Consider the following 114,713-nt stretch of genomic DNA (forward strand, 5'->3'; position numbering starts at 1 on the left):
AGGGTAGGGCAGAAGAACAAGATCACCCGGCGCTGGACCCGACGCGGCACCAGGCCCACGGCGCCGCAGGATCAGCGCACGGCGTCGACCTATATCTTCGGCGCCATCTGCCCCAAGGTGGGCAAGGTGGCGGGCCTTGTCCTGCCCCACTGCAACACCGCCGCGATGAGCCTGCACCTCGCCGAAATCTCGGCGGTCGTGGCACCGGGCGCGCATGCCGTGCTGCTGCTCGACCAGGCCGGCTGGCACCTGTCGGACAAGCTCGAGCGGCCGTCGAACATACCCTCGTCCCGCTGCCGCCGAAGTGCCCTGACCTCAACCCGGTCGAAAACACTTGGCAGTTCATGCGGGACAACTGGCTCTCGAACCGCGTCTTCCGCTGCTACGACGACATCGTCGACCACTGCTGTCACGCCTGGAACCGCCTCGTCGAGCAGCCCTGGACCACCATGTCCATCGGACTGCGTGACTGGGCTCACAGGTTCTGATCAGCGGGACTTGGTATTACTCAACCATTTTCCCTCGCGGTGGGTAACGCCGTAAGCCGCCTGTTTTCTGTGGTTCTTCGCGCAGACCTTGATCGTGCATACGCGGAACGAGGATGGACATCTCTCTCCGACGGGCACGTTTTCTCCGGACCTTGAGAGTAGCTGTTTTTCCTAACAAGGCATAACCGCCTGAAATTATTCAGTATTGCGTGGCGTCAGGCGATTGTGCTGCCGATCGCCTGTCTGTCAATTCTGGAAGCGCAAATTTCGCTCGCTTTACCCAAGCTTTCGCTCATTCGCCGCGCCTTGATCGACGGCAAAGGGATCAACCTGACAGTACTTTTGCGTCTCACCGGTACCACGGGCACCGCTCAGTCGGGCTGCTGCCGCGGCTCCAGCGTTGAAGGCGCCGCGGGACTACCAGAGCGATCGCACCCATTACGCCGGCCAGGGCGGTTACGTTGAAGGGGGGCAATCGCGGCCTGAGCGAGCACCGCGTTGCTGCCGACCCCGTTGCAGGGCATCACCAGCACCAAGAGGCTGGCGGCGTTCCCAGCCGCAGTTGCCAGGCCGTGATCAGCAGCGCGGGGCTGCGGAAGCGCAGCTTCTTGTCGAGCACCGTGCCGGCGCCGAAGGTGGCGCCCGCCAGCAGGCCCAGCGCGACGCCAAGGCCCTTCGGGCCCTCGGGCCCTATCGTGCCGGCGAGCACCAGCAGCACGGCAGCGAGCCCAAGGCCGAGTGCCATCGGGGTGCGGCGGTCGAGCCGCTCGCCGAGCACCGGCACCGCCAGCAGTGAGGCCCAGAGCGGCATCGTATAGTTCAGGATGGCAGCCTGCCCCGGCCCGACCAGCATCACGCCGGCAATCAGTGCGAAGGGAAAGACCACCATGATTGGCAGGCTGAGCGCGAGCGCGCTGCGCCACTCCTCTCGGTGCGGACGAGGTGGAAAAGCCCGTCCAGCAGGTTCCTCGTATCCGTGCTGCTCGGGCGCCCACTGGACTTGGCCGGAGCCGAAGCGCCTAACCATCACGCTATCAGCGGATGTCCACATGGCGGTTTGTCGAGCGGAAATGGCCTGAATGCCGCCCGATGGGCGAGGATCAGCCGGTCAAACCAGCCTCGTCAACCCTTAGCAAAGGGGCACTAAAAAACGACATCTACCTTCTTGCGATTCTTGCAATCACCTGAAGGACGTGAATGCTGCCCCAACAACAATCATTGCGCCACCGATTATCAATCCAAGACTGATCGCCTCGTTAAGCATCAGGGTTGAAATTAAGATGCCGACGACCGGAATGATCATGAAACAGATCGCGGCGGCCGTTGGCGTCAACCGCCTAGAAAGCTCGATGATGCAACATGTCCCAAACGGGGCGACCACGAATCCATTGAACACTGCCAGTGGCAAGGCCGCCAACGGGATTCCGCCGCTCGGCTCCAGAACGAGAGCCAAGATGACCAGCAGAGCTGCGGACAGTCCAAAGGCCCACGGGAGCAATTCGATGACCTGTAGCTTTGGTGGATACGCTTTGGTCACGATGATCGTGCAGGCCCAGGCAAACGCCGCGGCCAAGAGAGATGCGTAGCCCCACACTGTGCTGACATCGGCGGGACTGATCGACCAGGGTTCAATCACGATAGCCACGCCGACCAGAGTCAGTGCTGCAGCAAACCATCGGCCGATAGGCTCCCGGTGCCGCGAGATCGCCGCGAGCGGCACCACCCAAATGATGGCCGCGTTCGACAAAATGGCCGTATGCCCCGCGGGCACGAACTGGACGGCGAAGTGGCAGAACAGGAAAAAGATGGTCAACTGAAGGATGCCGATTGCCATCAGGGCCGGCAGATCTAAGCGAGACGGCCTGCGCAGATGACCGAAGGAGATGACCATGAGCATCAAGGCGAAAGCCGCCAAGCCGGAGCGGCTCGCAGTCATCCAAATGGAAGTGGCGCCGGTAGAAACGATTGCCATCTTCACCGCAGGCCAGGACGCACCAAACAAAAAAACAGCAGAAAATAAAAGTATAAAATTAGACTTTATTAGTTTTTTTGAGAAGCCGACAAATAGAAAACTAAAATTTGCAAGTTTCATTTATTTGTACTGAAATTTTGACGTGTGGGTTCTATGTTATTGAGCCGCGTCGACATTCTCACACTCAGCAATTTGCTGCATGCCAATCGTGTCCAGACGATAGTACACTCTTGGCAGTTGCCGAGCACCTTCGCCGCTGTAAAGCTTCCGGGCGTTCAGATTGTCAACTTCCGCTGTCCAATCCAGGGCGGAGAACCCCTGGCAGAGCGTCAGTGCTGCCGCAGCCCGCAGCAAGGCGCGAGCGACACCGCAGCGGCGCATATCTGCGGCAACGTAAAGGTCACGAATATAGAGCGAGCGTGAGAGCTCATTCGCCGGGAAGCTGACATTGAGTACAATCGCCCCGGCGAGCCCGCTGCCTAAGACGTTTGCCACCAGGATACGCGGCTCGAAACCATCGCGTTGCTGCGCGTCACAGGCCTGTATTGCCGCCTGCATTGCATCGATTTCCGTAACAGGCTTGCCATAGTGGCGCTGCATCTCGGCCCAAAGAATGGCCAAAGCCTCCACATCCTGTGGGATCAGGCGCCGAATCGAATAGGAACGTTCTGCGACCATGCTGGATCCAGCACCTTGATGCAATTCCATCTGTTACTCCCCCCCATCCAATGAGCAGAAACATCCTCGCAGGAATCTACCTGTGGTAGATCGCCGTCAAAGCGCTCGCCTTGTGGTATATATTATACCCAAAAATAAAATCCAGAGTTGCATGATATGGCATGTGCTGATTATCCTGACCCGCCCTCGCCAGGATCGGGATCCCACGGATGTATTCTGATTTTCTAAATAGTTTAAAAATCGTTTTGGTTCATTGTGTGAGGGGCGTTGCACTCTCAGCTTGTGCCGGCCTGATGCTCGTTGCCGGGGGCTGCCATCCGGGCCATGCGGACCCTCTCGTGCAACTTGATGTTGTCGGGGGCCTAGGCGGTGTCCAGCAATATGACAGGCACGAGGCGCCCTTTTGGATCAAGCGCCTTCCGGAGCTCACGGGTGGCCGCGTGCAGGCGCAAATCGTTCCCTTCGACCGTAGCGGCATCCGCGGCCAGGAGATTCTGCAACTGCTTCGTCTCGGTGTGGTCTCCTTCGGTAATGTTCTGCTTGGCCTTGCCGCCGCGGACGAGCCCGAACTGAACGCGATCGACCTGCCGCTACTAAATCCGGACATGCCTGCATTGCGTCGGACCGTTGCCTTGTGGCGCCCTCGACTCGAAGCCATGCTGCAGGAGCGCTACGGCCTTGTCCTCCTCGCGGCCTACACCTATCCGCCACAGGTCGTGTTCTGTCGGAAGCCATTTAGCGGGCTGTTCGACTTGGCTACCCGTCGGATTCGCACGTCATCGGTCGGCCAGTCGGAACTGGTGACGGCGCTGGGCGGCATCCCCGTGGTCATTCCTTTCGCCGAGATCGTCCCTGCGATGCGGATTGGCGTCGTCGATTGCGCGATTACCGGTGCACGATCCGGAAACTCCATCGGACTGCATGAGGTATCGACCCATATTTCACGCCTCGGCGTGAGTTGGGGCGTCAGCGTCTTCGTCGCTAACCAAGCGGCTTGGGACGCGCTGCCGACCGAGCGCCAGACGGAGCTTCGTCGCGGGCTTGCGACGCTGCAGGACGAGATCTGGGACGCTGCTGACAGCGAACGGCAGGAAGGCTTCGACTGCAACGCTGGCCGCCCAACCTGCACCAGCGGGCGCCTCGGCCAGATGACGATCGTCGAGGAAAGCTGGCAGGACGATGCGCGGCGCATCAAGTTGCTAAAGGACGTCGTCGTGCCCAATTGGGTAAGGCGATGCGGCAACGAATGCGCCGACGAATGGAATCGTCGCATGGCGCCAGAACTCGGCATCGCCGCGAAGGCGCGCTAGCCGATGCCTGGCCGTAATCCCCGCCACGCGATCCTTCTCGTCGCGGCATCCCTGCTATTCGTCATCGGCGTCGGTACCGCGCTGCTGCTAGACCGAATGCACCAAACCGCACTCGACGGGGCGGACAGATTGGTGCAGCGCGCCGCCTCCGTAGTGGAAAGCACCGTCAACCGGTTGTTCCTGCAGATTGACGGTACTCTCGCCAGCCTGCCCGGCCTGATCGGCCAGTTATCCCGTGACCAGGGGTTCGATGCTGAAGAGGTGTCGCGCATCCTGCGGAGCATCAACTTCCAGAACCTGAACTTCCGCGATCTGCTGCTAGTGCAGCCGGACGGCATCGCCTGGGCCAGCGCGCGGTCTTCCTCGAAGAACCGCGCGCTGCCGATCGATCAGGCAGATCTTGGCACGGTTCCTCGATCTGGCGCCGTGAGCATAGTCGGGCCGGTGCAGAACCCGACGACCGGGGAATGGGCACTGTTCTTCGCTCGGCCCGTGAAGCTGCCCGGCACTGGCGCGCTCTATGCTGCTGCCGAGGTGCCCGTCCCGCTCATTGCCACGCTGCTGAAGCCTGCGGCCGAGATTCCCGGACTACACGTCGCGGTGACCCGCACCAATGGTCGCCTACTGGTCGGCCTGCCGCATGATGAGGATCGCATCAGCGCACAGGCGGCCGAAAGCGTGGTGTCCGGCCAAGCAGACGAAGCAGCCCGCGGCTTAACGGCGACGACGGCGCTGATCACCGCAACGCGCCCGACACTTTATCCGACCATCGCGATCGCCGTAACTCTGGACGCGGGCGCCGGGGTCACGGAGTGGCAACGCGACCGCGATCAACTGTTCGCCGTGGCGCTTGGTGCTTCCGTCGTAGTGGTTGCCCTGGCCATGGCAGCGCTGTTGGTGGTGCAGCAGCGCGAACGCACGGAGCGCGAACGCCAACGCGCCCGCGCAACGCTCGAACGCGCCATCGACTCGATGTCGGACGGATTCGTCATGTTCGACGCTGAGGATCGCCTGGTGGTCTGCAACGAACGGTACAAGAATCTTTACAGTGTCAGCGCGCCCTTCATCGTGCCGGGGGCCAGCTTCGAGCATATCATCCGTGAAGGCGCCAGGCACGGCCAGTATCCGCAAGCCGGAGACGATCTGGAGCGCTTCATCCAAGATACCGTCGCTTGGCATCGCGGCAACCATCCGCCGATGGAACGGCTGCTGCCGGATGGGCGCTGGCTACTCATCACCGAAACATCGACGCCGGATGGCGGAACGGTAGGCATACGCACTGACATAACTGCGCTAAAGCAGGCAATGTGGGAGCTGTCGATCAGTGAGCGGCGTTACAGCGCCCTCGCCAAGGCGGGCGCGATCGTAACTTGGCACGCCAGCGCTGATGGAAACATCCTCGAGGCGCCTGGCTGGGCCACCTTGACCGGACTTCCCGATGAGTCGCTACGCGATGGCCGTTGGCTTTCGGTTATCCATCCTGAAGATCAGGCGGGGCTCACACCGAACTGGGTAGCGCTCGCCGCGGCGGACGCGTCCATCGATGCGGAGTTCCGGATCCTGACGGGCGATGCCTGGCGCTGGGTACGGGTCCGTGGTGTGCCAGTGTACGAGCCGCAGCAACGCACGCCTCTGGAATGGGTCGGTACGATTCATGACGTGCATGACCGCCGCGTCGCGCAGGCCGCCCTGGCGGAAAGCGAGGCGCGCTTCATCCGCGCCATCTCCGCCGTGGGCATGGGTACTTGGGACTGGGACTTGGCGACCGACGTACTGCACCTCTCGCCTGGCTATGAGACGTTGTACCAGAAGGTGGAAGGCTCTCTGCCGACGGCGCGCGCCGCGACCGAAGCGATGCATCCGGACGACATGGCGATGGTCACCTCGGCAATCGACAAGGCTCTGCACGGCATTGACGGCGACATCTACGACATCGAATTCCGCATCATCCAGCCCTGCGGCGGTGTACGTTGGTTGCGCATGCAGGGGCGGGCGGAGCGCGGTGCCGACGGCAAAGCTATCCGCATGAGTGGCGTGACGCAGGATGTTACCGCAAAGCACGATGCACAGTTGCAACTGGCGCACATGGCTCGGCATGACGCCCTGACTGACCTGCCGAATCGGACCCTGTTGCGAGAACGCATGGATGTGGCGATGGCTGGTGCCAAGCGGGGCAATGCCAGCGCGATATTTTGCCTGGATCTCGACCGCTTCAAACAAGTGAACGACACCCTCGGCCATCCGGTGGGGGATGCATTGTTGAAGGCGGTCACAGACCGTCTCATGTGCTGCATCCGCAAGGGTGATATGATTGCGCGCATCGGCGGTGACGAATTCGCCATCGTGCAGTCTTCGGTCAACCAGCCGAGCGATGCGACAGCGCTCGCACGCCGGGTCATCTCCGAAGTCAGCCGGCCCTACGAACTTGAGGGTAACCGCATCGTCATCGGCACCAGCGTTGGCATTGCCATCGCTCCGCAGGACGGGACAGATTCTGATCGGCTACTGCGCAGCGCCGACCTTGCACTGTACCGGGCAAAGACCGAAGGCCGCGGCACCTACCGGTTCTTCGAGCCGGAGATGAATACCCGCATGCAGGCCCGGCACGAACTGGAGATCGATCTCCGCCGTGCACTTGTGCAGCAGGAATTCGAAGTTTTCTACCAGCCTCTGATCGATATCCGGACGCGACAAGTCTGCAGCTTCGAGGCCCTGCTGCGCTGGCGGCACCCGGTGCGCGGCTTGGTCCCGCCCGACAGCTTCATCACGGCGGCAGAGGAGCTGGGGCTCATCGGCCAGATTGGCGAGGTGGTGCTCGCCCGAGCCTGCGCCGAGGCAACCCACTGGCCAACTGAGATCAAGGTCGCGGTCAACCTGTCCCCGGCGCAGTTCGCCGATCATGGCATCATGAGCTTGGTGATGGGCGCCCTGCGGCGTTCAGGGCTAGCGCCAGACCGGCTTGAGCTCGAGATTACTGAGACACTCCTGCTACAGGAGAGCGAAGACGTGCTGTCAACGCTTCATGACCTGCAGCAGCTTGGCGTGACGATTGCGATGGACGATTTCGGCACGGGCTACTCTTCGCTAAGCTATCTTCGCAAGTTTCCCTTCAAGAAGGTCAAGATCGACAAGTCGTTTATCAGCGAACTGGTCAACGACCCAGGTAGCGCTGCCATCGTGCATGCCGTCCTCGACCTGTGTCGGAAGCTCGGCATCAAGACGACCGCCGAGGGAGTGGAAACCGAGCAGCATCTGGCGTGGCTGGATGCGGCGGGATGCGTCGAGGCGCAGGGCTTCCTGTTCAGCGCGGCCCGGCCGGCTGCGGAGCTTCCGCTGCTCCTGCAACTAGTTCATGGCTCAACAACCGAAGCCATTGCCTGATCTGCCGTAAAATTCGCGGGTAATAGCCAAGGGTCGCCGTAGCACTCTTCCGGGGTAGCGGCGTCGGACGTAGACCCTACGAAAAATGCTGCGAAGTATCCAAGTACGACATCAGCAAGGAAAAAAAGATTATGCCATTGTTTGCCATCGTTGCCTACGACAAGACCGATGACGAGGCGCCAGCCCGACGTCGCGCAGCGCGGACCGCCCATTTCAAGCGCATGACGAATGCCGTTAAACGTAAGCTAATTCATTTTGCAGGTAGTATGATAGCGGACGATGGGACTATGAAGTGTTCGATCGTGATCTGCGATTTCCCGGAGAGGGCCCAGTTGGACCAATGGATTAGCGAAGAACCTTACGTAATGAACGGCGCTTGGGATCGTATTGAGGTTGCCCCATTGTTTTCGGCTGTCGAAAATGGAGAAATTACGCAGTCTTGGTTAAAATTGATGGAAGCTCATATTTCAAATAGTTGAATATTTGGCAGGATCGGCGGCCGATTAATTTTTGTTTGAGGCTTCCCTAGATAGCTCAGGTCTATCTAACGCTTGTGTAGTGAGGTAATCCAACGGCTCAGGGTCTGAGGTCTCCCTCGATTTCCAGACAGAGGGTTTCCATGATCTAAATAGATTTCAAAGATCATGATGGTCACCGTCACCGGTGACCGCTTGCAGAAAGCCAGCGGTCACGTGCGGGCAGAAATTCGTCGAGTGCCGGTCGAGGTCACGTACCATGGCCGATCCGAACTGGTCGTGATGTCGGTTGAGGACCATGCGCTGCTCCGCACGAACCGGCGGCTGGCCTTTCTGCGAGTGGACAGGCCTGGCGCCAAGATCGAGCCGATTGCCAGCAACCGCATGTCGCCAGAGCATGCCGATCTAGACGTGCTGATGGACGACTGAGACGTTGCCGCTCCCGAAACCGAAGCTTGGCCTTGTCGTGCAGTACGGCTTCGTTTGAGCGGACGCCGGCCGCCGCTCCCCGCCCGATGACGGCAAGAGGCACCCGGCCTAGGGTCTGCCAGGCGGTGATTGAAGCATATCCGGCGTTTCGGAGGTAGGCGGCGCACTCCTGTGAGGAGAAGGCGCCGAGCAGGTCGCCAATCCTTCGCCAGATTGCCTCGACGGATCGCGCGTCGGCCTTACGCAGCAAGGTCCTGAGTTTGGCGAAGACCATCTCGATTGGGTTGAGGTCTGGGCTGTAGGCCGGCAGGAAGAACAGTTTGGTGCCGACGGCGCGGAGTGCTGCGCGGACAGGCTTGCCTTTCTGGCTGCCAAGGTTGTCGGCGATGACGATGTCGCCGCGCCTCAGCGTTGGTGCCAGGAACTGGCTGACCCAGGCAGTGAAGGAGAGGCCGTTGATCGGCCCGTCGATGACGCAGGGCGCGACGATGCGGTCGTGCCGCAGGCCGGCGAGGAAGGTGAGCGTCTTCCGGTGCCCGTGCGGAACCTTGGCCAGCAGCGGCGTGCCGCGCGGGCTCCAGCCGCGGGTGCGCGTCATGTTGGTCCTGGCCCCGTTCAAGGCAGTGCCTTGAACCATCGACAAACACCAGGCGGGCGGGACAAGCCGGTGCTGATGCGTCCGCCAGCGGGTCCGCCGGCGCGCCAGGTCCGGCCGTTCCGTCTCGCTGGTCAGCAGGGTGTTTTTTGAAGCTGAGGCCTTTGCGGTGCATGAAGCGCCAGACAGTGTCGTGCGACACCGCAATGCCCGCGGCACGCAGGTCGGCGGCCAGGGCGCGCACGGTAGCGTCCGTCAACGTGGTGGAATTTGCTGCTGGGCTTGGTGCGGCCACGGCTCAGGCGGGCCTGGGTGGCAGTTGCAGGGTCTCGTTGGTGGGCACTGGGTTGAGCATCTCGCCCATGGCCTCGACGCCCATGTAGCGGTGCTGCATTTGCCATTCGTCATTGGCCTCGAGCAGGACGGCGCCAATGAGGCGGATGATGGAGGGCTCGGAGGGAAAGATGCCGACTACGTCGGCGCGGCGCTTCACCTCCTTGTTCAAGCGCTCCAGCGGGTTCGTCGAGTGCAGCTTGGTCCTGTGCTGCGCTGGGAACGCCATGTAAGCGAGCACGTCGTCCTCGCTGTCGTCCATGAGGGTGCCGAGCTTGGGCCAGCGTTCGCGGAGCTGGTCGGCGACGTGGCGCAAGGTCTGTCGTGCGCTGGCCTGGTCGGGCTGCAGGAACGCCTGACGCAGCGCGGCGGATGCCATGGACTGCTGGGCCTTGCCGACATGGGCCAAGGCATTCCTCATCCAATGGACCCGGCACCGTTGCCACGTCGCGCCGAGCACGCGGGCGATCGCCGCCTTGAGCCCTTCGTGGGCATCGGAGACGACCAGCTTCACGCCTCTCAGGCCGCGCTTCACCAGGCTCCTGAGAAAGCTGGACCAGAAGGTCTCGGCTTCGGAGGGGCCGATGTGCAGGCCGACGATCTCGCGCCGTCCCTCGGCATCGCAGGCCACGGCGATTATCGCCGCGACGGAGACGATCCGGCCGCCCTCGCGCTGCCGGAGATAGGTGGCGTCCAGCCAGAGATACGGCCACTCGCCGGAGAGCGGCCGGTCGAGAAAGGCCGAGACCCGCTCGTCGATGTCCTTGCAGAGCTTCGAGACGGTGGACTTCGAGATGCCGGACAGGCCCATCGCCTGCACCAGGTCATCCACCCGCCGGATCGAGACCCCGCCGATCCACGCCTCTTGGATCACCGCCACCAGGGCCTTCTCCGAAGTCTTCCGGGGCTCCAGGAAGGGCGGGTAGTAGCTGCCCTGCCGCAACTTCGGGATCCGGAGCTGCAGCGAGCCCAGCCGGGTGTCGAGCGTGCGGTCGCGGAAGCCGTTGCGGTAGTTCAGCCGCTCGCCGGTGCGCTCGTGCCGCCCGGCCCCGATCAGGCCTTCCACGTCGGCCTCCATCAGCATCTGCAGCACCGCCTCCGCGACGCTACGCAGGAAGTCACCATCCCCAGCTTTCGCCAGCAGGTCAGCCAGTGGCAGTCTCTCCTCGGTCATCGGGTCCTCGGCCGGTCAGGGGTGGGAGCCTCGCAATTCCACCCTAGCCGCCAGGTCCGATGGCCACCCCAGCCCTACACCCCGGCCGAAACCGGATTTTCCACCACCTCCACGGACGCTACCGCGCGCACCGTCCAGTCTACTTTCGATGCAAGCCGAGTGGTGACCGCATCGACCGCGCTCAGCAGCCTGAGCGGACGTTGGCTATCGCGCTTTTTAGCCGCAAGGCCCTGCCCAGCGCGGGCGAGTTGGCCAATCCGCACCGCACTGGCCACCGAAACCTCGAAGCGTGCCGCCGCCTCTCGGACGCTCGCGCCTTCCGTCAGCGCAGCGGCGATGCGCCAGCGCAAGTACAGGGAAAGTGGTCGAGCCATTGCCGCTGGCCTCCCACCCAGCAGCAATGTTGAATCACATCAGCCCCGCGTTGCGGAATCCCTTTTCCGATTCAGCTTCGCGCGACAAACTCTAACGGTCTCTCCTTCACTGCCTGGGTCAGCCAGTTCCTGGCACCAACGCTGAGGCGCGGCGACATCGTCATCGCCGACAACCTTGGCAGCCAGAAAGGCAAGCCTGTCCGCGCAGCACTCCGCGCCGTCGGCACCCAGCCCAGACCTCAACCCAATCGAGATGGTCTTCGCCAAACTCAGGACCTTGCTGCGTAAGGCCGACGCGCAATCCGTCGAGGCAATCTGGCGAAGGATTGGCGACCTGCTCGGCGCCTTCTCCTCACAGGAGTGCGCCGCCTACCTCCGAAACGCCGGATATGCTTCAATCACCGCCTGACAGACTCTAGCCGCCAGATCCGATGGCCACCCCAGTTCTACACCCTGACCGAAGCCGGATTTTCCACCACCTCCACGGACACTACCTTTGATACCGTGTGCCAACGGCTGCGATCTACGGAGGGAGTGAGCCCGACTGGTCAGCACTTGTCCATTGCTGGCAACTGCTTCCGCCCCTCCCCGGACTGCCCGGGATCGCTTCAGCGGCCCTTAGGCTTGCCAAGCCGAGCGGCGGATCCAGCGCCGGCTTACCGCGAGCCTTCGGCGCGTGCCCGCCGATGCGACCGCCACCCGGCGGGGGGAAAGCGCGGATCTGGTCGCATCCGCTGCCAGGGCTGACGCGAACTCCCGAAGCCACACCCGGACGGCGCCACCCGAACATCAATCTCGGCTGGCTTCGGAAGGACCGAGCTTGTTGAGGCGGTAGCGCAGTGTGTCGCGACTGACGCCGAGAGAGCGCGCCGCGCGTGAGACATTGCCGCCCGCTTGGGCCATCGCCCGGGCAATGACCAGCCGCTCTGCCTTGGTCAGGGTCAGCTCTCCGTCCTCCAGCAGGCCCTCGGCCGAGGCCATGGGCTGCCGCACGGCGGCCGGCGCCAAGGCGAAGTTCGCGGTATCCACCAGCGCATCCTCCGCGGACAAGACGGCCTGCTCGATCGCGTTGCTTAACTCTCGGACATTGCCGGGCCAGGCATGGCGGCGAATCAGCGCCTGTGCTCCGGCCGCAAGCCGAAGCCCCGGCCTGCCATAACGCCGGCCGTGCAAGGTGAGAAAATGCCGCGCCAGCAGCAGCACGTCATCGCCGCGGTCCCGCAGCGGCGGCACGTCGAGCGTGACGACACGCAAGCGGTAGTAGAGATCGGCACGGAACTGCTGGGCCGCCACCATCGCCTCCAGCGGCCGGTGGGTCGCGGTCACGAAACGCACGTCCACCCGCCGATCGCGCGTGCTGCCCAGGCGCCGCACCGTACGGTCCTCGATCAGCCTCAGCAGCTTGACCTGCAGCGCCAGGTCGAGGTCGCCGATCTCGTCGAGGAACATGGTGCCGCCATGCGCCGCCTCGACCAGGCCGAAGCGCCGCTCCCGCGCCTCGGCCGCGATGCCGCGCTCATGACCGAACAGCTCGCCTTCCAGCAGGTGCGCCGGGATCGCGGCGCAGTTCACTTCGATGAATGGGCCGGCGCAGCGGCGGCTGTCGAAATGCAGCGCCCGCGCCACCAGCTCCTTGCCGCTGCCCGTCTCGCCGCGGATCAGCACCGGCGGCGGAAGGTCGCCCGGCGCCAGGTGCCGTTCTGCCTCCAGCAGCCGGGTGATGCTGCGCCGGAGCGTGAGCGTCGCCGGAGCCTCACCCAGCATCTGGTCAAGTCCGCTGCCGCGCGCATCGCGGCCGCGGTAGTAGGACAGGGCGCCTTCCAGCCTTTCCTGACCGACCGCCCGCTCCACCGCCAGCTTCAGCTCGCCGAGGGCGATCGGCTTCGAAAGATAGTCGCAGGCCCCGGCCTTCATGGCATCGACCGCCACCTGGGTGCTGCCGTGCGCGGTCAGGATGATCGCCTTCGCTAAACCGTCATGGGCCCGGATGCGTGCCAGCACCTCCAGTCCACCGATATCCGGCAGGCCGAGGTCAAGCAGCACGACATCCGGGCCGAATTCCTGGAATTGCCGCAGCCCCTCCTGGCCGTTGGTGGCGATCCGGACCTCGAAGCCTTCGCGCTGCAGGTAGCGCTGGATATTGCGGGCCAGCACCGCCTCGTCCTCGACCACCAGGATCGCGCCCTGGGGCATCGCGCCATCCTGCGTCGCCTTGGACATAGCGCCTGAGCTCATTCCGTTGCCGTCCGCAGCCGGATGGTGACCGTGGTGCCCCGCCCCTCGGTACTGTCCAGCACCAGCGTGCCGGCATAGCTGGCGACGATGCGCCGCGCCAGCGCCAAGCCGAGCCCAGTGCCCTGCGGCTTGGTCGAGTAGAAGGGCCGCGCCACCCGCCGGACCACGTCGGGCGAAAGCCCGGGCCCGGTATCGGCCACGCGGATCTCCACCATCGATCCGTCGCGGTCGGCGGCGGTCTCGATCACCACCTCGCCGCCGCACGGCACCGCCTCGATCGCATTGGCGATGATATTGTCCATGGCGCGGCCGAGCAGTCCGGCCTCGGCGCATACCGCCGGTACCGGCGGCGTCCGCAGGGTCAGACGGACATCCCGGTCCCGCGCGAGGCTGGCGAAGCTGCGCGCAGCTTCGTCCAGCAGCGGGTTGACCGCGACAGAACTGGGCGCCATCGCCTCTCCCCGTGCACCAAGGAGCAGGTCGCGCACCCAGCCTTCGAGCCGGTCGGCTTCCCGCAGGATATCGCCCAGCATCTCGCGCCGGGCGGCGGGATCCTCCTCATCGACTGCCAACTCGGCCGAACTGCGCATGCTGGCCAGCGGATTGCGCACGCCATGCGCGACGGCGGAGGCGAAGGTACCGACGGTGGCGAGCGTTTCCGCCTCGATCAGTTGTTCGCGCTGGCTGCGCAGCAGCCGGTCGGCGCGGCGGATCATCCAGAACAGCATGGCGTACAGGAAGCCGGCGCTGGCAAGGGCAGCGGCCCAGACCATCCGCACGCCCTGGTCGATGGTGCGGAACAGCGAGCGCGGCAACCGGTAGATTTCCACCACGCCGATGACGCGGCCATCGCCTGCCGCCCGGATGGGCAGGTAAGCCTCCATGTACCGGTTGCCCTGTGCCTCGGCGCCGAAGCTGGCATATTCCGGTTTGATCTCCTGGGCGATCACGCCGTGTGCCACCGCGATTCCGCCAGCCAGCGCGTGCTGCAATTCGCGGTTTGCCAGGAACTTCCGACCGATCAGCGCCGGATTGCTCGACCACAGGACCGTGCCGTCAGCAGAATAGACATTGGCGCGTACGACATCGGGCAGCCGGGCGACGCTGCCGAAGAAGGCCTCGAGCTCCTGCGTCCCCGCCGAGGACGCATTGCCGGCGAAATACTCGGCCGCCGGCTTCACGATGACCTCGCTGCGAATGAAGTCTGCGCTCACCTCTGCATCACGCTGCAGCATCTGGGCGGAAAGGAAGCTGGTCAGCAGGCTGGCCAGGCCGATCGCGCTGACCGAGACCCAGAGCAGGCCGAGCAGGGCGAACCAGCGGACTAGGTTGAAGGGCTGATCAGCCGCCGGCGCCGGGGGGCCCGCACCCTCTGGAATCCTGCGGTCCGCCATGGGCTCCATCTGTGCGAGAAGATCGGGAGCGATGTGCATATCAGCTGGCCGTCATGTCACGCGAACCACACTGAACACATTGCCATGAGCGGGAGTGACGCGCCCCAACAGCGCCGCATGCCATCCAACATTGCAAGAGGCCGCAACATTCACTCTTTTGGTTCTGAAGCCCGACCTGCCGGTCGTTGGGACATGGCCGATTCCAGCGCCATGACGGCCCTGCCGTCGGGCATCGTGCCGGACGTTCCGTCTGCCGGGGCGGTCCGGCAGACACGCGATGGGAATGCTTGTCTGTCCGATGTGAATGGCGACGCTTCCCTGCCGATCCCGCAGGATAGCGCATCCGCATCGCCCGACGCTTCTGGTGGACTTGTCCGCGCACCAGGGCTTGCTCAAAGCCTGCCTATCCGGAGGATGACCGGCAGTCGTTCGCGGCCAATCTCGCTCGACCCTGCCGCATCCGGCCCATTGGCCCGGGGAGATGCCCGCAGGGCCGGAGAATGGTGGCACTTCGTCGCGGTTCGGAAGATGAAGCCCAGGCATCGCATCCACGTCACCTTTGCGGCGGAAGGCGAACCGGCGGCAGGGGGACTGGGCGGCCGAGCGGCTATTCCGGCTCCGCCCGCACAGCCCGAGATTTGGGTCGGCGGAGCGCCGGGAGACACAGGCCGGTCAGCCTGAAATTGCGACCGGCCCATTGTCCTGACGTTCCCGGGCCTTCAGCCGAAGACGCTGAAATCCTCGATCGTGAGTACCGGCTTGCCGCGCAGCGTCGCCAGCAAGACGGTACCGCCCGCGCCGCTGCCATCCGCATCGAACCACAGCGTGCCGTCCGTCGTGCGATAGACGAATTGCCCCGCCCCTGCCACCGCGTCCGCGGCACCATCCGCATTGGCCACGAAGCGATGGGCGCCGAGGCCATGGTCGCCGTCGTAGTCCACGGCGAAGCCCCAGGCGGAGATCTCGATCACGTCCTCCCCGCTGGTGAAGTCTAGGATGAGATCGCCGCCATCGGCAGCCAGCAGGAAGCGGAAGGCATCCGCCCCGTCGCCGCCGGCCAGGGTATCCGCGCCAGCGCCGCCATACAGCGTGTCCGCGCCCGCACCGCTGCCGGCCTCGGCGATGCGGATGCTCCGCTCGATCCCCCCGGCGGTCCCCTCACCGGTCAGCGACACCGACAGAGAGGCATCGCCATGCAGGAAATCGTCCCCCCCGCGGCCTTCCAGGAAATCGCTGCCGCCGCCGCCGAGGATGATGTTGCCCCCGGTGAAGCTGGTGTCACCCAGCAGCGCGGACAGGCCGACGATCAGGCTGGCATCCGCCAGCCCATCGGCCGCGAAGGAGTCGCCGGCCAAGGTATCGTCGCCGCCGGCGCCGGAAATGCCCTCGACCGCATCGATGTCAAGCGCCCAGAAATCAACTGCGATGCCGCTCGCCCCGCCGGCATGCGCCAGCCAGTCGAAGCCGCGACCGCCATCCATGCTGTCGTTGCCTGGGCCAAAGAGGATGACGTCGTCGCCATACTCGCCCCGGATGGTGTCGTCGCCGCCGCCGCCGGCCAGCACGTCGTCCCCGGCGATCGGAGTGACGCCGAAGGGATCGTTGTTGTCGCCGACGACCTCGTCGTCGCCCTCGCCACCCTGCAGCCAGTCGTTGTCCTCGTTGCCGAAGATCGCCCAGCCATCGTCGCCGGCGAGGATGGTATCGTTGCCCTGGCCGCCAAAGGCCTCCTTGGCGTCGGCGCCCGGCAGCAGCAGGTCGCGCCCCTTGCCGCCGAGCAGCAGGTCGTCGCCCTCGCCCGGGTCGATGGTGTCGTCGCCGTCGCCGCCCTTCAGGACATCGTCGCCCGCCATGCCCGACAGGCTGTCGTCGCCCGCATCGCCGACCAGGGCGTCGTCGCCCGCGCCGCCCGACAGCGTATCGCTGCCACCATCGCCCCAGAGCGCGTCGTCGCCGCCGCCGCCGGCCATGCGGTCGCCGGCATCGGTGCCGCCGAGCACCACGTTCTGGTCACCGAGGAAGGTGACGGTGCCGTCGGCCGCCGTCTCGACCAGCCCGGCCGGGAAGGTGGCGGGGTCTGAGAGCTCGATCGTATAGTCCATGACGGAGAAGATGTTGAAGGGCAGGTGCTCGAGGCCCGTGCTGCGCATCGCCAGCTCGGCGAAGGAGCTCTCCTCGAGCTGGACGAAGAAATTCAGCCCGGCGGTCCGCGCCAAGTAGTAGAAGCGGTCGCCGGATTGCAGCGATTCCAGCTGGGTCTCGAAGACGAAGTTGAATGTCGAGCCCAGCAGGCCGCCGGTCGCCAGCGTCTTTTCCGCCAGGCCACCGATCCAGAAGTCGATGTCGTCGATGCCGGTCGCCGCCGGGCCGCCGGCCCAGGCGCCGGTGCCGCGCAGGAAGTCCAAGCGGTCCGCCGGCCCGCCTTCGCCGCCCAGCACGATATCGGTCGCGGCGGCGCGCTTCGCCGCCAGCGTGGCGGCGCCGAGGATATCCGGATGCGTGCCGTAGGCCGCGATGAAGTTCACTAGGGAAGCCGGGTGCTTCAGGTTGTCGCCGAACTGCAGCCAGTTGTCGTAGGGCTTCAGCGCGGCATCGCCGTCGGTGGCGTCGTGGAATTGCCGGCGTGCCTCGTTCAGCCCCGGCACGCCGGTTTCCCGCGCCCGTGCCATGTTGATTGCGGCGAGGTCGAGCGGCAGGCCGAGCAGGTTGTTGCGCAGCGCGCCGGTGACGAATTCGTCGATCTCGTTGCCGGCCTGGCCGGTGGTGCCGCGGATGATGGCGGCCGCCGCCTCGTCCGGGGTGAGCGTGCCGCCATCGTTGTATGCGACAGGGTTGAGGAAGGCCTCGATCAGGCCGAGCTCGTCGGTGGTGCCGTCCGCCGCGGTGCGCGGCAGCGTCTCGGTCAGCATCGAATGGCCGAAGCGGTAGACGACATGAGCGAATTCGGCGACGATCGTCGGGTCGATCGTCACGTCATAAGCCTCGAAGGCGTCGATGTTCGGCTGGATGCGGCGGGCGAACTCTTCGAAGACGAGGTGCTGGTACTGCATCTCGGTGCCGAACTTCGCCGCCTGGAACAGCCGCTCGCCGTTCCACTCGCCTGGTGCGACCTGCCATTCTGCGATGAAGGCGGCGTCGCCGGTGGCGAGCACGGTCTGCTTGACCTGCTCGATCAGGCGGTTGTGCTCGGAATGAAAGACGTGGTGGACGGCGGTCAGGCCGATATTCTCGTTGGCGCGGCCATCGCCGGCGACGTAATGGGCGTCCAGCAGCTCATTGTCGTAGACGCCGTTGCCGGCGTCCGTGGCGCCGGAGACGACACCGCCGCCGGTCACCGCGTCGCTACCTTCCCCGGCCGCGCTGGCCAGGCCGATGACGTCGTCCGGATCGGCGGTGCGGCCGATCGGGTCGGCGTTGCGGGCGATGTCCTCGAGGAAGGCATGGCCGGTGCGGAGCGCCGCGGCGGTGCTGATCGGCGCGGCGGCGCTGCCCTCGAGCAGCCCGGTTCGCGTGACGATCTGCGGGAAGCCATGCGCGCCACGGAGGAAATTGCCATAGGCATCGGTCGCCAGCAGCGGCAGGTCGAGCACGTCAGCATCGGTCAGCTCGATGCCGAGGATCTCGCGCGCCTGCGCCTTGACCCCGCCCCAGGTAGCCAAGCCGCCATCGGCGCCGCCGAGCAGCCGGCCGGTCGTCACCGGACGGCCGGCGGTGTCGAGCACGTATTCGCGCAGGAAAACCTGATGCGAGGGGTGGGAGGTATAGGTCTGGTTCTGGTCGACGAAGGGCGTGGTCTTGTTCAGGTGCTCGCGCACGTCGTCCGCGGTCCCGAGGATGCCGTCGGCGCCGGGCTGGTTGGTTGCGCGGGTGAGGACCATGAAATTGGTCTCGTCGCCATTGTGCGCGATGCCGTCGGCGCCGTAGGGGTCGTAGAGCGGGTCGTCGGGCTGCAGCGTGATGAAGATGGTGCCGCTGCCGCCCTTCTCGACCAGGTCGAGGCCGTGGTCGAAGAACTGGCCGAACAGAGTAAACCAGGTGTTGAAGGGCGCGGCGTCCGGGTCGCCGGGCTCGGCGTTCGGGATCGACAGGCTGCCGCCGCCGGTGAGGCCGGAGACGGTGACGGCGGCCGGGTTGGTCGCGCTCTGGTCGACGATGAGGTTGCTGATGATCCGCGGCTCCGGATCCGCCACCAGGCCGCTGGTCTGGGCATAGGAGGTGGCAGTCGCCGGCATCCCGCCCGGCCCGTCCAGGTCGAGCGTGCCGGCATCCCCGAAGCTCGGCGTCAGCAGTCGCCGGAACAGCAGGTCGGAGGAGCCGTAGCCTTCCTGGCCGAGCAGGAGGTTGTTGTCGATGCCGGTCACCGTACGCAGGCCGAAGGGCAGCGTCGGGTCTTCGATCAGGTCGCTGAGCGGGGTTCCGCCCGCATTGGCCTCGGCAAGCCGTATCTGCTTCAACACGAAATCCAAGTCTTGCCGAGTGAAATCAACCATTGATTGGGTTCTTCCAAAAAAGCGACGAATATTTGAATCGGGTTAAAAGACCCGAAATGATACTGACATATGCGCGATTTGACCCAATTTTTGGTCGGACCGGCCCCTCTGCCGACCCGGGATCGTATCGTGCGGTTGCGAGGCGTTGTCGCCGGGGCATGGCCGCCTTTTGGCTCACGGGCCATGCGAGCGATCCAATCGGAGGTAGCCGACGGTCGGCACCGCAAGAAATCCGCCCAGGATCAACGACACGAGCCTCGCCGCGGTCCAGTAGAACCTCTCATCGATACGCGCGTTGTAAATCATAGGAAGATCGGGCCCATGATTCAGGGTGGGCCTGTCACCATCCCTCCACCCTATTCTCTTTGTCCGGAGCCACATGTCAGAAGCCGACCGCGTTTTCTCCCGCATGACCACGCCGGGGGACTTACCCGCTTCCGAAGAAAGGAAGTTCGTGCACGTCAATTCCCGGCGGCGTGGTGCGGTCGCAGGCCAGAGCCGCGTGGTCGAGGTCGTCCATCGCCGATCGAGCTGCGCGGCACCCCCGCTGGAGGCCGTTCAGGCCGCACCCTGGCCCGAGGAGCCTCAACGCTCCTCCGCCGCGACCCGGCCGCTAGGTGAAGTTCCAGCCGCCGTTGCCCCGGTTGGCCATCTCATGCCCGGCTGGGAGCGACTGCTGCCACCCCTTCAACCAGCCGAACCGGTCACTGGGGCTCTGGCCGCCGGCCGCCTGCGGCAGCGCACCGCCGGACCGGAGCGGATGGAAAAGCTGGCAGCATCAACCAAACGTAGCTTTGCCGATCCCTTCGCGGCGGACGACAGCGGCGCGAATTGCGTCCGTTGCGGTTACCTCGTTTCTCCAGCGCGGGAGCGACGCGGCCTGATGACCTGTGCGCAGTGCGGGTAGCGGGTCCATCATGGTCCGGTTGCCATGGACGCCGTCGACGGCAGCGGGCAGAGCCTGATCTCGCTGTGCCATGCGCCTGGCGCCATCATGGTGGTTTCGGGCCCGTTGTCCGGCAGATTGGCCGTCCCTTGTCCACGAATTGGCCTGACTTCCCACGTGCGCCGATCCCGCCGAGCGATGCCGGGGACCCGGAGCGCAGCTTTCCGTCTCCGGAGACCGGCACATGGAAACGGACGCGCATTGCGAACAGCGTACTGGGCGATGAGCCCCCGGCGCTCGTCGTTCGTCCTTGGCGCGTCCGGGAGCGACGCACGGGAGTCCAACCTCGGCAATGACGTGCGGAGGCGGCCCAGCAGCTCATCCAGGCAGATGAGGCGATTCCGGCGGGGGCTCTGCCCGTGCGCAGGCGCGCGGCAAGCCCCCTGCTTCCCATCGCCCTGCCGGCATGGCGCCTGAGGAAAGATTCTGGCGGTCCATGCCGCCAGCTTGGCCTGACCGCGCAGGCCAATCATCTCGCCGCCATGGGCGCCTCGGCCGGTGCAACCGGGGCGACCCTGGTCATCATCGGCCTGCCTGGCATTGCTGGGGCTGGCCGGTGACGGCATCCCGGCCATGCCCTGGCTGGGCGCGATCCGGCTGGCGCGCGGCGCCTGCGCGGCGCCGCTCGACACCGCGATGATCATCGGACGCAGGCCGGCGGACCGGCTCGGCCAAAGCGACCGCATTGCCTCGCGCCGGCTTCGTCGGCGGCAAGGCGCCGGGCGCCGCGATCTTCGCCTGTGCGCTTTCCGCCTTCGGCCTGCTGCTGTTGCTCGTCGCGCCGTTGGTCCTGGCGCCTGAAGCGCCGGGCGACAGCCGGCTTTCACCTCGGCCGCTGCCAGTCGTCGACGACCATGGGCCGGCGCCGACCCGGATGGTGCCGGCTCGGCTGCCGTGGCGGCTCCTGGCGGAGTTGCGCTGGCCTGGGACATCAGCACTGGCCGCGGTCTGCATCACCGTGGAAGTTGCGACCTCCGGCTTCGACCTGCGCACGGCGGTGGAGATGAGCCGGGCCGGCGTGGCTGGGATGCCGAGGCGTCGCGCCTGCCCGCCGCCACTGGACATGGTGCCGACCGGCATCGTCCCGGCGCTGGTCTTCGTTGCGTTGATCCCCGCCGTGATCACTGTTCCGATTCAAGGCCGCTCGGGCTTCTCCGGCTCGGACGCTCTCAGCTGCGGCAGCACGTCGGTACGGGCGCGGACGACATCGGCCTCGAAGTCGATCTCGATCCACGGCAGATCGGTCACGTCGCAGGCGCTGAAGCGGTCCGGGTGGGCCAGGATCAAGTCGCGGATCGCCTCTTCGTATTCGAGCCCGGCGCCATCTGCCGCCAGATGCGCAGCGCACCGATCAGCAAGGGCGGCCGCCATGCCCGCCGAGAATCGGAAGAACCCAACGGACTCGCCATGCCAGTCATGCGCATGTTCGGGCCGCTTGCGGAAATCGACGATACGTCCCTGGTAGAAGCAGATCTTCACCGGCTCATCGCCAGGCTCGATCTCGCGGTCTACCAGCAGGATGTTTTCACCCGGCGCATGCACCAGACGATCGATCATGCCTGGCTCGTACAGTACGTCGCCATCCATGAGCAGTACCGGCTCATCCGCCCGCAGCAGGTCCGACTGTGCCCAGAGAGAGACCAGGCTACCTTCGTGGTATCGCGGGTTGTACACGAAGCGGACGCAGTCGCTCCAACCGAGCCGCGCCACCTCCGCCTCGATCAGTTCATGGGCGAAGCCCACGGTGATACTGATATCCTGGACCCCGCATGCTTTCAACGCATCCAGGTGCCGCTGAAGGAGCGTGCGCCCGCCAAACTCAAGCAGGATTTTCGGCCGATCCTCCTGCGACCCGAGCCGCCGCCCGACGCCGGCGGCAAGGATGACTGCACGCGCTGTCTTCCGATGCTGCGACAATGACCGCTCCTGGTTGTGACAGTCTCGTGTAAATGACATTATCGCAGCCTCAGGCTATTGCCCAGACCATGAACGCGCGCGCCCTCGGAGACCTGGTTCCATGAACGACGCTGCATCAAGGGATTCGATCCGTATTGCAGCAGCACGGCACTCGCGTGTGACGCGGTTCGCTGCGCTGCGGCACCAGATCCAATCACCGTCGATGTCTTTCCTGATGGAAGCGCATGACGGGCTTTCGGCGAAGATCGTCGAGGAGGCCGGGTTCCGCGGCATCTGGGCCTCTGGCCTTACCATGTCGGCCTCGCTCGGCCTGCGCGACAGCAACGAGGCGTCGTGGACCCAGGTACTGGACGCGCTGGAATACATGGCGGATGCGACCAGCCTGCCTATCCTGGTGGATGGCGACACCGGCCATGGCAATTTCAACAATGTCCGCCGCTTCGTCCGCAAGCTGGGCGAGCGCGGCCTCGCCGGCGTCTGCATCGAGGACAAGCTCTTCCCGAAGACCAATTCCTTCATCGGCGAGGGCCAGGCGCTGGCCGATGTCGAAGAATTCTGCGGCCGCATCAAGGCCGGCAAGGACAGCCAGATCGATGACGACTTCGTCCTGGTCGCCCGGGTCGAGGCGTTGATCTCCGGCCTGGGCATGGAGGAGGCCCTGCGCCGGGCGGAGGCCTATCACCGCGCCGGCGCCGACGCGATCCTGATCCACTCGAAGCGCGCGGGTGCCGAGGAGATCCTCGATTTCACCCGGCGCTGGGGCAACCGGGCGCCGGTGGTGATCGTGCCCACCATGTACTACGCGGTGCCGACGCAGGTCTTCCGCGAGGCCGGCATCTCGACGGTGATCTGGGCCAATCACCTGCTGCGATCGGCGCTCGTCGCCATGCGCGAGACGGCCGCCCGCATCGCCGAGGATGAATCCCTGGTGCGGGTCGAGGGCCAGGTCGCGTCGGTGCAGGAGGTGTTCCGGCTGGTCGGCAATGCCGAGCTCGAACAGGCCGAGCGGCGCTACCTACCGGCCCGGCCGGCCGCGGCCGCGGTGGTGCTGGCCGCCTCGGCGGGCGACCTCGGCACTCTGACCGCGGACCGGCCGAAATGCATGGTCGACATCCGTGGCAGGCCGCTGCTCGGCAGCCTGGTGCATACGCTGCGCGAGAGCGGGTTGCGCGACATCACGGTGGTGCGCGGCTACCGCAAGGAAGCGGTCCAGCTTGGCGGGGTCCGCATGGTGGACAATGACCGCCATGCCGAGACTGGCGAGCTGTGGTCGCTCGCCTGCGCCCGGGACGCGATCCGGGGCGAGACGGTGATCGCTTATGGCGACGTGCTGTTCCGCCGCCACATCCTCGATGCCTTGCTGACCAGCGAAGCCGATATCGTGCTGGCGGTGGACAGCCTCGGCACTGCGGCGCGGGCGACCACCACGCCGCGTGACCTGGTGGCGGCCGACCGCGGCTTCTCCGGCGACTACCTGGACGACCTACCCGCCCAGCTCCGCCGCATCGCCCCCGACCTGCCGCCGGCGGAGGTCTGCGGCGAGTGGATGGGCCTGGTTCGGGTCAGCGCCGCCGGTGCCGGCTGGCTCCGGGAGGAGCTTGCGGCGATGGAAGCCGAGGGCCTGCTGGAGACCGCGGACCTGCCGCGCCTGCTGACCCGGCTGGCGGCCCGCCACCCGGTCCGGGTGCTCTACTTCACCGGCCACTGGCTCGATATCGACACGCTCGGCGACCTCGCCGAGGCCCGCAACCTCGGCTAGTCTGCCGCCCCGATGATCACCGCAAGCGACTTCCTGGCCGAGGCCGGGCACGCCGGCTTCGACTTCTACACCGGCGTGCCGTGCAGCTTCCTCGACCCGCTGATCAACGGCGTGCTGTCGGCGCCGGGCCTCGGCTATGTCGGCGCCGCGAGCGAGGGCGAGGCCGTCGCCATCGCCGCCGGGGCCTGGCTGGCCGGACGCCGCACGGTGGTGCTGTGCCAGAATTCCGGCCTCGGCAACGCGGTGAACCCGCTGACCTCGCTCAACGCGCCGTTCCGCATCCCGACCCTGCTGCTCACCACTTGGCGCGGCGAGCCCGGCATCCCGGACGAGCCGCAGCACGCGGTGATGGGGCGGATCACCCAGGACCTGCTTGCGGTGATCGGCGTCCCCCATGCGCCCTTCCCGGCGTCGCGCGAGGCCCTGGCGCCGGCCTTCGCGGCGGCCCTCGGCCGGATGGCGGATACCGGCCTGCCCTTCGCCTTCGTCATGCGCAAGGGCGACGTGGCCGAGCAGCCGCTGCACGCCCCGGCGCGGCCGCTGCCCGCGCCGGGGCGGCGGGCGGATTTCCCCGCCGCCGGGGAACGGCCGAGCCGCGCCGCGGCGCTGGAGCGCTTCCTGCAATTGGTGCCGGACCAGGCCGCGGTCATCGCCACCACCGGCAAGACCGGGCGGGAGCTCTTCACCCTCGCCGACCGGCCGCAGCACCTCTATCAGGTCGGCTCGATGGGCGGGGCGAGCGGCATGGCCCTCGGCGTGGCGCTGAATGCCGCGGGGCCGGTCTTCGTCCTGGATGGCGATGGGGCGGCGCTGATGAAGCTCGGCAGCCTCGCCACCATCGGCGCCTATGCGCCGGGCAACTTGGTGCATGTCCTGCTCGACAACGGGGTGCATGATTCGACCGGCGGCCAGCCGACCGTCTCGCCCTCGGTCGATTTCGCCGGCGTCGCGCTGGCCTGCGGCTATGCCTATGCCGCCGGCTGCGCGACGCTCGACGGGTTCGCGGCGGCGCTGCGCGACGCGATGGCCGTCCCGGGCCCGGCGCTGATCCACGTGCGCATCGCCCCGGGCTCCATGGCCAAGCTCGGGCGTCCCACCGTGACCCCGCCGGAGGTGGCGCTGCGCTTCAAGGCCTTCCTCGCTGGTCGCGCGGCGGCAGGCGGGGGCAAGCCGTCCGCCGCGTGACCTGGTCGAACCTCGTCACGCTGGTCGTCGGCCTCGCGGTCGCGGGCATGCTGTTCGCCGCGAGTGATCCGGCCGAGATCCTTCGCCTCCTGGCCGGCGCTTCCTGGGGGATGTTGGGCGTCATTCTGCTGCGGCTGCCGCAGATCCTCGCCTCGGCGATCGGCTGGGCACCCCTCATTGAACCGTTGCAGCGCCCAGGATGGGCGGCGCTGTTCCGCCTGCGCTGGATCCGCGATGCGGTGAACGCGCTGCTGCCGGTGGCGCAGGTCGGCGGGGACGTGGTGCGGGCACAGCTGCTGATCCGCCGCGGTGCCGCCACCGTGCCGGCGACGGCGGGCGTGGCAGTGGACGTTGCGACCGAACTCGCCGCGCAATTCGCCTTCGCGGCGATCGGCCTGGCGGTGCTGTGGCAGCTGCCGCACCAGGGGGCCGCCGCCGAATGGGCGGTGGCCGCGGTGGCGGTCCTCGGCCTCATGGCGGCGGGCTTCATGGCGGCACAGCGCTGGGGCCTGTTCCGCCTGGTGGAGCGGCTGCTGCCGAGGCTGGCGCGGGGGCGCCACACGATGGCCGGGCTGCACGAGGCGGTGGTCGGGCTCTATCGCCGGCCCCGGCGGCTGTGGGCCAGCGTGGCGGCGCATCTGGCCTCCTGGCTGCTCGGCACCCTGGAGACCTGGCTGGCCCTGCGGATCCTGGGCATCGAGGCCGGGCTGGCCGAGGCCCTGGTGATCGAGAGCCTGGGGCAGCTCGCCCGCAGCCTCGGCTTCATGGTCCCCGGGGCGGTGGGCGTGCAGGAGGGCGGCTTCGTGCTGGCCTGCGGGCTGTTCGGCATCCCGCCGGAGCAAGCCCTGGCCTTCGCGCTGCTGCGCCGGATCCGCGACGTCGCGCTCGGCCTGCCCGGCATCGTCGCCTGGCGCTGGGAGGCCGCGCGCGCGCCGGCACCGCGCTTCGCCATGACCAGCATCGCAGCAAGGACGTCGCCGCCATGACCCAGCAGATCCTGCTGACCCCTGGCCCGCTCACCACCCGCATCGAGACCCGCCAGGCCATGCTGCGGGACTGGGGGTCGCGCGACCCCGCCTTCATCGCCCTGACGGCCGAGCTGCGCACCCGCCTGCTGGCCGTGGCGGAGGGCGGGCCGACCCATGCCTGCGTGCCGCTGCAGGGCTCCGGCACCTTCATCGTGGAGGCCGTCCTCGCCACCCTGCTGCGGCCCGCCGACAAGCTGCTGGTGCTGGTCAACGGGGCCTATGGCGAGCGCATCGCCGCCATCGCCCGCCGCATGGGCCGCGCCGTGGAGATCCTGCGCTGGCCGGAGGACCGGCCGGTTGAGGCCGCGCGGGTCGCCGCCGCGCTGCGCGCCGATCCTGGCGTGACCCATGTCGCGCTGGTGCATTGCGAGACCACGACCGGCCTGCTCAATCCTTTGGCCGGGATCGCCGCCGCAGTAGCGGATGCGGGTCGGCACCTGCTGCTCGATGCGATGAGCAGCTTCGGCGCGATCGACATCGACCTGCGGACGCTGCCCCTCACTGCCGTCATGGCCTCCTCCAACAAATGCCTGGAAGGCGTGCCGGGCATCGGCTTCGCGCTGATCGAGCCAGCGGCGCTGGCGGCGGCCGAGGGCGTCAGCCCCTCGCTCAGCCTCGATCTGCACGCGCAGTGGCGCGGCCTGGAAAAGGACGGGCAGTGGCGCTTCACCCCGCCCGTGCAGGTCGTCGCGGCGCTGGTCGAAGCGTTGCGGCTGCTGGACGCGGAAGGCGGCCCGCCCGCGCGCCTGGCGCGCTATGACGGGAATTGCCGCACCCTGGTCGCCGGCATGCGTCGCCTTGGCTTCGAGCTCTACCTGGAGGAGGCGTTGCAGGCGCCCATCATCGCCACCTTCCGGATGCCGCGGGACTTCCCGCTGGGCTTCGCGGCCTTCTATGATGCGCTCGCGGCCCGCGGCTTCCTGATCTATCCCGGCAAGCTGACCCAGGCCGAAACCTTCCGGATCGGCTGCATCGGCGCGATCGACCGGCAGGATATCCAGCGACTGCTGGCGGCGGTCGAGGCGACCCTGGCCGCCCCGGAGGGTGCCTGACGCCGCCCCTAGGAAGGCTGCGCCCCGCGCAGCCCCAGCCAGAGGGCCGCGAGCGGCGTGATCACCGCGGCCGCCACGATCATCGGCAGCGCGGCCCCGGCCCAGACGAAGACGGGGACCAGGATCAGCGCGTCATCCGGATCCACCACGAGGCCGGGCCAGGGCTCGTAGCCACGCGGCTGCGCCAGCCGCAGCCCGAAGAGCTGCCAGAACAGGGCACCGATCCCGGCGCCCGCCACGGCGCCCAGCACCGGGCCGGCCAGGCCGAGCGTGTCGTGCAGCCCGATCCCGATGCCGACCATCGCCACCACGTTGGCGGCGCAATCGCTGGCGATGTCGTACCGGTAGCCGAAGGGGCTGGACTGCCCGGTCTGCCGCGCAAGCTCGCCATCCGCCCGGTCCAGCAGCATGGAAAACACGAAGATGGCACCCCCGATGGCAGGCCAGACGCCACCGCCGACGGCGAAGGCGCCGGCCGCCACGACGCCGGTGACGAGACGGAGCGTAGTGATCTGGTTCGGGGTCACGCCAAGCGGCGCGATGGCTCGGACTGCCGGGCGGACGATGCGATGAATCAGCGTGTTGACACTCAACTCGGGCTCCTTCGGCCACTGCCGCACGGCGACGCCCGGACGCGGCCGGGCAGGCGCAGGATGGACTGCCCGCTGCCCTTGCAGGGTAATTCAGCCGGGATCAATGGCCGGCCCCCGCGCCCTGCGGGTCCTCCCCCCGGCCATGGGGGGCATCGGTGATGGCGGACCTGCCGCTCGGCGGCCGCATCGTCGCGGCGAGTTGCCGCCGGCCCTGGCTCGTCCTGCTGCTCGCCCTTGCCTTGGGCCTGGCCGCGCTGCTGGTCACGGTGCGCAACTTTGCCATGACGACCGATACGACCGAGCTGATCTCCCCCGACCTGGACTGGCGGCGGCAGCGGGCCGCCTTCACCGCGGCCTTCCCCCAGCATGTCGATTCGATCCTCGCGGTCATCGATGCCGCGACGCCGGAGCAGGCCGACACGGCGGCCGCCGCGCTGGTCGCCCGGCTGCAGGCCGATCCGCGGCATGTCAGGCGCGCCTGGCAGCCGGAGGGCGGCGCCTTCTTCGAGCGCCACGGCCTGCTCCTGCTGCCGCTGGCCGATGTCCAGGCGATGACGGAGCGGCTGATCGCGGCGCAGCCCCTGCTCGGCACCCTGGCGGAGGATCCGAGCCTGCGCGGGGTCATGGCCAGCCTCTCGATGGTGCTGGAGGGCATCCGCCGCGACGCGGCCGGCCCGCAGGACATAGACCCCATGATGACGGCCCTGGCCGATACGATCGAGGCCGCGCTGGCCGGCCGGCCGGCGCATTTCTCCTGGCAGCGGCTCCTCGCCGCGGCGCCTGCCCGGGCGCATGACGCCAGGCGGTTCGTCCTGGTGCAGCCGGTGCTGGATTTCGCCGCGCTGGAGCCCGGGGCGGCGGCCAGTGCCGCGATCCGCCAGGCAGCGCGCGAACTCGGCCTCGACCCCACGCAGGGCGTGAGGGTACGGCTGACCGGCGCGGTGCCCCTGGCGGACGAGGAATTCGCCACCCTGGCGGGGGACGCGACGCTGATGACCACCGTCATGCTGGCGTCGCTGCTGGTCATCCTGTGGCTGGCCGTGCGCTCGGCGCGCTTCGTCACGGCCATCCTGGCGACGACGCTGCTCGGGCTGTTACTCACCGCGGCCCTGGGCCTGCTGGTGGTCGGGCGCTTCAACCTGATTTCGGTCGCCTTCATCCCGCTTTTCGTCGGGCTCGGCATCGACTTCGCCATCCAAGTCTCTGTGCGGTGCCGCGCCGAGCAGCTGGCGCATCCCCGGCTGGCGGATGCGCTGGCGGCAGCGGGCGCGGGCCTTGGACGATCGCTCACCCTGGCCGCAGGGGCGATCGCCGCCGGCTTCTTCGCTTTCCTGCCGACCAGCTATGTCGGCGTGTCCGAACTCGGCGCCATCGCCGGCCTCGGCATGGTGATCGCCCTGGTGATGAGCCTGACCGTCCTGCCGGCCTTGCTCATACTGCTGCGCGCCCCGCCGGGCGGTGCCGCGGAAACCAGCTTCGGCCTCTTCGTGCCGCTCGAAGGCCAGGTCCGCCGGCACCGGCGCTGGGTGCTGCGCGTCGCTGCCCTGGCCACGCTGTGCTCGGCCATGCTGCTGCCGATGCTGCGCTTCGACTTCGACCCGCTCCATCTGCGGGACCCGCGGGCGGAATCCATGGCGACCCTGGCCGATCTGATGGCGGACCCCGACCGGACGCCGAACACCATCGACATTTTGGCGCCGTCCCTGGCCGAGGCCGAGGTGCTCGCCGAGCGCGTGGCGGCGCTGCCGGAAGTATCCCATGCCATCACCCTCGGCAGCTTCATCCCCACGCGGCAGGAGGAAAAGCTCGCTTTCATCGAGGATGCCGCGATGCTGCTGGGGCCGACGCTCGATCCCGTCGCGCCGCGGCCGCCGCCGACGGATGCCGAGCTGGCGCAGAGCCTCAAGGAGACCGCGGCGGCGCTGCAGCGGATGCCGGAGCCGGCGGATGCGGCACGCCGACTGGCCGGTCTGCTGGAACGCCTGGCACAAGCACCGATGGCGCCCCGCATGGCCGCGGCGGCCGCGGTGGCTGAACCGCTGGATGCGCTGCTGCGGCAGACGCGCGGCCTGCTGAAGGCCGGCGCGGTGACGCAGGAGACCCTGCCGCCCGATCTGGCCGCGGACTGGACGACGCCGGATGGCCGCGCCCGGATCCTGGTGCTGCCGCGCGAAGGCGCCGGCGACAATGCCGGCCTGCGGCAATTCTCGGACGCGGTCCAGGCCGTTGCGCCTGATGCAACCGGAACCCCGATCATCATCCGGGAGGCCGGGGACAGCATCGTGCTGGCCTTCCTGCAGGCGGCTGCACTTGCCACGCTGGCGACGGCCCTGCTGCTGGGCATGGCGCTCCGGCGGGCCGGCGATGTCGCGCTGACCATGCTGCCGGTGCTGCTGAGCGGCATGCTCACGCTGGCATCCTGCGCGCTGCTTGGCCTGCCGCTGAACTTCGCCAACATCATTGCCTTGCCCCTGTTCCTCGGCATCGGCGTGGCCTTCAACATTTACTTCGTCGCGGCCTGGCGTGCCGATGAGGCGGCGCTGCTGCATGCAAGCCTGATGCGCGCGGTGGTCTTCAGCGCGTTGACGACTGCGACCGCCTTCGGCGCCCTTTGGCTGTCGAGCCATCCGGGGACGGCCAGCATGGGCAGGCTGCTGATGATTGCGCTGGGATGGGAAATGGCGATCACACTGCTATTCCGGCCGGCATTGTTGGCGCAACCGCCAACCGGGTAGTGGGTCCTCTCGGACGCTGCATTCAGGTGCTCGTCCGCCACACGGTGCTGTCGCCTGTCGGGCGGTACCCCGTCGCACCAAGCGATTGGGGGCCATCCGGGATCATGTGGTTTGCCGGCATGAGCTTCGAAGCACGCGGCGGACGGACGCCCGGCGGAGGAGGCGGAGCGCGCGGCGGTTCGGGCACTCCCGATCCCTGGCCCATCGTCGGCAGCGATCGAGCCAGGCGATGGTGCGCTTGGACGATCCAGCGCGCTTGACAATCTCGAACCTCACGTGGCGACGGGTGCCGTGCAAACCGGCCTGGAAGTCCAGCAGCCTGGACCATGGCCTGCATCAGCCAGGCTGAAGGCTCGACCAGGACGTGCCGATTCTTGCCCTTGATTTCTTGCGCGCGGTGTAGCCCGGGGGGCTTGTGCGAGCCCCCGTTTTTCCACCCGCTTCACGCTCTGGCTGTCGATGATCGCCGCCGTTGCGCCGGCCGTGCGCCCGGTCCGCGCCCGACACCGCATTTGATAAACGTGGTAAATGCGATCGAGCATCGGTCCTCGTCCCAGCGTCGCAGGCAATCGTTCGCCATACTTCGCGGCGGCGGGTCCTTCGGCAGCCCCCCCCAGTGGCAACCGGTGCTCAGGATGTGCATTCCCCGATCCACCGCTGCCTGACCTACCCACCGCGCGTGGGTTGCCGCCGCGCGTCGCGGGCAGGATCAGAGATCGCCGACTTCTTGTCGGCCAGATCTTTCGGGCAGCGTTTGAAGTCATATCCCGGCCTGTTCCCGGGCGGCCACATGCCCGTGGTCCTTTCGACTCCCGCCCGCCACTGCCGGTCGCCACCAATTCAAATGAGTCGTCTCGCTTCCGGACGGGCAGCACGACGTGCGGGGCCGTGGACAATCTGGCATGTCGCTTCCGCCAGGGCCCCGGCGGTCGCCCGAGGGAAACACATTTCGAAACATGATTTGGCTTAACCAATCTTTGCCGCTGACGTTATGCATTAACAAATTTTCATTCGAGGTTTAGGCGTGCTGGCCCAGTTCAACACCGACGACAAGGTCCAAGGTCGTGCTGCCTTGGCGGCGCGGTTCACCGGCCAACTCACCAGCGTCGAGGTGCGTCTCGGCGATGAAAGCCCGACCCGATCCGGCAGCAGCACGGACCAGCGTTGCCTGCTGCTGACCATCACCGCCGACCGCGTCCGGCTCGACGAAGCCGTCCGCCACGGCCTGCGGGAGGACACGGCGGCTGGGCTGCCCGGTTCGTTCGCCGAGGCCACCAACGCGGATTCGGATCAGGAGAACCCGCAGCAGACCAGCCCGGCCAACCGGCCCCAAATCGTGGCCAATGCCGTCACCCCGGCGCAGGTCCAGGGCGACAGCCCGGAGGACCGCCGGCAGGAGCAGCTGATCGGGTTCACCGGGCGCGTCGCCGCCGCGCTGGATGCCCGCGCCTTCGCCGACCTGCTTTCCGCCATTCCGGTAAGCTCGGGCCATTGCTTGCCGGGGCGGTCGCGGTCGATCCCGAGGCGCTCGACCGCGATGCCCTCCATGCTGTCGCTCACGGCGTGCCGCAGCCGCGCTTCGCCGCCCGCCGGCAACGCGCGGCCGAGCACCTGGAGGCACGGCCTTGCCACGACGACCGAGGGGTGGCGCTCGAATTGCCGGCGATCCTTGATGCCGCCCGGATCGGTCGTATCAGCACGCTGCTGCTCGTCCGGGAGGCGGCGCGGCCGGCCGGTCGCTGCGAGGGGACGGAGCCACTCGATGCCTCGGCAGCCGGCGCGCCGCGGCATGACGGCGATGTGCAGGTGCTGACGGACGATGCTATCCCCGCTGGCGCTGCCGCCGCGGCGATCCTGCGGTACTGACCACTCGGCCCGGACATGACCGGGCCTTTGGCCTGAAGGGACAAGATGGACCATCCTGGCTTGGCCCTGGCGATCCTGGCGCTGTTCCTCGGCGCCGGGTCGGTTCCCGTGCTGGCACGCTTCGGCCGGGCAGTGGCCGCCTGGACGGCGGCGGCGGCGCTGGCCGCCGCAGCGCTGCCGCTCGTCCCGCTGGCCGCCGGCGTGCTCGACGGGGAGGTGGTGGTCCAGCGCCTCGCCTGGCTGCCGGACTGGGGGCTCGACCTGGCTTTCCGCTTCGATGGGTTGGGGTTGCTCTTCGCCATCCTGATCCTCGGAATCGGCGCGCTCGTCATCCTTTATGCCGCGTACTACATGCCGCGGCAGGATGGGCTCGGGCGACTGTTCGGGCTGCTGCTGGCCTTCGCCGGCGGCATGCTCGGCGTCGTGCTGTCCGAGAACCTGCTGCTGCTGGTGATCTTCTGGGAGATCACCAGCCTCTCTTCCTTCCTGCTGATCGCCTACAAGCATGACGCCACCGATGCGCGGATCGCCGCGCGCATGGCGCTGGCGGTGACCGGCGGCGGCGGCCTGGCGCTGCTGGCCGGCGTGCTGCTGCTGGGCCGCATCGTCGGCAGCTTCGAACTGACCGAGGTGCTGGCGTCCGGCGACCTGATCCGCGCCGACCCGGCCTACCCGGTGGCGCTGGTCCTCGTGCTGCTCGGCGCCTTCACCAAGTCGGCGCAATTCCCCTTCCATTTCTGGCTGCCGAACGCGATGGCCGCGCCGACCCCGGTCAGCGCCTACCTGCATTCGGCGACCATGGTGAAGGCGGGGGTCTTCCTGCTGGCGCGGCTGTACCCTGCGCTGTCGGGCACCGACCTGTGGTTCGCGCTGGTCAGCGGCACCGGGGCGGTGACGCTCGCTTATGGCGCCTATGTCGCGCTGCTGAAGCACGACCTGAAGGGTCTGCTCGCCTATTCGACCATCAGCCATCTCGGGCTGATCACCCTGCTGTTCGGTCTCGAGACGGAGCTGAGTTCGGTCGCGGCGGTCTTCCACATCATCAATCATGCGATCTTCAAGGCGTCGCTTTTCATGGCGGCCGGCATCATCGAGCATGAATCCGGCACGCGCGACATGCGCCGACTCAATGGTCTGTTCCGCCTGATGCCGGTCACCGCCGTGCTCGGCATCATCGCCGCCGGATCGATGGCCGGGGTGCCGCTGCTGAACGGCTTCCTCAGCAAGGAGATGTTCTTCACCGAGGCGGTCGCGCAGCCGGCGCTGGCCGGCTACGCCTATGCGCTGCCCGCCTTCGCCACCGTCGCGGGCATCCTGTCTGTCGCCTATTCCGTGCGCTTCGTGCACGACGTCTTCTTCACCACCGGCCCGGCCGAGATGCCGCGCACGCCGCATGAGGCGCCGCGCTGGATGCGCGCCCCGGTCGAGATCCTGGTGGCGCTGTGCCTGGTGGTCGGGTTGCTGCCGCAGTTCTCCGCCGGCTGGCTGCTGCACGTCGCTTCGGCGGCGATGCTGGGCGGCCCGCCGCCGCCCTATACCCTGGCGATCTGGCACGGCTTCAACCTGCCTTTCGCCATGAGCCTGCTGGCCCTGGCCGGCGGGCTCCTGTGGTACCGCCAGCGCCGGTTCTTCTACGACCTGCACGAACGCTACGCGCCGCGGATGACCAGCCCCGCGGCCTTCGAGCGCGTCTTCAACGCCACGGCCATTGGCGCACGCTGGCTGCTGGCGCGGCTCGACAACGTCAGCCTGCATCGCTACCTGGCGCTGCTGCTGGTCTTCAGCCTGGGCCTCGCGGGCTTCGCCTGGCAGGGCGCGGCGCCGGCGGCGCTGGCCGGACCGCTGCCCGCGACGCCGGCCGATCCGCTGGCCTTCGGTGCGCTCGGGGCCCTGATCTTCGGCGTGCTCGGAGTTGTCGTCTGGCATCGCCGGCGGCCGCTGGCCATCGTCGCCGCCAGCGTGGTCGGGCTGGTCGTCTCGCTGGTCTTCGTCCGCTTCGCGGCGCCAGACCTAGCGCTGACCCAGCTTTCGGTCGAGGTGGTGACGATCGTCCTGCTGCTGCTCTCGCTGCGCTTCCTGCCGGAGGAAGCGGCATCCCGGCGGCGTCCCGGCCGCGCCACCGCCGACGCGGTCCTCGCCATCGCCGGCGGTGCGGGGGCGGCGGCGCTGGCCTATGCGATGATGACGCGACCCTTCGAGACGATCTCCGGCTGGTTCGCCGCCAATGCCGTGGCGGGCGGCGGCGGCACCAACGTGGTCAACGTGATCCTGGTCGATTTTCGCGGCTTCGACACGCTTGGCGAGGTTTCGGTGCTGGCGCTCGCGGCGCTCGGCGCGCATGCGCTGCTGGAGGGGCTGCGGCTGCGCCCGCAGGTGCCGGGACCCGACCGGCCCGGTGACATGCACCCGATCATGCTGGCCATGCTGATGCGGCCGCTGCTGCCCCTGGCGCTGGTCGTCGCCTTCCACATCCTGCTGCGCGGCCACAACCTGCCGGGCGGCGGCTTCATCGCCGGGCTGATCACCGGCGTGGTGCTCATCCTGCAGTACCTGGCGGTCGGCATCGACATGACCGCGCGGCGGCTGCGGCTCGACCATGTGCGGCTCTTCGCGGTCGGGCTCGGCCTCGCCGCGGCGACCGGGCTGGCCAGCATGGCCTTCGGCCTGCCCTTCCTCACCAGCACGCATGGCTATCTCGGCATCCCGCTGGTCGGGCCGGTGCACCTCGCCTCGGCGCTGGTCTTCGACCTCGGCATCTACCTCGTCGTGGTGGCGACGGTCCTGCTGGTGCTGACGGAGCTCGGGCGGTTGAGCCAACGGGAACTCGCCCCGGGGAGCACTGGCTGATGGAAGCGCTGCTGGCGACCGGCATCGGCGCCCTGGTGGCGGCCGGGACCTGGCTGGTGCTGCGGGAACGCAGCTTCAGCGTGGTGCTGGGCCTGACCCTGCTCTCCTACGCCGCCAACCTCTTCATCTTCGCCGCCGGGCGGCTGGCACCGGTCGCCGCGCCGCTGGTGCTGGACGACGCCGGGCCCCTCGCGGATGCGCTGCCGCAGGCCCTCGTGCTCACCGCCATCGTCATCAGCTTCGGCATGACCGCCTACCTGGTCGCCCTGGCGCTGCGGGCCGTGGCGGAAACCGGCACCGACCATGTCGACGGCCGCGAGGACCGGCCATGATGCACCTGCCGCTGCTACCGGTGCTGGTCCCGCTCGCCGCGGCGATCCTGATGCTGGCCCTGCACCGCGCCGACATCCGTCTCGCCCGCGGCATCGCGCTTGTCTCGGTCGGCGGCCTTGCCGTCGTCGCCGTGCTGCTGCTGCGCCAGGCGGCGGGCGGCACGGTGGCGGTGGTGGCGCTGGGCAACTGGCCGGCCCCCTTCGGCATCGTCTTCGTCGCCGACCGCCTGGCGGCGCTGATGGTGGCAACCACGGTGGCCATTGCCGTGCCGGCGCTGCTGGCCGCCTGCGGCGGGATCGACCGCGGCGGGCGGCATTTCCACCCCTTCTTCCAGATGCAGCTGGCCGGGCTGAACGGCGCCTTCCTGACCGGCGACCTGTTCAACCTGTTCGTCTTCTTCGAGCTGCTGCTGATTGCCTCCTACGGCCTGCTGGTGCATGGCGGCGGCGCGGCGCGGGTCCGCGCCGGGCTGCATTACGTCGTGCTGAACCTGGCTGGCTCGGTCCTCTTCCTGATCGGGCTCGGGTTGCTATACGGCACGCTCAACCTCGCCGACGTGGCGGAACGCCTGGCCACGGTGCCGCCCGGGGATGCTGCGCCGCTGCGGGTGGCCCTGGCACTGCTGGTCGCGGTCTTCGCCTTGAAGGCGGCATTGCTGCCGCTGGGCTTCTGGCTGCCGCATGCCTATGGCGCCGCCTCGGCTCCCGCGGCCGCCCTTTTCGCGGTGCTGACCAAGGTCGGCATCTATGCGCTGGTGCGGCTGTCCTCCGTGGCGTTCGATGCGGCGCCCGGCGCCGGCCTATTCTCCCCCTGGCTGCTGCCGATGGCGCTGGCGACCGTCGCGGTGGCGACCGCGGGCGTGCTGGCGGCGAGGCGGCTCGCCGCGATGGTGGCGCATCTGCTGCTGCTCTCGACCGGCATGCTGGCAGCGGCGCTGGCGGAGGGCGGCATGCCGATGCTGGCCGCGCTGCTGTACTACCTGCCGCATACCACCCTGGTCAGCGCCGCGCTGTTCCTGCTGGTCGGGCGTATCGCCGCCGCGCGTGGGGAGGCCGGCGACCGGCTGATACGCAGCGCGCGGATGCCGGGCGATGCCTGGCTCGGCACCGCCTTCCTGGTGCTGGCGGTGGCGGTCAGCGGCCTGCCGCCGCTGTCGGGCTTCCTCGGCAAGCTGATGATGCTGAGCGCGGCGCCGGCGACCGCCGCCGGCTACGTGCTCTGGGCGGTTTTCATCCTCTCGGGCTTCGTCGCCGCGCTCGGCTTGGCGCGGGCGGCGAGCACACTGTTCTGGGAACGCGGCCGCGTCGAGGTGCCGCTGGTGCCTGCGGCGGGCCGCGCCGCAACCTGGGCGCTGCTGCTGGCGCTGGGCTGCGTGCCGGCGCTGGTCCTGGGGGCGGCGCCGCTCTCGGCCTATGCGCGCGCCACCGCGGAGCAGCTCGCGGCGCGGCAGCCTTACCTGCAGGCGGTGCTGCCGGGCGGCGTCGCGGCGGTGGCGCGGGAGGTCCGGCCATGAGGCGCATCCTGCCGCAGCCCGTGCTGAGCGGGCTGATCCTGGGCCTCTGGTTGGTGCTGGCGCCGGCGCTGAGCCTCGGGCAGGTGCTGATCGGCCTGTGGCTGGCGCTGGTGCTGCCCTGGGCGACGCGCGGCTTCTGGCCGGACCGCCCGCGGCTGGCGGATTGGCCGGCGGGGCTGCGCCTGACAGGCGTCGTCCTCACCGACATCGTCGTCGCCAACGTCGAGGTCGCGCGGCGGGTGCTCGGTCCGCCGTCCCGGCTGGCGCCGGCCTTCCTCGAGGTGCCACTCGCCATCGAGGACCCCTTCATCGCCTCGCTGCTCGGCAGCATCATTTCGCTCACCCCGGGGACGGTCTCCATCGAGATCGACCGCGGCGTGCTGCTGGTGCATGCGCTGCACGTGGACGACGCGGCGGCCGCCGTGGCCCGCATCAAGTCCCGCTATGAAACGCCGCTCAGGAAGGTGTTCGCATGTTGAGGCTCGTCCTCCCTTTCGTGATGGGCATGGTGGCGCTCGCCATGCTGCTCAACCTTTGGCGGCTGGCCCGCGGGCCGGGAATGCCGGATCGGATCCTGGCGCTCGACACGCTGGGCATCAACACCATAGCGCTGGTCATCCTGCTCGGCATCGCGCGTGGCCATGCGGTGTTCTTCGAGGCGGCGCTGATCATCGCGGTGATGGGCTTCGTCGGCACCGTGGCGCTGTGCAAGTTCCTGCTCTCCGGCGACATCATCGAGTAGCCGCCATGCTGTCCGAGATCATCGTCAGCCTGCTGCTGCTGGTCGGCGGCGGCTTCACCCTGCTGGGCTCCTTCGGCTTGGCGCGGCTACCAGACTTCTTCATGCGGCTGCACGGCCCGACCAAGGCGACCACGCTGGGCGTTGGCGGCATCGTCATCGCCTCACTGCTGCATGTGGGCGCCGAGGAGATCAGTTCCGGCCTGCGTGAACTGGCCGTCACGCTTTTCCTCTTCATCACCGCGCCGGTCACCGCGCATCTGCTCTCCAAAGCGGCCCTGGCGGAACGGCGGCGGGCAGCGAAGGACCAGTGACCGAGGCAGCGATGCTGCCCCGGCGCGCCCTGCCTTGCTGCCATGGACGGCCCTGACAAGCGTTGCGGCCTGCGGGACGCGCTCGGGCAAGAGCCGGAGGACGCTCGGTTTCGGCGTCCGCTGCCGGGCTCGGCCTACCGGACCGGCTGGGGCAGGCCGCGCTGGACGCAGGGCAGGCGTCCAGCGCGGCCGGTGGACCGGCCATATGTCCGTCAAGCGCGCCGGCCCCGAGGACGAGACGAACCACGGCGACAGGGACGAATACACCGAACATCACCTACGCAACCGTGCCGGCAGCCGCAGCGGTTCCGGTGAAGCCGGGCGCGCCGGCGATGAGCGCGATGACGGCGCCGGCAAGCATGCCACTTTCTTTGTCGCATCGATAAGCGTTGTACGATGCCGGCCACGGCGCTCGGGCATGCCGCTCCGATCTGCGCCGTCAATCGGAAAGCGGTGAACCCGCCGCCTTGGCTGGTCCGTCGCGGGGCTTGGCGGATTGACTGCCGGGCATCTGCCCGACACCCGCCCACGGTGCTCACCGGCTGGCTCCGCCGTCGCGGCGGCTCGACCCAACGCGGCTGCGGTCTGTCCGCACCCTGCTGCACATGGACCTGCGGCTGCACACGACATCCCAGACAGTCCCGCCACGACGCGCCGTCCGCGGCCAGGGGTGGGACGCTACAGCCGATCAGCCGGATCGCCCGGCGCGCTCGCCCGCCTGCGTCAGCATCTTTGGCCTGAGCATGTCGTCACCTCGGCCGAAGGCATCGACATGACGAAACCCCTGTCACCAGCACTGCCGCGCAGCCTGTAGACCGCCTCCTACCCACCATGACGGCGGGTGCCACCCAGCGCCTTGCCGCCAGATGGCCAGGGTCGAGGCCCATGCCATGACGCGGCCCAATCTGGAGTTGATTTCGAATACATTTTTATATAGTTTCCGTTCGGAGTGCGCGGGAATTTTGAGATCAAAATGATTCTCGCAACTGGCGTGTACAGAAAAATTCCGTCCAGCGTTAGCCCTGAGCGTAACCAATAACGTCCCAGCAAACAGCACTATCTGCGAAGACGGGTTGGTTTAGCGCCAAGAAAACGGTGCTGGCGCCATTGGACGTTCACCTGTCCGAATATCGTTGGGAGCAGACCCTATGGACATCACCGGCGACAATCTCGACAACGTTCTGAATGGGACAGCCGGCGACGACACGATCCAGGGCCTGGGTGGCGGCGACATCCTGAACGGGCAGGCGGGCAACGACAGCGTCGAGGCTGGCGACGGCAACGACGTGGTGGATGCCGGGGCTGGCCTGGACACGGTGCTGGGCGGCAGCGGCAACGACAGCGTGCTGGGCGGCAGCGAGGACGACAGCCTGCTGGGCGAGGCGGGCGACGACACGCTGGCCGGCGAGGCCGGCAACGACAGCCTGTCGGGCGCGGCGGGAGGCGACCTGCTGGCCGGCGGGGTCGGCAACGACAGCCTGTCGGGCGGCAGCGAGAGCGACAACCTGGCGGGCGGCGACGGCGCCGACATGCTGGACGGCGGCAGCGAGAACGACACGCTGGGCGGCGGCGCCGGCGCCGACACGCTGCTGGGCGGCGCCGGCAGCGACACGCTCTACGGCAATGCCGAGGGCGACAGCATCGACGGCGGCGACGGCGGCGACTACGTCGAGGACAGCGAGGGCGTCAACAGCATCGCCGGCGGCCTGGGCAACGACACCATCTGGGGCACCGGCCTGATCGACGGCGGCGAGGGCGGCGACACGCTGCGCTACTACACGCCCTGGAACGGCAGCTACGCGGCGGCGACGGTCTATGGCGGGGCAGGCGCCGACAGCATCGCCGAGTGGGGCAACTATACCAGCGGCACGCTGCTGGACGGCGGCGCCGGCAACGACACCATCAGCGGCTCGGGCTATGCCGAGAGCATCCTGGGCGGGCTCGACAACGACGTCATCGCGGCCGGCGGCGGCGCCGACAGCGTCGATGCCGGCGACGGCGACGATACCATCACCGGCGGCAGCGGCAGCGACACCGTCGACGGCGGCGACGGCCTGGATGTCGCGATCTTCAGCGGAAACCTGAGTGATTACGAGATCACCGCAGGCGGCGTAACCGGTACCTTCACCGTCCAGGACAAGCGTGGCGGATCGCCTGACGGCACCGACAGGCTGAACCGAATCGAGATCGCCACGTTCGCGGATGACGACCTCATCCTCGGCACGATCACCGGTACCGTCATCACAGGAACAGCGGGCCCGGATGCGCTGGCCGGTAACGCGGGCGCCGACACCATCCTAGGCCTGGACGGCAACGATACGCTGTCCGGCCTTGGTGCTCCCGACGTCATCGAGGGTGGACCCGGCAACGACAACCTTGCCGGCGGCCGCGGCAACGACAGCCTGCTGGGCGAGGCGGGCGCCGACACGCTGGCCGGCGGGGTCGGCAACGACAGCCTGTCGGGCGGCAGCGAGAGCGACAACCTGGCGGGCGGCGACGGCGCCGACATGCTGGACGGCGGCAGCGAGAACGACACGCTGGGCGGCGGCGCCGGTGCCGACACGCTGCTGGGCGGCGCCGGCAGCGACACGCTCTACGGCAATGCCGAGGGCGACAGCATCGACGGCGGCGACGGCGGCGACTACGTCGAGGACAGCGAGGGCGTCAACAGCATCGCCGGCGGCCTGGGCAACGACACCATCTGGGGCACCGGCCTGATCGATGGCGGCGAGGGCGGCGACACGCTGCGCTACTACACGCCGTGGAACGGCAGCTACGCGGCGGCGACGGTCTATGGCGGGGCGGGCGCCGACAGCATCGCCGAGTGGGGCAACTACACCAACGGCACGCTGCTGGACGGCGGCGCCGGCAACGACACCATCAGCGGCTCGGGCTATGCCGAGAGCATCCAGGGCGGGCTCGACAACGACGTCATCGCGGCCGGCGGCGGCGCCGACAGCATCGATGCCGGCGACGGCGACGATACCATCACCGGCGGCAGCGGCAGCGACACCGTCGACGGCGGCGACGGGGCGAATGTCGCCATCTTCAGCGGCAGCCGAAGCGCCTATTCCATCGTCGGTGATGCCGCCGGCCTGATGGTCTATGACAACCGCAGCGGCGCGCCGGACGGCATCGATACCGTACGGAACGTGCAGCTCCTGCGCTTCGCGGACCAGGACATCTCGGTGGCGTCCGGCCTCGCTGGCGTCCTGCTGATCGGAACCGCGAACGATGACACGGGTGCAGGCGCGCTGGTCGGCACAATCCTGAACGACACGATCAATGGCCTCGGCGGCGCCGACTCCCTGGTCGGCCTCGGCGGCAACGACCAGTTCGATGGCGGCGACGGCAACGACACCATCTCCGGCGGTAGCGGCGACGACACCATCGCGGGCGGCACCGGGCTCAACCAGGCCGTCTTCTCGGGCATCCGGGCCGACTACAGCATCTCGACGCTGGACGGCGTCGCCATCGTGGTGGACCTGCAGCCTACGGCGAACGGCAACGACGGCACCGATACGCTGACCGGCGTGCGGCTGCTGCAATTCCTCGATCAGGTCTACGCGCTGAACGCCGCGCCGGCCGCCGGCGCCGACTTCGGCAGCACCAACGAGGACACGCCGCTCTCCATTTCCCTCGCATCCCTGCTGATGAATGACGCGGACGCGGACGGCGACGCGCTCAGCATCACCGGTGTTGTCGGCACCACACATGGCAGTGCCTCGATCGTCTCGGGGAACCTGATCTTTGTCCCGACCGCCAATTTCCACGGCGATGCCGTGGTCACCTACATCCTGGCGGATGGGTTCACCACCAGCACCGGCGGCGTGACCATCACCGTTGCCCCGGTGAACGATGGGCCGGTGGCGCAGGCGGATGCCGGATTCACCACCGCCGCCGGCACGCCGCTGACGCTCGACCGGTCGATCTTGACAGCCAACGACGCCGATCTCGACGGCGACACGCTGTTCATCCAGTCCGTGCAGGCGGCCGTGCACGGCACGGTCTCGCTGAACGGGGCCGAGGTGGTGTTCACCCCGGATGCCGGATATTTCGGCGCCGCCAGCTTCACCTACACCCTGGCCGATGGCCAGGGTGGTACCAGCGACGCCACCGTCTCGCTGACCGTCCAGGGGGGCACCTTCGTCGACGATGATCTGGCCCATGTGCTGACCGGTTCCGGCATCGGCGACACCATCGACGGTCAGGGTGGCAACGACACGATCTATGGCGGAAACGGCGGCGACAGCCTGCTGGGCGGCGGGGAGGCCGACTACCTGGCTGGCCAGGCCGGCGATGACAGCCTGTCCGGCGGCGCTGGCAATGACACGCTGGACGACAACCAGGGTGCGAACCAGCTGCGTGGCGAGGCGGGCGACGACAGCTTCCTGCATGTCGGCAATGGCGCGGGCGCGGATACGCTGACCGGCGGCAGCGGCACGGATGCCTATGCCCTTGGTTGGAGCCCAGGCTCGGAGGCCGACCGGATCGAGGATTTCCTTGGCGGACCCGGCGGCGATGTGGTGACGCTCCACGGGCTGCTCGGTTGGATGCAGGGCTACGCCAGCGGGCAGAACCCCTTCGTTACCGGCCATCTGCTGCTGGAGCAGGATGGGGCGGATGTGGCCTTGCGGCTCGACCGCGACGCCGGCGGCGCCCTGGTGCCGACCGACATCGTCCGGTTCGTCAATCAGATCGTCGGCAACTTCACGGTCGACAACTTCAATCCGGGCTACTCACCCGCCGGAACCGGCATGGCGATCGTCGATGGCGACGCGGGCACGCTGCTGACCGGCACCTCCAGCAACGACACCATCGACGGCCAGGGCGGCAACGACACGGTGCAGGCCGGCTTCGGCGCCGATACGGTGCACGGTGGCGACGGCAACGACGCTCTCTACGGGAATGGCGGCGACGACAGCCTCGCTGGCGAGGCAGGCAACGACTACGTCTATGACGTGGAGGGCAGCAACACCCTCTCCGGCGGGGCTGGGAACGACAGCCTGAACGGAACCGGCACGCTGCTGGGCGGCGCCGACGACGACGTCCTGGGTGGCAGCGGACTGCTGCAAGGCGATGCAGGTGACGATACGCTTGCCGGCTCCGGCCTGCTGGAAGGCGGCACGGGCGACGACAGCATCGCGCTTGCCGCCGGTACCGCCGATGGCGGCGACGGCAACGATACGCTGACCGGCACGGGGGCCGGCAACCAGACGCTCGCCGGCGGCAGCGGCGATGACAAGATCCAGGGCTTCGCCGGCGCGGACCTTCTCCTCGGCGGCGACGGCAATGACACGCTGGCCGGCGATTCGGCGGCGGATGGTGACGACACGATCGATGGCGGCGCCGGCTACGACGTGGCCTACTACTCCGGCCGCATCGCCGACTTCACCATAACGCCCGACGGCCTCGGTGGGTATGTCGTCGCCGACAGCCGTCCCGTCGCGCCGGAAGGCACCGACTCCCTCACGGGTGTCGAACTGCTGGTGTTCGATGACGGCGAGGTCGCGCTCGGCGCCAATCCTGGCCAGGTGATCCTCGGCACCACCGGCGACGACTCTATCCCTGGTGCCGGGGCCTATGTCGCGACCGACAACACCGGCGATGACACGATCGATGGCCTTGCCGGCTTCGACCACCTGCTCGGCGGCCATGGCAGCGATCTGCTGCTCGCCCGCGGCGGCAACGACGTGATGGTGGGCGACTTCGGCGCGGATACGATGGTTGGCGGCAGCGGCGACGACACGCTCCTTGGCGGCAGCGGCCGTGACCTCATCTACGGGAGCGCTGCGCCAGCGCTGGACGATGCCGATGGCAACGCCGACGGCCTCGAGGACTTCGACAGCGACAGCCTGGATGGCGGTGCGCATGACGACACCATCCTCGCCGGCAACGGCGACGACCTGCTGACCGATTGGCAGGGCCAGAACGAGCTCTACGGGGAATCCGGCAACGATACCATTCGCGGCGTCGGCACCTTGCACGGCGGCGCCGGCGACGATGCGCTGAACGGCACGGGTGAACTGCTCGGTGGCGCCGGTGACGATACCCTCTTCGGCGCCGGTACGCTCGATGGCGGTGCCGACGACGACCTGCTCTATGTCCGCAGTGGCCATGCCGGCCAGGGCGGCGAGGGGAACGATACCCTCCACGGTTGGGAGCCCGCCGGCGCCGACGGCAATCAGACCCTGGAAGGCGGGGGCGGCCACGATCTGGTCCACGGCAATCTCGGCGATGACTCGCTGGTCGGTGGCAGCGGCAGCGACACGCTGTATGGCAGCCATGGTGCCGACACGGTGGATGGCGGCACCGGGGACGACACGGTCTATGCCGGCGAGGGCGACGACACCCTGTCGGGCGGCATCGGCTATGACGTCGCGACCTATGGCGCGGTCCGCCACCTGCACTCCGTCATCCAGGATGGCAGTGGCGGCTACCACGTGGTGAACAATCGCGGTACCGATGGCGCCGACCGGGTAGCCGGCTTCGAGGTGCTGCGCTTCCACGACATCGAGTTCGAGGTTTCGCCCGCCAATACCGGGCAGGTCTTCACCGGCGGTGCCGCCGCCGATGTCATCACCGGCACCAGCTTCGACGACAGCATCCTCGGCGGCGGGGGTGACGACGAACTCGGCGTGGTCTCGCCCGCGACGCACGTCGCCATCGGCGATGGCGGCAATGACATTGTCGATGGCGGTGACGGGAACGACACCGTCAGCGGTGGCATCGGGTTCGACGTGCTGGATGGTGGCGCCGGCCACGACTTGGTGCTCGGCGGGATCGACGAGGACACGCTGCGCGGCGGGACGGGCAACGACACGCTCTCGGGCGGCCTGCAGAGCGACACGATCGACGGCGGCAGCGGCGATGACAGCATCCTCGGCGACGACGGGAATGACCTGATCACCGACAGCCTTGGCGCCAACACGGTCGACGGCGGCGCCGGCCGCGACACCATCAGCGGGGTCGGCGCGCTGGCCGGCGGCGGGGACGATGACAGCATCAGCGGCGCCGGCGCGCTGGCCGGCGATGGGGGCAACGACACGCTTATCGGCACCGGCACGCTGCAGGGCGGTGACGGGGCCGACCTGATCTACCTCGCCAACGGCACGGCCTTCGGCGATGAGGGCAACGACACGGTCCACGGCTACATCTCCGGCTCGGGCAACGAGCTGATCGATGCCGGTGGCGGCGATGATCAGGTTTTCGGCTACGCCGGCATGGATACGATGTTCGGCGGTGCCGGCGACGATTCGCTGACCGGCGCCGCAGGGGATGATTCCGTCTATGGTGGCTCGGGCTTCGACAAGGCCTACTACTCGGGCCGCGTGATCCCGCGCGTCACCAGTCAGGTTGGCAACCAGGTCACCATCGAGAGCGCGGACTACCGCATCGAGTACGTCGTCGACGCGGCCGGCCATGTCGACGGGACGGTCACGGTACAGGATCTGCGGAGCGGATCGCCGGAGGGCACCGATACGCTGCAGGGCGTCGAACTGCTGGTCTTCGGCGACGACGAGATCGACCTGCCGATCGGCGACAATACCGGCTACCTGCTGGCCGGCACCGAGTTCGACGACATCCTGGGTGGCGATTCCGGCAACGACACCATTGAGGGCCTGGACGGAAACGACAGGCTCACCGGCGACGACGGCAACGACGCGTTGACGGGTGGCCTCGGCAACGACGTGCTGAATGGCGACAGCGGCGCGGATACGTTGCAGGGCGGCGGCGGGCTCGACCACATCTATGCCGGCCCCGGCAGCGATTCGGTGACCGGCGACGACGGCAACGACACGGTCGAAGGCGGTCAGGGCGCCGACAGCGTTGATGGTGGCGGCGGTGCCGACTACCTCGTTGACTGGAATGGCACGAACCTGTTGCGCGGCGGCGGCGGCAACGACATCCTCCACGGTGTCGGCACCCTGCAGGGTGGCAGCGAGAACGACTACCTCTATGGCAACGGCTTGCTGCAGGGCGAGGCCGGGATCGACACGCTGCACGGCAGCGGGACGCTGGAAGGCGGCGCCGGGACGGACGCGCTCTCGGGATGGGGCAGCCTGTCCGGCGGCACCGAGGACGACACCCTCGCGGTCGGCAGCGAAAGCACCGGCGACGGCGGGGCAGGCAACGACAGCCTCTTCGGCTGGGAACCCTGGAGCCTGGATGGCAGCCAGACGCTGCTCGGCGGGCTGGGCAACGACACCCTCCGCGGCAATTGGGCGTCCGACTCGCTTGAGGGCGGGGACGACGATGACCTGCTCAGCGGCGGCCAGGCCGACGACACCCTCGACGGCGGCGATGGCATTGATGCCGCGACCTACGCCAATCCACGCGGCCACTACTCCGTGGTCGAGGACGGGCTGGGCGGCTACTTCATCGTTGCCAACCGCACCAATGAGGGGACGGACGCCGTCTCCGCGGTGGAGGTCGCGTTCTTCGCGGATCTGGCGTTGCCCTTGACCCTCGCCAATGCGGGGGAGATCCAGCTTGGCACCATGACGGGTGAGGCGCTGACCGGCGGCGGCCTGGACGACAGCCTCGTGGGCGGCGGGGGCGACGATACGCTCCGTGGCCTCGCCGGCCATGACCAGTTGCTCGGCAATGACGACGACGACGTGATCGAGGCCGGCGACGGCAATGATGTCGCCTCCGGCGAGGCGGGCGCCGACCAGATTCTGGGCGGTGCGGGCGAGGATCAGCTGGCGGGTGGCGAGGGCGACGACTCGCTTTGGGGCGAGGCCGATGGCGACACGCTGACCGGCGGCGCAGGCGCAGACCAGGTGCTTGGCGGTGACGGCGACGATGTGATCGATGGCGGGACCGGGGCCAACCTCGCCATGGGCGAGGCCGGCAACGACACGATCAGCGGCGACGGCACCCTGCTCGGCGGCCTTGGCACCGATGCCTTGAGCGGCAACGGCCTGCTGCAGGGCGAGGCGGGCAACGACACGCTCTATGGCAGCGGCACGCTCGAAGGCGGCACCGGGAACGACGTGCTCACCGGCTATGGACTGCTGCTGGGCGAGGATGGCGCCGATGCGCTGCATGTCGGCACCGACGGGATCGGCCAGGGCGGCCTGGGCGACGACACCCTGGCGGGTTGGAACCCCTACGGCGTGGATGGGGCCCAGCATCTGCTGGGCGAGGCCGGCAACGACAACCTCTTCGGAAACGGGGGCGACGACACGCTGGCCGGAGGCGATGGCGACGACATCCTGTCCGGCGGGCAGGGCAACGACCTGATGCTGGGCGGCCCGGGCACCGACATCTTCGATGGCGGCAGCGGCAACGACCGCATGTTCGGCGGTGGCAACAGCGGTACCGACGACATCGCCCGCTATGGCGGAAACCGGAACGACTACACGGTTGTCGAGCTGGGCGGCAAGGTGATCGTCACCGACAACCGCGGCGGCTCGCCCGAGGGCACCGACACGCTGGTCGGCATTGCCAGGCTGGAATTCCTCGACGCCGACTATACGGCAGCGATCAACCTCGGCAGCCTCATCGTCGGGACGGCCGGCGCCGACACCATCTCCGACCATTCTTCGGGTGGCCTGCCGAATGCCGGTTCCGGCGACGATACCATCCTCGGCCTCGGCGGCGGCGACTCGCTGTTCGGCCTGGCTGGTGCCGACTGGATCGAGGGCGGCGACGGGCAGGACAGTCTCTGGGGCGGCACCGAGGCCGATCAGCTCTTAGGCGGCGACGGCAACGACACCGTCGATGGCGGCGACGAGGACGACCTGGTGGATGCCGGGCTCGGCCATGACTGGGTGATCGGTGGCGCCGGCGAGGATCTGCTGTTCGGCGGCGGCGGGGCCGACACGCTGTCGGGCGGCAGCCAGGCGGATGTGCTCAACGGCGGCGCCGACGGCGACAACCTTGTTGGCGGCGCCGGCGACGACCAGTTGGTCGGCGAGGACGGTGCCGACCTGCTGTTCGGCGAGGCCGGTGACGACGCGCTTCATGGAGGGGCGGGAAGCGATACGCTGACCGACCTTGAAGGCGAGAACACCCTGCAGGGTGGCGAGGGCCACGACTTGCTCACCGGCGCCGGCTTGCTGGAAGGCGGCGCGGGCGACGACCTGCTGACGGGCAGCGGTGGCAACGACACCATCGATGGTGGTGACGGCACCGATCGCGCCGTCTTCAGCCAGGGTCGCGGCCGCTACACCATCGCCGATGCAGGGGCGGGCAATATCCTGGTCATCGACAACCGCGGCGCGACCGGCCGGGACGTGGTGCGCTTCGTCGAGGAATTGGCCTTCGCCGACGGCATCGTCGTGCCGCTGGGCGGCAGCGTCGTCGGCGGCACGGCCGGCGCTGACCTGCTGGCGGGCGGCGTGCTCGACGACATCGTCGAAGCCGGCGACGAGAACGACACCATCGACGGGGGCAGCGGCAATGACCGGCTGTTCGGCGAGGGCGGCGATGACTCCATCTCCGCCGGCGCCGGCAACGACTATGTCGATGCCGGCTCCGCCCATGACTGGGTGGAGGCTGGCGAGGGCGATGACATCGTCGTCGCCGGGGACGGCATGGACACGGTGCTGGGAAGCGCCGGCGACGACAGCCTGCTGGGCGGCTTCGGCGAGGACGATTTGCAGGGCGGTGCCGGCCAGGATTCGATCGAGGGCGGCAACAACGACGACGCCCTTTCCGGTGGAGACGGGAACGACACGCTGCTCGGCCAGCACGGGGGCGACACGCTGCATGGCGGAGCCGGCAACGATGTCCTGACCGATGGCGACGGGATCAACCAGCTGCATGGCGAGGCCGGCGACGACACGCTGAGCGGCGCGGGCTCGCTCTTCGGCGGCGACGACAACGACGTGCTCAACCTGGCGGCAGGCAGCCTGGGTTGGGGTGACGCCGGCCATGATACGCTGAACGGCGGCGCCGGCGCGGAAACCCTCCATGGCGGCACCGGCAATGACAGCGTCGCAGGCAATGCCGGCGACGACAGCCTGGCCGGCGATGCCGGCGCCGATACGATCCTCGGCGGCATCGGAGCCGACTCGATCGCGGGCGGTGACGGCGACGACCTGCTCACCGGCGGCACCGGCAATGACAGCATCGATGGCGGCAATGGCAACGACATCGCGGTGTTCGCCGGGTCCCGCGCGCAGTACACCATCACCTACGACGGTGCTGGCGGGTACCTCGTGGTCGACAACTTCCCCGAGAACGGCGACCAGGGCGCCGATCATCTCCTCGGCGTGGAGCTGTTCCGCTTCGACGACCAGGACTTCGCACCGACTCCGGTGACGACCGGCAGCCTGTTCTCCGGCACGACGGCCGCCGAACTGATCAACGGCACGGGCGCCAGCGACACGCTACGCGGCTTCGGCGGCGACGATACCATCAATGGCTTCGGCGGCAGTGACCTGCTGCGCGGCGACGGGGGCAATGACAGCCTGGTCGGCAGCGACGGCGACGATCAACTGTATGGTGGTGACGGCAACGACACCATGGTCGGCGGTCAGGGGAACGACATCTACTGGGTCGGCAATGCCGGCGACGTCGTTACGGAGCTGGCGGGCGGCGGCACGGATATCGTGTTCAGCGAACTGAGCGTCTTCTCCCTGGCCGGCCTGCCGGAGGTGGAATACCTGCGCTTTGCCGGCGCAGGGAATTTCGTTGGCACCGGCAACCTGCTGGCCAACGCCATCGTCGGCGGGAGCGGAAATGACACGCTGCTGGGCGAGGCGGGCGACGACATCCTCACCGGCGGCGCGGGTGCCGATGACCTCGATGGCGGCGACGACATCGACCGGCTGAACTATGCCGGTTCGGGCGGCGGCGTGGTGGTGGATCTCTCCGGCATTGTGCAGACCGCGACCGGCGGCGACGCCACCGGCGACGTCATCGCCGGCTTCGAGCATGTCACCGGCGGCAGCGGCGCCGACAGCATCACCGGCAGTGGCGTGGTCAACCACCTCGTAGGCGGAACGGGCAACGACACGCTGCTCGGCGGCGGTGGCAACGACATGCTGGGCGGCGGCAACGATGACGACGTGCTGGACGGCGGCGGCGACAACGATGCGCTGAACGGCGAGGCCGGTGCCGACACGCTGCGCGGCAGCGGCGGCAACGACATCCTCACCGGTGGCGCAGGTGCCGATGACCTCGATGGCGGCGACGGCCTGGACCGGCTGAACTATGCCGGTTCGGCCGGCGGCGTGACGGTGGATCTCTCTGGCATGGTGCAGACCGCGACCGGCGGCGACGCCACCGGCGACGTCATCGCCGGCTTCGAGCATGTCACCGGCGGCAACGGTGCCGACAGCATGATCGGGAGTGGCGTGGGCAACGGTCTCGTCGGTGGAGCGGGCAACGATACGCTGCTCGGCGGCGGCGGCAACGACACGTTGGCCGGTGGCAGCAATGACGACTTGATCGACGGCGGCGACGACAACGATGCGCTGAACGGCGAGGCCGGTGCCGACACGCTGCGCGGCAGCGGCGGCAACGACACGCTGACCGGCGGCGCGGGTGCCGATAGCCTCGATGGCGGCGCCGGCCTGGACCGGCTGAACTATGCCGGTTCGGCCGGCGGCGTGACGGTGGATCTCTCCGGCATGGTGCAGACCGCGACCGGCGGTGACGCCACCGGCGACGTCATCGCCGGCTTCGAGCATGTCACCGGCGGCAACGGCGCGGACAGCATCAGCGGCAGCGACATGGTCAACAACCTTGTCGGCGGCGCAGCCAACGACACGCTGAATGGCGAGGGCAGCAATGATGCGCTGAGCGGCGGTGAGGGTGATGACGTCCTGCATGGCGGGGCAGGCGCGGACGGCCTGACGGGGGGCAGCGGCGCCGATACCTTCCGCTACGCAGCACTGAACGAGATCGGTGATTACCTCAGCGATTTCACGACGGCCGTGGACCATATCGAGGTTGCCGCCGCCGGGTTCGGTGGGGGTCTCTTTGCCGGTATCGATCTGGCTGCCACTGGACGCTTCAGTTCCAACCTGACAGGCAATGCGGTGCAGCCCTTCGGCGAGTTCGTCTACGAGACCGACACCGGTCGGCTCTGGTGGGATGCCGATGGCACGGGTGCCGGCGCGCGGGCCATGGTCGTGCAACTCACCGGTATCCCGACGCTGGCAGCGTCAGATATCTGGGTGGTATAGCGTCGCGTCGGTCCACGGGGCGCCCGACCCGGTGCCGTCGGGCAGGATGGGGAGAGTGCAAGTCCTCGACCATCGAGAGGGGGCTTGCCCTGCCGTTCAAGGTGCCGATGCACGGACTCGGCCTCGGTTACGCGTAAGCGGCTTCGCCGTCAGAGCGTGTCCGGCCAAAGCCCTCCTGGCGCATCGCGCATCGCCGTGGGGATTTGGCGATGTGGATTGCGGAACACCGCGAACGATACGACCGCAAGGCCGGACCGGCCGCGACGCTGCCCGATAAGGCGCAGCGCAACGTGCCCCGTGGCGACAGCCGGATCATGCCCGCCGCCGCCAGGTAGCTGCCTGTCGACCATTGCTGGACCGGCACCTCCTGCCGCCCGGCGCGCGGGATGCCTGGGTCGAGCCCGGGCATGACGGGGTGGCAGGGGAAGCGCGCCGCCTGTCGGGGCTCAGCCGATCTGCACCAGCCGCCCGCCATCGACCGGCAAGGCCACGCCGGTGATGAAGCCGGCTTCGTCGCTGGCCAGGAACAGCGCCGCATTCGCCACGTCCCAGGCGGTGCCCATGCAGCGGCGCAGCGGCACCTTGGCATCGCGTTCCGCGGCCACCTCGGCCCGGGTCTTGCCGGTGTGGCGGACGCGGGTATCCACCGCCATCGGCGTGTCCATCAGGCCGGGCAGGATGGTGTTGCAGCGGATGCCATGGCCGGCGTTCTGGTTGGCCACCTGCTCGGTGAAGGCCAGCATCGCCGCCTTGGTGGTCTTGTAGGCGACATAGGGGTAGCTCTCGACCGCCGCGGCCGAGGAGATCGACAAGATCACCCCGCCGTCCTGCCGCCGCATCACCGGCAACACATGCTTCACCGCCATGACGAAGCCGCGCAGGTTGACGGCGGTGACGCGGTCGAAGGCTTCCTCGGTGATCTCGGTAGGGGCGGCATCGCCGCCGGCCAGCGACATCCCCACGTTGTAGTGCAGGATATCCACCTTGCCCCAGAGACGGACGCCCTCGGCGATGGCGGCGGCCATGTCGGCTTCCTGCGTCACGTCGGCCTGGAAGGCCATGGCGCCATGGCCAGCCTGGTCCGCGGTGTCCTGCGCCGAGGCCAGGTCGCGGTCGACGCAGAGCACCCGGGCACCTTCCTGGGCGAAGCGGATGGCAGTGGCGCGGCCGTTGCCCATGGTCTCGCCCGGGCTCTGCCCGGCGCCGATGATGATGGCGGTCTTCGTTTCGAGCCGCATGCGGCGTTCCCCCATTTATCGGGGGCCATCATGGCAGCCGGGGTGGCGGGTTGGAAAGCAAGGCCAGGGAGGAAGTATCCTCCCTGGACCCTCCTCTATCTCTGTGGGTTGGGACTCGCCGCGCGGCGATTACCGACTCCCAGAAATAGATGAGGGGGCTCGGGGGAGAATACCTTCTCCCCCGACCTTCGCTTAGAACGTCTCGCGCGGCGGCCGCGGCTTGCGCGGCGTGCGCGGCCCGCCGGTGCCGAACTGGTCCTGCTGGTGCGACGGCAGCCGGCGCTCGCGCGGCGGCGGCGGCGGGGCGGCCAGGTCGGCTTCCAGCTCCTTGATCTTGGCGGCGATCGACACCCGCAGCTCCGGCGAGGTGTGCTGCTTCATCGTCCGCACCGTCTCCTTCAGCTCGGCGAGGAGACGCACCTTCTCCTCCCGCGTGCGCTTCAGCGGGCGGTTGTCGGAGAACTGACCATCGAAGGAACGCATGTGACTTCTCCCGGGTGGGCCGGCATGCGGCGGCCCTTTTGACCCAATTTAGCAGAACCCGCGGCCGATGCCGCAGAAATGCGCCAAGATGACGCAAGCAGGGCCGGCACGGGGTCGCCGCGCCGGCCCGCCGGTATGAAGGCGGAGGTTCAGATATCCAGCATCAGCCGGCGCGGATCCTCGATGCTTTCCTTGACCCGGACCAGGAAGCTGACCGCTTCCTTGCCATCGACGATGCGGTGGTCATAGCTCAGCGCAATATACATCATCGGGCGGATTTCAACCTTGCCGCCGACCGCCATCGGCCGGTCCTGGATCTTGTGCATGCCCAGGATGCCGGACTGCGGCGGGTTCAGGATCGGGGTGGACATCAGGCTGCCGTAGACGCCGCCGTTGGTGATGGTGAAGCTGCCGCCCGCCATCTCCTCCAGCTTCAGCTGGCCGTCGCGGACGCGCTTGCCGAAGGACCCGATGGTCTTCTCGATCTCGGCGAAGCCCATGCGGTCAGCGTTGCGCAGCACCGGCACGACCAGGCCGTTCGGCCCGCCGACGGCCACGCCCATATGGACGAAGTTCTTGTAGATCAGCTCGTCGCCCTGGATCTCGGCGTTCACCGCCGGGAACTCCTTCAGCGCCGCGACGCAGGCCTTCACGAAGAAGGACATGAAGCCGAGCCGCACGCCGTGCTTCTTCTCGAAGACGTCGCGGTACTCGGTGCGCAGCGCCATCGCCGCGCCCATGTCCACCTCGTTGAAGGTGGTCAGCATGGCGGCGCTGTTCTGCGCCTCCTTCAGCCGGCGGGCGATGGTGATGCGGAGCCGGGTCATCTTGACCCGCTCCTCGCCCTCCTCCAGCGGCCGCTGCACCGCCGGCTTGGCGGCGGCGGGTGCCGCGGCCGGGCGGGCGAGGAATTCCAGCACGTCGCCCTTGGCGATGCGGCCGTCCTTGGCGCTCCCGGCGCCGACCTGCTCGGCGCTGAGGTTGTTCTCCGCCATCAGCTTGGCGGCGGCGGGCAGCGGCGCATGGCCGGGCACGGCGACGGGGCCGGCCGGCGTGCGGGGCTCCTCGACCTTCGGCTGCGCCGCGACCGGGGCCACCGGCTCCGGCGGATGCGGTCTGGCGGTGGCGATCGGCGCGGCGCCGGCCGCCTTGCCGGCACCGGCGGCGATGCTGCCGAGCACGGCGCCCGGCTCGACCTCGGCGCCCTCATCCGCCGAGATCGATTCGATCACGCCGGCGGCGGGGGCATTGACCTCCACCGTGACCTTGTCGGTCTCCAGCTCCACCAGCGGCTCGTCCACCGCCACGGCCTCGCCGGCCTTCTTCAGCCAGCGCGCCACGGTCGCGGTGGACACGCTCTCGCCCAGGGTGGGCACCAGGATATCGGTCGCCATCGTCGTCTATCGCCTTTCTGCGCGGTGCCCGGGGATCACTGCCCCAGGGCCTCCCGCACCAGGTTTTCCTGTTCCGCTGCATGCACCTTGGCGAGGCCGGTGGCCGGGCTCGCCGCTTCGCGGCGACCCACGTAGTCGGGCCGCTTCGCCTTGATCTCGAGGTCCTTGAGGACCTTCTCCAGCCGCCGGTCGACGAAGGTCCAGGCGCCCATGTTCTCGGGCTCCTCCTGGCACCACACCACCTCGGCATTCTTGTAGGGCGCGAGCGCCGTCTTCAGGCTGTTCACCGGGAAGGGGTGGACCTGCTCCATCCGGATGATCGCCACGTCCTTGATGCCCTGGTCGCGCCGCGCCTGCAGCAGGTCGTAGTAGACCTTGCCGGTGCAGAGCACGACGCGCTTCACCTCTTCCTCCGGCGCGATCGCGTCGATCTCGGGGATCACGTACTTGAAGCCGCTGCCGGGGCCGAAATCGGCCAGGCTGCTGACCGCCAGCTTGTGCCGCAGCAGCGACTTCGGCGTCATCACCACCAGCGGCTTGCGGTAGTTCGACTTCAGCTGCCGGCGCAGCGCATGGAAGTAGTTGGCCGGCGTGGTGAAGTTGCAGACCCGCATGTTGCGCTCGGCGCAGAGCTGCAAATAGCGCTCCAGCCGGGCGGAGGAATGCTCCGGCCCCTGGCCCTCGTAGCCGTGCGGCAGCAGCATCACCAACCCCGACATGCGCAGCCACTTGGTCTCGCCGGACGCGATGAACTGGTCGATGATGACCTGGGCGCCGTTGGCGAAGTCGCCGAACTGGGCTTCCCACAGCACCAGCGTGTGCGGGTCGGCCAGGCTGTAGCCGTAGTCGTAGCCGAGCACGCCGAATTCGCTGAGCAGGCTGTTGAAGGCCTCGAAGCGCGGCTGGTGGTCGCGGATGTTGTTCAGCGGGACGTATTCCGCCTGGGTGACCTGGTCCACCAGCACGGCATGGCGGTGGCTGAAGGTGCCGCGCTGCACGTCCTCACCGGACAGGCGGACGCGGTGGCCTTCCAGCAGCAGGGTGCCGAAGCCGAGCGCCTCGCCGGTCGCCCAGTCGATGCCCTCGCCGGTCTCGATCGCCTGCTTCTTGGCTTCGAGCTGGCGGGCGATCTTCGGGTTGACCCGGAAATCGGCCGGCACCTGGGCCAGCGCGGAGCCGACCTCGCGCAGGGTCTCGAGCGGCACCGCGGTGGGGTGCAGCTGCTCGACCTCGGCGCCGACCGCGACCGCCTGCAGGCCGGACCAGTGGCCTTCCAGCCAGTCCGCCTTGTTCGGCTTGAAATTCTGCGCCGCCTGGTGGGCTTCCTCCAACGTCTGGTTGAAGGCGTCGAGGATCGCCTTGGCGTCCTCGGCGGTGACGCTGCCCTCGGCCGCCAGCCGTTCGGCATAGACGGTGCGGGTGGTCTTCATCTCCTTGATCCGGCCGTACATGATCGGCTGGGTGAAGGCCGGCTCGTCGCTCTCGTTGTGGCCGTGCCGGCGGTAGCAGACGATGTCCACCACCACGTCGGTCGAGAATTCCTGGCGGAATTCGGCCGCGAGGCGGGAGACGAAGACCACCGCTTCCGGGTTGTCGCCGTTCACGTGCCAGATCGGCGCCTGCACCGCCTTGGCGATGTCGGTGCAGTACAATCCGGAATAGGCATGCGCCGGGACGGTGGTGAAGCCGATCTGGTTGTTGGTGACGATATGGATCGTCCCGCCGGTGCGGTAGCCGATCAGCTGGCTCATCGCCATCGTCTCATAGACCAGGCCCTGGCCGGCGAAGGCGGCGTCGCCGTGCAGCAGGATGCCCATGACCGAATGGCGGCCCTTGGTGTCGCCGGCCATGTCCTGCCGCGCCCGCACCTTGCCGACCACCACCGGGTCCACCGCCTCGAGGTGCGACGGATTCGGCTGCAGTGACAGGTGGACGGCCCGTCCGTCGATCTCGACATCGGTCGAGGTGCCGAGATGGTACTTCACGTCGCCCGAGCCCTGGACGTCGTCCGGGTTGGCGCCGACGCCCTTGAACTCCGAGAAGACCTGGGTGTAGGGCTTCTTCACCACGTTCACGAGCACGTTGAGCCGGCCGCGATGCGCCATGCCGATGGCGATCTCGTTCACCCCGGCACGGGCCGCGGTCTCGATCACCGTCTGGATGGCCGGGATGGTGCTCTCGCCGCCTTCCAGCCCGAAGCGCTTGGTCGAGACGTATTTCTTCGCGCAGAAGGCCTCGAAGCCCTCGGCCTCGGTCAGGTGCTCGAGGATCTCGCGCTTGGCGCCCTTGTCGAAGGCGGTCGTCCAGGGGGCGCCTTCCATCCGGCTCTGGACCCAGAATTTCTGGTCCGGGTCCTGGATGTGCATGAACTCGACGCCGATCGGCCCGCAATAGCTGGCGCGGCAGACCGCCATGATCTGGCGGATGGTGGCGGTCTCCAGCCCGAGCACGCCGTTGATGAAGATGGGGCGGTCCCAGTCGGCCTCGGTGAAGCCGTAGGTCTTCGGGTCGAGCTCGGGGTGCGACTTCGGCTGCTGCAGGCCGAGCGGGTCGAGCTGCGCTTCCAGATGGCCGCGGACGCGGTAGCTGCGGATCAGCATCAGCGCGCGGATGCTGTCCAGCTGCGCGTTGCGGATCGCCGCCGGGTCGATCGCGGCGGCCGGGGCGGGCGCGCCCTTGGCACCCTTGGCCGGGGCCGGCGGGGCTTCCGGCGCCGGGGCGAAGCCGCCGCGCGGGCGCGGCGCCCAGGAGGCGCCGGAGGCATCCGACAGCACGGCGCGGGCATCGTCGCCCAGGGCCTCGAACAGCTCGGCGAAGGAGGGGTCGACGCTGGCCGGCTGCTCGGCCCAGCGGGCATAGAGGTCGGCGAGGAAGGCGGCATTGCCGCCTGTCATCGCACTGGCGAGGATGTCCACTCCGGCCATGGTCTTCTCCGTGCCGGCCTCGCTGGGCCGGCGGTATTCATCGGGTCTGTGCGTTGAAACGCGCGGCCCCGGGACCCGGGGCCGCGCGCTGCATAACATAGTCACTGTGGCGGCCTTGCGGCAGGCCCGGCCTTGATCCAGATCGACCCCGCATGGCCGCCGCGCGGATTTTCGCCGCCGGTGTCCGCCCTGGGGCCTAGCCCCGGAGCGCCTTCACCATGGTCGAGCCCAGCGCCGCCGGGCTGTCGGCGACGAAGACGCCGGCCTGGCGCATCGCCTCGAACTTCGCCTCCGCGGTGTCCTTGCCGCCCGAGATGACCGCGCCGGCATGGCCCATGCGGCGGCCCGGGGGGGCGGTGGCGCCGGCGATGAAGCCGACCACCGGCTTGGCGTTCGGGCCGCGGTTCTCGCGCGCCAGGAACTCGGCCGCCTGGATCTCCGACTGGCCACCGATCTCGCCGATCATGACGATCGACTTGGTCTCGGGGTCGGCCAGGAACAACTCCAGCACCTCGATGAAGTCGGTGCCCTTCACCGGGTCGCCGCCGATGCCGACGCAGGTGGACTGGCCGAGCTTGGCCGCCGTGGTCTGCGCCACGGCCTCATAGGTCAGGGTCCCGGAGCGGGAGACGACGCCGACCGAGCCGCGCAGGTGGATATGGCCCGGCATGATGCCGATCTTGCAGGCGTCGGGCGTGATCACGCCCGGGCAGTTCGGCCCGATCAGGCGCGACTTCGACCCGGACAGCGCGCGCTTCACCCGCACCATGTCCAGCACCGGGATGCCCTCGGTGATGCAGATGATCAGCGGCAGCTCGGCGTCGATGGCTTCCAGGATGGCATCGGCCGCGAAGGGCGGCGGCACGTAGATGACGGAGGCATTGGCCTGCGTCTTCTCGACGCAATCGGCCACCGTGTCGAAGACCGGCAGGCCGATATGGGTGGTGCCGCCCTTGCCGGGGGTCACGCCGCCGACATAGGTACTGCCGTAGGCAATCCCCTGCTCGGCGTGGAAGGTGCCCTGGGCACCCGTGAAGCCCTGGGTCATGACGCGGGTGGAGGCGTCGATCAGGATCGCCATGGCTCAGGCCCCCTTAACGGCCGCGACAACCTTCTGGGCCGCATCGGCCAGGTTGTCGGCGGGGATGATGGCGAGGCCGCTGTCGGCCAGGATCTTCTTGCCGAGGTCGACATTGGTGCCCTCGAGCCGCACGACCAGCGGCACCGACAGCGTCAGGGTCTTGGCCGCGGCCACGATGCCTTCCGCGATCATGTCGCACTTGGCGATGCCGCCGAAGATGTTCACCAGGATCGCCTTGACGTTGCTGTCCGAGGTGATGATCCGGAAGGCCTCGGTCACCCGCGCCGCGTTGGCGGTGCCGCCGACGTCGAGGAAGTTGGCCGGGGACGAGCCGTACAGCTTGATGATGTCCATCGTCGCCATGGCGAGGCCCGCGCCGTTCACCATGCAGCCGATCTCGCCGTCGAGCGCCACGTAGTTCAGGTCGTTCTTGACCGCTTCCAGCTCCTTCGGGTCCATCTCCGTGTCGTCGCGGAGGGCCTCGAGGTCCTTGTGGCGGAACAGCGCGTTGTCGTCGAAGGAGACCTTGGCGTCGAGCGCCACGATGTCGCCGGCGCCGGTGACGACCAGCGGGTTGATCTCGACGATGGCGCAGTCGAGCTCGATCACCGCGCCGTAGAGGGCGGTGACGAATTTGGTGAAGGCGCCGACCTGCTTGCCGGTCAGGCCCAGCCCGAAGGCCAGCTTGCGGCAATGGAAGCCGGAGAGGCCGGAGGCCGGGTCGACCGCGACCTTGAGGATCTTCTCGGAGTGGTTCTCGGCCACCTCCTCGATCTCCATGCCGCCTTCGGTCGAGGCCATCACCGTCAGCCGGGAGGTCTCGCGGTCCACCAGCAGGCCGAGATACAGCTCGCGCTTGATGTCGCAGCCGTCCTCCACGTAGACGCGGGAGACCAGCTTGCCGGCCGGGCCGGTCTGCTTGGTGACCAGGGTGTGGTCGATCATCGCCGCGGCGGCGGCCTTGACCTCGGCGGCCGACTTGACGACGCGGACGCCGCCCTTGCCGTTCGGGTCGTCGGTGAAGCGGCCGGCGCCGCGGCCGCCGGCATGGATCTGCGACTTCACCACATAGACCGGCCCGGGCAGCTTGGCGGCGGCCGCCTCGGCTTCCTCCGGCGTCCAGGCCACATGGCCTTCGAGCACCGCGACGCCGTAGCGGCGCAGCAACTCCTTCGCCTGGTATTCGTGAATGTTCATCCGCTCACCCTTCGCATGGGTCGGCCGGCCCGCCCGGGTAGGCACCTTACCGGCAAGTGCCGGCCGAAGCCGGATAAAAGAAAGGCCGGGGCGATGCCCCGGCCCCCTCGTCTCAGACGCCGAGCGCCTTGAAGTCCTCGATCAGCTTCTTCACCGCGTCGCAGGACTTGTCGAAGGCGGCCTTCTCCTCCGGCTGGAACTGCACCTCGATGATCTTCTCGACGCCGTTGGCGCCGATGACGACCGGGACGCCGACATAGAAGTCGGACAGGCCGTACTCGCCGTTCAGCATCACCGCGCAGGGCAGCACCCGCTTCTTGTCGAGCAGGTAGGCCTCGGCCATCGCAATGGCCGAAGCAGCCGGGGCGTAGAAGGCGCTGCCGCGCTCGAGCAGCTTGACGATCTCGCCGCCGCCATTGGCGGTGCGGGCGACGATGGCGTCGATCTTCTCCTGCGTCGTCCAGCCCATCTTCACCAGGTCGGGGACGGGGATGCCGGCCACCGTGGAATAGCGGGTCAGCGGCACCATGGTGTCGCCGTGGCCGCCGAGCACGAAGGCGGTCACGTCCTCGACCGAGACGTTGAACTCCTGCGCCAGGAAGAGCCGGAACCGGCTGCTGTCCAGCACGCCGGCCATGCCGACCACCTTGTGCGAGGGCAGGCCCGACTTCTGCTGCAGCGCCCAGACCATGACGTCGAGCGGGTTGGTGATGCAGATGACGAAGGCGTCGGGGGCATAGGTCTTGATGCCCTCCGCCACCTGGCCCATCACGCCGGCATTCTTGGTCAGCAGGTCGTCGCGGCTCATCCCCGGCATGCGCGGGAAGCCGGCGGTGACGATGATGACGTCGGCGCCGGCGATCGCCGCATAGTCGCCGGTGCCGGACATGGCGCTGTCGAACCCGTCCACCGGGCCGGACTGCATGAGGTCGAGCGCCTTGCCCGCCGCCACGCCCGGGAAGACGTCGAACATGACGACGTCGCCGAGTTCCTTCAGGCCGATCAGGTGGGCCAGGGTGCCACCGATGTTGCCGGCGCCGATCAGCGCGATCTTCTTGCGGGCCATGAGCCGTCCTTCGTCAGGATCGTTGGAATATTGCGGCGCACTCCTACTCCCGGTCGTTCAGGGCGACAAGGCACGGCGCGGGGGCGCAATTGGTGCAACCTGCCGAACCCTGCCTTGCGCGAGGTCAAACCGAGCCGGCAGCGGGACGAATCGGCAGGAAAAAGGCCCCGGCAGGGGCCCCCAGGACGGCGCGACCCGTCAGATCGGCATGCAGCGGACCACGTCCTCATGCCCGCGGGCCAGCGTCGCCAGGGTGCCGTCCGGGCATTCGTTGGCCTGCACCCCGGCGGCGACCGGCAGGCCCTGCGCCCAGCCGAATCGCGCCGGCGCCACGCCGCCGGCATGGCAACGCCGGGACTTGCGCGAACAGGCGGCAGACGCCGCGCCGGGCCGATATGCCACCTGCCGCACCCGGCCATGCCCGGCGGAGGCCTTCGCCACGGGGGCCTTGAGCTGCGCCTTGCCGGCCGGGGCCTTGGCCTGGGTCGTCGTCCTGGCGGCGGGCGCCACGGCAAAGGCCGGACTGGCCGCGAGCATCAAGCCCAGGGTGGCGAGCGTCAGAAGGCGCATGGAATCTCCCATTTTTGGGTGGCCGCGAATCCGTGAGCCTTATTGCTGAATGTTACGGCGTTATGTCAAGTGGGCCATCGCCAGGTAGTCCTGGCTCTGCATCTCCATCAGCCGGCTCGCGGTGCGCTCGAACATCGCCGCATTCTCGCCCTGCTCGTACAGCAGGTCGGGCGGCGCCGCGGCCGAGGCGACCAGCTTGCAGCGATGCTCGTAGAGCGCATCGACCAGGGTGATGAAGCGCCGGGCGCGGTCGAAATTCTCCGGCCCCAGCCGCGGCACCCCGTCCAGTACCAGGGTGTGCGAATGCGTCGCCAATGCCAGGTAGTCGGCCGGGCCGAGCGGCTTGCCGCACAGCGCGTCGAAATCGGCGCGGACCACGCCGCGCGCCTCCTCCGGCAGCTGCACCGCCCGGCCGAGCACCCGCAGCGTGCACGGCTTGCCGTGCGCCACCCCGGTGAGGTCGAGGAAGGCGGCGTCGAGCGCCCGTTCGGCCCTGCCATCCGCCGGGCTGTGCCAGGTCGGCAGGCCGCGGATGCGCTCCCGCCGGTAGTCCCGCTCGGCCGCCAGGGTCAGCACGACCAGCCGCTGCTTGATCAGGGCGATGAAGGGCAGGAAGGCGTCCCGCCCGGGCTTGCCCTTGAACAGGTCGTCGGGCGCGGTGTTGCTGGTCGCCACCACCACCACGCCGCGGGCGAACAGCGCCTCGAACAAGCGCCCGAGGATCATGGCGTCGGTGATGTCGTGCACCTGGAATTCGTCGAAGCACAGCAGCGCGGCCTCGGCCAGGATGCTGTCGGCCAGTGGCGGGATCGGGTCGGACTGGCCGGGATTGGCCTGCTTCCAGCGGTGGATGCGCTGGTGGCAGTCCTGCATGAACTGGTGGAAATGGATGCGCTGCTTGCGGGGCACCTCGGCGCAGGCGAAGAACAGGTCCATCAGCATGGACTTGCCGCGGCCGACCTCGCCGACGAGGTAGAGCCCCTGCGGGGTGGAGTTCTCCGCTTCCGGCACCGGCTTGCGGCGGAAGAAGCGGGTCAGGAAGCCGCCGGGCTCGGGCGGTTCGGTCTGTGGCTCGTAGCCGCGCAGCCGGCGCCAGAGATCCTGCAGCGTCTCCGCCGCCATGGCCTGGGCCGGGTCGGGCTTCAGCAGGCCGCGGGCGATGCGCGCGCGGTAGGCGGGCAGGGGGCCAAGGGGCCGGGCCTCGGCGGGAGGGGAGCTGGCATTCGCGTCCATCACGGCCCGGGATAGACCCGGGCGTGGCGGGCGACAACCGGGAGCGGCGGTTCCGGGTTGCTTTCGGGCGTGCTGGATGATAGGACTATAAGCCGCAAACGCCCCCGGTGCGCCTGCGGGCCGGGAAGCCCGGTTGAAGATTTCAAATCCGGAAATCCAAAAGGCCGCGGCGCGGGACGGCAGCCCGAAGCCGGGTTTCCCCATGAAAGGGCCGGACCGGCCTCAATGATTTTGAGGCGGAAGGGGGGGAATTTCAGGGTTGAGGTCGTTCAGATCCTGAGAGCCCGGCCCATGAGGAAGAAAAGGCCAGGGCGGAGGTATCCTCCCTGGACCCGCCTCTGTTCCCGTGGGCTTCGCACCTGCCGCGTGGCGATGGGGAGGAGATGCTTCTTCCTCCCCATCCTGCCTTACTTCTGCCGTGCCAGGTAATAGGCCAGCAGGGCCACCTGTTCATCCGTCACGCCATACATCACGGCGTTCATGCTGGTATCCGTCCCATGCCTGCTGCCGTCGCGGTAGCCGAGCATGGCATGCACCAGGTAGTCCTCCCGCTGCCCGGCAAGCCGCGGCATCTGTGCCCGGCCGCGGTAGTCCGGCAGGTGGCAGACGCCGCAGCGCAGCGCCTCCGACAGCGTCGCGCCTTCGGCCAGCTTTGCCGGGTCGCCATCGGGCCCGCCGGCGGGCGGGCCCGGGTGCAGGGACAGGTAATAGGCGGCGATGTCCTCGACCTGGCCGTCGGTCAGGCCCTGCGCCAGCTCGTTCATCGGCGGGGCGATGCGGATCCCCTCCCGCATCAGGATCAGCTGCAGGGTGATGAACTCGTCCGTATGCCCGGCGAGCGACGGGATATTGGGCAGCGAGGACACGCCGGCGGCGCCGTGGCAGGTGCCGCATTGGCGCTCACGCGCCAGGGCCTCGCCGCGGCCCGGATCGCCGGCCGCCGCGGCGGGAAGCGCAACGGCGGCGGCCAGGAAGGCCGCCGCCAGGGATGCCCGCATCCTCACTTGGAATAGGTGATGCGGTAGATCGCGCCCATCTGCTCGTCGCTCACCAGCAGGGACCCGTCGGGCATCTGCTGCACGTCGGTCGGCCGGCCGAGGAAATTGGCGCCGTCCAGCAATCCGCCCAGGAAGGGGCGCATGGTCGGCTTGCCGGCGGCATCGAGCGTGACGTTCACCACGTCGTAGCCGACCCGCTGGGTGCGGTTCCACGAGCCGTGCCGCGCGACGAACATCGAGTTCTTGTATTCCGCCGGGAACATGTCGCCGGTGTAGAAGCGCATGCCGAGCACCGCGGTATGCGCGCCCATCAGCAGCGCCGGCGGGGTGAATTCCGAACACGGCCGGCCCTTCACGTCCGGGTCCTGCATGGTGCCCATGTGGCAATAGGGGAAGCCGAAATGCTGGCCCATGCCGGTGACCACGCCCAGGCTGTCCTGCGGCTCGTCCTCGCCGGCCCAGTCGCGGCCGTTGTTGGTGAACCAGAGCTGGCCGGTGACGGGGTGGTGCGCCATGCCGACGCTGTTGCGGACGCCGCGCGCGACGACCTCGCGGCCCGAGCCGTCCGGGTTGTAGCGCAGCAGCACGGCATGCCTGTTCTCGTCCACCGTGCAGATGTTGCAGGGCGCGCCGACCTGCATATAGAGCTTCCCGTCCGGCCCGAAGGTGGTGAACTTCCAGCCATGGTGCCCTTCGGTCGGCAGGGCGAAGGCGGCGGTCAGGTCCACCGGCGTGCCGGGGGCGTCGAGCTTCGATTCGATGCCGTCGTAGCGGAACACCTGGTGGATCGCCACCACGTAGAGCGCGCCGTCCTTGAAGGCGATCCCGTTCGGCTGGTTGAGGCCTGAGGCGATGGTGTGGACCTTGCCGTCCTTGGCCACCGCATACACCCGGCCGATGGTCCGCGTGCCGATGAACAGCGTGCCGTTGGCCCCCAGCGCCATCATCCGCGCGCCGGGCATGCCGGAGGCATAGAGCTCGGCCTTGAAGCCGGCCGGCAGGGTCAGCTTGCCGACCGGGACCTGGTCGGCCGGGGTGACGGTGAGCTTCGGCGCATTGGGGGCGAGCGGCGAGGCGGCTTGGCTGTCCGGCCGGCCCTGGGCCCAGGCGGGCGCGGGGGCCGGGGCGGGCTGGGCCAGGGCCATGGCCGGCCAGGCCAGCGCGGCGGCCAGGCCGAGTGCCTTCAATTTCAGCGACATTCGAGGATTCCTCCGCTTGGGCCCGCGCTTCGGGCCGTCAGGCATGACGATGGGGCGGGGCTTGCATTTGGGCAAGGCGTTGCGCGCAAGGCTCGATCCGGCTCGACCGCAGCCTCCGGCTCGATATAAAGACATGCTTATGTCTCGCGGTTGAAGCTGGTCTCCGCCCCCGCCGCGTGTTAGGCCACGCCCCACAGAACGAGGATGAAGACCATGGCCGCAGCCGCCGACTACCTGGTGAAGGACCTTTCGCTGGCCGATTGGGGCCGCAAGGAAATCGCCATGGCCGAGGACGAGATGCCCGGCCTGATGGCCGTGCGGAAGGAATACGGGGCCGCCCAGCCGCTGAAGGGCGCGCGCATCGCCGGCTGCCTGCACATGACCATCCAGACCGCCGTGCTGATCGAGACGCTGAAGGCGCTCGGCGCCGACGTGCGCTGGTCGTCCTGCAACATCTTCAGCACGCAGGACCACGCCGCGGCCGCCATCGCCGCCGCCGGCACGCCGGTCTTCGCGGTGAAGGGCGAGACCCTGCCGGAATACTGGGACTACGTGCAGAAGACGCTGGAATGGGCCGACGGCGGCGAGCCGAACATGCTGCTCGACGACGGCGGCGACATGACGCTGCTGGTCCACTACGGCCTGCGCGCCGAGCAGGGCGACGTCGCCTTCCTCGACAAGCCGACGAACGAGGAGGAGGAGGTCTTCTTCGCCCTCATCAAGAAGCTGGTCGTCGAGAAGAAGGGCTGGTTCGCCAGGCTCGCCGCCAGCATCAAGGGCGTCTCCGAGGAGACCACCACGGGCGTCCACCGCCTCTACATCATGGCGAAGGAGGGCAAGCTGCTGTTCCCGGCCATCAACGTGAACGACAGCGTCACCAAGTCGAAATTCGACAACCTGTACGGCTGCCGCGAGTCGCTGGTGGACGGCATCCGCCGCGGCACCGACGTGATGATGTCGGGCAAGGTCGCCATGGTCGCGGGCTTCGGGGATGTCGGCAAGGGCAGCGCCGCCTCGCTGCGCAACGCCGGCTGCCGCGTGATGATCTCGGAAGTCGACCCGATCTGCGCGCTGCAGGCGGCGATGGAGGGCTACGAGGTGGTGACGATGGAGGATGCCGCGCCGCGCGCCGACATCTTCGTCACCGCCACCGGCAACGTCGACGTCATCACCATCGACCACATCCGGGCGATGAAGCACCGCGCCATCGTCTGCAACATCGGCCACTTCGACAGCGAGATCCAGGTCGCCGCGCTGAAGAACCACAAGTGGACCAACATCAAGCCGCAGGTCGACGAGATCGAGTTCCCCGACGGCAAGCGCATCATCCTGCTGTCGGAAGGCCGCCTGGTGAACCTCGGCAACGCCACCGGCCACCCGTCCTTCGTGATGTCGGCCAGCTTCACCAACCAGACGCTGGCGCAGATCGAGCTCTGGGCCAACCCGGGCAAGTACGAGAAGAAGGTCTACGTGCTGCCGAAGCACCTGGACGAGAAGGTCGCCGCCCTGCACCTGGAGAAGGTCGGCGCCAAGCTGACCAAGCTTTCCCCGCAGCAGGCCGGCTACATCGGCGTGTCCGAGGCCGGCCCCTTCAAGGCCGAGCAGTACCGCTACTGAGCGCGGCCGGGGCTGGCCAAGGCCAGCCCCGGACCCTGCCTATCTGTTCATGGCCACGGCGAGGAAATTCGCCATCGAATCTTCCGATACCCGGAACCACTGCGCCTGTTCGTGGCGGTGCTTCTCCCAGTGGTCCCAGACACGGCGGAAACGCGGGTTCTGCTCGGCGATCTCGCCGTACAGTTCCTGCGTCGCCTTGTAGGCGCCGAGCAGTATCTCCCGCGAATAGGGCTTGAGCTGCGTCCCCGTCGCCAGCAGCCGCTTCATCGCCGGCGGATTGATCTGGTCGAACTTGGCCATGGACCAGTGCCAGACCTCGGCGCCGGCGGTCTCCATCGCCAGCCTATAGTGTGCCGGCAGGGCTTCCCAGGCCTTCAGGTTCACCATGATGTCGGTCGAGGGCGCATATTCCCACCAGCCGGGGTAGTAGTAGAACTTGGCGATGCGGTTGAAGCCCAGCTTCTCGTCGTCGTAGGGCCCGATATACTCAGCGGCGTCCACCACGCCGCGCTCGAGCGCCGGGTAGATGTCGCCCGGCGCCAATTGCTGCGCGACGACGCCGAGCTTGGTCATCACCGCGCCGGCCAGGCCGGCGATGCGCATCTTCAGGCCCTTCATGTCGTCCAGCGTGCGGATCTCGCGGCGGAACCAGCCGCCCATCTGCGCACCGGTATTGGTCGCCGGAATCGCCCAGACGCCCTGGTCGGCATAGACGTCGCGCATCACGTCGCGCCCGCCACCCAGGTGCAGCCAGGACCACATCTGCCGGCTGGAGGGGCCGAAGGGCACCGCGGTGCCGAAGGCCAGCGCCGGGTCCTTGCCGTAGTAGAACAGCGCCGGGGTGAAGCCGCATTCGATCGAGCCCTGGCCGACCGAATCCATCACCTGCAGCGCCGGGACGATCTCGCCCGGGCCGAAGGGGGTGATCTGGAAGGCGCCGTCGGTCAGGTCCTGCACCCGCCTGCAGAACAGCTCATGCGCCGCCCAGAGCGTGTCGACCGATTTGGGGAAGCTGCCGGGGCAGCGCCAGCGAAGCCTGGGCTGGGCAGCGGCGAGGTTGGGCGCGGACAGGCCGGCGGCGCCGGCAAGGCTGCCGGCGACGATGAAGCGTCTCTGCATCGTTGTTACCTCCCTGCGCCTTGGCCGGCGCGGGACGGAGGGTGCGAGCGACGGACCGGCGGAGACAACGGAATTCGTGACATCGACCGGATGACGCGCGCCTTGGTTGATGCCGCGGCAGCGTCGCCGCCGCAGGAGCGTGGTGGCGGCCATATTGCGCGCATCGCCGCCACCCCCATCTGGGTGCGGCATGATCCTGTCCGGCATCGCCCTTTTCGCCACCGCCCTGCTGCTGGGCGGGATGGCCTTCTTCGCGGTCGTCATCGCGCCGCTGGTCTTCACCCGGCTGCCACCCGAATGGTCGGGCCGGTTCATCCGGCAGGTCTTCCCGGTCTACTATTTGTGGGTGCTGGGGCTGTCCGCCGCCGCCGCGGTGGCGCTGCTGCCGCTGCGCGGCTGGGACGCGCTGGCGATGGCGGCCGTCGCGGCGCTCGGCACCTGGCTGCGGCAGGGGCTGATGCCGCGGATCAACCGGCTCTCGGATGCCGCCCAGGCGGGCGATGCGGCGGCAAGGCTTCGCTTCGACACGGCACACCGGCTGAGCGTGGTGCTCAACCTGGTGCAGATCCTGGTGGCGCTGGTGGTGCTGCTGCGCTTTGCCTGAACATGGAGGCGAGGTTGGGGAGGGAAAAGCATTCCCTCCCCAAACCCCACCCTTCCTTTCCGTCGGTCCGGAACCCGCTGCGCGGCAGCGGCCAACCCAGCAGAAGTCGCCGTCATGGAGCAGCCTCCCCACGACGAAGGCTGAGGCGTGAGGGACCCTGAAGGGACAGCAAGGATCCCCTTCGTGACCGAGACCGCCGATGACTGGAGGGAACGCCGCCGCGTGGTGCACGCCCGCCGGAGACCCGCCGGGACCGGATGAAGGCGGCCGAGGCCGAGCTGAAGGCCATTGACCGGGCCCTGGTGCTGGTCAGCCCCTCGATGGCCGCCGCCGATATCCGCGGGCGACGCCTCGGGCCGCATCCGCCGGGGCTGGCGGCATCCTCGGCCAACGAGAATGGCCGCCGCGGCCAAGGTGGCGCTGGACACGCCGGGCAGGCCGTCGACCTCCGCCGAGGCCGCGGAGCAAGTGCTGCGGGAGAAGGGCCTGGGGCCCGACGATCCACGCCTGCCGGCCTCATCAGCCGCGTGTCAGGGGCGATGAGCGATCGGGCGGCCAAGGGCAGGGTCGCCCGCCTCTTTGCCGCCGGGCCAGGGAAAGTCCTGATGTCAGGCGCGAACCCGATGAGGCCAGGCAGCCAGCCTGGATCATGCACACGAACAGCGAGCCGACTGTAAACCTCTGTTTGTGCCCGAATGCGTCGGGCTCCATCTCCGAGCGATCTTCGCAACGAGATCCGCGGCCTGGCCAGGCCCAGGGCTTTGCCCCCGCCGCGTGATCACGGCTCGCAGGGGACCGCCTCCCACCCATGTCCGCCGATGGGGGCAAGCCATGTGTCTCCCGGGACGCTGCCAACGGCGTACGTCGCGGGCATTTGGCTCAGGCGGTCTCTCCGACCGACGCCTGCAGCCTCTGCTCGACCTCTCCCCGATGCGCGTTTCCCCACGCGCACAGCGGAAGTAGCGCTTCGACCAGCGTCTCGCCGAAGGGCGTCACGGCGTAGTCGACCTTGGGCGGAACCTCGCGATAGTCGCGCCGAACCAGCACGCCCGCCTCGACCAGTTCCCGCAACTGCTGGATCAGCACCTTCTCGCTGATGCCTGCCACCAGACGCCGAAGGTCTCCGAAGCGCTTCGGGCCTGGGCGCAGGTGATAAAGGATCAACGGCTTCCACTTGCCGCCCATCACCGCCAACGCAACGTCTAGGCCGCAGTCGGAATCACTCGCGCTCATGGACCCCATCCTGCACTTACCATATGGTAAGTACTAGGTATCGAGTTAGCGCCCGTCCATATCGCCTTCCACGCAGGAAGGCGATGACGATGGGCAGGCTCGACAACAAGGTGGCGGTCATTACGGGCGCCAGCAGCGGCATCGGCCTTGCGAGCGCCAGACGCTTCGCCCGGGAGGGCGCGCGCGTGTTCATGACCGGTCGCCGGCAGCACGAGCTCGACGCTGCGGTGGCAGACGTCGGCCACGGCGCTCGTGGCGTCCAGGGTGACGTCGCAAGCCTTGCCGACCTGGACAAGCTCTACGACGTCGTGCGGGCCGAGGTGGGCCGGATCGACGTCCTTTTCGCCAACGCCGGTGGCGGCGGGTTCGCTGCCCTGTCCGACATGACGGAGGATCACTACGAGCGCACCTTCGCCACGAACGTGAAGGGAACGCTGTTCACCGTCCAGAAGGCGTTGCCCCTCCTCGTGGACGGCGCCTCCGTGCTCCTGACCGGCTCGACGGCTGCCACCACGGGCTCACCGGGCTTCAGCGTCTACGGTGCCAGCAAGGCCGCGATCCGCAGTTTCGCCCGCAACTGGATCCTGGATCTCGCACCGCGGCGGATCCGGGTGAACGTGCTCGTCCCGGGTGCCACCTCGACGCCGGGCCTGCACGGTCTTTCATCGAGCGAGGAGGCGAGGCAGTCCTTCGTCGCGATGATGGAGGCGCAGATCCCGCTCGGCCGGATGGGGACGCCCGACGAGACGGCAGCCGCCGCGCTGTTCCTGGCTTCCGACGAGAGCAGCTTCGTCAACGGCAGCGAACTCTTTGCCGATGGCGGGCAGGCGCAGATCTAGATCCGAGCCCATGAAGGTCGGCGGATATCGAGACCGGGCCGCCGAAGACCTGCCAATCGACCGTGCGGAGAATTCAAGATGCGTGACAACGAGACGATCATCCGCGAGCTCTACGCCGTCGCGGAAGGCAATCAGTTGGACATGGAGACGTTCGTTTCCGCCTTCTCCGACCATGGATCCATGACCGACATTCCCGCTGGGGCAACGCTTCGCGGGACGGCCATCGGGGACTACATCGGCGCGCTGACCACCGCATTCCCGGATATCCACCGCGAGTTGTTCAGGCTCTACGTCGCAGGCGACGTCGTCGTTGTCGAGCTCGCCATTCGCGGGACGCATCGAGGCGCGCTGTCCCTGCCTTCGGGAGCCCTGGCCCCGACGGGTCGGACGATCGACGTACCATGCTGCGATGTCTTCCACCTCGAGAACGGCAAGATCGCGTCGTTTCACTGCTACAACGCCGCTTCCGTGATGCGGCAACAACTCGGGCTCGGCGGCTAGCCCACTGGGAAGCTGAGGCTATCCCTGAACTGTGGGGACGCTGCTCCATGATGGCGGAAAACAGAGATGAGGCCAGGAAGGATACTTCCTTCCTGGCCTTGCCCGCTCAGTTCCGGAACGCGGTGGTGAAGCTCGCCTCGGTCTTGGACTGGACCTCCTCCAGCGTCACCTCGGGCGCCAGCTCGATCAGCCGCAGGTCGGTTTCGCCCTTGCGGGCGATCTCGAAGACCGCGAGCTCGGTGATCACCATGTCGACCACCCGGGCGCCGGTCAGCGGCAGGTTGCAGGCCTTCAGCAGCTTCGGCTTGCCGCCGGCGGTGTGCTCCATCAGCACCACCACCTTCTTCACCCCGGCGACGAGGTCCATCGCCCCGCCCATGCCCTTCACCATCTTGCCGGGGATCATCCAGTTCGCCAGGTCGCCGTTCGCCGCCACCTGCAGGGCGCCGAGGATCGACAGGTCGATATGCCCGCCGCGGATCATGGCGAAGCTGTCGGCGCTGCTGAAATAGCTGCTGGTCGGCAGCGCGGTGATGGTCTGCTTGCCGGCATTGATCAGGTCGGCGTCCTCGTCGCCCTCCAGCGGGAAGGGGCCGAGGCCGAGCATGCCGTTCTCGCTCTGCAATTGGACGTTGAAGCCGGCGGGGACGTGGTTCGCCACCAGCGTCGGGATGCCGATGCCGAGGTTCACGTAGAAGCCGTCCTGCAGCTCGCGCGCCGCGCGGGCCGCCATCTGGTCACGGGTCCAGGCCATGTTTCCGTTCCTTCGCTCGTGCCCTGGGGTTACGCCACGCCGCCGGCGGCGGCCGGCTCGCGCTTGCGGACGGTGCGCTGCTCGATGCGCTTCTCGTAGCCGGCCGGGCACTGGACCATGCGCTTGACGAAGACACCCGGGGTGATGACGTGGTCGGGGTCCAGCTCGCCCGGCCGCACCAGGTGCTCGACCTGCGCCACCGTCACCTTCGCCGCGGTCGCCATCATCGGGTTGAAGTTCCGCGCGGTCTTCCGATAGATCAGGTTGCCCTCGGTATCGCCCATCCAGGCATGGATGATCGCCAGGTCGGCGACGATGCCGCGCTCCATGACATAGGTCTCGCCGTCGAATTCTGCCGTGGGCTTGCCCTTGGCCACTTCGGTGCCGACGCCGGTCTTGGTGTAGAAGGCCGGGATGCCGGCGCCGCCGGCGCGGATGCGTTCCGCGAGCGTGCCCTGCGGGTTGAACTCGATCTCCAGCTCGCCGGCGAGGAATTGCTCGGCGAAGGTCTTGTTCTCGCCCACGTAGCTGCTGATCATCTTCTTCACCTGCCGGGTCTTCAGCAGCAGGCCGAGCCCGGCATCGTCAATGCCGGCGTTGTTCGAGACGATGGTGAGGTCGCGCACGCCGCTGTCGCGGATTGCCTCGATCAGCAGCGCGGGGATGCCGCAGAGGCCGAAGCCGCCGGAATGGATCATCATGCCGTCGCGCAGCAGGCCCGCGAGGGCCGCCTTCGCGTCCGGAAACACCTTGCCCATGCGCACCCCTCCTGGTTTCGGCCTGAAACGCCGGGGGCAAACTAGTCACGCGAAGCCGGCGGCGAAAGTCCCTGCGAAAGTCGTCCGCAACCCCTTGCAGACCTGCCGGGCCGGGGTTAAAAGCCGCCTCCTTCCTGGGGGGCCATAGCTCAGTTGGGAGAGCGCTTGAATGGCATTCAAGAGGTCGTCGGTTCGATCCCGATTGGCTCCACCAGTTTACCGAGAGGCCTGACCGCGAAAGCGGCCGGGCCTTTCGCGCATCTGGGCCCCGCACGCTTTCGCCATTCCGATCCGCGCCGCCGTCGCCGCAGCGGGCGCGATGGAAGAACCGGCTTCGGGACGCCGGCTTCACCCCGCCGGGCAGGGAGGCGGAGGCGCTGCGGCTTGCGCAGTTCCTGCCGCTCTCGGCCGCCACGACGCTGTCGCCGCTGGGGTGCGATGCCGGCGGCGCGGCGGCGGCCGGCCTGCTGGTTTGGTGACCGGAGCCTTGCCCCGCTCAGGCCACCGAGACCACCCGGTAGGAGAATTCCACCCCGTCCGGCTCGCGGATCGTCACATACTCCCCGGGGCGGAGCTGACCGGCATTGTGGATCGCCGCATGCAGCGGCGCGTCGGTCGCCGCCTTGCCAGGGAACAGCCGGATGGACCAGCTTTCGGTGTCGCCATCGAATTGCAGGTCGCCCTCCCGCGCCGGGCCGCCCGGCCAGATGCGCCGGGCCGGCCAAGCGCCGGGCCCGGCGCCCCAGGCCTCGGGGTCCAGGTGTCCGCCGGGCGTCAGTGGCGCCTCGATCTCGTAGCGGTGGACCGGACTGCCCTGCGGAAAGCCGGGACCTGCGGCCACCACCAGCGTTACCATAGGCATTCTGAACTCCACCCCTTCAGCCTTCGACCTGGGTCGGCAACGCTCCCGGGGCGTGGCGGTTCAGATCGCCACCCGGACGCCCAACTCCACCACGCGGTCGGACGGGATGCGGAAAAATTCCGTGGCCGGCACGGCATTGCGCGACATCAGGGTGAACAGCCATTGCCGCCAGTGCGACATCTTCGGCACCACCGCGGCCACCAGGGTCTCCCGCCCCAGGAAGTAGCTCGCCTGCATCGCCTCGTACGGTACGCCGTCCTGGTTCAGCGCCTCCAGCTCGCGCGGGATATGCGGGCTTTCCTGGAAGCCGTAGCGAAGGATGACGCGGTGGATGCCGGAAGCGAGCTCCATCACCTCTCGCCGCCGCTCGGGCCCGACCTGGGGGATGTCCTCGTTCAGCACGGTGACGAAGATCACCCGCTCATGCAGCACCTTGTTGTGCTTCAGGTTGTGCAGCAGCGCGCCGGGGACGTAGTCCGCCTGGCTGGTCATGAAGATGGCGATGCCGGGGACGCGGATGGTGCGGCTCTGCGGCAGCCGGGCGAGGAAGGACTTCAGCGGCAGGCTGTCCTGCCGGAAGCGGGAGAACAGCAGGTCCCGGCCGCGCTTCCAGGTATGCATCATGATGAACAGCCCGGCACCGAGCACCAGCGGCACGTAGCCACCCTCCGGGATCTTCAGCACGTTCGAAGCGAAGAAGGCCGCGTCGATCACCAGCAGCGGCACGAAGACCGCGGCGACGGCGGCGGCCGGCCAGCGGAACTGCCGGCGGAAGACCAGGATCGCCAGGGCGCTGGTGCAGACGAAGGTGCCGGTCACCGCGATGCCGTAGGCGGCGGCCAGGTGGTCCGAACTATGGAAGGACAGCACCAGGATCAGCACCCCGGCCAGCAGGGCGAAATTGACCTGCGGCAGGTAGATCTGCCCTTCCTCGGTGTCCGAGGTGTGGCGCACCACCAGCCGCGGCAGGAAGCCGAGCTGGACGCATTGCCGGGCAATGGAGAAGGCGCCCGAGATCATCGACTGGGAGGCGATGACGGTGGCCACGGTGGCCAGCACCACCAGCGGCAGCCGCAGCATCTCCGGCGCCAGCAGGAAGAAGGGGTTCTCCAGCGCCTTGGCGTCGCTCAGCAGCAGGGCGCCCTGGCCCATGTAATTCAGCGCCAGCGCCGGCAGCACGTAGAAGGTCCAGGCGAGCTGGATGGGTCTGCGGCCGAAATGGCCCATATCGGCATAGAGCGCCTCCGCCCCCGTCACCGCCAGCACGACCGAGCCGAAGGCGATGAAGGCGGCCAGCCGGTAGTGCAGGCAGAAGGCGATGGCATGGTGCGGCGAGATGGCGGTCAGCACCTCCGGCTCCTGGATCACCTCGATCAGCCCGAGCAGGCCGAGCGTGCCGAACCAGAGCGCCATGACCGGGCCGAAGATGCGGCCGATGCTGTGGGTGCCGCGGAACTGCACCAGGAACAGCGCCACCAGGATGACGACGGAGCCCGGGATGATCAGCGGCTCGAAGGCCGGGGAGATGACCTTCAGCCCCTCCATCGCCGAGAGCACCGAGATCGCCGGGGTGATGACGCCGTCGCCGAAGAACAGGCAGGCGCCGGTGATGCCGAGCAGCATGACGATCCGGCGCGAGCGGTCGCTGCCGGCGACCCGCTGGGCCAGGGCCATCAGCGCCAGGATGCCGCCTTCGCCCTTGTTGTCGGCGCGCAGGATGAAGGTCACGTACTTCACTGTGACCGTCAGGATCAGCGCCCAGACGATGAGCGAGAGCAGCCCGAGGATCTCCCAGCGCTCGATCCCGTCGGCCGAGAAATGCAGCAGCGCGGCGCGCAGCGCATAGAGCGGGCTGGTGCCGATGTCCCCGTAGACGACGCCGAGCACGCCGAGCAGCAGGGGGAGCGATATCGCCTTGGAAGCGGCGGCAGGGGGGGACGCGGTCAAGCGAGCGCTCCGGGGGGAGGACGGCGGGCAGGCTTAGGCTTCCGCCTGCGGCCTTGCAAGGTTGCCGTCCCCCAGCCGCCGGAGGGGGTTCAGTGCCCCCGCAGGATCTGGCTGAGGAAGGTCTGCAACCGTTCGGTCTGCGGGTTCTCGAAGACCTGGGTGGGGGTGCCGACCTCGACGATCTCGCCACGGTCCATGAAGACCACGCGGTCGGCGACGGTCCGGGCGAAGCCCATCTCGTGCGTCACGCAGATCATGGTCATGCCGTCCTCGGCCAGGCCGATCATGGTGTCCAGCACCTCCTTGATCATCTCCGGGTCGAGCGCCGAGGTCGGTTCGTCGAACAGCATGATCTTCGGCTTCATGCAGAGCGCGCGGGCGATGGCGACGCGCTGCTGCTGCCCGCCGGAAAGCTGGCCGGGGTATTTCTTCGCCTGTTCCGGGATGCGCACCCGGGTCAGGTATTCCATCGCCAGTTCCTCGGCCTGCCGCTTCGGCATGCGGCGGACCCAGATCGGCGCGAGGGTGCAGTTCTCGAGGATGGTGAGGTGCGGAAACAGGTTGAAGGACTGGAAGACCATGCCGACCTCGCGGCGGATGTCGTCCAGCGCCTTCACGTCGTCGGTCAGCTCGATCCCGTTGACCTTGATGATGCCTTCCTGGTGGGTCTCCAGCCGGTTGATGCAGCGGATGGCGGTGGACTTGCCGGACCCCGAGGGGCCGCAGACCACCACCCGCTCGCCGAGCGCCACGCTCAGCGACACGTCGCGCAGGACATGCAGCGCGCCGAACCACTTGTTCACCTTGTCCAGCAGGATGGCCGGCGGCGCATCGGTGCGGGCGGTGGAGGCGATGTGTTCCAGGGTCTCGCTCATGATCCTATTCCCCTCACCGACGGCGGTGGCGGTTCAGCTCCGCCTCCAGGTTCTGGCTGTATTTCGACATGGCGAAGCAGAAGACGAAGTAGATGGCGCCGACCGTCAGATAGACCTCGATGCCGAAGCCCTGCCAGGCCGGCTCGATGATCGCGGTCTTGCCGGCGGTCAGCAGGTCGAAGATGCCGATGATGAGGACCAGGCTGGTGTCCTTGAAGAAGCCGATGAAGGTGTTGACCAGCGGCGGGATCACCATGCGCAGCGCCTGCGGCAGGATGATGAAGCCGGTCTTCTGCCAGTAGGACAGGCCCAGCGCGTCGGCGGCCTCGTACTGGCCCTTCGACAGCGACTGCAGCCCGCCCCGCACCACCTCCGCCAGGTAGGCGCCGGCAAAGAGGATGATGGCGATCTGGGCGCGCAGCAGCTTGTCGATGTTCACCCCTTCCGGCAGGAACAGCGGGAACATGACGCTGGCCATGAACAGCAGGCTGATCAGCGGCACGCCGCGGATCAGTTCCACGTAGATGACGCAGAGCGCCTTGATCGCCGGCAGCGAGGACCGCCGGCCGAGCGCCACCAGGATCGACAGCGGGAAGGCGAAGGCCAGCCCGAAGGTCGCCAGGATCAGGGTGATGACCAGCCCGCCCCAGCGTTCCTGCGGCACGTAGGACAGGCCGAGCACGCCGCCCCACATCAACACGCCGATCAGCGTCAGCACGCCGATCCAGATATAGGCCAATTCCTTCCGCCAGAACCGGCGCATCGCCGAGACGATGTAGAGCCCGACGAAAAGCAGAACGCACAGCGCCGGCCGCCAGTGTTCCTCGTACGGATAGGTGCCGAACAGGATGAAGCGGTGCTTCTCCGTGATCACCGCCCAGCAGGCGCCGATGCCGCGCAGGTCGCGGCAGGCCTGGGTCTGGTTGTTCGGCACCGACCATACGGCGTTGACGATGCCCCATTCGACGAAGCCGAAGATCCAGCGGACCAGGAAATAGGCCACCAGCAGCGTCACCGCGCTGTTGAGCCAGGAGGAGAACAGGTTGGCCCGCAGCCAGCCCTGCAGGCCGATCTGGCTGGCCGGCGGGGTGCGCGGCACGGCCTCGGGGACCTTGGCGGCGGCGGTGCCCAGCGTGATGTCGCTCATCGGCTCAGCGCTCCAGCAGGGCGATGCGTGCCACGTAGCCGGCCCTCGGGCCAGCGAAGCCAATCGACGACAATGCGCGCATCACCGTCACCTCTCCACCAGCGCGATGCGCGCGTTGTACCAGTTCATGAAGAACGAGATCGACAGGCTGATCGTCAGGTAGACCAGCATGATGATGGCGATGCCCTCGATCGCCTGGCCGGTCTGGTTCAGCGTCGTGTTGGCGATCGAGACGATGTCCTGGTAGCCGATGGCGACGGCCAGGCTGCTGTTCTTGGTGATGTTGAGGTACTGGCTGGTCATCGGCGGGACGATCACCCGCAGCGCCTGGGGCAGCACGATCTGCCGCAGCACCTGGCCGGGATGCAGGCCCAAGGCCTGCGCCGCCTCCCACTGCCCGCCCGGGACGGCCAGGATGCCGGCGCGGACGATCTCGGCGATGAAGCCGGCGGTGTAGAGCGTCAGGCCCAGCAGCAGGGCGAAGTATTCCGGCGACATGTTGAGGCCGCCGCGGAAGTTGAAGCCGCGCAGCGCCGGCCAGTCCACCACCCAGGGCGCGCCGAGCGCCGCCCAGACCGCCACCGGCAGCACCAGCATGGTGCCGAGCGCGACCGGCCAGACCGCGCGCGGCTGGCCGTCCATCATCCGCTTGGCCAGGGCCTGGCGGCGATACAGGAAGGTATAGGCGGCGCCGACCAGGAAGACGATCAGCGCGAAGGAATGCGCATCCTGCCATTCGATCCAGGGCAGCTTGAGCCCGCGGTTGGACAGGAACACGCCCTCCACCGGGTTCAGCGCCTGGCGCGGCCCGGGCAGGCCCTGCAGCAGCGCGTACCAGAACAGCAGCTGCAGCAGCAGCGGCAGGTCGCGGATGACCTCGACATAGACCCCGGCGATCTTGGCCAGCAGCCAGTTCCTCGACAGCCGGGCGATGCCGATCAGCGTGCCGAGGATGGTCGCCAGGACGATGCCGACCACCGCCACCTTCAGCGTGTTCAGCAGGCCGACCATCAGCGCCCGCAGGTAGGTATCGGTCGGACTGTATTCGATCACGCTCTCGGCGATCGGCAGCCCGGCCTCGCGGCCGAGGAAGCCGAAGCCGGTGGCGATCCGCCGGACTTCGAGGTTGTGGACGGTGTTGGACCAGAGCCACCAGACGATGGCGCCGATGGCGCCGACGACCAGCACCTGCCAGACGATGGCGCGCACCCGTTCGTCCGACCAGGACAGGCGCAAGGGCCGCCTGGGCGGCGCCCGCAGCGACCTCGGGTCGATGGTGGTCTGCGACATGGCGCGCCCTTCTATGCTCGGCAGGCGTGGTCAGGCGTGGCGGGAAGGCGGGACCGGCCGAGGCCGGCCCCGCGGGACATCACCGGAACGGCGGCGAGTACTGCAGCCCGCCATTGGTCCAGAGCGCATTCGGGCCGCGCTGGATGCCGATCGGCTTCAGGTTGCGGTCGAAGACCTCGCCGTAATTGCCCACCGCCTTGATGACGTTGACCGCCCAGAGCTCCGGCAGGCCCAGCATCGGGCCGAGCCCGCCATCCTTGCTGAACATGCGCTTGACCTCGGGCCGCGGGTCGTTCGCCATCTTGTCGACATTCGCCGCGGTGACGCCGAACTCCTCGGCGCTCAGCAGCAGGAAATGCGTCCAGCGGACGATGTCGGCGAAGCGGGCGTCGCCCTGCCGCACGCCGATCGCCAGCGGCTCCTTGCTGATGACCTCGGGCAGGATCAGGTGGTCGCCCGGCTTCGGCTGGGCCGAGCGCGTCGCCGCCAGGCCGGAGACGTCGGTGGTGTAGGCGTCGCAGCGGCCGGCGACATAGGCGCTGACCAGCTCCTCCAGCCGCTCGATCACCACGGGGGTGAACTTGATCTTGCTGCTGCGCGCCCAGTCCGTGAGGTTCTGTTCGGTCGTCGTGCCGGGCTGGACGCAGATCGTCGCGCCATCCAGCTCCTTGGCCGATTTCACGCCGAGGCTGGCCTTCACCATGAAGCCCTGGCCGTCGTAGAAAGTGGTCGCGGCAAAGTCGAGCCCGAGCGAGGTGTCGCGCGACAGCGTCCAGGTGGTGTTGCGCGACAGCACGTCGATCTCGGCCGACTGCAGCGCGGTGAAGCGCACCTGCGCCGTGGTCGGGACGTAGCGGACCTTGCTGGCGTCACCGTAGATCGCCGCGGCGATGGCCTTGCAGTAGTCCACGTCGAAGCCGCGCCAGACGCCCTGGCTGTCCGGCTGGGCGAAGCCGGCCAGGCCGGTGTTCACGCCGCAGACCAGCTGGCCGCGCGATTTGACCGAATCGAATGTGTTGGACGCGGTGGCCGGTGCCGGCGCCTGCGCCCGGGCGAGCCCCGGCAGGGCCAGGGTGAGGCCGAGCGCCGTGGTGCCGAGGATGCGCGCGAAAGAAAGCCCGAAGGGCTGCATAGAAATCCGTCTCCCGTTTCTGCCGCCTTGGGCGGCCATCCCTGTTGCTTGTACCCAGCAAATGCTGCGCCAGCAGGGCCGGGAAAGGCAATGCGGCATTCGCCGAGCGCCGTCCCGGCCCCGCCGGGGGCCCTCGCCGATAGCAGAGAGTGGGGCGGATGCGAAGCAATCCAACCGAACCGGTCGCGTGGCACCGGTTGCGAGGGAAACAGGCGGGGCCTGCCCAATCCGGCGGCGGCGTGGCCGCCGGCTGCGCGGCGTCAGCCGGGGATGTGCGGCTCCAGGCTGAGCACGAGCGCCTCCCCCTCGGTCGCCGCTTCGCCGCCGGCGGCACGGAACACCGCAGCCAAGGCCTCGCGCGCCGGCGGGGCCAGGCCGGCGGGCAGGACCAGGGTCAGCCGTCCCGCCCCGGCTTCGGCCGCCACCGCCAGCGACAGCGCCGGGCCGCGCGGCTGGGTCTCGGCCACCTGGGCGGCCAGCATCAGCAGCGCCTCCTCCAGCGCGCTGCGTTCCAGCAGCACCGGCGGGTCGCAGTCGGCCAGGGTGACGGACAGCGCGCCGGGACCCGACAGGATCATCAGCAGCAGCGGCTGGATGGCGGCGAGCGCGTCGCTCAGCCGGACCGCCGCCCGCTCGCCGGCCGGCCGGCGGATCAGGGCGAGGATGGATCGGCTGGTGCCCTCGAAGCGGCGGGCGGCTTCCTCGACCCGGCCGAGCTGGCGCTGCGGCGCGCCGTCCGCCGCGGTCCGCTTCAGCATTTCCAGGTTGGCGAAGATGACGGTGAGCAGGTTGTTGATGTCGTGCTGCACGGTGCGCGCCAGCCCGGCGATCACCTCGCTCCGTGCCGCCTTGCGGCGCAGCACCCCGTCCTCCGGCTGGACATCATCCGACTGCATGATCCGGCTCCGCCTCTGGCCCAGTCTTCATCGCACCAGGCTTCATCTAACGCGTGCATCCGGGTCACGCACCTGCACCTTGCGCGGAATGCTGCCACGGTGCGGCGCCGGGGCTACAATGCCGCTTCGGTGATGTCGCGGAACAGCCGGGCGGGCAGGCTGCCGCCGCTGACGCTGTCCATCGGCCGGGCGTCGTCGTTGCCGAGCCAGATGCCGATGACCGTCGTGCCGAAAAATCCGACGAACCAGGCGTCGCGGAAATCCTGCGTGGTGCCGGTCTTGCCGGCGACCACCCGGCCGCCGACGGACGCGGCCCGGCCGGTGCCGCGCGCGACCACCGCTTCCAGCATCCGCCGCATCGCCGCCGCATCCTCCGTCGCCATGGCGCGGACCGGCGCCACGCGCGGCACCCGCAGGGCGGCGCCGGTCGCGCTCGCGCCGGCGATGCCGAAGGGGGTGACGCGCAACCCGCCATTGGCGAATCCGGCATAGGCCGCGGTCAGGTCCAGCAGGGTCACCTCCCCGGTGCCGAGCGCGATGGAGGCATCGTTCGGGAAGCGGCCATCGAGGCCGAGCCGGCGCGCCGCCTCGGCCGCCGCGCGCGGTCCGCCGGCGCGGAACAGCACGCGGACCGCCGCCGTGTTGACCGACTGCGCCAGGGCTTCCTCCATGCTGATCTCGCCGCGCGGCCTCCATTGGCCGTTGCCCGGCGACCAGCCGCCGAGGCTGACCGGCGCGTCGGAGACGTCGTCCTCCGGCCGCATGCCCTTCTCCAGCGCCGCCAGGAAGACGAAGGGCTTGAAGGCGGAGCCGGGCTGGCGCCGGGCGGCGGTGGCGCGGTTGAACTGGCTGGTGCGGAAGTCCCGTCCGCCGGCCATGGCGCGGATCGCGCCGGTCGCCGCGTCCAGCACCACCACCGCGCCCTGGGTCACCCCCGCCCGCGCCCCGGGGCCGGCCAGTAGGGCCTCCAGCCGGGCCTCGACGACCGCCTGCAGCTTCGCGTTCAGCGTGGCGCGCAGCATCAGGTCGGCATTGCCCGGGAAGGTCTCGGCCAGGTCCTCCAGCGCCCAGTCGGCGAACCAGCCGGCCTGGCGCGAGGCCGGGGCCGGGATCCGCATGCGGCCGAGCTCGGCCCCCATCTGGCCCTGGGTGATGGCGCCGGTCTCGACCATCGCCTCCAGCACCTCCGACGCCCGGGCGGTGGCGAGGTCGGGCGCGGCGCGCGGGTTGTAGCGCGACGGCGCCTTGGGGAGGCCTGCCAGCATCGCCGCCTGCCAGAGGTTCACCCGCCTGGCCGGCACGCCGAAGAACAGCCGTGCCGCGGCATCGACGCCATAGGCGCCGGCACCCAGGTAGACCCGGTTCAGGTAGATCTCCAGCAGCTGGTCCTTGCTGAAGCGGCGTTCCAGCCAGAGCGCCAGCAGTGCCTCCTGCACCTTGCGGCGGGTGGTGCGCTCGGCGGTCAGGAACAGGTTCTTCGCCAGTTGCTGGGTCAGGGTGGAGCCGCCCTGCACCACCTCGCCCGCCTTCCAATTGGCCAGCGCGGCGCGGGCCAGGCCGACCGGATCGATCCCCCAATGGCTGCGGAAGCGGCGGTCCTCCACCGCCATCAGGGCCGCCGGCAAGGCGGGCGGCAGGTCGCGCAGCCGCACCGTCTGCCCGTACAGGTCGCCCTGGGTCGCCAGCATGGCGCCATCGGCGGACGTCAGGGTGACCGAGGGGCGGCGGGTGGCGGCGGGGATGCCATCCACCCGCGGCAGGTCCCAGGCGAAGAACAGCAGGAAGGCGCAGACGGCGAGGCCGCCCCAGACCAGCCCCTGCACCAGCCAGCCCAGCAGGGACCGGCCGCGCCGGCGCGGCGGCCGGGCGGCTTCGGCCCGGGCGGCGGCGGCTGGGGCGGCGAGGGGGGCCGGCCGGCGTGGCCGCGGCTTCACGGAGGCGGCGGGACGGCGCGGGCGGGCGGGCGGGGCCGGAGGCATCGCCCTGACCTTAGCGCCGCGACTCGGCGCTGGCGAAGCGGCGCCGCGCAGGCATCCATCCTGCCGCCGGACACGCACTGCCCCGGGCCGGGCGGCGGGAGGCCGCCTGGCTTGTGCGGTGCGGCACAGCCGCGCGCCGCCCAGCCGCCCAGGATCACCGGGCTTGTGCGGGCACCGCGTGAAGCGTCACGATCGGGCGCAACGCAGGCAGGCATGCCGCGCGGCGCGGGAGGCACCGATCATGTCGGAGGCTGCAGCAGCCGGTCGCCAGGATGGCGAGGTGGTCAACCAGGTCCGCCGGCTCCAGCGGGACGGGCTGGTCCTGATCGCGCACCTGGCCGAGGCCACGAACCGCCGCCTGGTCGACGAGCCGGGCCAGGCGGCGCCGCCGCAGCAGGGGGATCCGGACCAGGCCGACCTTTCCCTGCTGGTCATGCCACCGGGCCGCGTCGCCGCCGATGGGGCGCAGTTCACCCGGCTGGTCCGCACGGTCGATCAGCTCGGCCGCTCGGCGGCGCCGGCCACCGCCGGCTCCATCCGCTTCACCGCCGCCTATCACCATGGCAGGTCCGGCCGGCCGGACCGGAAGGCGGCGCAGGCGCCGGGGCGGGCCGCCACCGACGATCCCGGCGGCCCCACCCTGTACCTGACGGACACCGAGCTGCGGCGGGCGCGGGGTGTGCGGCGGGAGTTGTGGGTGATCAGGTCGGCCATGGTCGTCGCCATGCTCACGGCCGTCTGGCTGCTGATGCATGTCGACAACGGCCGCCGCATCCTGACCCAGCGCGGCGTGGTGGAGACGGGGCTCGAGAAAGCCTACAGCGACCTCGCCAAGCTGGATCCCAAGCAGGATTTCCGGCTGCAGCGCGTCCCGCCGGAGCCGGACGGCATGGCCGCCGGGACGGTCAGGCGCCTGGCGCTGGCCGATGCGACGGCGGTCACGGGTGGTGGCCCGGGCCTGGCGACGCCCGGGGCGGCGAACCCGCCGGCCGAGGACCAGTTGCCCGAGTTCTGCTGGTCCCTGCCGGCCGGCGGCGCGGCGGAGCAGGCCAGGGCCCCGGTACCCGGCGGTCCGGCGCCGGCCGGCCCGGCCATCGCCGGCCTGCGGGGGGCCGATCAGCGGGCGGGCGCCGAGCCGCCGCCGGCCAAGCCGGAAGCCGCGACCGACCCGGAATACCGCCTGCTGCCGCGCAAGATCCCGGCGCAGAACCTCTGCAGCCAACTCATCCAGCTGAAGCTGCGCGAGGCGCTGGGCTATACCCGCCTAGCCGACTGGAATTGCCTCCAGGTCCTGATGAACCCGCTGAATACGACGGAGGTGGCCGGGCGCTGGGTGCTGGGCTGGTTCGGCCAGGCCTTCGACGGTGGCTCGCATCCCTGCATGGTGCCGCCGCTGGCGCTGGCCGCGCCGGCCGGGCCGGACGACTGGCGGCGGACGGAGCTGCGGATGCAGGACGGCCTGGTCATGCTGACCGGATACATCCTGCCGCTGCTGCTGGGTGGCATCGGCAGCGCGGTCTATGTCATGCGGCGCTTCGAGCAGAAGCTGCGGGATGCCACGCTGTCGGCCAACGACGGGACGGCGGGGGTCGGGCGGGTGATGCTGGGCGCCACCTGCGGCGGGCTGATCGGCCTGCTGTTCGGGACCGAGGGGCCGGTGGAGATCGGCGGCTTCAACCTGGCGCTGGCGGCCTGGGCCTTTTTCCTCGGCTATGGGCTGGAGACCGTGCTGAAGGCGCTCGACACGGTGATCGAGGCCACCGTGCGCTGGCTCGGCGCCAACCTGGTCAAGGGGAAGGACGTGCCGGTGTCGCGGAGTGATGGCACGGCCTCCGCCACGTGATAGGGAATTCCCCAAGGAAACAGCCTTGGGGGGACATGCGTGGACTACAGCCACATCATCGTCGGCGGCGGCTCGGCCGGCTCAGTGCTCGCCAACCGGCTTTCGGCCCGCGCCGCCAACCGCGTCCTGCTGCTGGAAGCCGGCCAGGACACGCCGCCCGGCCAGGTGCCGAAGGAGATCGAGGACACCTATCCCGGCACCGCCTATTTCGACCCGCGCTTCCACTGGACCAACCTCAAGGTCCGCACCCAGGTCGTCTCCCACAACAACCCCGACGCCGCCCCGCCGCCGCTGCGCAAGTACGAGCAGGCCCGGGTGCTGGGCGGCGGATCGTCGATCAACGGCCAGATGGCCAATCGCGGCGCGCCGACCGACTTCGACGAGTGGGAATCCCGCGGCGCCGCCGGCTGGAACTGGGACAGCGTGCTGCCCTACTTCAAGAAGGTCGAGCACGACCTCGACGTCGATGACGAGTGGCACGGCAAGGACGGCAACATCACCGTCACCCGCATCCCGGCCGAGCGCTGGTGCGACCACACGAAGGCGGCGGGGGAAGCCTTCCGCCTTGCCGGCTTCAAATACCTGCCGGACCAGAATGGCCGGTTCGAGGACGGCTACTTCCCCGTCACGGCCTCGATCGACGGCAGGAAGCGGGTCTCGGCCGCGGTCGGCTACCTGAATGCGCAGGTGCGGGCGCGGGAGAACCTGACCATCTCGACCGAGACCCAGGTCAGCGGCCTGCTCTTCGAGGGTAACCGCTGCGTCGGCGTGTCCGCCATGGTGAAAGGCAAACCACAGGAGTTTCGCGGGGCGGAGGTGATCCTCTCCTCCGGCGCCATCCATTCGCCGGCCATCCTGTTGCGCAACGGGATCGGGCCTGTCGGCCATCTGCGGGAGATGGGGATCGAGGTCCGCTCGGCGCTGCCCGGCGTCGGCCAGCGGCTGATGGACCACCCCTCGATCTCGCTGTCCTCCTTCATCCGCAAGCCGGCGCGGCTGACGGATGCGCATTCGCGCCGGCACATCCTGCTCGGCCTGCGCTATTCCTCGGGCCTGCCGGAGACGCCGAAGGGCGACATGTTCGTCGCCGTCGCCAGCAAGTCGGCCTGGCACGCGGTGGGTCAGCAGGTCGCCTCGCTGCTGGCCTTCGTCAACAAGACCTATTCCGAGGCCGGGCAGGTCCGGCTGGCCTCGACCAATTGGCAGGACGAGCCGGTGGTGGAGTTCAACCTGCTGTCCGACCGCCGCGACCTGGACCGGCTGATGAGCGGCTTCCGCATGCTGGCGGCGATCCAGCTTTCGGCGCCGCTGGCCGCGGTGACGACCGACCCCTTCCCGGCGGCCTATAGCGACAAGGTCCGCGCCATCGGCGTGGTGAACGAGAAGAACCGCTGGCTCACCCGGGCGGTCGCGGCGCTGCTGGACGGGCCGCAGGCGCTGCGGTCCTGGATCATCGACCGCTACGTGGTGGAAGGCTTCACCTTCCGCCAAGTGATGGAGGACGAGGACGCGCTGGAGGCCTTCATCCGCAAGGCGACGATCGGCGTCTGGCATGCGTCGTGCAGTTGCCGAATGGGCCGGGACGACGACCCGATGGCGGTGGTGGACAACCAGGGCCGGGTGCGGGGGATGGAGGGGCTGCGGGTGGTCGATGCCTCGATCTTCCCGGTGGTGCCGTGTGCGAACACCAATTTCCCGGTGCTGATGACGGCGGAGAAGATCGCCGACGCGATGCTGGCGGGGGGCTGACGCCGCTTAGTTCTCGCGGAAGGCGATCGCGTTGCGCAGCGCATGGGCGATCTGCTCCATGCGCCGCTCGAATCCGGCGGAGGCATCCGCGCGGCCGATCTCCTCGGCGCCGACCACGCCGCGCAGCACCGATCCTTCCAGCTGGGTCGCCATGTCCTCCATGGCGGTCAGCGCCGCGGCGGTGCCGCCGCCGGTCACCGCGGCGCGCAGCACGGCGATCTCGCCGAAGGCTGCGGCCAGGGCAGTCTCGAGCGCGACGATCTCGCCGCGCAATTCCTCCATCTCGTCCTTTGGCATGGGCTTCCCATCACTGCCGGCATCCGGCCCTGTCCTGCGCGGGGCGCGCGCCAGGCCATGTCCGGTCCTGGAACGGCCGGCGCGCCCTGGCGTTTGCACGCCATGGCGATCCCCTGGACCAAGAAGAACCCCTTCCTCAGCCTCTGGCTCAGCGCCGCCAATGCCTGGGCCGGTGCCGCCCGCGGGCCGATGACCGCCGCGGTCAAGCGGCAGATGGCGGCCGGGTTGAAGCCGCCGCCGAAGCGCAAGCCGAAACGCGGCGCGGCCTGACCTAAGGCTTCTCCGTCCCGAACCCCATCACCAATTCGTGGATCCGCGCCGGGTCCGACTGCTCCATCACCCGCCGCGCGAAGCGCGCGCAGTCCGAGATATCCAGCGCCCGCACTGCCTGCTTCACGCGGGGGATCGCGCTGGCATTCATCGACAGCGACCGGATCCCGAGCCCCAGCAGCAACGGCACCAGCCGCGGGTTGCCCGCCATCTCCCCGCACACGCTGACCGGCATCCGCAGCCGCAGCGCGGCTTCGGTGGCGAATTGCATCAGCCGCAGCACCGCCGGGTGCAGCGGGTCGTACAGGTGGGAGACCTCCGCCTCCGCCCGGTCCACCGCGAGCGTGTACATGGCCAGGTCGTTGGTACCGATGGCGAAGAAGTCGGCCTCCAGCGCGATGGCGTCCGCCGCCAGCGCCGCCCCCGGCGTCTCGATCATCACGCCCAGGTCGGGCAGCTTGTCCGGCAGGTGCGCGCCCTTCCGCTTCAGCCGTTTGGCCACCCGTTCGTAGATCTCGCGTGCCTGCTTCACCTCGGACGGGTTGGTCACCATCGGCAGCAGGATGCGCACCTGGCCGCGGTCGGCGACCCGCAGGATGGCGGCGAATTGCGCTTCCAGCAGCTCCGGCCGCTTCAGCAGCAGGCGCAGGCCGCGCAGGCCGAGCGCCGGGTTCGGCCCGGCATGGGTCGGCGCGATGCCCTCGCCGAGGGCCTCCATGTCCTTCTCGCCGCCCCAGTCGAGCACCCGGATGGTCACGGGGTCGCCGCCCATGGCCTCCAGGATCTGCGCATAGGCGTGGGTCTGCGCTTCCTCGTCCGGCAGGTCCTCGCGGTTCATGAACAGGAATTCGGTGCGCAGCAGGCCGATCCCCTGGGCGCCGGCCTGGGCGATCAGCGGCAGCTCGGCGGGGATCTCCAGGTTGGCCTGCAGCTCGACATGCTCGCCATCCGTGGTCACCGCCGGCAGCCGCCGCAGCTTGGCCAGCTTCGAGCGTTCCTTGGCGAAGGCGGCCAGCGCCTCGCGTCCCTTGTCCAGCGCCGCCTGGCCGGGGCGCAGCACGATGGTGCCGGCGCTGCCGTCCAGCACCGCCTGGTCGCCGCGGGTCACGCTCTCGGTCAGCCCGACGCAGCCGAGGACGGAGGGGATGCCGAGCGCTCGCAGCATGATCGCGGTATGGCCGTCGGCGCCGCCCTCGGCGGTGGCCACGCCGGCGATGCGGGACGGGTCGAGCAGCGCGGCATCCGCCGGCGTCAGCTCCTCGGCCACCAGGATGGCGCCTTCCGGCACCTCCTTCAGGCTGCGGAAGGGGGTGGAGGTCAGGTTCCGCGTCAGGCGCCGAGCGATCTCCCGCACCTCGTCGGCGCGGCGCTTGAGGCCCGCGCGGTCGTCGTCCTTGTTGGCCAGGATCAGCGCGGCGATCGCCTCGGCCTCGTCCTGCACGGCGGTCTCGGCCGCCAGCAGGCCCTGCTCGATCCGCTTGCGGGCGCCGCGCAGCAGCCGGGAATTGCCCAGCATCAGCACATAGGCATCCAGCAGCGGGGCCAATTCCTCCTGCGCCTCCTCGGGCAGGATGCCGAGCCGGGTCTTCAGCTTGCCCAATTGCTTGCGCGACAGCGCGGTGGCATCGGCCAGGCGCTGCCGCTCGGCCTCCACCTGCGCCGTGGTGATGGTTCGGCGCGGCGCCTCGGCGGGGATCTCGGTGGTGTCGTAGACCGGCCCGATGGCGACGCCGGGGGCGATCGGCAGGCCGCGGATGGCCTGTTCCTTGGTCTTGCGGGCGGCCGGCTTGCGCGGTGCCTCCTGGCCCCGCTCGGCGGCGCGGTCGGGGCCCTTGGCGCTCAGCCCCTCGGGCGATTCGGTCTTTTCATTCTTCATGGAAACCGGCCTCGACCAGGCCGGCCACCGCCTCCAGCGCCTCCTTGGCGTCCCAGCCCTCGGCTTCGATCTCGACGGTGCTGCCCTTGCCGGCGCCCAGCATCATCAGCCCCATGATCGAGCAGGCCGGCACCTTCTGGCCTTCGCGGGAGACCTGCACGCAGGCGGAGAAGCGTTCGGCCAGGGTGACCAGCTTGGCGGCGGCGCGGGCATGCAGGCCGCGGCTGTTCTTGATGACCAGCGTCTGGCGCAGGATCATCTCCCCCTCGCCGCAACCGGCGCTGGCGGTGGCATCGATCGGCTGGGTCGCGGCGTGGCTCACGGCTTGGTCCCTCCGGTGGCGCTGCCATTGACCCGCGCCACCCCGTTCGGGATGTCGCCGGCGGCGGCGATGTATTTGCGTCCGGCCGCGGCGGCATGGTCCACCGCCTCGGCCAATGGTTCGGACGAGCGTATCTTGGCGAGCTTGACCAGCAGCGGCAGGTTCACCCCGGCGATCACCTCCACCTGCTTCCGGTCGGCGATCGAGACCGCCAGGTTGCAGGGCGTGCCGCCCATGATGTCGGTGAGCACGACGACGCCGTCGCCCTGCTCGACCGCTGCGATGCTGTCGCGGATATCCTGCCGGCGTTGCTCCATGTCGTCGTCGGGGCCGATGCAGACGGTGGCCACGGCCCGCTGGGGGCCGACCACATGTTCCATGGCGAGGCGGAGTTCATCCGCGAGGCGGCCATGGGTGACGAGAACCAATCCGATCATGGGGTGCGTGTCAGGGCCTCCCGACCCCCCGTCCCGGCCTGTGCTGCGGGGACGTCATCGCCGTCGGGGCCTTCCTGGGGCGCCGCGGTGCGGTGGCCGGGATCGCCCGCCGGGTCCATCCCGGCAAGCCCCCGCTGGGCAAATTCGCCTTGGGCAAGTTCCCGGTGCGTCACATCAGCACGCCAACCCGCGCTTCGCAGATGGGCGGTCAGGCGTTCCGCCACAAGGACCGAGCGATGTTTGCCTCCGGTGCAGCCTAACGCAACCGTGAGGTACTTCTTGCCCTCTGCCACGTAGCGCGGCAAGAGCGGATCGATGAAGCCGGTCAGCCGGGTCCAGAAGCCGGGAAAATCCGGGTCGCCCTCGACATAGGCGGCGACCGCCGGGTCGCGGCCGGTCTGCGGCTTCAGCGCCGGGACATAGTGCGGGTTGCGCAGGAAGCGGACGTCGAAGACCAGTTCGGCCTCCCGCGGCAGGCCCTTGGGGAAGCCGAAGGACATCACCTGGATCGACAGGCCGGGCGTGCCTTCCGGCCGGAACCGGCCTTCGATCATCCGCCGCAGGGTCGGCAGCGGCAGGTCGGAAGTATCGACCACCAGGTCGGCGGCATCCCGCAGCGGTGCCAGCAGCGCCGATTCCCGGGTAATGCCGTCGATCACCCGGTTGCCGAGCGACCCGCCCGGCGCCAGCGGGTGGCGCCGCCGCGTCTCGGTGTAGCGGCGCAGCAGGATGGAATCCTCGGCCGTCACGTAGACCAGGGTGACGGCGATGGCCGGGTTGCGGCGCAGCCGGGCCAGGGTGACCAGCGCCTGGGTCGGGACGAAGCCGCGGGTGCGGGTGTCGATGCCAGCGGCGATCGGCTCTTCGCCGTCCTCGACCAACTCCTCCAGCACCTTCAGCGGCGGGTTGTCCACCGTCTCGAAGCCCAGGTCCTCCAGCACCCGGAGGATGGAGGCCTTGCCGGCGCCCGAGAGCCCGGTGACCAGCACCACCGGGCGGGCGCCCGGGACAGGCGGCGCGGGCTGCCCCCCGGTCATTCGCCCGCGGTTCCCGCAAAGGCGCCGGCCTGCTGCCGGGCCAGGCCGAGCGCAGCATCGAGCGCCAGGCCCAGGGCGGCGGTGGCCGAGGCGGCGAAGCCGTCCAGCCGGATGGCGGGCAGGGCGATGCCGGCTTCCATCCAGGTCTCGGGCTCCGGCAGCCGGGCGATCTCGGCGCGGGGGACCAGCCGGGCGACCAGCCGCAGCGGCGCCGGGGCAGCGACCGCGAGGTCGCGGAAGATGCCCAACCCCCGAACTTCCAGCAGGCCGCGCAGCGCCGGCGGCGGCGCGGCGCACAGCAGGCCGGCCTCGGCCGTGACCGCGACCTGATCGTCGGCGACCAGCCGCCAGCCCCGGTCGATCAGGCGCAGCACGAGATCGGACTTCCCTGAACCCGGAGGTCCGAGCAGCAGCACGGCTTCCCCCCCACGGGCGACTGAACTGGCATGGAGCAGCATCCCGGTCGCCACCAAACAGGCGACCGACCTTGGCAGAAACCCCCGGAGCTTCCAAGGGCACCCGCGGTTGCGTCGCACCATCGGGCATGCCACCCCTGACGCGCCATGTCGACTCATCCTGAACAGGCGGCGATCCACGCCGCCGCGCTCCGCATCGCCCCGCATATCCGCCGCACGCCGCTGCTGCGGCTGGCCGGGGGCGACCTTGGTTTGCCTTGCGACATCATGTTGAAACTGGAATTGCTCCAGGCCAGCGGGTCTTTCAAGCCGCGTGGCGCCTTCAACCGCATGCTTTCGCGCGAGTTGCCGCAAGCCGGCGTCATCGCCGCATCCGGCGGCAACCACGGCGCCGCGGTGGCCTATGCCGCCCGCGCCCTCGGCGTGCCGGCGGAGATCTTCGTCCCGGAGATCACCGGCGCCGCCAAGCGGGCGCGGATCGAGGCCTATGGCGCCCGGCTGGTGGTGGGCGGCGAGGCCTATGACGCGGCGCGCCAGGCCAGCGAGGCGCGCGCGGCGGAAACCGGCGCGCTGCAGATCCATGCCTACGACCAGGCGGAGGTGCTGGCGGGCCAGGGCACGGTGGCGCTGGAGTTCCAGGCCGATGCGCCGGGGCTGACCCATGTGCTGGTGGCGACCGGCGGCGGCGGGCTGATCGGCGGCATGGCCGCATGGTATGCCGGCAGCGGTGTACGGATCGTGAGCGTCGAGCCCGAGGGCTGCCCGACGCTCGCCACCGCCTTGCAGGCGGGCCGGCCGGTCCCGGCCCCGGTCGGCGGGCTGGCCGCGGACAGCCTGGGCGCAAGGCAGGTCGGCGCGCTGATGTTCGCGGTCGCCCGGGATCACGTGGCGCAGGCGGTGCTGGTGCCGGATGCCGCCATCCGCGCGGCGCAGCGCCTGCTGTGGGAGGCGGCCCGGCTGGTCGCCGAGCCGGGCGGGGCGACGGCGCTGGCGGCCCTGCTCTGCGGCGCCTGGCTGCCGCCGGCCGGCGCCCAGGTCGGGGTGCTGGTCTGCGGCGGCAATTGCGACCCGGCGAGCGTTGCCTGACGCGGCCGCTCAGCGCGCCAGCAGGAAGCCCAGCATCGCCACGCCCAGGACGATCCGGTACCAGCCGAAGGGCGTGAAGCCGATCCGCCCGATCACCGAGAGCACCCAGCGCACCGTCACCAGCGCCACCACGAAGGCGGCGACGAAGCCGACCGCGATCTGCCCGAGCCCATCCACCGAGATCTGGTCGCGCACCTTCAGCAGGCTGTAGGCGGTGGCCGCCAGCATGGTCGGGATCGCCAGGACGAAGCTGAACTCAGCCGCGGTCTTGCGCTCCACCCCCAGCAGCAGCGCGGTGATGATGGTGGCGCCCGACCGCGAGGTACCGGGGATCATCGCCAGGGCCTGGCCGAAGCCGACCAGCAGCGCCGGGACCGGGCCGATCTCCGGCACCGAGCGGATCGTCGGCGTCTTCCGCAGCCGCTCGATCAGGATGATGGCGATGCCGCCGAGGATCAGCGTGGTGCAGACCACCCAGGGGCTGAACAGACTTTCGGTGATGGTCTTGTGCAGGGTCGCGCCGATGACCGCCGCCGGCAGGAAGGCCAGGGCCAGGTTGGTGACGTAGAACCGCTCCCGCCCCGGCCGCCACATGCCGCGGGCCAGGCCCAGCAACGTCTCCCGGAACACCCAGATGACGGCGCAGATGGCACCGAGCTGGATCGAGATCTCGAAGACCTTGCCGGGCGGGCCCTGGAAGCCGATCAGCTCCCCCAGCAGGATCAGGTGGCCGGTGGAGGAGATGGGCAGGAATTCGGTCAGCCCTTCCAGCACCCCCATGGCGAGGGCGGAGAGCAGCGCGGCGATGTCCATGAGGCGGTGGGGTCCCGAGGCAGGAGGCGGCGTCGGTGTACCGGAGCCGGGGGGGCGGCGTCCAATGCGGCGACGCCGCGCCGCGCCCCGAAACGCAGCGGCGGACGGGGGGCCGGAGCCGGGGTCGCGGCCAGCCGGCCGGAGCGGCTTGCGCGCGCGACCCGACGCGCGATCCGCCAGGGAGCGACGGGCCGGACCGGCGGCCGACCCGTCGCCCCGGGTCAGCCGAGGAAGATCTCGTCGAGGGCGACGTAGTTGCTCTGGCCGTTGCTGATGTAGTTGACCACCACCTGGTCGATGCCGGTCCAGTTCAGGTTCAGCGTGTGCCACTGGCGGTCGAGCGCCAGGTTGACCGTATGGACCAGCACGCCGTTGTTGTAGGCGTCGAGCGTGGCGACCGCATCCGCCTTCACCGCCAGCGAGTACAGGTCGAAATCGGCGCCGTCCTGCCGGCCGAACGTGGCATCCTGGCTGTAGACGGCGAGGAACTGGCTGCCGCCGAACGCCGGCCCGGCGGTCGCGCCCAGGCTGTGCCCGGTGTCGGCGACGTGAGTCGAGAACAGGCCCAGGCCGCTGAAGGCGTAGCCGTTCTCCACCAGGGGCGACGGGTCGGCCGTCAGCAGATGGCTGCTGCCGAGGGTGAAGCTTTCGAAGCCGACCGTGGGCGCGCGGGCGGTCACCAGGCTGTTGACCACGATATCGTCGAGGGCGACGTAGTTGCTCTGGCCATTGCTGATGTAGTTGACCACCACTTGGTCGATGTTGGTCCAGTTCAGCGTCAGCGTGTGCCACTGCCGGTCGAGCGTCAGGTCCAGGGAATGCACCAGCGCGCCGTTGTTGTAGGCATCGAGCGTGGCGACCGCATCGGCCTTCACCGTCAGCGAGAGCAGGTTGAAGTCGGCGCCATCCTGCCGGCTGAAGGCGGCATCCTGGCTGTAGATGGCCAGGAACTGGCTGCCGCCGGCTGCCGGTCCGGCCGTCGCGCCCAGGCTGTGCCCGGTGTCTGCGACATGGGTCGAGAACAGGCCCAGTCCGCTGAAGGCATAGCCATTCTCCACCAGGGGCGCCGGGTCGGCCGTCAGCAGATGGTTGCTGCCGAGCGCGAAGCTTTCGAAGCCGATGGTCAGGTTCGGCGGCGCGATGTCGCTCAGGCTGCGGAGGACGCCGTCCAGCCGGATATTGGCCGTCTCCACGCCGGTCATGTCGACATGCAGGATGTCGGAAACGAAATGCGCCCCGACGTCGCCGAACGTCAGATAGGCCTGCAGGCGGACCAGTTCGGCCTTGAGGATGTCGGTCACCTGGGACGAGTTGACGGTGATGCTGAGCAGATCGATCCCGGCACCGCCCTCGATGGTGTCGCGCGCGCCCGCGGCGGTGCCGTCGTACACGGTGAAGAACATGTCCGCGCCGGCGCCCCCGGCCACGGCGCTGCCGGCGGCGGCCAGCGCGAAGCGGTCGGCGCCCTGTCCGCCGATCGCCGTGTCGCCGGCGCCGAGGTCGCGGAACACGCCGATATCCGCCGCCCCGAGGGCCGATGCATCGAATACGTCGACCAGATTGGTGCCGTCGAAGACGAACTGTACCATGTGCCAACCCCCGTGCCTGCAAGCGGCACAACCTAGTCGGCGTGGTTACATTCTCAAGTCCAAATAATAAAAAATCAGTATCGAATCGTATATGGTATTTTCAAGCTGCATCCCAGATTCGGATGTGGCCAGACGGCCGCGCGGGGGCAAGCCGGACCGGCTCCATGCCGCCCCGCCTCGCCCCCGGTCTTTCGCCTTACCGCGGCGGCTGCGCCGCCGCCGGGAAGGCGAAGTTGTCGAAGCTGCTCTCGGCGACGCGGAACCACTGGTACTCCTCGTCCCGGTAGGCCTTGTAGGCGGTCCAGATCCGGCCGAAGCGCGGGTTCTTGGCGCCCATCTCGTCGTACATCGCATGCGCCTCCTTCCAGGCCGCCTGCATGATGTCGCGTGGCCAGAAGCGAAGCTGCGCCCCGGCCGAGACCAGCCGGCGCAGCGCCTGCGGGTTCAGGTGGTCGTAGCGCGCCAGCATGTCGGCATTGGCCTCGCCGCAGGCGACCTCGATCGCCGCCTTGTAGGCCGGCGGCAGTGCGGCGAAGGCGGCCTGGTTGGTGATCAGGTGCAGGTGGGCGCCGGCCTCCCAGAAGCCCGGCGCGTAGTAGTTCTTGGCGACGCGCACGAAGCCCAGCTTCTCGTCGTCGTGCGGGCCGACGAACTCCACCGCATCCAGCGTGCCGCGTTCGAGGGAGGGGTAGATGTCGGCGGCGGCGACCTGGGTCGGCACCGCGCCGAGCCGGCGGAAGATCTCGCCCGCCAGGCCGGCGACGCGGAACTTCAGCCCCTTGAGGTCGTCGACCGACTTGATCTCGTTGCGGAACCAGCCGCCCATCTGCGCCCCGGTGTCGCCCGCCGGGAAGCCGATGATGTTGTAGTCTCGGAACAGCTCGGCCGCGAGCTCGTTGCCGCCGCCATGGCTCAGCCACGCCAGATTCTGCCGGGCGTTCAGGCCGAAGGGCAGGGCGGTGAAGAAGGCGAAGGAGGGGTCCTTGCCGGTATAGTAGTAGACCGGGGTATGGCCGCCCTCGATGGTGCCGGCCTGCACCGCGTCCAGTACCTGCAGGCCGGGGACGATCTCGCCGGCGGCGAAGAAGCGGATCTGGAATTTGTTGTCGGTCAGCGCGGCGACGCGCTGGGTGATGCGTTCGCCGGTGCCGTACAGGACATCCAGGTTGCGCGGGAAGGCGGAGGCGATGCGCCAGCGCACCTCCGGCGCGGATTGCGCCAAAGCGGGCGCGGCGAGGCCAGTGATGCCAAGGCCGGCGCCGGCGGCGCCGAGGAGGATACGACGGTGCATGGCTTATCTCCCGGGAGGAGCGGCGGTGTAATGCGGATGCAAGCGGCGGAAAAGCCTGCCGTTCTCGCGATCAATCCTTGGGCCGCCGTGCCCTTCGTCGGCCTCGCCGGCTGCGTCGATGCGATCGGCTGGCTGCGGTTCGACCAGCTTTTCGTCAGCTTCATCAGCGGCACCAGCACCATGCTTGGGATCGCCACCGCCGAGGGGCACGGCGCACGCGCCGCGGCGCTGGCGACGGTGGTCGGGCTGTTCGCCGCCGGCGCCCTGCTGGGCGCCGTGGTCGGCGCCGCGGCCGGGCGCTGGCGCAGCCCGGCGGTGCTCGGCCTGGTGGCGGTGCTGCTGGCCACGGCGCTGCTGGCGCCGGCGGCCGGCCCCTGGGAATTGCCGCCGGCCGCCTGGGCCATGGTGCCGGCCATGGGCATGCTGAACACCGCGCTGCCCGGGGTGGGCGGCATCACCTTCGTCACCGGGGCGCTGTCGCGGGCGATGGAGGGGCTGGTGCAGGCCCTGCTCGGCCGTGCCCGGCACGGCGCCTGGGCGCAGCAGGCGGCCTGCTGGGCGGCGATGGCGGCCGGTGCCACGCTCGGCGCGCTGCTGCAGGACGCCTGGGGCGATGCCGCGCTGGCGGTGCCGGCGACCGCGGCGCTGCTCGGCGCGCTGCTGGTCGCCGAGCGCGTCGCGGCCGCTGCGCATGGCTGAGGCCGCGCGCCCCGCACCCTTCCCTTGCCCAGGCGGTCCGATCCCGGCAGGATTCGGCCCAAGCGCCGGTCCAGGCGCGACAGGAAAGGTCCACCCATGCAACGCCGCCATCTCGTCGCCGGCACGGCCGCCGGCGCCGCCGCCCTTGCCACGCCCCTGCTCGCCTCCGCCCAGCCCAGGCTGCGCTGGCGCTGTCCGAACAGCTTCCCCCGGACGCTGGACACGCTGTACGGCGCGGCCGAGATCGTCGCCCGCCGGGTGCGGGAGATGTCGGACGGCGCCTTCGAGATCACCGTCTCCGGCCCGGGGGAGGTGGTGCCGGCGCTGCAGATCCTGGATGCGGTCGGCCAGGGCTCGGTCGAATGCGGCTTCACCTCGGCGCTGTTCTACTTCGGCAAGGACCCCAGCTTCGCCTTCGGCTCGGCGCTGCCGTTCGGGCTGAACAGCCGGCAGAATTTCGCCTGGCTGAACTATGCCGGCGGGCGGGACCTGCTGAAGGACGTCTTCGCCGAGGCCAATATCTGGCAGATCCCGGCCGGCTGCACCGGGGCGCAGATGGGCGGCTGGTCGAAGAAGGACCTGCGCACGCTGGACGACATGAAGGGGCTGAAATTCCGCATCGCCGGCTTGGGCGGCAGCGTGATGCAGAAGCTCGGCGTGGTGCCGCAGCAGATCGCCCCGTCGGACATCTACCCGGCGCTGGAGCGCGGGGTGATCGACGGCGCCGAATACATCGGCCCCTACGACGACGAGAAGCTGGGCTTCGGCCGGGTGGCCAAATTCTACTACTACCCCGGCTTCCAGGAGGCCGGGCCGAACACCGACTTCATGGTGAACCTGAAGGCCTGGGAGGCGCTGCCCAAGGCCTACCAGGGCATGCTGGAGACCGCCTGCGCCGAGGCCTACCACGCGACGGCGGCGAAATACGACGTGGCCAACCCGCCGGCGCTGCGCCGGCTGGTGGCCCAGGGCACCCAGCTGCGCCCCTACCCGCGGGAGATCATGCAGGCGCTGTATAAGGCCTCCCAGGAGCTCTACGCCGAGATCGGCGCGCAGAATGCGCGCTTCAAGAAGGTGCACGAGCACTGGGACCGCTTCCGGGTGGAGCAGGTGCAGTGGTTCCGCGTGGCAGAGGACAGCCTGGCGAATTTCCAGGCGGTGGCGACCGCGCCGCGGTAGGAAGAAAGATCGGGGAGGAAAGCATTGCCTCCCCAAACCCCTCCATTGGTTTTCGTGGGCTTGGCACCTGCCGCTCGGCAGGTGCCGGACCCCCGGAATAGAGGTGGGGCCAGGGAGGATGCTTCCTCCCTGGCCTTACTGATCCTCGATACCCCCTTCAATCGCCCTTCAGCCCGATCTCCCGCACCACCGTGCCCCACCGCGCCCAGTCCTCGGCGATGGTCTTCGCATATTGCGCGCGGCCGAGGCCGACCGGGTCGGCGCCGAAGCTGCGCACCCGCTCCATCACGTCGGGCAGGTGCAGGACGGCATCCACCTCGGCCGCCATGCGGTCGAGGATCGGCTCCGGCACCGCGCGCGGCGCCATCAGCCCGCCCCAGAACAGCACCTCGTAGCCCGGCACCGTCGTGGCGACGGTCGGCACCGCCGGCATGACGGCGGAGGGCTGCGCGCTGGTCACCGCGATCGGCCGGATGCTGTTGTTCGCCAGCAGGCCCTTGGTCGCGAAGAAGCTGTCATGCGCGACGTCGATATCGCCGCGGACGAGCGCGGTCAGCGAAGGCTGGTTGCCGTTGTAGGGCACCAGGGTGAACTCGACGCCGGTGCGCTGCATCAGCAGCGCCATGGCCAGGTGGTTGATGCCGCCGGTCCCGGGGTGGGAGACGGTGACCGGCCGCTGCCGCGCCAGGGCCAGGAGCTCCGGCAGGGTCCTGGCCGGGAAATCGGGGCGCGAGACCATCAGCAGCGGCGAGGACTGCGCCATGGTGACCGCGGCGAAGTCGCGCACCGGGTCCAGCCCGCTGCCACGGTTGACCAGCAGGGTGATCAGCGTCGAGGTCGAGGCATAGAGGAAGGTGGCGCCGTCCGGCGCGGCGCGGGCGACATGCTCGGCCGCCAGGAGGGTGCCGGCGCCGGGCCGGTTCTCCACCACGAAGGCGGTGCCGGGGATGCGCTCGCCGAGCTTGCCGGCGATCAGCCGGGCCATGATGTCGTTGGCGCCGCCGGCGGCGAAGCCGACCACGATGCGCACCTGCCGGCCTGGCCAGGCCTGGGCTTTCGCAGACCGCATGCCCGCCGCGGCGAGCAGCGCCGGTGCGCCCAGCAGGGCACCGCGCCGCGTGGTGGATGTCATGCCTGCCTCCCCAACGTCATTGCTTGGCCGCAAGGTAGCGGTGGAGTGGCTTGCCGCGCCATGGCCTATCGCGCCGCCGCGACCCCCGGGATCGGCTCGGTCGGCCGGCCGAAGCGGCCGCGCAGCGCATCGACGCCGTGCTGCGGCCGGGCCAGTGCGCGCAGGTCCTCCCGCGCGCGGCGCCGCGCCGCGGTGTCGATCCCCATGCGGCGGTCGCGCGCCTCGACCAGGCCGGGCCGGGCCTCGCCTTCCCGGTTGAAGGACCAGGCGAGATGCGGCGGGCCGAGCGGCAGGCTGTCCGTCGCGGTGTCCCAGACATGCCAGGTCTTGCCGTAGCTGTTCATCTTGCTGGCCATCAGCGCATGCTCGGCCGCGGCCGGGATGCCGGGCGCGACCAGCTGGCCCGAAAGGATCTCGGCGTTGTGCGGGTGCCAGTAGCCCCGTTCCGCCGGCGGCAGGGTGGCGAACAGCCGGGCGGAGACGATGAACTCGAGGCCGGTCAGGTTGGCGCTGCGCGTGTTGCCGTCGAACAGCGCGCACTGCATCAGGTCCTCGTTCACCACGTGGCAGAAGTGGTGCGCCTCCATCTGCTTGTCCGGGTGGTCCCGCATCGGATGGAAGCCGACCAGGTAGACATCGAGGTTGCTGACCGGCGCATCCCGCTGCAGGGCGGCGGCGGCGGTGGCGAGCACGCCGGTCCGGGTGGATTCGGGTGCGCCAGGCGGCTGGGCCACCGGCCCCGAGGCGCCGGAGCCGGTGCACCCGGCCAGGGCCAGGAGGCAGGCGAGGAAGAGGCGGCGCGGCATCGGCGGATCATCTCCGGGGTTGTCGGTACTCCCCTGAAACGGCATGTCACGGCGGCGGGTTGCCTGCGCTAGGCTGCGGTCCTTCCCTGCCGGAGCGTGCCATCATGCCTGCGAAGCCCCTCCTCCTCGGCCTCTGCCTGCTGGCCGGCGGCGCCGCGGCCCAACCCGCGCCCAAGCATGGCCACGCGCATGGCGTGGCGCCGGCCCGGGCGGCGGTGCCGGTGCTGCCGGGCCAGGACGCCTTCGCCGCCTTGCAGGAGATCGTCCGCCTGCTGGAAGCCGACCCGGCGACCGACTGGTCGCGCGTCGACCTCGATGCGCTGCGGGAGCATCTGGTGGACATGGACGAGGTGATGCTGCGGGCCGAGGCGGTCGCGCGCCCGATCGAGGGCGGCGTCGAGGTCAGCGTCACCGGCCAGGGCCGCACGCTGGTCGCGTTGCGGCGCATGGTGCCGGCGCATGCCCGGGAGCTGGACCGCATCAAGGGTTGGCGCGCCAGCAGCGAGCCGCTGCCGGAGGGCGTCCGGCTGACCGTGACCGCGGCCGATCCGAAGGCGGCGGTGCATATCCGCGGCCTGGGTTTCTTCGGGCTGATGGCGAGCGGCGCGCACCACCAGGCGCACCACCTGGCGATCGCCCGCGGCGCGCACATGCACTGAGCGGAAAGCGCAGCCCGGCGAATGCCGAAGCTGCGGACAGGAGGGGAGGGGTCCGGGAAGGAAACTCAGTTCCCTCCCCAAGCCTGCCTGTCAGCCGCGGCGCGTGACGGGGATCGGCACGAGAACCATGTCCCGCCGTCCGCCACCGCGGTCGTCGTCGTCGGGCGGCCCGCCCTGCAACATCACCGCGATGCCGATCTGCACAGCGCCGAGGGTCAGGCCGCAGAAGAACCAGAGCAGCAAGGTGGGCCATGGGTGTTCCGGCGCGCGCTGGAGGACCTGCGCGACCCCGCCTGGATCGGCCCAGAACAGTGTGGCGACGAACAGCGTCGCCAACCCGAAGCCGATCGCGGCGTGGCGGCAGATGAATCCGACGGCGGCTGGCAGCTTCGATGGGTGCATGGTTCCGATGTCCGGCGATGGACCTTTCCGGTGTCAGCATAGCCACCGGAACGCCCGGCCGGGAGGACATCATGCTTCGCATTGCGATGACCCGGCGATTCAGTCGGGTTTTGGCGATGAAAACCCTGCTATCGTAGGGTAGCGTCACCAAAAAACCGGAATCGGTGAGAAGAATCGGGCCGGTTCGGGTCCAGTCCCAGGGGTGCGTCCCTGCGGCGACGGCCATCCCAGCGCCAATGCACGCAACGACGGCAGAACGCCGTGTCTGACCGCAGGATACGGATCGCGCGGGTCCAGGGTTCGGGGCAATCCCACCCTTCCGCCGACAGCCCGCAACCACGGGCCACCCGATATATTAATTATACCTAAAACAAAACAAGCTGACTCAATAGGGGCTGATCGTGACGACAATGATGCCGCTGGAGGTGCTGGAGGCGCGAGCCACCGAAGCTGCCCGGCTGCTGCGCCTGCTGGCACATGAAAAGCGCCTGCTGGTGCTCTGCCATCTGGCGGGCGGCGGGGAGATGAACGTGACCGAGCTGGTCGGCGTGGTCGGCTTGTCGCAATCCGCCCTGTCGCAGCATCTGGCGCGGCTGCGGGAGGATCGGCTGGTCGCCACCCGGCGGGAGGCGCAGACCATCTGGTACCGCCTGGCCGACCCGAAGGCGGCGCGGTTGCTGGAAGTCCTGTGCGACATCTACTGCCCGCCCGCGGACTAGGTCCCGGCCAGGCGGCGGCGCGGTTCCACCCCATGCGGCGCGGCGGCTGCGCCATGCCGCAGGCGCCGCTGGGCCCGGCGAAAGCAGCCCGCCCCTGACCAGGACGGCCCGCCGGCAGCGCCGGTTCCGCCGCGCCGAGGCGGGACAGCGGCAGGCAGAACGCGCCGGGGATGCCGGCGCGGGCATGCTCGTTCGGCTCCCGCACTTCCACCAGGACCGCCCCTGGCGCCGCAGGTCTGTGGCCGCTTCCGGCGCTGGGCGGTCAGCATGGCAAGACGGTTCCGAGCCTCTTAATGTTAGTATACACTGATAAAGAAAGATTTCATATTGTACTGCCGCGGCGCAACCATGCCGCTGCGGGAGACATGGCCTGACGCGCAATATCCGTGGGCTGGACAAGAGGCTGCGGCTAGGCCTGGGCCTGGTGCTGATCGGCCTCGGCCTGTTCGGCCCGATCGGCTGGTGGGGCGCCATCGGGCTGGTGCCGCTGGCGACCGGGCTGCTGGGCAACCGCCCGCTCTGCAGCCTGCTGGGCCTCAATGCCTGCCCGGCGGCGCAGCGCGGCTGAGGCCGGCTATTCGGCGGCCTGGCGCAGGATCCGCGGCAGGGCGCCGGGGACGGCAGTGCCGTGCCAAAGACCGTCGAGCATCGCCTCGGCCGTTGCGGCGCCGATGACGGGGGCGCAGAGCTCGCGGAATTTCTCGCCCAATTCGGCATCGGACAGGGGCGCGTCGGGGTCGCCCTTGCGGGTCGGCTGGTAGCGGTACAACTGCCGGCCATCGGCCAGGTCCAGCCAGACCTTGGCGGCGCGCCTGGCGGGGTAGGCATCGGCCAGTTCCGGGTCCAGTTCCACCGTCACCTTCGGCATGATGGCGCGGATGGCGGGGTTGACCAGGTTGTCCGGGGTGAAGGCGGCGATCCGCACGCCGCCGAGCACCAGCAGCGCCCCCATGGTGAACTGGACGGAGAAGCGGGCTTCTTGTTCCGTGGTGATGGAAGGTCGGTCGCAGATGCTCTTCGTCGGGCCGTAGCCGCCGACATGGATGCGGGCGACCTCCGCCGCCGCGAAGCCGTGTTCCCGCTGCAGGTCGCGCACGGCGTCGAGCGCGGCGAAGATATGGCCGCAGCAGCCGTGGTTCTTGAAGGTCATCTCGGTGATGCAGACCCGGGCGCCGAGATCGGCCAGCGCCTTGTCCCACTTGCCGGTATCCTCGCTGGTCGCGGCCGCGAAGCCCTTCGGCCCGTGCAGCGCATCGAGCGCGCCGGTCACGCCGGCCGCGGCGCCGATCGCCGCCAGGGCGCCGGCATCGGCGGCATGGCCCGGGTGCAGCGGCTTCGACATGGAATCCGACAGGAAGGCCTGCTGCAGCCCGCCGGCGAAGGTCGCCGCGGTGGCGATGGCATGGCCGATCTTGCCGGCGTCGCAGCCCAGCGCCACGGCGGTGGCCACCGCCGCGCCGAAGGTGCCGACCGTGCCGGTGGTGTGCCAGTTCTTGTAGTGGCTCGGCTGCACCGCCATGCCGATGCGGCAGGAGACCTCGTAGCCCGCGGTGATGGCGCGGAGCAGGTCGTCCATGCTGCCACCCTGCTGCTGCACCGCGGCCAGGGCCGGAGCGATGGTCGGGCAACCGGGATGGTAGCCGGCATCGCGGAAGATGTCGTCGAACTCGACCGTGTGGCTGGCGGTCGCGTTCAGAAGCGCTGCGTGCCGCAGCGGGGAGGGCTGCCCATCCACGTAGCAGATCGACCGGCCCGGGCCGCGTTCCGCCGCCATGGCGGCGGCAAGCAGGGTGGCGGGCGGCTTCGACAGGCCGGGCAGCAGCGCCGCGAACCAGTCGATCAGCGCGCGGCGGGCATGGTGGGCAACGGCATCGGGCAGCGGCCGGCTGCGCCAGGACGCGGCGTGCCCGGCGAGCGTGAGAAGCGGGTTGTCCACCATGTCGTGCCTCCTTTCATTGGCCCGGCCGATTCACGCTGCGGGCCTGACGGCCCTCCGCGATCGGGCTGGCTTGCCCATCCGATTCACGCTGCGGGCCCTGCGGCCCCCTGCGATCGGAGGGGGCTACGCGTTGCCGCGCAGCACCTCCTGGTTGATGACTACGTCGGGGTCGAGCTTGTTCGCAAAGACGGACAGGATGCTGTCGGCGCAGGACAGCGCCATGCGCCGCAGCCCCTGTTCCGTCGCCGCGGCCGAATGCGGCGTCATCACCACGTTCGGCAGCTTCAGCAGCGGGTTGTCGGCCGTGGCCGGCTCCTCCCAGAACACGTCGAGCCCGGCGGCCTTCAGGTGGCCGCTGGTCAGCGCGCCGGCCAGCGCCGTCTCCTCCACCAGGGTGCCGCGGGCGGTGTTGATCAGCATCGAGCCCTTTTTCATGGACGCCAGGAACTCGCCGTTGACGATGCCGCGGGTCTTCTCGCTGGACGGCAGGTGCAGCGTCACCACGTCGGCTTCCGCCAGCGCCGCCTGCAGGTCCTTGGCCGGGATGAAGCCGGCGCCCTTGATGGTGTTCTGCGGGATGAAGGGGTCGCGCACCAGCACCTTCATGTCGAAGGCCTTGCAGAGCCGGGCGACGCGGCCGCCGATGCGACCGAACCCCATCACCAGCACGGTCTTGCCGCCGAGGTCGAAGGTATCGGGGACCGGCGGGTTGCTCCAGCGCAGGCCGCGCACCGCGGCGTCGTAGTACTGGGTCTGCCGCGCCACGTTCAGCATCAGCATCATCGCGTGCTCGGCGACGCAGGCGGCATTGGCGTCCGGCGTCACGGTCAGCGGGATGCCGCGCTCGGTCAGCGCCGGGACATCCACCGCGTCGTAGCCGACGCCGTGCCGGGCGACGATCCGCAGGTTCGGCGCATGCGCCAGGAAGGCGCGGTTGATCGGCGTGGCGCGGACGATCACCGCATCCGCCTTCGGCATGGCGGCGGCGATGGTGGTCTCGTTCACCGGGTCCAGGACCTCGACCGTGACGCCGGGCGAGGCGCGCAGCAGCGCGAGCGCTTCCGGGTGGACGGGGCGGAGGCAGACGACGTGCGGCATGCGTTTCTTCCCTAGAGCGTGGCCGCCCGAGGCTGCTTCAGCCGGGGGCGTCGATCACGCGATCAAACCTGGTCAGTCGGCGGTGGCGCCGGAGATGCGGACGATCTCCGCCCAGCGCGGAATCTCGGCGCGGATGTAGCTTGCGAATTCCTCCGGCGTGCTCGGCATAGGCTCACTGCCCTGCTCGGCCAGGCGGCGCTTCAGGTCGTCGCCGCGCAGCGCCGCGCCGAGCTCGGCCGAAAGCCGGGCGACGATGGCGGGCGGCGTGCCGGCGGGCGCGACGATGCCGTTCCACAGCGGGATCTCGAAGCCCGGCAGCGTCTCCCCCACCGTCGGCACCTGCGGCAGCAGGGGCGAACGCTTCGCCGTGGTCACCGCCAGCGGCCGCAGCTGCCCGGCCTGCACCGCGCCGATCACCTCGACCATGGGGGAGGCGATCATCTGGATCTTGCCGGCCATCAGGTCGGTCGCCGCCGGGGCGCCGCCGCGGTAGGGGACGTGGACCATCTCGATCCCCGCCCTTGCCGCGAACAGCGCCGCGGCCAGATGCAACGAGGTGCCGGAGCCGGCGCTGCCGTGGTTCAGCCTGCCCGGATTGGCCTTGGCATGGGCGATCAGCCCGGCGATGTCGCGCACCGGCAGGTCGGGGTTCACCACGATCAGGTTCGGGATGACGGCGACCTGGGAGACCGGGGCGAAGTCGCGCAGCGAATCATAGGGCAGGCTGCGATAGATCGCCCGGTTGGCGGCGAGGATGCCGCTGACCGCCATCAGCAGCGTATAGCCGTCGGGCGCGGCGCGGGCCGCGGCCTCGGCGCCGATGTTGCCGCCGGCGCCCGGCCGGTTCTCCGCCACCACCGGCTGGCCGAGCCGCTCGCCCAGCGCCTGGGCGACCAGCCGCGCGGTGACGTCGGTGCTGCCGCCGGCGGCGAAGGGGACAATGAGCCGGATCGGCCGGTCCGGCGCCCAAGCCGACTCGGCACCTTGCGCGCGCGCCACCGCCGGCGTGGCCAGCACCCCGGCGAGCAGCGCGCGGCGCCTCATTGCAGGTGCGCCTTGGGGCCGAGGATGGCTTCCCGCATCCGCGCCTGCAGGATGGACGCCTCGCGCGGCGGCAGCACCAGCGGCAGGCTGGCGGCGTCGATCTTCACCTGGGCGAAGATCGGCCCGTGGCCGGCGCGGATGGCGTCGCGCAGCGCCAGCACCTCCTCCGGCGTGGTGACCTTGCGGCTGTCGGCGATGCCGGCTGCCTTGGCCATGCCGGCCAGGTCCACGCCGTGGCGCGTCGCCGTCTCCTGCATGCCGGTCTCGCCGTAATGCTCGTTGTCCAGCACCACCACGAAGAGGTTGCGCGGCTGCTTGGTGGCGATGGTGGCCAGCGACCCCACGCCCATCAGCATCTCGCCGTCGCCGGTGATGACCAGCACCGGCTTCGCCGGCTGCGCCAGGGCGAGCCCGAGGCCCATCACCGCCGCGCCGCCCATGCCGCCCCACAATGGCAAATTCTGCGGCCCGTCGCCGGCCGCGGTGATGTCCCAGGCCGGGGCGCCGAGCCCGGCGATCGCCAGCAGCTCGCCACGGTCCTCGAGCAGCGCCCGGACGACGGAGCGGCGCTCCAGCTTGCCGCTGTCGGCAATCTCGATCATCGCGGTCACTTTCCGAAGGTCTTGGCGCCGAGGACGCGCTGGCCGATCAGGGTCGCGGTCGGACGGTAGGTGTTGAAGGCCATGCGCAGCGTGGCATCCACGGTGGGGGCCACGTCCTCCGGCGTGTCGGCGCGCTTCACCAGCGTGCCCATCGCTTCCAGTACCGCCTGGGTGGCATTGCCCATGGGGACCTGGAAGGGGTTGAACTCGCCGTAGTCGCCGCGCATCGTCACGATCATCGGGCAGGGCGTGCGGTGCGAGATCGGCACCGACAGCATGTTGATGCAATTGCCGACGCCGGAGGACTGCATCAGCAGCACCGCCTTCTCGCCGCCCAGCCAGGCGCCGAAGACCAGGGCGATGCCCTCCTCCTCGGTCGTCAGGGTGGTGACCTTGATGTCGTTGTCGGCCAGGCACCGCTTGATCAGCCGGGAATGCCCGGCATCCGGCACCAGGGCCACCTGGCGGATCTCGTGCTGCTTCAGCAGGTCGTAGATCTGGTCCGGCCAATCCTCGGCCGCGGACGGGGCCGACTCCAGCTGTTCGCGCTGCATGCGTTTCCTCTCGGGCTTGGCGGGGACAATCCCGCGACCCGGGCCGGCTGTCCAGACCGGGGTCCATGTTGGGCCGGCCGATTCAGCCCTGCGGGCCTGCGGCCCTCCGGTCATCAGGCCGCGGCGGGCGGGCTACAGGCCGATGCGTGCCCGGAACGCATCGTCCCGCATCGAGGCATCGGTGCCGTGCAGGTCGTCCGCCGCCTTGGTGCACAGGTAGACCAGCCCACGCACCGCATGCGCCACCGGCAGCAGGTCGCCGCGGGGGATCTTGCTGATGACGTTCATCCCCGACGCCCGGATCTTCACCTGCATCTCGGTGTCGATGGTGCCGGGGGAGAAGCCGAAGACCCGGATGCCCTTCCCCGCCGTCTCGAGCGCGATGGCATTGGTGAGCATCGCCAGCCCCGCCTTGCCCGAGCAATAGGCGCTCCAGCCCTCCAGCGGCCGGTAGGCGGCGCCGGAGGAGATGTCGATGATCGTGCCGCCGCTGCCGGCCAGCATCCCCGGCAGCACCGCGCGCACGACGTTGTAGGCGCCGACCAGGTTGACCTGGATGTTGCGCGCCCAGGCGGCGGGGTCCGAAGTGGCGATCTCGGCGATCGGCTCGATCACCCCGGCATTGTTCACCAGGATGTCCAGCCCGCCGAAGCGGGCGCGCGTCGCGGCCACCACGCGCTCCACCGCCGTATAGTCCGAGACGTCGAGGGAGCCGGATGCCGCCCTGTCGCCGATACCCTGCGCCACGGCGGCCACCGCGGCGCCGTCGCGCGCCACCAGCATGACCGAGGCGCCACGGGCGGCCAATTCGCGCGCCGCGCCCTCGCCCAAGCCGCGGCTGGCGCCGGTGACCAGTGCCACCTTGCCCTTCAGGTCGTCCATGGATCGTCTCCTCCGTCTTGGGATGGTCGGGTGTCAGGCCCGGGCGGCGGCGATCACCCGGCGGGCCGCCGTCGCCGCGCGCCGCACCCGCGCTTCCGGCCCCATGGTCCTCGCCAGGTCCAGGGTCGGGATCTCCAGGCTGACCGGGATGCCCGGCGGCATGGCCCGCACCAGCGGCGGCAGATCCAGGCCGCCCTCGCCGGGGAACAACCGTTCGGCCCGGGCGGTGTGCAGCAGGCCCTCGGTCGTCGCCGGGCGCTCGGCCGGCGCGTCGCAAAGCTGCCAGTAGTGCAGCCATGCCGGCGGCACCGCGGCGAGGTCTTCCACCCGGCTCAAGGACCGGTCGAGATGCAGCGCATCCACGAGGATGCCGCCATTCGGCTGGGCTGCGCCGCGCACCACGCGGATGGCTGCCGCCAGGTCCGGCGTGTCGGTCCAGGGCATGAATTCCAGGTCGCCGGTCAGGCCGAACCCCGCCGCGGCCTCGCAGAAGGCGGCGAAGGTCGCGGTCAGCCGTGCCTCGTCCGGATCGTAGCCGGCGACCAGCACATGCTTCGCATCCAGCGCCGCGCCGGCCTCGAAGAACGGCAGGAAATCGGCGATGCGCGTCTCCGGCCGCAGCATGACGATCTCGAGGTCGGCGACCGCGACCCCGGTCGCTGCCATCGCCGCCCGCGTCTCCCGCAGCAGCGCCGGGTCGTCCTGCAGCGGCCAGCCCGCCGCACCCGGCGCCACCGGCAGCAGCCGCAGCCCCACCGCGCGGCAGCCCGCCTCCGCCGCCACCCGAACCACCGCCGGCGGCGGCAGGTCGAGCACGGTGAGATGGGCGAGCGAGAGGAAGGGCTCCATGCCCCGCTACTTCAGCGGGGAGACCGCGGTCGGCAGGCAGATCGTGCTGCGCATCTCGCCCAGCCAGTCCGGCCCGCCCTTCGGCGGCCAGATGCCGCGGGCGACCGTGTCGGCGCGGATCGCCAGGCGGTCGTTCAAGGATGGATAGGCCCAGATATGGGTGAAGCGCGGTGGGCCATCCAGCGCATGCATGGCGACCACCAGCGGGGAGACCTGCACCCGCGCCGGCAACTGGTTCTCCCAGGCCGCCATGGTCGGCGCCAGGCCGCCGGTCTTCAGGATGTAGCTGCGCACCTCGTAGACCGGGCCGAGCGCGCCTTCGGTCGGCACCGGCGGGATGAAGGGGAAGGGCGCGTAGCTGTCCATCGACAGGCCGGTCAGCCACTCGCCGCAGCCGAAGGGGCTGGCACTGGCGATCGCCCGGGCGCGTTCGGCGGCCAGGTCGGCATCGCCCGCAAAGCTGCGCAGCACCAGGATCTGGTTCAGCAGGCCGATCTCGGAGGCCCAGACGGCGTGCAGCCGGCCCTTGCCCTCCCGCGCCCAGGCCTCGATCGCCGGGGCCGCCTTGGGCGCGGCGCCGATGGTGGTCGACAGGAAGGCGAGCTCGAAGCGCTGCATGGATGGTCCCCCGAAGCTTGCGCGGATGGTGGTCCGGCGGCGCGGCGCGCGCAACCGGGCGGCGGCTGGACAGCGCCCGACGCATCCCGGCAGGGTGGCCGCAACCAGTCCGGGGAAGAAACACGCCATGCCCAGCCGCCGCAGCCTGCTCGCGCTTGCCGCCCTGCCCACCCTTGCGCATGCCCAGGCGCCGCGCTGGGTGCCAGATCGGCCGATCCGCGTGGTGGTGCCCTTCGCGCCGGGCGGGACCACCGACGTGGTGGCGCGGGTGCTGGCCGAGGGCGCCTCCGCCGCGCTCGGCCAGCCGGTGGTGGTGGAGAACCGGCCGGGCGGCGCGGCTGGGCTGGTCGGGATGGATGCGGTGGCCAAGGCGGCGCCGGACGGCCACACCATCCTCGTCCACAGCAATGCCCATGTCATCGCCCCGGCGCTGGTGGCGCGGCTGCCCTTCGACCCGATCGGCGATTTTTCGGGCATCGCGCATCTCGGCCGCATCCCGCAGGTGTTGGTGGTGAACCCGAAATCGGGCATCGCCGACCTGGCCGGGCTGCTGGCCAAGCTGCGGGCGGAACCGGGGAAGCACCACTTCGCCAGCGCCGGCATCGGCAGCGCGGTGCACGTGGCGGGGGAGGTGTTCCGCGCGGTGTCCGGCACCGATGTCCAGCCGGTGCACTACCGCGGCGGCGGACCGGCGATGCAGGCGGTGATCACCGGCGACGCGATCTTCGTGGTGGACCCGATCCCCTCGGCGCTCGGCATCATCCGCGGCGGCGCGGTGCGGCCGCTGGCGATCGCCGGGCCGCAGCGGGTGGCGAGCCTGCCGGAGGTGCCGACCTCGGCCGAGGCCGGGCTGGCGGCGTTCCGCCACGAGGCCTGGCTGGTGGCGCTGGCCCCGGCGCGGACGCCGCCGGCGGCGCTTGCGGCCCTGCAGGCGGCCTTCGCCGCCGCGCAGCAGCAAGCCGCGGCGCGGCTGGCCGAGCTTTCGGTGCAGCCGGTGCCGGAGGTGGCGACACCGGCCCAGGTGATGGAATTCCTGCAGGAGGAGATGAAGCGCGGCGTGGCGCTGCTGCGCGCCGCGGGGGTGCAGCCGGAGTAGGAAGATCGGGGAGGAAAAGGTGTTTCCTCCCCAAACCCCTCCCTTCCTTTTTCTGAGTCCGGCACCGGCCGCGCGGCCGGTGCCGGACTCAGAAAGGGAGAGGTGGGTCCAGGGAGGATACTTCCTCCCTGGCCTTTCCTTTTCCTTCAGAGCGCCTCACCGGCACCCGTCCCCTTGGTCGGCGTCGGGAAGCACCATTCCTCGCCGCGCGGCGTCGCCACGTATTCCGGCCAGCGCAGGTCGACCGGCGGGTCGAAATCCGCCGGCAGCAGCGGCCCGACCCAGTCCCTGCCGCCGATGCCGCCGCCGGTGCGGTCGCGCCATTCGGCCTGCGCCGCCGCCAGCACCGCCGGCCGGGTCGCCAGGTCGACATAGGTCAGCGCCATGGTCTTCGCCGCGACGAACATGCCGGGATCGACCGCCGCGGGCAGGCCGCCCAGCGCGTTGTAGGCCCAGTTCGGATAGGCATAGCCGGGCGAAGGCGGCCGCAGCCGCGGCCGGGCCGCCAGCAGCCGCACCGTGGGCGCATGCCAGCAGAATTCGACATAGTCGTCGGCGCTCAGGTGCTTCTGCCAGGCGGGCAGGCTGGCGCGCATCTTCGCCTCGTTGACCTCGGGCGGGGTCAGCTGGGTGACGCTGGCGATGAAGGGGTCGTCCATCGGATCGAGCCCGAGGTTGCGCTGGATGGCGCGGCCGAATTCCAGCGCCTCCTCCGCGTAGACCGGCGCGCCGACCGCCTGCAGGTTCTTCCAGGTGAGGTCGGTCATCGCCGTGTTGGGCAGGCCGACCCGCGTCTTGGTCACCCAACGGACGAAGGCGCGGCAGCCGGTGATGCCGGCGGCGTGGCGGGCGTTGTTCGCCAGCACGCGCCAGATCTGTTCCTGGATGCCGAGCGAGGAGGCGCGCCAGGAATACTGGATCTGGGCGAAGCGCGGCGTCAGGTTGTCCGAGGTCGCGCCGCCGTCGCCGAGCACATGCTCGTTCAGCGTCCAGGAGCCGGCATGCGGGAACATCGCCTCCTTGGTGTACTTGGTCGTGGTGTACATCAGCATCATGGCGTCGAGCGCGCCGGGGCAGCGGGCCGCGGCATGCGCGCCTTCGATCGGCATGAGCGAGGGATCGATCCAGCCCTCGGGATTGTCGGCCTCGAAGGTGATGACGGCGGACCAATAGGCGCCGAATTGCGTGTCCGACGTCACCGTGTTCAGCGGCCAGGGATGCCAGACGACGGCGGCGTCGAGGTTGTCGTAGTAGCCCTTCGCGGCATGGATGGGCTTCGAGCCGCAGACCTTCTCCGCCGGCTCGCCGAACAGCTTGAGCTGGCCGGGCACGCCATGCGCCGCCATCGCCGCGCGGGCGCCGAGCATGGCGGCGAGCGACGCGGTACCCAATGCCGAATGCGGATCGGTATGGCCTGCGGCATAGGGGTGCAGTCCTTCCCGCGGTGCCGGACGCGGCACCACCTGCTGCGAATTGCCGGGCACTGCATCATATTCGGAGAAGCCGGCGAGCACCGGCCTGCCTTCGCCCCAGGTGGCGACGAAGGCGGTGGGCATGCCGCCCGAGCCTTCCTCCACCGTGAACCCTTCGGCCCGCAGCAGCGCGACATAGTCGCGGGCGGAGCGGTATTCGCGCCAGGCCGGCTCGGCATGCGCCCAGATGCCGGCGCAGAAGGCCGACATGCGCGCCTCGTTCGCCGCGATCCAGTCGAGCGCCGTGGCGCGGATGCTGTCGGTGTCGGCCATGTCAGGCGCGCCTCACGTTCCAGAAGGTGGCGAAACCGTCGTTCACGCCGGTGATGTTGCGGAAGGCGGTGGGCTGCAGGTACTGGCCGAGCGGGTAGTAGGCCGCTTCGTCGAAGGCCAGCTGCTGCATCTCCCGGCAGATCGCCTGCTGCGCCGCGAGGTCCGGGGCGCGGAACCAGGCTTCGCGCAGCGCCTCCATCCGCGGCATGCTGGCCCAGCCGGCATAGCCGGTCTCGCCGCCGCCGCGCAGCGCGATGTGGCCCGCCGGGGTCAGCCAGTCGGCGCCCGACCAGTTGGTGACGAAGAGGCTCCAGCCGCCGTCGGAGGGCGGGCCGCGGCGGTTGCGCCGCTGCAGCATGGCGTTGAATTCGACCGCATAGACCTCGACGTTCATGCCGATGCGCTTCAGCATGTCCTCGAACACCGCGCCGAGGGCCAGCAGCACCGCGGAGTTGGACGGCACCATCAGCACCACGGGTTCGCCCTTGTAGCCGGCGGCGCGCAGCGCTTCCTTCGCCTTGGCGGCATCGGGCGGGCCGGCCAGCACGTCGAACCCGGCATCGGAGGCCATCGGCGTGCCCGGTGCGAAGAAGCCGAGCGGCACCTTGTAAAGGCCGGTCTCCGCCGGCCCGACCACTGCCTGCATCATCGAGGTCTGGTCGAGCGCCGCCCAGAGCGCGCGGCGGATGGCGGGGTTGTCGAAGGGCGGCTGGGTGTGGTTCTGCCGCACCATGCCGACGAAGCCGGTGCGGTCCAGCACCTTCACCGTCACGCCCCGCGCCCGCCGCAGCAGGGAGAGCTGGTCGTGGTAGGCGTATTCCTGCCAGTCCTGTTCGCCTGCCACCAGCGCCGAGGTGGCGGTGGACGGGTCCGGCATGACGCGCCATTCGACGCGGTCGAAATGCACCACCTTCGGCCCGGAGGTCCAGGTGACCGCGCCGTCCCTGCGGGGAACGTATTTCTCGAATTTCGTGTAGGTGGTCAGCGATCCGGCGACGCGCTCGTCCGCCTTGAAGCGGAAGGGGCCGCTGCCGATCATCTCCGGCACCTGGCGGAAGGGGTCGGTATTCGCCAGCCGCTCCGGCATCATGGCGCAGACCGGCACGCTGGCCTTGCCGAGCGCCAGCGGCAGCAGCGGGAAGGGGCGTTTCAGGCGGAAGCGGATGGTGCGGTCGTCGGGGGCGGAGAGTTCATCCGTCGCCTCCATCAGGCTGGCGCCGAAGGGGTCGCGCCTGGCCCAGCGGCGGATGCTGGCGACGCAGTCCCGCGCCAGCACGCGCTCCCCATCATGCCAGAGCAAGCCGTCGCGCAGCGTCAGGGTCCAGCGCTTCCCGTCCTCCTCCACCAGATGGCCGTCGACCATCTGCGGCGTCGGCTGGAAGTCGGCGTCCATGCCGTAGAGCGTGTCGAAGACCATGTAGCCGTGGTTGCGGCTGATATAGGCGGTGGTGGTGACCGGATCGAGCGTCACCAGGTCCTGCTGCGGGGTATAGCGCAAGGTGGTCGCGGCCTGCGCCCGCACGGCGGCGGGGGCGGCCAGGGCGGCGGTGGTGGCCAGGAAGGCGCGTCTCTGCATGAAGCTGTCTCCTGCGGCGGGCTGCCGCCATGCAAGGCATGTTCCGCGTGTCTGAACCGCCGGAGCAGATTCACGCCCCCGGGCGATGCTGCCCCACGGCGTTCTGCTCCCAGCCGGGCCCTTCCTCCAGCACCAGCTCGCAGGTGATGCAGACGGCATTCGCCCCGCGGACGACGCTGCCGGCATGGACGCGGCCGCGCATGTCGGCGAGGGCGACGGTGACCGTGCCGCCGGCTTCGGTCACGCCGCCGCCGGTGACCAGCAATTCGGTGGCGATGTCGTCGGTCCCGCCCCCTTCGGCGAAGCGCGGCGAAACCAGGCTGCCGACGCCGCCGCGGAGCACGGCGCGGGCGAAGCCATGCTCGCGGCAGGCGGCCTCGAGCGCCGCGACCAGGTCCTCGTTCGGCCGCACGCGCAGCACCAGGGCCCGGCTGCCGCCCGCGGACCCCGGCAGCGGCGCCGGCTGGAAGAGGGAAAAATTCGTCTCCGCATCCGGCCCGACCGCGAAGCCGGCGCCGGACAGGCCCCAGGCGCGGGCGGCGATGGGCGCGGCGACCACCGTCTCCTCCGGCAGCACGTGGCCGGCGCGGCGGCCGGCAGCTTCCTGCCAGATGGCGTGGCAGTGCAGCCAGGGCGCGTCCTCGCGGAGGCCGAAGGTGACGTTGCCGCGGTCCAGCCGCGCCCCGCCGGACGGTTCGTGGCTGGCGCTGTACCAGGCGGCATGGACCGCATTCGGCGCATGGGCGGGCAGCACATAGGCGAAAGGGTGGACATCGCCACCGTGCAGCTCCACCACGGCGCTGGCGAAGCCGGCCGCCCGCAGCGGCCGCGCCACCGCCTCCAGCAGGCTCAGGCCGGGCTGCAGGATGAATTCGAGCGGGGTTGCGCGGGCCGCCAGGCCTGCCACCCGCGGCGATAGCGCCGGGCCGGGCTGCGCCAGACGTGGTTGCGTCATCCGGAGTCTCCTCCCCGACCGGCGCCGCGTCAGGCCGGCGGGATCTCGGCGGCCAGCACCGTGCCGGACTGGCTTTCGGTGATCAGCAGCGTGCGGCCATCCGGCGCGAAGCAGCAATTGGTCGGCATGCGGCCGAAGCCGGTGCAGTCCAGCCGGAACAGCGGCTGGCCATGCGGATCGACGCCCCAGATCTGGCCATGCCCGGGATTGGCGACGAAGAGCCGGTCAGCCCCATCCACCGCCAAGCCGTCCGGCCCGCTGGTCCCGGCGGGGACGCGGAAGAAGCAGTGGGCCTTGGCGACCATCGCATCCGCGCGCAGGGCGAAGCGCCAGACCTCGGCGCTGCGGGTCATCGCCACGTAGCAATGCGTGCCCGCCCGGTTCAGGGCGATGCCGTTCGGGCTCGGGCCATTCGAGATCAAGCGGTCGATCCGCTCGTCGGGCCAGAGCCGCAGCACCCGGCCGCTCGGGTCCTGCAGCCCGGTCTGGCCCTGGTCGGTCATCAGGATGGCGCCGGAGGCGTCCAGCACGAGGTCGTTGAGGCCCTTCAACCCTTCCGACACCAGCGTCTCCAGCACCGGGGCGATGGTTCCCGTCCTGGGGTCGAGGCGCAGCAGGCCGAGCCTGTAGTCGGTGATCAGCAGCGCGCCGTCGGGTGCCGCCGCCATGCCGTTCGGCCAGCCGGCATAGTTCGCCACCAGGTCCCAGGCCTGCGTGCCGACGCGGAAGATGCGGCCGTTCGGGATGTCGGTGACCAGCAGGTCGCCCGCCGCATTGAAGCAGGGGCCTTCGAGGAAGCTGTCGATCGCGGCGCCGGCGCGGTTGGCGTCCGACCAGGCGGTGCGGCGCGCCGCGCGATGCGCCTCCGGCAAAGTTGCGAAGGCGCGGACGGGAAC

Annotated in this window: 91 protein-coding genes, 1 tRNA gene and 2 pseudogenes (1 of these 94 running past the window's edge); 34 read left to right on the top strand and 60 right to left on the bottom strand. The window is 69.3% G+C overall.

Features of this window, described 5'->3' with window-relative positions:
• A pseudogene (locus ACFQS7_RS11690) lies at positions 1 to 488 on the top strand (IS630 family transposase); the annotation flags it as partial.
• Positions 489 to 1,011: 523 nt separating this feature from the next.
• Here the strand turns inward: ACFQS7_RS11690 and ACFQS7_RS11695 are convergent.
• Both ACFQS7_RS11695 and ACFQS7_RS11700 read right to left on the bottom strand, forming a co-directional pair.
• Complete coding sequence (locus ACFQS7_RS11695) at positions 1,012 to 1,539, bottom strand: DMT family transporter (RefSeq protein ID WP_380067252.1); 528 nt, start codon at positions 1,537 to 1,539, stop codon at positions 1,012 to 1,014.
• 129 nt (positions 1,540 to 1,668) lie between these two features.
• On the bottom strand, positions 1,669 to 2,460 hold the full coding sequence (locus ACFQS7_RS11700) for a DMT family transporter (protein ID WP_380068009.1): 792 nt from the start codon (positions 2,458 to 2,460) through the stop codon (positions 1,669 to 1,671).
• Between ACFQS7_RS11700 and ACFQS7_RS11705 the strand changes: the two genes are divergently transcribed.
• On the top strand, positions 2,378 to 2,593 hold the full coding sequence (locus ACFQS7_RS11705; RefSeq protein ID WP_380068028.1) for a hypothetical protein: 216 nt from the start codon (positions 2,378 to 2,380) through the stop codon (positions 2,591 to 2,593). The two genes, ACFQS7_RS11700 and ACFQS7_RS11705, sit on opposite strands and share 83 nt — an antisense overlap.
• A gap of 23 nt (positions 2,594 to 2,616) precedes the next feature.
• On the opposite strand, the gene ACFQS7_RS11710 is transcribed toward ACFQS7_RS11705, so the two are convergent.
• A complete protein-coding gene (locus ACFQS7_RS11710; protein WP_380067253.1) occupies positions 2,617 to 3,168 on the bottom strand; it encodes a GNAT family N-acetyltransferase in 552 nt (183 codons plus the stop codon).
• 263 nt (positions 3,169 to 3,431) lie between these two features.
• Here ACFQS7_RS11710 and ACFQS7_RS11715 point away from each other — a divergent pair, with 263 nt between their 5' ends.
• The 3 genes from ACFQS7_RS11715 to ACFQS7_RS11725 all read left to right on the top strand — a co-directional run bounded on the left by ACFQS7_RS11715 (position 3,432) and on the right by ACFQS7_RS11725 (position 8,308).
• Positions 3,432 to 4,448: a TRAP transporter substrate-binding protein gene (locus ACFQS7_RS11715; protein WP_380067254.1), complete on the top strand. Its 1,017-nt coding sequence runs from the start codon at positions 3,432 to 3,434 to the stop codon at positions 4,446 to 4,448.
• 3 nt (positions 4,449 to 4,451) lie between these two features.
• Complete coding sequence (locus ACFQS7_RS11720) at positions 4,452 to 7,829, top strand: EAL domain-containing protein (protein WP_380067255.1); 3,378 nt, start codon at positions 4,452 to 4,454, stop codon at positions 7,827 to 7,829.
• Between the two features lie 131 nt (positions 7,830 to 7,960).
• Positions 7,961 to 8,308, top strand: coding sequence for a YciI family protein (locus ACFQS7_RS11725; protein WP_380067256.1), 348 nt, complete (start codon positions 7,961 to 7,963; stop codon positions 8,306 to 8,308).
• A gap of 247 nt (positions 8,309 to 8,555) precedes the next feature.
• Here the strand turns inward: ACFQS7_RS11725 and ACFQS7_RS11730 are convergent, their stop codons facing one another.
• From ACFQS7_RS11730 to ACFQS7_RS11740, 3 genes are all read right to left on the bottom strand, one after another.
• Positions 8,556 to 9,332, bottom strand: coding sequence for an IS630 family transposase (locus tag ACFQS7_RS11730; protein ID WP_380067257.1), 777 nt, complete (start codon positions 9,330 to 9,332; stop codon positions 8,556 to 8,558).
• A gap of 295 nt (positions 9,333 to 9,627) precedes the next feature.
• Positions 9,628 to 10,836, bottom strand: a complete 1,209-nt coding sequence (locus ACFQS7_RS11735; RefSeq protein WP_380067258.1) for an IS256 family transposase — start codon at positions 10,834 to 10,836, stop codon at positions 9,628 to 9,630.
• Positions 10,837 to 10,910: 74 nt separating this feature from the next.
• Entirely contained in the window at positions 10,911 to 11,186 is a 276-nt protein-coding gene (locus ACFQS7_RS11740; protein WP_380067259.1) for a hypothetical protein, read from the bottom strand.
• A gap of 117 nt (positions 11,187 to 11,303) precedes the next feature.
• On the opposite strand from ACFQS7_RS11740, the pseudogene ACFQS7_RS11745 reads away from it, so the two are divergent.
• Positions 11,304 to 11,619 (top strand): annotated as a pseudogene (locus tag ACFQS7_RS11745) (IS630 family transposase); the annotation flags it as partial.
• Positions 11,620 to 11,999: 380 nt separating this feature from the next.
• Here ACFQS7_RS11745 and ACFQS7_RS11750 read toward each other — a convergent pair.
• From ACFQS7_RS11750 to ACFQS7_RS11770, 5 genes are all read right to left on the bottom strand, one after another.
• Positions 12,000 to 13,403, bottom strand: coding sequence for a sigma-54-dependent transcriptional regulator (locus ACFQS7_RS11750; protein ID WP_380067260.1), 1,404 nt, complete (start codon positions 13,401 to 13,403; stop codon positions 12,000 to 12,002).
• Positions 13,404 to 13,441: 38 nt separating this feature from the next.
• A complete protein-coding gene (locus ACFQS7_RS11755) occupies positions 13,442 to 14,839 on the bottom strand; it encodes a sensor histidine kinase (protein WP_380067261.1) in 1,398 nt (465 codons plus the stop codon).
• Between the two features lie 719 nt (positions 14,840 to 15,558).
• Positions 15,559 to 19,293 (bottom strand): peroxidase family protein, encoded by a 3,735-nt coding sequence (locus ACFQS7_RS11760; RefSeq protein WP_380067262.1) that lies wholly within the window; start codon positions 19,291 to 19,293, stop codon positions 15,559 to 15,561.
• 1,504 nt (positions 19,294 to 20,797) lie between these two features.
• Complete coding sequence (locus ACFQS7_RS11765) at positions 20,798 to 21,400, bottom strand: hypothetical protein (protein WP_380067263.1); 603 nt, start codon at positions 21,398 to 21,400, stop codon at positions 20,798 to 20,800.
• A 9-nt stretch (positions 21,401 to 21,409) separates the two neighbouring features.
• Positions 21,410 to 22,192 carry an NTP transferase domain-containing protein gene (locus ACFQS7_RS11770; RefSeq protein ID WP_380067264.1) on the bottom strand — a complete coding sequence of 261 codons (783 nt, stop codon included), beginning with the start codon at positions 22,190 to 22,192 and terminating at the stop codon, positions 21,410 to 21,412.
• A 100-nt stretch (positions 22,193 to 22,292) separates the two neighbouring features.
• On the opposite strand from ACFQS7_RS11770, the gene aepX reads away from it, so the two are divergent.
• Genes aepX through ACFQS7_RS11790 form a run of 4 tightly spaced genes read left to right on the top strand, consistent with a single transcriptional unit; the run spans position 22,293 to position 27,216 of the window.
• Entirely contained in the window at positions 22,293 to 23,951 is a 1,659-nt protein-coding gene (gene aepX, locus ACFQS7_RS11775) for a phosphoenolpyruvate mutase (protein WP_380067265.1), read from the top strand.
• A 12-nt stretch (positions 23,952 to 23,963) separates the two neighbouring features.
• Positions 23,964 to 25,136 (top strand): phosphonopyruvate decarboxylase, encoded by a 1,173-nt coding sequence (aepY, locus tag ACFQS7_RS11780; protein WP_380067266.1) that lies wholly within the window; start codon positions 23,964 to 23,966, stop codon positions 25,134 to 25,136.
• A complete protein-coding gene (locus ACFQS7_RS11785; RefSeq protein ID WP_380067267.1) occupies positions 25,133 to 26,122 on the top strand; it encodes a lysylphosphatidylglycerol synthase domain-containing protein in 990 nt (329 codons plus the stop codon). The genes aepY and ACFQS7_RS11785 overlap by 4 nt, the downstream gene beginning before the upstream one ends.
• Positions 26,119 to 27,216, top strand: coding sequence for a 2-aminoethylphosphonate--pyruvate transaminase (locus ACFQS7_RS11790; protein ID WP_380067268.1), 1,098 nt, complete (start codon positions 26,119 to 26,121; stop codon positions 27,214 to 27,216). The genes ACFQS7_RS11785 and ACFQS7_RS11790 overlap by 4 nt, the downstream gene beginning before the upstream one ends.
• Before the next feature lie 8 nt (positions 27,217 to 27,224).
• On the opposite strand, the gene ACFQS7_RS11795 is transcribed toward ACFQS7_RS11790, so the two are convergent.
• Positions 27,225 to 27,809, bottom strand: coding sequence for a CDP-alcohol phosphatidyltransferase family protein (locus ACFQS7_RS11795; protein ID WP_380067269.1), 585 nt, complete (start codon positions 27,807 to 27,809; stop codon positions 27,225 to 27,227).
• Between the two features lie 158 nt (positions 27,810 to 27,967).
• Between ACFQS7_RS11795 and ACFQS7_RS11800 the strand changes: the two genes are divergently transcribed.
• A complete protein-coding gene (locus ACFQS7_RS11800) occupies positions 27,968 to 30,544 on the top strand; it encodes an MMPL family transporter (RefSeq protein WP_380067270.1) in 2,577 nt (858 codons plus the stop codon).
• Positions 30,545 to 31,562: 1,018 nt separating this feature from the next.
• Here ACFQS7_RS11800 and ACFQS7_RS11805 read toward each other — a convergent pair.
• Entirely contained in the window at positions 31,563 to 32,036 is a 474-nt protein-coding gene (locus tag ACFQS7_RS11805) for a hypothetical protein (RefSeq protein WP_380067271.1), read from the bottom strand.
• Here ACFQS7_RS11805 and ACFQS7_RS11810 point away from each other — a divergent pair.
• The 8 genes from ACFQS7_RS11810 to ACFQS7_RS11845 all read left to right on the top strand — a co-directional run bounded on the left by ACFQS7_RS11810 (position 32,036) and on the right by ACFQS7_RS11845 (position 51,301).
• Complete coding sequence (locus ACFQS7_RS11810) at positions 32,036 to 32,410, top strand: hypothetical protein (protein ID WP_380067272.1); 375 nt, start codon at positions 32,036 to 32,038, stop codon at positions 32,408 to 32,410. The genes ACFQS7_RS11805 and ACFQS7_RS11810 overlap by 1 nt on opposite strands.
• Positions 32,411 to 32,455: 45 nt before the next feature.
• Positions 32,456 to 35,257 (top strand): monovalent cation/H+ antiporter subunit A, encoded by a 2,802-nt coding sequence (locus tag ACFQS7_RS11815; protein ID WP_380067273.1) that lies wholly within the window; start codon positions 32,456 to 32,458, stop codon positions 35,255 to 35,257.
• Complete coding sequence (locus tag ACFQS7_RS11820) at positions 35,257 to 35,589, top strand: Na+/H+ antiporter subunit C (protein ID WP_380067274.1); 333 nt, start codon at positions 35,257 to 35,259, stop codon at positions 35,587 to 35,589. Before ACFQS7_RS11815 ends, ACFQS7_RS11820 begins: the two co-directional genes overlap by 1 nt.
• Positions 35,586 to 37,103, top strand: coding sequence for a monovalent cation/H+ antiporter subunit D (locus ACFQS7_RS11825; RefSeq protein ID WP_380067275.1), 1,518 nt, complete (start codon positions 35,586 to 35,588; stop codon positions 37,101 to 37,103). The genes ACFQS7_RS11820 and ACFQS7_RS11825 overlap by 4 nt, the downstream gene beginning before the upstream one ends.
• Positions 37,100 to 37,582, top strand: coding sequence for a Na+/H+ antiporter subunit E (locus ACFQS7_RS11830; protein ID WP_380067276.1), 483 nt, complete (start codon positions 37,100 to 37,102; stop codon positions 37,580 to 37,582). The genes ACFQS7_RS11825 and ACFQS7_RS11830 overlap by 4 nt, the downstream gene beginning before the upstream one ends.
• Positions 37,576 to 37,845, top strand: coding sequence for a K+/H+ antiporter subunit F (locus tag ACFQS7_RS11835; protein WP_380067277.1), 270 nt, complete (start codon positions 37,576 to 37,578; stop codon positions 37,843 to 37,845). The genes ACFQS7_RS11830 and ACFQS7_RS11835 overlap by 7 nt, the downstream gene beginning before the upstream one ends.
• A 5-nt stretch (positions 37,846 to 37,850) precedes the next feature.
• Positions 37,851 to 38,156 carry a Na+/H+ antiporter subunit G gene (locus ACFQS7_RS11840; RefSeq protein WP_380067278.1) on the top strand — a complete coding sequence of 102 codons (306 nt, stop codon included), beginning with the start codon at positions 37,851 to 37,853 and terminating at the stop codon, positions 38,154 to 38,156.
• Between the two features lie 1,148 nt (positions 38,157 to 39,304).
• A complete protein-coding gene (locus ACFQS7_RS11845) occupies positions 39,305 to 51,301 on the top strand; it encodes a cadherin-like domain-containing protein (RefSeq protein ID WP_380067279.1) in 11,997 nt (3,998 codons plus the stop codon).
• Positions 51,302 to 51,747: 446 nt separating this feature from the next.
• On the opposite strand, the gene ACFQS7_RS11850 is transcribed toward ACFQS7_RS11845, so the two are convergent.
• The 11 genes from ACFQS7_RS11850 to ACFQS7_RS11900 form a co-directional block, all read right to left on the bottom strand.
• Positions 51,748 to 52,539, bottom strand: coding sequence for an SDR family NAD(P)-dependent oxidoreductase (locus ACFQS7_RS11850; protein ID WP_380067280.1), 792 nt, complete (start codon positions 52,537 to 52,539; stop codon positions 51,748 to 51,750).
• Positions 52,540 to 52,731: 192 nt separating this feature from the next.
• Positions 52,732 to 53,022, bottom strand: a complete 291-nt coding sequence (locus tag ACFQS7_RS11855) for a hypothetical protein (protein WP_380067281.1) — start codon at positions 53,020 to 53,022, stop codon at positions 52,732 to 52,734.
• A 149-nt stretch (positions 53,023 to 53,171) separates the two neighbouring features.
• Positions 53,172 to 54,416, bottom strand: coding sequence for a 2-oxoglutarate dehydrogenase complex dihydrolipoyllysine-residue succinyltransferase (gene odhB / locus ACFQS7_RS11860; protein WP_380067282.1), 1,245 nt, complete (start codon positions 54,414 to 54,416; stop codon positions 53,172 to 53,174).
• A gap of 35 nt (positions 54,417 to 54,451) precedes the next feature.
• Positions 54,452 to 57,340 carry a 2-oxoglutarate dehydrogenase E1 component gene (locus ACFQS7_RS11865; RefSeq protein WP_380067283.1) on the bottom strand — a complete coding sequence of 963 codons (2,889 nt, stop codon included), beginning with the start codon at positions 57,338 to 57,340 and terminating at the stop codon, positions 54,452 to 54,454.
• Positions 57,341 to 57,536: 196 nt separating this feature from the next.
• Positions 57,537 to 58,421, bottom strand: a complete 885-nt coding sequence (gene sucD, locus ACFQS7_RS11870; protein ID WP_380067284.1) for a succinate--CoA ligase subunit alpha — start codon at positions 58,419 to 58,421, stop codon at positions 57,537 to 57,539.
• A gap of 3 nt (positions 58,422 to 58,424) precedes the next feature.
• Positions 58,425 to 59,618, bottom strand: a complete 1,194-nt coding sequence (sucC, locus tag ACFQS7_RS11875; RefSeq protein ID WP_380067285.1) for an ADP-forming succinate--CoA ligase subunit beta — start codon at positions 59,616 to 59,618, stop codon at positions 58,425 to 58,427.
• Positions 59,619 to 59,730: 112 nt separating this feature from the next.
• Positions 59,731 to 60,684 (bottom strand): malate dehydrogenase, encoded by a 954-nt coding sequence (gene mdh, locus ACFQS7_RS11880; RefSeq protein WP_380067286.1) that lies wholly within the window; start codon positions 60,682 to 60,684, stop codon positions 59,731 to 59,733.
• 198 nt (positions 60,685 to 60,882) lie between these two features.
• The gene (locus ACFQS7_RS11885; protein ID WP_380067287.1) at positions 60,883 to 61,254 is read right to left on the bottom strand and encodes a hypothetical protein; all 372 of its coding nucleotides are present in this window, start codon (positions 61,252 to 61,254) and stop codon (positions 60,883 to 60,885) included.
• A 60-nt stretch (positions 61,255 to 61,314) separates the two neighbouring features.
• Complete coding sequence (gene zapE / locus ACFQS7_RS11890) at positions 61,315 to 62,487, bottom strand: cell division protein ZapE (protein ID WP_380067288.1); 1,173 nt, start codon at positions 62,485 to 62,487, stop codon at positions 61,315 to 61,317.
• Between the two features lie 407 nt (positions 62,488 to 62,894).
• Positions 62,895 to 63,485 carry a c-type cytochrome gene (locus tag ACFQS7_RS11895; protein WP_380067289.1) on the bottom strand — a complete coding sequence of 197 codons (591 nt, stop codon included), beginning with the start codon at positions 63,483 to 63,485 and terminating at the stop codon, positions 62,895 to 62,897.
• A 2-nt stretch (positions 63,486 to 63,487) separates the two neighbouring features.
• A complete protein-coding gene (locus ACFQS7_RS11900) occupies positions 63,488 to 64,684 on the bottom strand; it encodes a PQQ-dependent sugar dehydrogenase (protein ID WP_380067290.1) in 1,197 nt (398 codons plus the stop codon).
• A gap of 204 nt (positions 64,685 to 64,888) precedes the next feature.
• On the opposite strand from ACFQS7_RS11900, the gene ahcY reads away from it, so the two are divergent.
• Entirely contained in the window at positions 64,889 to 66,301 is a 1,413-nt protein-coding gene (ahcY, locus tag ACFQS7_RS11905) for an adenosylhomocysteinase (RefSeq protein WP_380067291.1), read from the top strand.
• A gap of 39 nt (positions 66,302 to 66,340) precedes the next feature.
• Here ahcY and ACFQS7_RS11910 read toward each other — a convergent pair whose 3' ends face one another.
• Positions 66,341 to 67,420, bottom strand: a complete 1,080-nt coding sequence (locus ACFQS7_RS11910) for a TRAP transporter substrate-binding protein (RefSeq protein WP_380067292.1) — start codon at positions 67,418 to 67,420, stop codon at positions 66,341 to 66,343.
• A gap of 190 nt (positions 67,421 to 67,610) precedes the next feature.
• On the opposite strand from ACFQS7_RS11910, the gene ACFQS7_RS11915 reads away from it, so the two are divergent.
• On the top strand, positions 67,611 to 68,024 hold the full coding sequence (locus ACFQS7_RS11915) for a DUF4149 domain-containing protein (RefSeq protein WP_380067293.1): 414 nt from the start codon (positions 67,611 to 67,613) through the stop codon (positions 68,022 to 68,024).
• An 879-nt stretch (positions 68,025 to 68,903) separates the two neighbouring features.
• On the opposite strand, the gene ACFQS7_RS11920 is transcribed toward ACFQS7_RS11915, so the two are convergent.
• On the bottom strand, positions 68,904 to 69,257 hold the full coding sequence (locus tag ACFQS7_RS11920; RefSeq protein ID WP_380067294.1) for a winged helix-turn-helix transcriptional regulator: 354 nt from the start codon (positions 69,255 to 69,257) through the stop codon (positions 68,904 to 68,906).
• 89 nt (positions 69,258 to 69,346) lie between these two features.
• On the opposite strand from ACFQS7_RS11920, the gene ACFQS7_RS11925 reads away from it, so the two are divergent.
• Both ACFQS7_RS11925 and ACFQS7_RS11930 read left to right on the top strand, forming a co-directional pair.
• Positions 69,347 to 70,096, top strand: a complete 750-nt coding sequence (locus ACFQS7_RS11925; protein WP_380067295.1) for an SDR family NAD(P)-dependent oxidoreductase — start codon at positions 69,347 to 69,349, stop codon at positions 70,094 to 70,096.
• Between the two features lie 78 nt (positions 70,097 to 70,174).
• Positions 70,175 to 70,597 (top strand): ester cyclase, encoded by a 423-nt coding sequence (locus ACFQS7_RS11930; RefSeq protein WP_380067296.1) that lies wholly within the window; start codon positions 70,175 to 70,177, stop codon positions 70,595 to 70,597.
• Positions 70,598 to 70,703: 106 nt separating this feature from the next.
• Here ACFQS7_RS11930 and ACFQS7_RS11935 read toward each other — a convergent pair whose 3' ends face one another.
• Together ACFQS7_RS11935 and ACFQS7_RS11940 are read right to left on the bottom strand one after the other, a co-directional pair.
• The gene (locus ACFQS7_RS11935; RefSeq protein ID WP_380067297.1) at positions 70,704 to 71,351 is read right to left on the bottom strand and encodes a CoA transferase subunit B; all 648 of its coding nucleotides are present in this window, start codon (positions 71,349 to 71,351) and stop codon (positions 70,704 to 70,706) included.
• A 29-nt stretch (positions 71,352 to 71,380) separates the two neighbouring features.
• Positions 71,381 to 72,109 carry a CoA transferase subunit A gene (locus tag ACFQS7_RS11940; protein WP_380067298.1) on the bottom strand — a complete coding sequence of 243 codons (729 nt, stop codon included), beginning with the start codon at positions 72,107 to 72,109 and terminating at the stop codon, positions 71,381 to 71,383.
• Positions 72,110 to 72,247: 138 nt separating this feature from the next.
• Between ACFQS7_RS11940 and ACFQS7_RS11945 the strand changes: the two genes are divergently transcribed.
• Positions 72,248 to 72,323: transfer RNA gene (locus ACFQS7_RS11945), tRNA-Ala, on the top strand.
• A gap of 282 nt (positions 72,324 to 72,605) precedes the next feature.
• On the opposite strand, the gene ACFQS7_RS11950 is transcribed toward ACFQS7_RS11945, so the two are convergent.
• The 8 genes from ACFQS7_RS11950 to ACFQS7_RS11985 form a co-directional block, all read right to left on the bottom strand.
• Positions 72,606 to 72,971: a hypothetical protein gene (locus ACFQS7_RS11950; RefSeq protein WP_380067299.1), complete on the bottom strand. Its 366-nt coding sequence runs from the start codon at positions 72,969 to 72,971 to the stop codon at positions 72,606 to 72,608.
• A gap of 60 nt (positions 72,972 to 73,031) precedes the next feature.
• A complete protein-coding gene (locus ACFQS7_RS11955; RefSeq protein ID WP_380067300.1) occupies positions 73,032 to 74,918 on the bottom strand; it encodes a potassium transporter Kup in 1,887 nt (628 codons plus the stop codon).
• 89 nt (positions 74,919 to 75,007) lie between these two features.
• A complete protein-coding gene (locus ACFQS7_RS11960; RefSeq protein ID WP_380067301.1) occupies positions 75,008 to 75,793 on the bottom strand; it encodes an amino acid ABC transporter ATP-binding protein in 786 nt (261 codons plus the stop codon).
• A gap of 13 nt (positions 75,794 to 75,806) precedes the next feature.
• Positions 75,807 to 76,940 carry an amino acid ABC transporter permease gene (locus tag ACFQS7_RS11965; protein ID WP_380067302.1) on the bottom strand — a complete coding sequence of 378 codons (1,134 nt, stop codon included), beginning with the start codon at positions 76,938 to 76,940 and terminating at the stop codon, positions 75,807 to 75,809.
• Between the two features lie 87 nt (positions 76,941 to 77,027).
• On the bottom strand, positions 77,028 to 78,230 hold the full coding sequence (locus ACFQS7_RS11970) for an amino acid ABC transporter permease (RefSeq protein ID WP_380067303.1): 1,203 nt from the start codon (positions 78,228 to 78,230) through the stop codon (positions 77,028 to 77,030).
• Between the two features lie 79 nt (positions 78,231 to 78,309).
• Complete coding sequence (locus ACFQS7_RS11975; protein ID WP_380067304.1) at positions 78,310 to 79,362, bottom strand: amino acid ABC transporter substrate-binding protein; 1,053 nt, start codon at positions 79,360 to 79,362, stop codon at positions 78,310 to 78,312.
• Positions 79,363 to 79,622: 260 nt separating this feature from the next.
• Entirely contained in the window at positions 79,623 to 80,258 is a 636-nt protein-coding gene (locus tag ACFQS7_RS11980; protein ID WP_380067305.1) for a hypothetical protein, read from the bottom strand.
• Positions 80,259 to 80,371: 113 nt separating this feature from the next.
• Complete coding sequence (locus tag ACFQS7_RS11985; RefSeq protein ID WP_380067306.1) at positions 80,372 to 82,192, bottom strand: transglycosylase domain-containing protein; 1,821 nt, start codon at positions 82,190 to 82,192, stop codon at positions 80,372 to 80,374.
• A gap of 286 nt (positions 82,193 to 82,478) precedes the next feature.
• On the opposite strand from ACFQS7_RS11985, the gene ACFQS7_RS11990 reads away from it, so the two are divergent.
• Positions 82,479 to 84,080 (top strand): hypothetical protein, encoded by a 1,602-nt coding sequence (locus ACFQS7_RS11990; RefSeq protein ID WP_380067307.1) that lies wholly within the window; start codon positions 82,479 to 82,481, stop codon positions 84,078 to 84,080.
• A gap of 39 nt (positions 84,081 to 84,119) precedes the next feature.
• Positions 84,120 to 85,829 carry a GMC family oxidoreductase gene (locus tag ACFQS7_RS11995; RefSeq protein ID WP_380067308.1) on the top strand — a complete coding sequence of 570 codons (1,710 nt, stop codon included), beginning with the start codon at positions 84,120 to 84,122 and terminating at the stop codon, positions 85,827 to 85,829.
• Positions 85,830 to 85,835: 6 nt separating this feature from the next.
• Here the strand turns inward: ACFQS7_RS11995 and ACFQS7_RS12000 are convergent, their stop codons facing one another.
• The gene (locus tag ACFQS7_RS12000; RefSeq protein ID WP_380067309.1) at positions 85,836 to 86,126 is read right to left on the bottom strand and encodes a hypothetical protein; all 291 of its coding nucleotides are present in this window, start codon (positions 86,124 to 86,126) and stop codon (positions 85,836 to 85,838) included.
• Positions 86,127 to 86,228: 102 nt separating this feature from the next.
• Between ACFQS7_RS12000 and ACFQS7_RS12005 the strand changes: the two genes are divergently transcribed.
• Positions 86,229 to 86,396: a hypothetical protein gene (locus ACFQS7_RS12005; protein WP_380067310.1), complete on the top strand. Its 168-nt coding sequence runs from the start codon at positions 86,229 to 86,231 to the stop codon at positions 86,394 to 86,396.
• 1 nt (position 86,397) lies between these two features.
• Here the strand turns inward: ACFQS7_RS12005 and ptsP are convergent, their stop codons facing one another.
• From ptsP to ACFQS7_RS12030, 5 genes are read right to left on the bottom strand one after another with little or no spacing between them, the layout of a single operon-like run.
• Entirely contained in the window at positions 86,398 to 88,272 is a 1,875-nt protein-coding gene (ptsP, locus tag ACFQS7_RS12010) for a phosphoenolpyruvate--protein phosphotransferase (RefSeq protein WP_380067311.1), read from the bottom strand.
• A complete protein-coding gene (locus ACFQS7_RS12015) occupies positions 88,262 to 88,531 on the bottom strand; it encodes an HPr family phosphocarrier protein (RefSeq protein WP_380068010.1) in 270 nt (89 codons plus the stop codon). The genes ptsP and ACFQS7_RS12015 overlap by 11 nt, the downstream gene beginning before the upstream one ends.
• 59 nt (positions 88,532 to 88,590) lie before the next feature.
• Positions 88,591 to 89,031: a PTS sugar transporter subunit IIA gene (locus tag ACFQS7_RS12020; protein ID WP_380067312.1), complete on the bottom strand. Its 441-nt coding sequence runs from the start codon at positions 89,029 to 89,031 to the stop codon at positions 88,591 to 88,593.
• On the bottom strand, positions 89,028 to 90,068 hold the full coding sequence (gene rapZ / locus ACFQS7_RS12025) for an RNase adapter RapZ (RefSeq protein WP_380067313.1): 1,041 nt from the start codon (positions 90,066 to 90,068) through the stop codon (positions 89,028 to 89,030). The genes ACFQS7_RS12020 and rapZ overlap by 4 nt, the downstream gene beginning before the upstream one ends.
• On the bottom strand, positions 90,065 to 90,526 hold the full coding sequence (locus ACFQS7_RS12030) for an HPr kinase/phosphorylase (protein WP_380067314.1): 462 nt from the start codon (positions 90,524 to 90,526) through the stop codon (positions 90,065 to 90,067). Before ACFQS7_RS12030 ends, rapZ begins: the two co-directional genes overlap by 4 nt.
• A gap of 105 nt (positions 90,527 to 90,631) precedes the next feature.
• On the opposite strand from ACFQS7_RS12030, the gene ACFQS7_RS12035 reads away from it, so the two are divergent.
• Entirely contained in the window at positions 90,632 to 91,570 is a 939-nt protein-coding gene (locus tag ACFQS7_RS12035) for a threonine/serine dehydratase (RefSeq protein WP_380067315.1), read from the top strand.
• Between the two features lie 9 nt (positions 91,571 to 91,579).
• On the opposite strand, the gene ACFQS7_RS12040 is transcribed toward ACFQS7_RS12035, so the two are convergent.
• From ACFQS7_RS12040 to ACFQS7_RS12050, 3 genes are all read right to left on the bottom strand, one after another.
• Positions 91,580 to 92,383: an undecaprenyl-diphosphate phosphatase gene (locus ACFQS7_RS12040; RefSeq protein ID WP_380067316.1), complete on the bottom strand. Its 804-nt coding sequence runs from the start codon at positions 92,381 to 92,383 to the stop codon at positions 91,580 to 91,582.
• A 221-nt stretch (positions 92,384 to 92,604) separates the two neighbouring features.
• Entirely contained in the window at positions 92,605 to 93,972 is a 1,368-nt protein-coding gene (locus ACFQS7_RS12045) for a hypothetical protein (protein ID WP_380067317.1), read from the bottom strand.
• A 196-nt stretch (positions 93,973 to 94,168) separates the two neighbouring features.
• A complete protein-coding gene (locus ACFQS7_RS12050) occupies positions 94,169 to 95,263 on the bottom strand; it encodes a TRAP transporter substrate-binding protein (protein ID WP_380067318.1) in 1,095 nt (364 codons plus the stop codon).
• An 87-nt stretch (positions 95,264 to 95,350) separates the two neighbouring features.
• Between ACFQS7_RS12050 and ACFQS7_RS12055 the strand changes: the two genes are divergently transcribed.
• Both ACFQS7_RS12055 and ACFQS7_RS12060 read left to right on the top strand, forming a co-directional pair.
• Positions 95,351 to 95,962 (top strand): DUF1275 family protein, encoded by a 612-nt coding sequence (locus tag ACFQS7_RS12055; protein ID WP_380067319.1) that lies wholly within the window; start codon positions 95,351 to 95,353, stop codon positions 95,960 to 95,962.
• A gap of 96 nt (positions 95,963 to 96,058) precedes the next feature.
• Positions 96,059 to 97,141 (top strand): TRAP transporter substrate-binding protein, encoded by a 1,083-nt coding sequence (locus tag ACFQS7_RS12060; RefSeq protein WP_380067320.1) that lies wholly within the window; start codon positions 96,059 to 96,061, stop codon positions 97,139 to 97,141.
• Between the two features lie 157 nt (positions 97,142 to 97,298).
• Here the strand turns inward: ACFQS7_RS12060 and ACFQS7_RS12065 are convergent, their stop codons facing one another.
• Both ACFQS7_RS12065 and ACFQS7_RS12070 read right to left on the bottom strand, forming a co-directional pair.
• Complete coding sequence (locus ACFQS7_RS12065) at positions 97,299 to 98,273, bottom strand: Bug family tripartite tricarboxylate transporter substrate binding protein (RefSeq protein ID WP_380067321.1); 975 nt, start codon at positions 98,271 to 98,273, stop codon at positions 97,299 to 97,301.
• A 65-nt stretch (positions 98,274 to 98,338) separates the two neighbouring features.
• A complete protein-coding gene (locus ACFQS7_RS12070; protein ID WP_380067322.1) occupies positions 98,339 to 99,079 on the bottom strand; it encodes an OBAP family protein in 741 nt (246 codons plus the stop codon).
• 104 nt (positions 99,080 to 99,183) lie between these two features.
• Between ACFQS7_RS12070 and ACFQS7_RS12075 the strand changes: the two genes are divergently transcribed.
• Positions 99,184 to 99,738 (top strand): hypothetical protein, encoded by a 555-nt coding sequence (locus ACFQS7_RS12075; RefSeq protein WP_380067323.1) that lies wholly within the window; start codon positions 99,184 to 99,186, stop codon positions 99,736 to 99,738.
• A 90-nt stretch (positions 99,739 to 99,828) separates the two neighbouring features.
• On the opposite strand, the gene ACFQS7_RS12080 is transcribed toward ACFQS7_RS12075, so the two are convergent.
• Positions 99,829 to 100,140 (bottom strand): hypothetical protein, encoded by a 312-nt coding sequence (locus ACFQS7_RS12080; RefSeq protein ID WP_380067324.1) that lies wholly within the window; start codon positions 100,138 to 100,140, stop codon positions 99,829 to 99,831.
• Between the two features lie 410 nt (positions 100,141 to 100,550).
• Here ACFQS7_RS12080 and ACFQS7_RS12085 point away from each other — a divergent pair, with 410 nt between their 5' ends.
• Complete coding sequence (locus tag ACFQS7_RS12085; protein ID WP_380068011.1) at positions 100,551 to 100,859, top strand: ArsR/SmtB family transcription factor; 309 nt, start codon at positions 100,551 to 100,553, stop codon at positions 100,857 to 100,859.
• Positions 100,860 to 101,241: 382 nt separating this feature from the next.
• The gene (locus ACFQS7_RS12090; protein WP_380068012.1) at positions 101,242 to 101,427 is read left to right on the top strand and encodes a DUF2892 domain-containing protein; all 186 of its coding nucleotides are present in this window, start codon (positions 101,242 to 101,244) and stop codon (positions 101,425 to 101,427) included.
• Between the two features lie 6 nt (positions 101,428 to 101,433).
• Here ACFQS7_RS12090 and ACFQS7_RS12095 read toward each other — a convergent pair whose 3' ends face one another.
• The 8 genes from ACFQS7_RS12095 to ACFQS7_RS12130 all read right to left on the bottom strand — a co-directional run bounded on the left by ACFQS7_RS12095 (position 101,434) and on the right by ACFQS7_RS12130 (position 108,445).
• Positions 101,434 to 102,798, bottom strand: a complete 1,365-nt coding sequence (locus ACFQS7_RS12095) for an MmgE/PrpD family protein (protein WP_380067325.1) — start codon at positions 102,796 to 102,798, stop codon at positions 101,434 to 101,436.
• Positions 102,799 to 102,921: 123 nt separating this feature from the next.
• Positions 102,922 to 103,896 (bottom strand): hydroxyacid dehydrogenase, encoded by a 975-nt coding sequence (locus tag ACFQS7_RS12100; protein WP_380067326.1) that lies wholly within the window; start codon positions 103,894 to 103,896, stop codon positions 102,922 to 102,924.
• A gap of 72 nt (positions 103,897 to 103,968) precedes the next feature.
• On the bottom strand, positions 103,969 to 104,940 hold the full coding sequence (locus ACFQS7_RS12105; protein WP_380067327.1) for a Bug family tripartite tricarboxylate transporter substrate binding protein: 972 nt from the start codon (positions 104,938 to 104,940) through the stop codon (positions 103,969 to 103,971).
• Positions 104,937 to 105,542, bottom strand: coding sequence for a thiamine pyrophosphate-dependent enzyme (locus ACFQS7_RS12110; RefSeq protein WP_380067328.1), 606 nt, complete (start codon positions 105,540 to 105,542; stop codon positions 104,937 to 104,939). Before ACFQS7_RS12110 ends, ACFQS7_RS12105 begins: the two co-directional genes overlap by 4 nt.
• A 5-nt stretch (positions 105,543 to 105,547) precedes the next feature.
• Positions 105,548 to 106,096 carry a phosphonopyruvate decarboxylase gene (locus tag ACFQS7_RS12115; RefSeq protein ID WP_380067329.1) on the bottom strand — a complete coding sequence of 183 codons (549 nt, stop codon included), beginning with the start codon at positions 106,094 to 106,096 and terminating at the stop codon, positions 105,548 to 105,550.
• A gap of 132 nt (positions 106,097 to 106,228) precedes the next feature.
• Positions 106,229 to 106,978, bottom strand: a complete 750-nt coding sequence (locus ACFQS7_RS12120) for an SDR family NAD(P)-dependent oxidoreductase (RefSeq protein ID WP_380067330.1) — start codon at positions 106,976 to 106,978, stop codon at positions 106,229 to 106,231.
• Positions 106,979 to 107,011: 33 nt separating this feature from the next.
• Entirely contained in the window at positions 107,012 to 107,827 is an 816-nt protein-coding gene (locus tag ACFQS7_RS12125; RefSeq protein WP_380067331.1) for a sugar phosphate isomerase/epimerase family protein, read from the bottom strand.
• Between the two features lie 6 nt (positions 107,828 to 107,833).
• Positions 107,834 to 108,445: an NIPSNAP family protein gene (locus ACFQS7_RS12130; RefSeq protein ID WP_380067332.1), complete on the bottom strand. Its 612-nt coding sequence runs from the start codon at positions 108,443 to 108,445 to the stop codon at positions 107,834 to 107,836.
• A 127-nt stretch (positions 108,446 to 108,572) separates the two neighbouring features.
• On the opposite strand from ACFQS7_RS12130, the gene ACFQS7_RS12135 reads away from it, so the two are divergent.
• A complete protein-coding gene (locus ACFQS7_RS12135; protein ID WP_380067333.1) occupies positions 108,573 to 109,541 on the top strand; it encodes a tripartite tricarboxylate transporter substrate-binding protein in 969 nt (322 codons plus the stop codon).
• A gap of 146 nt (positions 109,542 to 109,687) precedes the next feature.
• Here ACFQS7_RS12135 and ACFQS7_RS12140 read toward each other — a convergent pair whose 3' ends face one another.
• The 4 genes from ACFQS7_RS12140 to ACFQS7_RS12155 form a co-directional block, all read right to left on the bottom strand.
• On the bottom strand, positions 109,688 to 111,286 hold the full coding sequence (locus ACFQS7_RS12140; RefSeq protein ID WP_380067334.1) for an amidohydrolase: 1,599 nt from the start codon (positions 111,284 to 111,286) through the stop codon (positions 109,688 to 109,690).
• 1 nt (position 111,287) lies between these two features.
• Positions 111,288 to 112,862 carry an ABC transporter substrate-binding protein gene (locus ACFQS7_RS12145; protein WP_380067335.1) on the bottom strand — a complete coding sequence of 525 codons (1,575 nt, stop codon included), beginning with the start codon at positions 112,860 to 112,862 and terminating at the stop codon, positions 111,288 to 111,290.
• 70 nt (positions 112,863 to 112,932) lie between these two features.
• Entirely contained in the window at positions 112,933 to 113,817 is an 885-nt protein-coding gene (locus ACFQS7_RS12150) for a PCC domain-containing protein (RefSeq protein WP_380067336.1), read from the bottom strand.
• Between the two features lie 29 nt (positions 113,818 to 113,846).
• A protein-coding gene (locus tag ACFQS7_RS12155; protein ID WP_380067337.1) for an SMP-30/gluconolactonase/LRE family protein crosses the window boundary here: on the bottom strand, positions 113,847 to 114,713 show its 3' portion. Its footprint extends 48 nt past the window's final position; only the last 867 of its 915 coding nucleotides appear in the window; its start codon lies off the right edge, out of view — the gene reads right to left on this strand; its stop codon occupies positions 113,847 to 113,849.

The sequence above is a fragment of the Dankookia sp. GCM10030260 genome (genome assembly GCF_042666655.1).
In the GTDB taxonomy this organism is placed as follows: Bacteria; Pseudomonadota; Alphaproteobacteria; order Acetobacterales; family Acetobacteraceae; genus Paracraurococcus.

Coding starts and splice junctions, on each gene's coding strand:
- ACFQS7_RS11695 (WP_380067252.1), bottom strand. CDS start 1,539: ATGTGGACATCCGCTGATAGCGTGATGGTTAGGCGCTTCGGCTCCGGC.
- ACFQS7_RS11705 (WP_380068028.1), top strand. CDS start 2,378: ATGAGCATCAAGGCGAAAGCCGCCAAGCCGGAGCGGCTCGCAGTCATC.
- ACFQS7_RS11700 (WP_380068009.1), bottom strand. CDS start 2,460: ATGGCAATCGTTTCTACCGGCGCCACTTCCATTTGGATGACTGCGAGC.
- ACFQS7_RS11710 (WP_380067253.1), bottom strand. CDS start 3,168: ATGGAATTGCATCAAGGTGCTGGATCCAGCATGGTCGCAGAACGTTCC.
- ACFQS7_RS11715 (WP_380067254.1), top strand. CDS start 3,432: ATGCTCGTTGCCGGGGGCTGCCATCCGGGCCATGCGGACCCTCTCGTG.
- ACFQS7_RS11720 (WP_380067255.1), top strand. CDS start 4,452: ATGCCTGGCCGTAATCCCCGCCACGCGATCCTTCTCGTCGCGGCATCC.
- ACFQS7_RS11725 (WP_380067256.1), top strand. CDS start 7,961: ATGCCATTGTTTGCCATCGTTGCCTACGACAAGACCGATGACGAGGCG.
- ACFQS7_RS11730 (WP_380067257.1), bottom strand. CDS start 9,332: ATGACGCGCACCCGCGGCTGGAGCCCGCGCGGCACGCCGCTGCTGGCC.
- ACFQS7_RS11735 (WP_380067258.1), bottom strand. CDS start 10,836: ATGACCGAGGAGAGACTGCCACTGGCTGACCTGCTGGCGAAAGCTGGG.
- ACFQS7_RS11750 (WP_380067260.1), bottom strand. CDS start 13,403: ATGCCCCAGGGCGCGATCCTGGTGGTCGAGGACGAGGCGGTGCTGGCC.
- ACFQS7_RS11755 (WP_380067261.1), bottom strand. CDS start 14,839: ATGGCGGACCGCAGGATTCCAGAGGGTGCGGGCCCCCCGGCGCCGGCG.
- aepX (WP_380067265.1), top strand. CDS start 22,293: ATGAACGACGCTGCATCAAGGGATTCGATCCGTATTGCAGCAGCACGG.
- aepY (WP_380067266.1), top strand. CDS start 23,964: ATGATCACCGCAAGCGACTTCCTGGCCGAGGCCGGGCACGCCGGCTTC.
- ACFQS7_RS11790 (WP_380067268.1), top strand. CDS start 26,119: ATGACCCAGCAGATCCTGCTGACCCCTGGCCCGCTCACCACCCGCATC.
- ACFQS7_RS11800 (WP_380067270.1), top strand. CDS start 27,968: ATGGCGGACCTGCCGCTCGGCGGCCGCATCGTCGCGGCGAGTTGCCGC.
- ACFQS7_RS11805 (WP_380067271.1), bottom strand. CDS start 32,036: ATGGCCCGAGCTTACCGGAATGGCGGAAAGCAGGTCGGCGAAGGCGCG.
- ACFQS7_RS11815 (WP_380067273.1), top strand. CDS start 32,456: ATGGACCATCCTGGCTTGGCCCTGGCGATCCTGGCGCTGTTCCTCGGC.
- ACFQS7_RS11820 (WP_380067274.1), top strand. CDS start 35,257: ATGGAAGCGCTGCTGGCGACCGGCATCGGCGCCCTGGTGGCGGCCGGG.
- ACFQS7_RS11825 (WP_380067275.1), top strand. CDS start 35,586: ATGATGCACCTGCCGCTGCTACCGGTGCTGGTCCCGCTCGCCGCGGCG.
- ACFQS7_RS11830 (WP_380067276.1), top strand. CDS start 37,100: ATGAGGCGCATCCTGCCGCAGCCCGTGCTGAGCGGGCTGATCCTGGGC.
- ACFQS7_RS11835 (WP_380067277.1), top strand. CDS start 37,576: ATGTTGAGGCTCGTCCTCCCTTTCGTGATGGGCATGGTGGCGCTCGCC.
- ACFQS7_RS11840 (WP_380067278.1), top strand. CDS start 37,851: ATGCTGTCCGAGATCATCGTCAGCCTGCTGCTGCTGGTCGGCGGCGGC.
- ACFQS7_RS11845 (WP_380067279.1), top strand. CDS start 39,305: ATGGACATCACCGGCGACAATCTCGACAACGTTCTGAATGGGACAGCC.
- ACFQS7_RS11850 (WP_380067280.1), bottom strand. CDS start 52,539: ATGCGGCTCGAAACGAAGACCGCCATCATCATCGGCGCCGGGCAGAGC.
- ACFQS7_RS11855 (WP_380067281.1), bottom strand. CDS start 53,022: ATGCGTTCCTTCGATGGTCAGTTCTCCGACAACCGCCCGCTGAAGCGC.
- odhB (WP_380067282.1), bottom strand. CDS start 54,416: ATGGCGACCGATATCCTGGTGCCCACCCTGGGCGAGAGCGTGTCCACC.
- ACFQS7_RS11865 (WP_380067283.1), bottom strand. CDS start 57,340: ATGGCCGGAGTGGACATCCTCGCCAGTGCGATGACAGGCGGCAATGCC.
- sucD (WP_380067284.1), bottom strand. CDS start 58,421: ATGGCGATCCTGATCGACGCCTCCACCCGCGTCATGACCCAGGGCTTC.
- sucC (WP_380067285.1), bottom strand. CDS start 59,618: ATGAACATTCACGAATACCAGGCGAAGGAGTTGCTGCGCCGCTACGGC.
- mdh (WP_380067286.1), bottom strand. CDS start 60,684: ATGGCCCGCAAGAAGATCGCGCTGATCGGCGCCGGCAACATCGGTGGC.
- ACFQS7_RS11885 (WP_380067287.1), bottom strand. CDS start 61,254: ATGCGCCTTCTGACGCTCGCCACCCTGGGCTTGATGCTCGCGGCCAGT.
- zapE (WP_380067288.1), bottom strand. CDS start 62,487: ATGGACGCGAATGCCAGCTCCCCTCCCGCCGAGGCCCGGCCCCTTGGC.
- ACFQS7_RS11895 (WP_380067289.1), bottom strand. CDS start 63,485: ATGCGGGCATCCCTGGCGGCGGCCTTCCTGGCCGCCGCCGTTGCGCTT.
- ACFQS7_RS11900 (WP_380067290.1), bottom strand. CDS start 64,684: ATGTCGCTGAAATTGAAGGCACTCGGCCTGGCCGCCGCGCTGGCCTGG.
- ahcY (WP_380067291.1), top strand. CDS start 64,889: ATGAAGACCATGGCCGCAGCCGCCGACTACCTGGTGAAGGACCTTTCG.
- ACFQS7_RS11910 (WP_380067292.1), bottom strand. CDS start 67,420: ATGCAGAGACGCTTCATCGTCGCCGGCAGCCTTGCCGGCGCCGCCGGC.
- ACFQS7_RS11915 (WP_380067293.1), top strand. CDS start 67,611: ATGATCCTGTCCGGCATCGCCCTTTTCGCCACCGCCCTGCTGCTGGGC.
- ACFQS7_RS11920 (WP_380067294.1), bottom strand. CDS start 69,257: ATGAGCGCGAGTGATTCCGACTGCGGCCTAGACGTTGCGTTGGCGGTG.
- ACFQS7_RS11925 (WP_380067295.1), top strand. CDS start 69,347: ATGGGCAGGCTCGACAACAAGGTGGCGGTCATTACGGGCGCCAGCAGC.
- ACFQS7_RS11930 (WP_380067296.1), top strand. CDS start 70,175: ATGCGTGACAACGAGACGATCATCCGCGAGCTCTACGCCGTCGCGGAA.
- ACFQS7_RS11935 (WP_380067297.1), bottom strand. CDS start 71,351: ATGGCCTGGACCCGTGACCAGATGGCGGCCCGCGCGGCGCGCGAGCTG.
- ACFQS7_RS11940 (WP_380067298.1), bottom strand. CDS start 72,109: ATGGGCAAGGTGTTTCCGGACGCGAAGGCGGCCCTCGCGGGCCTGCTG.
- ACFQS7_RS11950 (WP_380067299.1), bottom strand. CDS start 72,971: ATGCCTATGGTAACGCTGGTGGTGGCCGCAGGTCCCGGCTTTCCGCAG.
- ACFQS7_RS11960 (WP_380067301.1), bottom strand. CDS start 75,793: ATGAGCGAGACCCTGGAACACATCGCCTCCACCGCCCGCACCGATGCG.
- ACFQS7_RS11965 (WP_380067302.1), bottom strand. CDS start 76,940: ATGAGCGACATCACGCTGGGCACCGCCGCCGCCAAGGTCCCCGAGGCC.
- ACFQS7_RS11970 (WP_380067303.1), bottom strand. CDS start 78,230: ATGTCGCAGACCACCATCGACCCGAGGTCGCTGCGGGCGCCGCCCAGG.
- ACFQS7_RS11975 (WP_380067304.1), bottom strand. CDS start 79,362: ATGCAGCCCTTCGGGCTTTCTTTCGCGCGCATCCTCGGCACCACGGCG.
- ACFQS7_RS11980 (WP_380067305.1), bottom strand. CDS start 80,258: ATGCAGTCGGATGATGTCCAGCCGGAGGACGGGGTGCTGCGCCGCAAG.
- ACFQS7_RS11990 (WP_380067307.1), top strand. CDS start 82,479: ATGTCGGAGGCTGCAGCAGCCGGTCGCCAGGATGGCGAGGTGGTCAAC.
- ACFQS7_RS12000 (WP_380067309.1), bottom strand. CDS start 86,126: ATGCCAAAGGACGAGATGGAGGAATTGCGCGGCGAGATCGTCGCGCTC.
- ACFQS7_RS12005 (WP_380067310.1), top strand. CDS start 86,229: ATGGCGATCCCCTGGACCAAGAAGAACCCCTTCCTCAGCCTCTGGCTC.
- ptsP (WP_380067311.1), bottom strand. CDS start 88,272: ATGAAGAATGAAAAGACCGAATCGCCCGAGGGGCTGAGCGCCAAGGGC.
- ACFQS7_RS12015 (WP_380068010.1), bottom strand. CDS start 88,531: ATGATCCTGCGCCAGACGCTGGTCATCAAGAACAGCCGCGGCCTGCAT.
- ACFQS7_RS12020 (WP_380067312.1), bottom strand. CDS start 89,031: ATGATCGGATTGGTTCTCGTCACCCATGGCCGCCTCGCGGATGAACTC.
- rapZ (WP_380067313.1), bottom strand. CDS start 90,068: ATGACCGGGGGGCAGCCCGCGCCGCCTGTCCCGGGCGCCCGCCCGGTG.
- ACFQS7_RS12030 (WP_380067314.1), bottom strand. CDS start 90,526: ATGCTGCTCCATGCCAGTTCAGTCGCCCGTGGGGGGGAAGCCGTGCTG.
- ACFQS7_RS12035 (WP_380067315.1), top strand. CDS start 90,632: ATGTCGACTCATCCTGAACAGGCGGCGATCCACGCCGCCGCGCTCCGC.
- ACFQS7_RS12040 (WP_380067316.1), bottom strand. CDS start 92,383: ATGGACATCGCCGCGCTGCTCTCCGCCCTCGCCATGGGGGTGCTGGAA.
- ACFQS7_RS12045 (WP_380067317.1), bottom strand. CDS start 93,972: ATGGTACAGTTCGTCTTCGACGGCACCAATCTGGTCGACGTATTCGAT.
- ACFQS7_RS12050 (WP_380067318.1), bottom strand. CDS start 95,263: ATGCACCGTCGTATCCTCCTCGGCGCCGCCGGCGCCGGCCTTGGCATC.
- ACFQS7_RS12060 (WP_380067320.1), top strand. CDS start 96,059: ATGCAACGCCGCCATCTCGTCGCCGGCACGGCCGCCGGCGCCGCCGCC.
- ACFQS7_RS12065 (WP_380067321.1), bottom strand. CDS start 98,273: ATGACATCCACCACGCGGCGCGGTGCCCTGCTGGGCGCACCGGCGCTG.
- ACFQS7_RS12070 (WP_380067322.1), bottom strand. CDS start 99,079: ATGCCGCGCCGCCTCTTCCTCGCCTGCCTCCTGGCCCTGGCCGGGTGC.
- ACFQS7_RS12075 (WP_380067323.1), top strand. CDS start 99,184: ATGCCTGCGAAGCCCCTCCTCCTCGGCCTCTGCCTGCTGGCCGGCGGC.
- ACFQS7_RS12080 (WP_380067324.1), bottom strand. CDS start 100,140: ATGCACCCATCGAAGCTGCCAGCCGCCGTCGGATTCATCTGCCGCCAC.
- ACFQS7_RS12085 (WP_380068011.1), top strand. CDS start 100,551: ATGATGCCGCTGGAGGTGCTGGAGGCGCGAGCCACCGAAGCTGCCCGG.
- ACFQS7_RS12095 (WP_380067325.1), bottom strand. CDS start 102,798: ATGGTGGACAACCCGCTTCTCACGCTCGCCGGGCACGCCGCGTCCTGG.
- ACFQS7_RS12100 (WP_380067326.1), bottom strand. CDS start 103,896: ATGCCGCACGTCGTCTGCCTCCGCCCCGTCCACCCGGAAGCGCTCGCG.
- ACFQS7_RS12105 (WP_380067327.1), bottom strand. CDS start 104,940: ATGAGGCGCCGCGCGCTGCTCGCCGGGGTGCTGGCCACGCCGGCGGTG.
- ACFQS7_RS12110 (WP_380067328.1), bottom strand. CDS start 105,542: ATGATCGAGATTGCCGACAGCGGCAAGCTGGAGCGCCGCTCCGTCGTC.
- ACFQS7_RS12115 (WP_380067329.1), bottom strand. CDS start 106,096: ATGCAGCGCGAACAGCTGGAGTCGGCCCCGTCCGCGGCCGAGGATTGG.
- ACFQS7_RS12120 (WP_380067330.1), bottom strand. CDS start 106,978: ATGGACGACCTGAAGGGCAAGGTGGCACTGGTCACCGGCGCCAGCCGC.
- ACFQS7_RS12125 (WP_380067331.1), bottom strand. CDS start 107,827: ATGGAGCCCTTCCTCTCGCTCGCCCATCTCACCGTGCTCGACCTGCCG.
- ACFQS7_RS12130 (WP_380067332.1), bottom strand. CDS start 108,445: ATGCAGCGCTTCGAGCTCGCCTTCCTGTCGACCACCATCGGCGCCGCG.
- ACFQS7_RS12135 (WP_380067333.1), top strand. CDS start 108,573: ATGCCCAGCCGCCGCAGCCTGCTCGCGCTTGCCGCCCTGCCCACCCTT.
- ACFQS7_RS12140 (WP_380067334.1), bottom strand. CDS start 111,286: ATGGCCGACACCGACAGCATCCGCGCCACGGCGCTCGACTGGATCGCG.
- ACFQS7_RS12145 (WP_380067335.1), bottom strand. CDS start 112,862: ATGCAGAGACGCGCCTTCCTGGCCACCACCGCCGCCCTGGCCGCCCCC.
- ACFQS7_RS12150 (WP_380067336.1), bottom strand. CDS start 113,817: ATGACGCAACCACGTCTGGCGCAGCCCGGCCCGGCGCTATCGCCGCGG.